At 66.2% G+C, this 115343-nt stretch carries 104 protein-coding genes, 4 tRNA genes, 4 pseudogenes and 2 other annotated features (2 of these 114 running past the window's edge); of the genes and pseudogenes, 41 read left to right on the top strand and 71 right to left on the bottom strand.

The window, feature by feature from the left end; translation table 11 throughout:
* Positions 1 to 73, bottom strand: the beginning of a protein-coding gene (locus ACOQPQ_RS12935; RefSeq protein ID WP_420640410.1) for an NIPSNAP family protein. It extends 920 nt beyond the left edge of the window; the window shows 73 of its 993 coding nt (coding positions 1-73); its start codon is at positions 71 to 73; its stop codon lies off the left edge, out of view.
* A gap of 90 nt (positions 74 to 163) precedes the next feature.
* Between ACOQPQ_RS12935 and ACOQPQ_RS12930 the strand changes: the two genes are divergently transcribed.
* The 5 genes from ACOQPQ_RS12930 (at position 164) to ACOQPQ_RS12910 (ending at position 4902) form a co-directional block, all read left to right on the top strand.
* The gene (locus ACOQPQ_RS12930) at positions 164 to 1045 is read left to right on the top strand and encodes a metallophosphoesterase family protein (protein WP_420639834.1); all 882 of its coding nucleotides are present in this window, start codon (positions 164 to 166) and stop codon (positions 1043 to 1045) included.
* A 52-nt stretch (positions 1046 to 1097) separates the two neighbouring features.
* Complete coding sequence (locus ACOQPQ_RS12925) at positions 1098 to 2369, top strand: glycosyltransferase family 4 protein (protein ID WP_420639833.1); 1272 nt, start codon at positions 1098 to 1100, stop codon at positions 2367 to 2369.
* A gap of 41 nt (positions 2370 to 2410) precedes the next feature.
* Entirely contained in the window at positions 2411 to 3163 is a 753-nt protein-coding gene (locus tag ACOQPQ_RS12920) for a class I SAM-dependent methyltransferase (protein ID WP_420639832.1), read from the top strand.
* Positions 3150 to 4229, top strand: a complete 1080-nt coding sequence (locus tag ACOQPQ_RS12915) for a prenyltransferase (RefSeq protein WP_420639831.1) — start codon at positions 3150 to 3152, stop codon at positions 4227 to 4229. Before ACOQPQ_RS12920 ends, ACOQPQ_RS12915 begins: the two co-directional genes overlap by 14 nt.
* Positions 4230 to 4398: 169 nt before the next feature.
* Complete coding sequence (locus ACOQPQ_RS12910; RefSeq protein WP_420639830.1) at positions 4399 to 4902, top strand: cache domain-containing protein; 504 nt, start codon at positions 4399 to 4401, stop codon at positions 4900 to 4902.
* A 183-nt stretch (positions 4903 to 5085) separates the two neighbouring features.
* Here ACOQPQ_RS12910 and ACOQPQ_RS12905 read toward each other — a convergent pair whose 3' ends face one another.
* Positions 5086 to 5817 carry a hypothetical protein gene (locus ACOQPQ_RS12905; protein WP_420639829.1) on the bottom strand — a complete coding sequence of 244 codons (732 nt, stop codon included), beginning with the start codon at positions 5815 to 5817 and terminating at the stop codon, positions 5086 to 5088.
* Between the two features lie 33 nt (positions 5818 to 5850).
* Positions 5851 to 6768 (bottom strand): DNA cytosine methyltransferase, encoded by a 918-nt coding sequence (locus ACOQPQ_RS12900; protein WP_420639828.1) that lies wholly within the window; start codon positions 6766 to 6768, stop codon positions 5851 to 5853.
* A 378-nt stretch (positions 6769 to 7146) separates the two neighbouring features.
* Between ACOQPQ_RS12900 and ACOQPQ_RS12895 the strand changes: the two genes are divergently transcribed.
* Positions 7147 to 7593 carry a very short patch repair endonuclease gene (locus ACOQPQ_RS12895; RefSeq protein ID WP_420639827.1) on the top strand — a complete coding sequence of 149 codons (447 nt, stop codon included), beginning with the start codon at positions 7147 to 7149 and terminating at the stop codon, positions 7591 to 7593.
* On the opposite strand, the gene ACOQPQ_RS12890 is transcribed toward ACOQPQ_RS12895, so the two are convergent.
* Genes ACOQPQ_RS12890 through ACOQPQ_RS12880 form a run of 3 tightly spaced genes read right to left on the bottom strand, consistent with a single transcriptional unit; the run spans position 7590 to position 9912 of the window.
* Positions 7590 to 8771, bottom strand: a complete 1182-nt coding sequence (locus tag ACOQPQ_RS12890) for a DUF1214 domain-containing protein (protein ID WP_420639826.1) — start codon at positions 8769 to 8771, stop codon at positions 7590 to 7592. The two genes, ACOQPQ_RS12895 and ACOQPQ_RS12890, sit on opposite strands and share 4 nt — an antisense overlap.
* Positions 8772 to 8813: 42 nt before the next feature.
* The gene (locus ACOQPQ_RS12885) at positions 8814 to 9443 is read right to left on the bottom strand and encodes a class I SAM-dependent methyltransferase (RefSeq protein ID WP_420640409.1); all 630 of its coding nucleotides are present in this window, start codon (positions 9441 to 9443) and stop codon (positions 8814 to 8816) included.
* Positions 9415 to 9912: a GtrA family protein gene (locus ACOQPQ_RS12880; RefSeq protein WP_420639825.1), complete on the bottom strand. Its 498-nt coding sequence runs from the start codon at positions 9910 to 9912 to the stop codon at positions 9415 to 9417. The genes ACOQPQ_RS12885 and ACOQPQ_RS12880 overlap by 29 nt, the downstream gene beginning before the upstream one ends.
* Positions 9913 to 10000: 88 nt before the next feature.
* Between ACOQPQ_RS12880 and ACOQPQ_RS12875 the strand changes: the two genes are divergently transcribed.
* Positions 10001 to 10846, top strand: coding sequence for an acyl-CoA thioesterase (locus tag ACOQPQ_RS12875; RefSeq protein ID WP_420639824.1), 846 nt, complete (start codon positions 10001 to 10003; stop codon positions 10844 to 10846).
* Between the two features lie 10 nt (positions 10847 to 10856).
* Complete coding sequence (locus ACOQPQ_RS12870) at positions 10857 to 12272, top strand: PQQ-dependent sugar dehydrogenase (RefSeq protein ID WP_420639823.1); 1416 nt, start codon at positions 10857 to 10859, stop codon at positions 12270 to 12272.
* Positions 12273 to 12359: 87 nt separating this feature from the next.
* On the opposite strand, the gene ACOQPQ_RS12865 is transcribed toward ACOQPQ_RS12870, so the two are convergent.
* From ACOQPQ_RS12865 to ACOQPQ_RS12765, 21 genes and pseudogenes are all read right to left on the bottom strand, one after another.
* On the bottom strand, positions 12360 to 13853 hold the full coding sequence (locus tag ACOQPQ_RS12865; RefSeq protein WP_420639822.1) for an NADH-quinone oxidoreductase subunit N: 1494 nt from the start codon (positions 13851 to 13853) through the stop codon (positions 12360 to 12362).
* On the bottom strand, positions 13853 to 15442 hold the full coding sequence (locus ACOQPQ_RS12860) for an NADH-quinone oxidoreductase subunit M (protein ID WP_420639821.1): 1590 nt from the start codon (positions 15440 to 15442) through the stop codon (positions 13853 to 13855). Before ACOQPQ_RS12860 ends, ACOQPQ_RS12865 begins: the two co-directional genes overlap by 1 nt.
* The gene (nuoL, locus tag ACOQPQ_RS12855; RefSeq protein WP_420639820.1) at positions 15442 to 17418 is read right to left on the bottom strand and encodes an NADH-quinone oxidoreductase subunit L; all 1977 of its coding nucleotides are present in this window, start codon (positions 17416 to 17418) and stop codon (positions 15442 to 15444) included. The genes ACOQPQ_RS12860 and nuoL overlap by 1 nt, the downstream gene beginning before the upstream one ends.
* 50 nt (positions 17419 to 17468) lie before the next feature.
* Positions 17469 to 17771, bottom strand: a complete 303-nt coding sequence (gene nuoK / locus ACOQPQ_RS12850; protein ID WP_420639819.1) for an NADH-quinone oxidoreductase subunit NuoK — start codon at positions 17769 to 17771, stop codon at positions 17469 to 17471.
* Positions 17771 to 18334, bottom strand: coding sequence for an NADH-quinone oxidoreductase subunit J (locus ACOQPQ_RS12845; RefSeq protein ID WP_420639818.1), 564 nt, complete (start codon positions 18332 to 18334; stop codon positions 17771 to 17773). The genes nuoK and ACOQPQ_RS12845 overlap by 1 nt, the downstream gene beginning before the upstream one ends.
* Positions 18334 to 19002, bottom strand: a complete 669-nt coding sequence (nuoI, locus tag ACOQPQ_RS12840; protein WP_420639817.1) for an NADH-quinone oxidoreductase subunit NuoI — start codon at positions 19000 to 19002, stop codon at positions 18334 to 18336. Before nuoI ends, ACOQPQ_RS12845 begins: the two co-directional genes overlap by 1 nt.
* Positions 19002 to 20228 (bottom strand): NADH-quinone oxidoreductase subunit NuoH, encoded by a 1227-nt coding sequence (gene nuoH / locus ACOQPQ_RS12835; protein WP_420639816.1) that lies wholly within the window; start codon positions 20226 to 20228, stop codon positions 19002 to 19004. The genes nuoI and nuoH overlap by 1 nt, the downstream gene beginning before the upstream one ends.
* Positions 20225 to 22765 (bottom strand): molybdopterin-dependent oxidoreductase, encoded by a 2541-nt coding sequence (locus ACOQPQ_RS12830; RefSeq protein ID WP_420639815.1) that lies wholly within the window; start codon positions 22763 to 22765, stop codon positions 20225 to 20227. Before ACOQPQ_RS12830 ends, nuoH begins: the two co-directional genes overlap by 4 nt.
* The gene (gene nuoF / locus ACOQPQ_RS12825) at positions 22762 to 24096 is read right to left on the bottom strand and encodes an NADH-quinone oxidoreductase subunit NuoF (RefSeq protein WP_420639814.1); all 1335 of its coding nucleotides are present in this window, start codon (positions 24094 to 24096) and stop codon (positions 22762 to 22764) included. Before nuoF ends, ACOQPQ_RS12830 begins: the two co-directional genes overlap by 4 nt.
* A gap of 61 nt (positions 24097 to 24157) precedes the next feature.
* Complete coding sequence (gene nuoE, locus ACOQPQ_RS12820) at positions 24158 to 24778, bottom strand: NADH-quinone oxidoreductase subunit NuoE (RefSeq protein WP_420639813.1); 621 nt, start codon at positions 24776 to 24778, stop codon at positions 24158 to 24160.
* A 2-nt stretch (positions 24779 to 24780) separates the two neighbouring features.
* A complete protein-coding gene (locus tag ACOQPQ_RS12815) occupies positions 24781 to 26076 on the bottom strand; it encodes an NADH-quinone oxidoreductase subunit D (protein WP_420639812.1) in 1296 nt (431 codons plus the stop codon).
* Positions 26073 to 26615 carry an NADH-quinone oxidoreductase subunit C gene (locus ACOQPQ_RS12810; RefSeq protein ID WP_420639811.1) on the bottom strand — a complete coding sequence of 181 codons (543 nt, stop codon included), beginning with the start codon at positions 26613 to 26615 and terminating at the stop codon, positions 26073 to 26075. The genes ACOQPQ_RS12815 and ACOQPQ_RS12810 overlap by 4 nt, the downstream gene beginning before the upstream one ends.
* Before the next feature lie 56 nt (positions 26616 to 26671).
* Positions 26672 to 27160: pseudogene (locus ACOQPQ_RS12805) on the bottom strand (NADH-quinone oxidoreductase subunit B); the annotation flags it as partial.
* A 161-nt stretch (positions 27161 to 27321) separates the two neighbouring features.
* Positions 27322 to 27672, bottom strand: a pseudogene (locus tag ACOQPQ_RS12800) (NADH-quinone oxidoreductase subunit A); the annotation flags it as partial.
* A 20-nt stretch (positions 27673 to 27692) separates the two neighbouring features.
* On the bottom strand, positions 27693 to 28829 hold the full coding sequence (locus ACOQPQ_RS12795; protein WP_420639810.1) for a hypothetical protein: 1137 nt from the start codon (positions 28827 to 28829) through the stop codon (positions 27693 to 27695).
* Between the two features lie 2 nt (positions 28830 to 28831).
* Entirely contained in the window at positions 28832 to 30163 is a 1332-nt protein-coding gene (locus ACOQPQ_RS12790) for a c-type cytochrome (RefSeq protein ID WP_420639809.1), read from the bottom strand.
* On the bottom strand, positions 30163 to 31035 hold the full coding sequence (locus tag ACOQPQ_RS12785; RefSeq protein ID WP_420639808.1) for a ubiquinol-cytochrome c reductase iron-sulfur subunit: 873 nt from the start codon (positions 31033 to 31035) through the stop codon (positions 30163 to 30165). The genes ACOQPQ_RS12790 and ACOQPQ_RS12785 overlap by 1 nt, the downstream gene beginning before the upstream one ends.
* A 9-nt stretch (positions 31036 to 31044) precedes the next feature.
* Positions 31045 to 31830, bottom strand: coding sequence for a menaquinol-cytochrome c reductase cytochrome b subunit (locus ACOQPQ_RS12780; protein WP_420639807.1), 786 nt, complete (start codon positions 31828 to 31830; stop codon positions 31045 to 31047).
* Between the two features lie 31 nt (positions 31831 to 31861).
* Positions 31862 to 32590, bottom strand: coding sequence for a selenite/tellurite reduction operon b-type cytochrome ExtP (gene extP, locus ACOQPQ_RS12775; protein WP_420640408.1), 729 nt, complete (start codon positions 32588 to 32590; stop codon positions 31862 to 31864).
* Between the two features lie 97 nt (positions 32591 to 32687).
* Positions 32688 to 33104, bottom strand: coding sequence for an NADH-quinone oxidoreductase subunit I (locus ACOQPQ_RS12770; RefSeq protein ID WP_420639806.1), 417 nt, complete (start codon positions 33102 to 33104; stop codon positions 32688 to 32690).
* Complete coding sequence (locus ACOQPQ_RS12765; RefSeq protein WP_420639805.1) at positions 33104 to 33688, bottom strand: hypothetical protein; 585 nt, start codon at positions 33686 to 33688, stop codon at positions 33104 to 33106. Before ACOQPQ_RS12765 ends, ACOQPQ_RS12770 begins: the two co-directional genes overlap by 1 nt.
* A 147-nt stretch (positions 33689 to 33835) precedes the next feature.
* Here ACOQPQ_RS12765 and ACOQPQ_RS12760 point away from each other — a divergent pair, with 147 nt between their 5' ends.
* Together ACOQPQ_RS12760 and ACOQPQ_RS12755 are read left to right on the top strand one after the other, a co-directional pair.
* The gene (locus tag ACOQPQ_RS12760; RefSeq protein ID WP_420639804.1) at positions 33836 to 34669 is read left to right on the top strand and encodes a c-type cytochrome; all 834 of its coding nucleotides are present in this window, start codon (positions 33836 to 33838) and stop codon (positions 34667 to 34669) included.
* Positions 34670 to 34701: 32 nt separating this feature from the next.
* Positions 34702 to 35919 (top strand): geranylgeranyl reductase family protein, encoded by a 1218-nt coding sequence (locus ACOQPQ_RS12755; protein WP_420639803.1) that lies wholly within the window; start codon positions 34702 to 34704, stop codon positions 35917 to 35919.
* 24 nt (positions 35920 to 35943) lie between these two features.
* Here the strand turns inward: ACOQPQ_RS12755 and hemL are convergent, their stop codons facing one another.
* From hemL to ACOQPQ_RS12700, 11 genes are all read right to left on the bottom strand, one after another.
* The gene (gene hemL / locus ACOQPQ_RS12750) at positions 35944 to 37197 is read right to left on the bottom strand and encodes a glutamate-1-semialdehyde 2,1-aminomutase (protein ID WP_420639802.1); all 1254 of its coding nucleotides are present in this window, start codon (positions 37195 to 37197) and stop codon (positions 35944 to 35946) included.
* Positions 37198 to 37273: 76 nt separating this feature from the next.
* Positions 37274 to 38722: a uroporphyrinogen-III C-methyltransferase gene (cobA, locus tag ACOQPQ_RS12745; protein ID WP_420639801.1), complete on the bottom strand. Its 1449-nt coding sequence runs from the start codon at positions 38720 to 38722 to the stop codon at positions 37274 to 37276.
* Between the two features lie 58 nt (positions 38723 to 38780).
* Complete coding sequence (gene hemC, locus ACOQPQ_RS12740; protein ID WP_420639800.1) at positions 38781 to 39641, bottom strand: hydroxymethylbilane synthase; 861 nt, start codon at positions 39639 to 39641, stop codon at positions 38781 to 38783.
* A gap of 15 nt (positions 39642 to 39656) precedes the next feature.
* Positions 39657 to 40907 carry a glutamyl-tRNA reductase gene (gene hemA / locus ACOQPQ_RS12735; protein ID WP_420639799.1) on the bottom strand — a complete coding sequence of 417 codons (1251 nt, stop codon included), beginning with the start codon at positions 40905 to 40907 and terminating at the stop codon, positions 39657 to 39659.
* A gap of 23 nt (positions 40908 to 40930) precedes the next feature.
* Positions 40931 to 41560, bottom strand: a complete 630-nt coding sequence (locus tag ACOQPQ_RS12730; RefSeq protein ID WP_420639798.1) for a precorrin-2 dehydrogenase/sirohydrochlorin ferrochelatase family protein — start codon at positions 41558 to 41560, stop codon at positions 40931 to 40933.
* A gap of 110 nt (positions 41561 to 41670) precedes the next feature.
* Positions 41671 to 42546: an SAM hydrolase/SAM-dependent halogenase family protein gene (locus ACOQPQ_RS12725; RefSeq protein WP_420639797.1), complete on the bottom strand. Its 876-nt coding sequence runs from the start codon at positions 42544 to 42546 to the stop codon at positions 41671 to 41673.
* A gap of 97 nt (positions 42547 to 42643) precedes the next feature.
* A complete protein-coding gene (locus ACOQPQ_RS12720; RefSeq protein WP_420639796.1) occupies positions 42644 to 42808 on the bottom strand; it encodes a helix-turn-helix domain-containing protein in 165 nt (54 codons plus the stop codon).
* 161 nt (positions 42809 to 42969) lie between these two features.
* Positions 42970 to 43764, bottom strand: a complete 795-nt coding sequence (gene proC, locus ACOQPQ_RS12715; RefSeq protein ID WP_420639795.1) for a pyrroline-5-carboxylate reductase — start codon at positions 43762 to 43764, stop codon at positions 42970 to 42972.
* 163 nt (positions 43765 to 43927) lie between these two features.
* Entirely contained in the window at positions 43928 to 44416 is a 489-nt protein-coding gene (locus ACOQPQ_RS12710) for a YbjN domain-containing protein (RefSeq protein WP_420639794.1), read from the bottom strand.
* Positions 44417 to 44447: 31 nt separating this feature from the next.
* On the bottom strand, positions 44448 to 45662 hold the full coding sequence (locus ACOQPQ_RS12705; protein ID WP_420639793.1) for a glycosyltransferase: 1215 nt from the start codon (positions 45660 to 45662) through the stop codon (positions 44448 to 44450).
* A gap of 65 nt (positions 45663 to 45727) precedes the next feature.
* Positions 45728 to 45964, bottom strand: coding sequence for a MoaD/ThiS family protein (locus tag ACOQPQ_RS12700; RefSeq protein ID WP_420639792.1), 237 nt, complete (start codon positions 45962 to 45964; stop codon positions 45728 to 45730).
* A 129-nt stretch (positions 45965 to 46093) separates the two neighbouring features.
* On the opposite strand from ACOQPQ_RS12700, the gene ACOQPQ_RS12695 reads away from it, so the two are divergent.
* The 3 genes from ACOQPQ_RS12695 (at position 46094) to ACOQPQ_RS12685 (ending at position 51341) form a co-directional block, all read left to right on the top strand.
* Positions 46094 to 46738, top strand: a complete 645-nt coding sequence (locus tag ACOQPQ_RS12695) for a histidine phosphatase family protein (RefSeq protein ID WP_420639791.1) — start codon at positions 46094 to 46096, stop codon at positions 46736 to 46738.
* Entirely contained in the window at positions 46735 to 48993 is a 2259-nt protein-coding gene (locus ACOQPQ_RS12690; protein ID WP_420639790.1) for an arylsulfatase, read from the top strand. The genes ACOQPQ_RS12695 and ACOQPQ_RS12690 overlap by 4 nt, the downstream gene beginning before the upstream one ends.
* Positions 48994 to 49070: 77 nt before the next feature.
* The gene (locus ACOQPQ_RS12685) at positions 49071 to 51341 is read left to right on the top strand and encodes an arylsulfatase (RefSeq protein ID WP_420639789.1); all 2271 of its coding nucleotides are present in this window, start codon (positions 49071 to 49073) and stop codon (positions 51339 to 51341) included.
* A 4-nt stretch (positions 51342 to 51345) separates the two neighbouring features.
* On the opposite strand, the pseudogene ACOQPQ_RS12680 reads toward ACOQPQ_RS12685, so the two are convergent.
* A pseudogene (locus tag ACOQPQ_RS12680) lies at positions 51346 to 51477 on the bottom strand (SDR family oxidoreductase); the annotation flags it as partial.
* A gap of 100 nt (positions 51478 to 51577) precedes the next feature.
* A complete protein-coding gene (locus ACOQPQ_RS12675) occupies positions 51578 to 52966 on the bottom strand; it encodes a hypothetical protein (RefSeq protein ID WP_420639788.1) in 1389 nt (462 codons plus the stop codon).
* Here ACOQPQ_RS12675 and ACOQPQ_RS12670 point away from each other — a divergent pair.
* Positions 52957 to 53541, top strand: a complete 585-nt coding sequence (locus ACOQPQ_RS12670) for an IS110 family transposase (RefSeq protein WP_420639787.1) — start codon at positions 52957 to 52959, stop codon at positions 53539 to 53541. The genes ACOQPQ_RS12675 and ACOQPQ_RS12670 overlap by 10 nt on opposite strands.
* 204 nt (positions 53542 to 53745) lie before the next feature.
* Here the strand turns inward: ACOQPQ_RS12670 and ACOQPQ_RS12665 are convergent, their stop codons facing one another.
* The 7 genes from ACOQPQ_RS12665 to ACOQPQ_RS12635 form a co-directional block, all read right to left on the bottom strand.
* Complete coding sequence (locus ACOQPQ_RS12665; RefSeq protein ID WP_420639786.1) at positions 53746 to 55035, bottom strand: hypothetical protein; 1290 nt, start codon at positions 55033 to 55035, stop codon at positions 53746 to 53748.
* 434 nt (positions 55036 to 55469) lie between these two features.
* Positions 55470 to 56789 carry a hypothetical protein gene (locus ACOQPQ_RS12660; protein ID WP_420639785.1) on the bottom strand — a complete coding sequence of 440 codons (1320 nt, stop codon included), beginning with the start codon at positions 56787 to 56789 and terminating at the stop codon, positions 55470 to 55472.
* 557 nt (positions 56790 to 57346) lie between these two features.
* Complete coding sequence (locus ACOQPQ_RS12655; RefSeq protein ID WP_420639784.1) at positions 57347 to 58633, bottom strand: hypothetical protein; 1287 nt, start codon at positions 58631 to 58633, stop codon at positions 57347 to 57349.
* Between the two features lie 44 nt (positions 58634 to 58677).
* Positions 58678 to 59472, bottom strand: a complete 795-nt coding sequence (locus tag ACOQPQ_RS12650; protein ID WP_420639783.1) for an IS30 family transposase — start codon at positions 59470 to 59472, stop codon at positions 58678 to 58680.
* Between the two features lie 92 nt (positions 59473 to 59564).
* The gene (locus ACOQPQ_RS12645) at positions 59565 to 59711 is read right to left on the bottom strand and encodes a hypothetical protein (protein ID WP_420639782.1); all 147 of its coding nucleotides are present in this window, start codon (positions 59709 to 59711) and stop codon (positions 59565 to 59567) included.
* A gap of 159 nt (positions 59712 to 59870) precedes the next feature.
* The gene (locus ACOQPQ_RS12640; protein ID WP_420639781.1) at positions 59871 to 61121 is read right to left on the bottom strand and encodes a hypothetical protein; all 1251 of its coding nucleotides are present in this window, start codon (positions 61119 to 61121) and stop codon (positions 59871 to 59873) included.
* Between the two features lie 189 nt (positions 61122 to 61310).
* Complete coding sequence (locus ACOQPQ_RS12635) at positions 61311 to 62591, bottom strand: hypothetical protein (RefSeq protein ID WP_420639780.1); 1281 nt, start codon at positions 62589 to 62591, stop codon at positions 61311 to 61313.
* Between the two features lie 182 nt (positions 62592 to 62773).
* On the opposite strand from ACOQPQ_RS12635, the gene ACOQPQ_RS12630 reads away from it, so the two are divergent.
* A protein-coding gene (locus ACOQPQ_RS12630) for an IS3 family transposase (protein WP_420640407.1) occupies positions 62774 to 63957 on the top strand; the annotation gives its coding sequence in 2 pieces (ribosomal slippage) (positions 62774 to 63002 and positions 63002 to 63957; 1185 coding nt in all).
* Positions 63001 to 63114: a sequence feature (AL1L pseudoknot), on the top strand. Its footprint overlaps the gene before it by 114 nt.
* A 429-nt stretch (positions 63958 to 64386) precedes the next feature.
* Here the strand turns inward: ACOQPQ_RS12630 and ACOQPQ_RS12625 are convergent.
* From ACOQPQ_RS12625 to ACOQPQ_RS12610, 4 genes and pseudogenes are all read right to left on the bottom strand, one after another.
* Positions 64387 to 65490 (bottom strand): hypothetical protein, encoded by a 1104-nt coding sequence (locus ACOQPQ_RS12625; RefSeq protein WP_420639779.1) that lies wholly within the window; start codon positions 65488 to 65490, stop codon positions 64387 to 64389.
* A gap of 335 nt (positions 65491 to 65825) precedes the next feature.
* Positions 65826 to 67109, bottom strand: a complete 1284-nt coding sequence (locus ACOQPQ_RS12620; protein WP_420639778.1) for a hypothetical protein — start codon at positions 67107 to 67109, stop codon at positions 65826 to 65828.
* 435 nt (positions 67110 to 67544) lie between these two features.
* Complete coding sequence (locus tag ACOQPQ_RS12615; RefSeq protein WP_420639777.1) at positions 67545 to 68861, bottom strand: hypothetical protein; 1317 nt, start codon at positions 68859 to 68861, stop codon at positions 67545 to 67547.
* Between the two features lie 108 nt (positions 68862 to 68969).
* Positions 68970 to 70260, bottom strand: a pseudogene (locus ACOQPQ_RS12610) (IS256 family transposase).
* A 115-nt stretch (positions 70261 to 70375) separates the two neighbouring features.
* On the opposite strand from ACOQPQ_RS12610, the gene ACOQPQ_RS12605 reads away from it, so the two are divergent.
* The 6 genes from ACOQPQ_RS12605 to ACOQPQ_RS12580 all read left to right on the top strand — a co-directional run bounded on the left by ACOQPQ_RS12605 (position 70376) and on the right by ACOQPQ_RS12580 (position 74419).
* Positions 70376 to 70603, top strand: a complete 228-nt coding sequence (locus tag ACOQPQ_RS12605; protein ID WP_420639776.1) for a transposase — start codon at positions 70376 to 70378, stop codon at positions 70601 to 70603.
* A gap of 74 nt (positions 70604 to 70677) precedes the next feature.
* The gene (locus ACOQPQ_RS12600) at positions 70678 to 70911 is read left to right on the top strand and encodes a hypothetical protein (RefSeq protein WP_420639775.1); all 234 of its coding nucleotides are present in this window, start codon (positions 70678 to 70680) and stop codon (positions 70909 to 70911) included.
* A gap of 241 nt (positions 70912 to 71152) precedes the next feature.
* A complete protein-coding gene (locus ACOQPQ_RS12595) occupies positions 71153 to 71311 on the top strand; it encodes a hypothetical protein (RefSeq protein ID WP_420639774.1) in 159 nt (52 codons plus the stop codon).
* Between the two features lie 165 nt (positions 71312 to 71476).
* Positions 71477 to 72660 (top strand): IS3 family transposase gene (locus ACOQPQ_RS12590; protein ID WP_420639773.1). Its coding sequence is split into 2 segments (ribosomal slippage): positions 71477 to 71705 and positions 71705 to 72660, totalling 1185 coding nucleotides; the frame shifts between segments, so codons are not numbered across the junction.
* Positions 71704 to 71817 (top strand) — a sequence feature (AL1L pseudoknot). Its footprint overlaps the gene before it by 114 nt.
* Before the next feature lie 533 nt (positions 72661 to 73193).
* Complete coding sequence (locus ACOQPQ_RS12585) at positions 73194 to 73352, top strand: hypothetical protein (RefSeq protein ID WP_420639772.1); 159 nt, start codon at positions 73194 to 73196, stop codon at positions 73350 to 73352.
* A 47-nt stretch (positions 73353 to 73399) separates the two neighbouring features.
* Positions 73400 to 74419, top strand: a complete 1020-nt coding sequence (locus ACOQPQ_RS12580; protein ID WP_420639771.1) for an integrase core domain-containing protein — start codon at positions 73400 to 73402, stop codon at positions 74417 to 74419.
* A 287-nt stretch (positions 74420 to 74706) separates the two neighbouring features.
* Here the strand turns inward: ACOQPQ_RS12580 and ACOQPQ_RS12575 are convergent, their stop codons facing one another.
* Together ACOQPQ_RS12575 and ACOQPQ_RS12570 are read right to left on the bottom strand one after the other, a co-directional pair.
* Positions 74707 to 75963, bottom strand: coding sequence for a hypothetical protein (locus tag ACOQPQ_RS12575; RefSeq protein ID WP_420639770.1), 1257 nt, complete (start codon positions 75961 to 75963; stop codon positions 74707 to 74709).
* A 136-nt stretch (positions 75964 to 76099) separates the two neighbouring features.
* Positions 76100 to 81703, bottom strand: a complete 5604-nt coding sequence (locus tag ACOQPQ_RS12570; RefSeq protein WP_420639769.1) for a fibronectin type III domain-containing protein — start codon at positions 81701 to 81703, stop codon at positions 76100 to 76102.
* A 652-nt stretch (positions 81704 to 82355) separates the two neighbouring features.
* Here ACOQPQ_RS12570 and ACOQPQ_RS12565 point away from each other — a divergent pair.
* On the top strand, positions 82356 to 82559 hold the full coding sequence (locus ACOQPQ_RS12565; RefSeq protein WP_420639768.1) for a hypothetical protein: 204 nt from the start codon (positions 82356 to 82358) through the stop codon (positions 82557 to 82559).
* A gap of 2683 nt (positions 82560 to 85242) precedes the next feature.
* Complete coding sequence (locus ACOQPQ_RS12560) at positions 85243 to 85923, top strand: hypothetical protein (protein ID WP_420639767.1); 681 nt, start codon at positions 85243 to 85245, stop codon at positions 85921 to 85923.
* 320 nt (positions 85924 to 86243) lie between these two features.
* Here the strand turns inward: ACOQPQ_RS12560 and ACOQPQ_RS12555 are convergent, their stop codons facing one another.
* Positions 86244 to 86423 (bottom strand): hypothetical protein, encoded by a 180-nt coding sequence (locus ACOQPQ_RS12555; RefSeq protein ID WP_420639766.1) that lies wholly within the window; start codon positions 86421 to 86423, stop codon positions 86244 to 86246.
* A gap of 50 nt (positions 86424 to 86473) precedes the next feature.
* On the opposite strand from ACOQPQ_RS12555, the gene ACOQPQ_RS12550 reads away from it, so the two are divergent.
* Positions 86474 to 86549, top strand: a tRNA-Lys gene (locus ACOQPQ_RS12550).
* A 42-nt stretch (positions 86550 to 86591) separates the two neighbouring features.
* A complete protein-coding gene (locus ACOQPQ_RS12545; RefSeq protein WP_420639765.1) occupies positions 86592 to 87350 on the top strand; it encodes a hypothetical protein in 759 nt (252 codons plus the stop codon).
* A 64-nt stretch (positions 87351 to 87414) separates the two neighbouring features.
* Here the strand turns inward: ACOQPQ_RS12545 and ACOQPQ_RS12540 are convergent, their stop codons facing one another.
* Positions 87415 to 88194, bottom strand: a complete 780-nt coding sequence (locus ACOQPQ_RS12540) for an aspartate dehydrogenase (protein ID WP_420639764.1) — start codon at positions 88192 to 88194, stop codon at positions 87415 to 87417.
* Positions 88195 to 88290: 96 nt separating this feature from the next.
* Here ACOQPQ_RS12540 and ACOQPQ_RS12535 point away from each other — a divergent pair, with 96 nt between their 5' ends.
* Positions 88291 to 88671 (top strand): hypothetical protein, encoded by a 381-nt coding sequence (locus ACOQPQ_RS12535; protein ID WP_420639763.1) that lies wholly within the window; start codon positions 88291 to 88293, stop codon positions 88669 to 88671.
* 1 nt (position 88672) lies between these two features.
* Here the strand turns inward: ACOQPQ_RS12535 and dut are convergent, their stop codons facing one another.
* On the bottom strand, positions 88673 to 89110 hold the full coding sequence (gene dut / locus ACOQPQ_RS12530) for a dUTP diphosphatase (RefSeq protein WP_420639762.1): 438 nt from the start codon (positions 89108 to 89110) through the stop codon (positions 88673 to 88675).
* Between the two features lie 111 nt (positions 89111 to 89221).
* On the opposite strand from dut, the gene orn reads away from it, so the two are divergent.
* From orn to ACOQPQ_RS12505, 5 genes are all read left to right on the top strand, one after another.
* The gene (gene orn, locus ACOQPQ_RS12525; protein WP_420639761.1) at positions 89222 to 89773 is read left to right on the top strand and encodes an oligoribonuclease; all 552 of its coding nucleotides are present in this window, start codon (positions 89222 to 89224) and stop codon (positions 89771 to 89773) included.
* Positions 89770 to 90846 (top strand): MBL fold metallo-hydrolase, encoded by a 1077-nt coding sequence (locus ACOQPQ_RS12520; protein ID WP_420639760.1) that lies wholly within the window; start codon positions 89770 to 89772, stop codon positions 90844 to 90846. The genes orn and ACOQPQ_RS12520 overlap by 4 nt, the downstream gene beginning before the upstream one ends.
* A gap of 349 nt (positions 90847 to 91195) precedes the next feature.
* Positions 91196 to 91534: a WhiB family transcriptional regulator gene (locus ACOQPQ_RS12515; RefSeq protein WP_420639759.1), complete on the top strand. Its 339-nt coding sequence runs from the start codon at positions 91196 to 91198 to the stop codon at positions 91532 to 91534.
* Positions 91535 to 91617: 83 nt separating this feature from the next.
* Entirely contained in the window at positions 91618 to 92094 is a 477-nt protein-coding gene (locus ACOQPQ_RS12510; protein WP_420639758.1) for a TlpA family protein disulfide reductase, read from the top strand.
* A 96-nt stretch (positions 92095 to 92190) separates the two neighbouring features.
* A complete protein-coding gene (locus tag ACOQPQ_RS12505) occupies positions 92191 to 93300 on the top strand; it encodes a cytochrome c biogenesis CcdA family protein (protein ID WP_420639757.1) in 1110 nt (369 codons plus the stop codon).
* 42 nt (positions 93301 to 93342) lie between these two features.
* On the opposite strand, the gene serS is transcribed toward ACOQPQ_RS12505, so the two are convergent.
* The 10 genes from serS to ACOQPQ_RS12455 all read right to left on the bottom strand — a co-directional run bounded on the left by serS (position 93343) and on the right by ACOQPQ_RS12455 (position 104363).
* Entirely contained in the window at positions 93343 to 94617 is a 1275-nt protein-coding gene (gene serS / locus ACOQPQ_RS12500; RefSeq protein WP_420639756.1) for a serine--tRNA ligase, read from the bottom strand.
* Positions 94614 to 95525: a cytochrome c oxidase assembly protein gene (locus tag ACOQPQ_RS12495; RefSeq protein WP_420639755.1), complete on the bottom strand. Its 912-nt coding sequence runs from the start codon at positions 95523 to 95525 to the stop codon at positions 94614 to 94616. Before ACOQPQ_RS12495 ends, serS begins: the two co-directional genes overlap by 4 nt.
* 83 nt (positions 95526 to 95608) lie before the next feature.
* Entirely contained in the window at positions 95609 to 95989 is a 381-nt protein-coding gene (locus ACOQPQ_RS12490) for a cytochrome C oxidase subunit IV family protein (RefSeq protein ID WP_420639754.1), read from the bottom strand.
* 8 nt (positions 95990 to 95997) lie between these two features.
* Positions 95998 to 96675: a cytochrome c oxidase subunit 3 gene (locus tag ACOQPQ_RS12485; RefSeq protein WP_420639753.1), complete on the bottom strand. Its 678-nt coding sequence runs from the start codon at positions 96673 to 96675 to the stop codon at positions 95998 to 96000.
* On the bottom strand, positions 96668 to 98758 hold the full coding sequence (gene ctaD, locus ACOQPQ_RS12480) for a cytochrome c oxidase subunit I (RefSeq protein ID WP_420639752.1): 2091 nt from the start codon (positions 98756 to 98758) through the stop codon (positions 96668 to 96670). The genes ACOQPQ_RS12485 and ctaD overlap by 8 nt, the downstream gene beginning before the upstream one ends.
* A gap of 58 nt (positions 98759 to 98816) precedes the next feature.
* Positions 98817 to 100082: a cytochrome c oxidase subunit II gene (gene coxB / locus ACOQPQ_RS12475; RefSeq protein WP_420639751.1), complete on the bottom strand. Its 1266-nt coding sequence runs from the start codon at positions 100080 to 100082 to the stop codon at positions 98817 to 98819.
* Positions 100083 to 100113: 31 nt separating this feature from the next.
* Entirely contained in the window at positions 100114 to 100950 is an 837-nt protein-coding gene (locus ACOQPQ_RS12470) for a hypothetical protein (protein ID WP_420639750.1), read from the bottom strand.
* 57 nt (positions 100951 to 101007) lie between these two features.
* Positions 101008 to 101604: a cytochrome c oxidase subunit 3 gene (locus tag ACOQPQ_RS12465; RefSeq protein ID WP_420639749.1), complete on the bottom strand. Its 597-nt coding sequence runs from the start codon at positions 101602 to 101604 to the stop codon at positions 101008 to 101010.
* The gene (locus tag ACOQPQ_RS12460) at positions 101604 to 103253 is read right to left on the bottom strand and encodes a cbb3-type cytochrome c oxidase subunit I (protein ID WP_420639748.1); all 1650 of its coding nucleotides are present in this window, start codon (positions 103251 to 103253) and stop codon (positions 101604 to 101606) included. Before ACOQPQ_RS12460 ends, ACOQPQ_RS12465 begins: the two co-directional genes overlap by 1 nt.
* A 141-nt stretch (positions 103254 to 103394) precedes the next feature.
* The gene (locus ACOQPQ_RS12455; protein WP_420639747.1) at positions 103395 to 104363 is read right to left on the bottom strand and encodes a heme o synthase; all 969 of its coding nucleotides are present in this window, start codon (positions 104361 to 104363) and stop codon (positions 103395 to 103397) included.
* A 187-nt stretch (positions 104364 to 104550) separates the two neighbouring features.
* Between ACOQPQ_RS12455 and ACOQPQ_RS12450 the strand changes: the two genes are divergently transcribed.
* The 3 genes from ACOQPQ_RS12450 to ACOQPQ_RS12440 all read left to right on the top strand — a co-directional run bounded on the left by ACOQPQ_RS12450 (position 104551) and on the right by ACOQPQ_RS12440 (position 106375).
* Complete coding sequence (locus ACOQPQ_RS12450; RefSeq protein WP_420639746.1) at positions 104551 to 105516, top strand: COX15/CtaA family protein; 966 nt, start codon at positions 104551 to 104553, stop codon at positions 105514 to 105516.
* On the top strand, positions 105513 to 105821 hold the full coding sequence (gene clpS, locus ACOQPQ_RS12445; RefSeq protein WP_420639745.1) for an ATP-dependent Clp protease adapter ClpS: 309 nt from the start codon (positions 105513 to 105515) through the stop codon (positions 105819 to 105821). The genes ACOQPQ_RS12450 and clpS overlap by 4 nt, the downstream gene beginning before the upstream one ends.
* A 77-nt stretch (positions 105822 to 105898) precedes the next feature.
* Positions 105899 to 106375, top strand: coding sequence for a DUF2017 family protein (locus ACOQPQ_RS12440; protein WP_420639744.1), 477 nt, complete (start codon positions 105899 to 105901; stop codon positions 106373 to 106375).
* 54 nt (positions 106376 to 106429) lie between these two features.
* Here the strand turns inward: ACOQPQ_RS12440 and ACOQPQ_RS12435 are convergent, their stop codons facing one another.
* Together ACOQPQ_RS12435 and ACOQPQ_RS12430 are read right to left on the bottom strand one after the other, a co-directional pair.
* Positions 106430 to 107371, bottom strand: a complete 942-nt coding sequence (locus ACOQPQ_RS12435) for an SPFH domain-containing protein (protein ID WP_420639743.1) — start codon at positions 107369 to 107371, stop codon at positions 106430 to 106432.
* Positions 107372 to 107382: 11 nt separating this feature from the next.
* Positions 107383 to 107853 carry an NfeD family protein gene (locus ACOQPQ_RS12430; RefSeq protein ID WP_420639742.1) on the bottom strand — a complete coding sequence of 157 codons (471 nt, stop codon included), beginning with the start codon at positions 107851 to 107853 and terminating at the stop codon, positions 107383 to 107385.
* A 114-nt stretch (positions 107854 to 107967) separates the two neighbouring features.
* Between ACOQPQ_RS12430 and ACOQPQ_RS12425 the strand changes: the two genes are divergently transcribed.
* The 3 genes from ACOQPQ_RS12425 (at position 107968) to ACOQPQ_RS12415 (ending at position 108289) form a co-directional block, all read left to right on the top strand.
* Positions 107968 to 108040, top strand: a tRNA-Glu gene (locus tag ACOQPQ_RS12425).
* An 85-nt stretch (positions 108041 to 108125) separates the two neighbouring features.
* Positions 108126 to 108200, top strand: a tRNA-Asp gene (locus ACOQPQ_RS12420).
* 13 nt (positions 108201 to 108213) lie between these two features.
* Positions 108214 to 108289: transfer RNA gene (locus tag ACOQPQ_RS12415), tRNA-Phe, on the top strand.
* Positions 108290 to 108349: 60 nt separating this feature from the next.
* Here the strand turns inward: ACOQPQ_RS12415 and ACOQPQ_RS12410 are convergent.
* Positions 108350 to 109582, bottom strand: coding sequence for a DUF222 domain-containing protein (locus ACOQPQ_RS12410; protein ID WP_420639741.1), 1233 nt, complete (start codon positions 109580 to 109582; stop codon positions 108350 to 108352).
* 358 nt (positions 109583 to 109940) lie between these two features.
* Here ACOQPQ_RS12410 and ACOQPQ_RS12405 point away from each other — a divergent pair, with 358 nt between their 5' ends.
* Positions 109941 to 110522 carry a maleylpyruvate isomerase N-terminal domain-containing protein gene (locus ACOQPQ_RS12405; RefSeq protein ID WP_420639740.1) on the top strand — a complete coding sequence of 194 codons (582 nt, stop codon included), beginning with the start codon at positions 109941 to 109943 and terminating at the stop codon, positions 110520 to 110522.
* A 90-nt stretch (positions 110523 to 110612) separates the two neighbouring features.
* Here ACOQPQ_RS12405 and ACOQPQ_RS12400 read toward each other — a convergent pair whose 3' ends face one another.
* Entirely contained in the window at positions 110613 to 111818 is a 1206-nt protein-coding gene (locus ACOQPQ_RS12400) for a cytochrome P450 (protein WP_420639739.1), read from the bottom strand.
* Positions 111819 to 111925: 107 nt separating this feature from the next.
* On the opposite strand from ACOQPQ_RS12400, the gene ACOQPQ_RS12395 reads away from it, so the two are divergent.
* Positions 111926 to 112642, top strand: coding sequence for an SDR family oxidoreductase (locus tag ACOQPQ_RS12395; protein WP_420639738.1), 717 nt, complete (start codon positions 111926 to 111928; stop codon positions 112640 to 112642).
* Positions 112643 to 112694: 52 nt separating this feature from the next.
* Entirely contained in the window at positions 112695 to 113930 is a 1236-nt protein-coding gene (locus ACOQPQ_RS12390; protein WP_420639737.1) for a metal-dependent hydrolase family protein, read from the top strand.
* Between the two features lie 98 nt (positions 113931 to 114028).
* On the opposite strand, the gene ACOQPQ_RS12385 is transcribed toward ACOQPQ_RS12390, so the two are convergent.
* A complete protein-coding gene (locus ACOQPQ_RS12385; protein WP_420639736.1) occupies positions 114029 to 114718 on the bottom strand; it encodes a TetR/AcrR family transcriptional regulator in 690 nt (229 codons plus the stop codon).
* A 96-nt stretch (positions 114719 to 114814) separates the two neighbouring features.
* Between ACOQPQ_RS12385 and ACOQPQ_RS12380 the strand changes: the two genes are divergently transcribed.
* Positions 114815 to 115343: the 5' portion of a dihydrodipicolinate reductase gene (locus ACOQPQ_RS12380; RefSeq protein ID WP_420639735.1), read on the top strand. Its footprint extends 548 nt past the window's final position; 529 of the gene's 1077 nt are visible here — the first part of the coding sequence; it begins with the start codon at positions 114815 to 114817; its stop codon lies beyond the right edge, outside the window.

The raw sequence follows: 115343 nt of genomic DNA, 5'->3' as shown, positions 1-115343 counted from the left end.
CGTCGATCATCTCCTGCACTCTTGCCTCGGGCACACCGGGCATCAACGGAAGCACGTAGAACCGACGGATCATGCTGGCCACGGCCCCAACGGTAGTCGAACCCGATCCGCCACCGGGAAGGGCGCCATGGCCTTGCGGCGGCGGATTTGGGATACTCGGGGTGTGTTTCGTGTCACCCAGTTTTCGGACATGCACTTCTGTACCGATCCGCAGGCCGAGTCCCGCAATACCGACGACACCTGGGATGCGGTGTTCGCCGATGCGTTCGGTTCGGATCGGCCAACCTCCGACCTGGTGGTGATCACCGGGGACATCGCGGACAACGGGACCGAGGCCGAGTACCGGAAGATCGCCGAGAAGCTGGAACGCCTCCCGGTGCCCGCCGTGATCGTGCCCGGCAACCACGATCGTCAGGTGCCGTTTCACGCCATCCTGCCCCGACCGGGAGTGAGCAACCGGCGCACGTTGCGGGTCGGGACGTGGCTGTTCCTGTTCGCCGACTCCAATGCCGACGGAAAGGAGCGGCAACCCGACGGCTCGCTGGTGGACCGTGAGGATCGCACCCATGCCCACGGCTCCTTCGGGGATGCGGAGGTGGCGTGGATGGCCGCCACCATCGAACACAGCGATGCCGACCATGCCTTCGTGTGGACCCATCATCCGCCGGGTGCTTTCGGCTTCTTTCACAAGCCGGACCACGACGCAGAATTTGCCCGCCTGGTGGACATGGCCCCCACCATCGCCGGGGTGGGTGCCGGCCATACCCACACCAACACGATCCATGAGTGCGGGGGGCGTCCCATCCACCAGTGCCCGTCGCTTTCGGTCAACCTGAACCTGCAGGAGTTCGCCACCCTTCCTCCGGGCTACCGCACCTACGAGTTCTTCGACGACGGCACCGTCAACAGCGAGGCCCACCTGGTGGCCGAGGACCGTTGGCCGAGCGCCCCGCTTCCCGAGATCGGCCGGCGCGTGCTCACGGGCGAGATCAGCTACGAGGACATGAAGGCCCAGATGGCCGCCGAACAGGGCCCCTCGGGGTGACAAGGGGTGCTCCACTTGACCGGCGGGGCCCAGTCTTGGAATCTTGCACGTGATGGCTGAGGACGCTCGACCGCTTCGGATCGCCCTGTTGACGTATCGGGGCAAACCCCACTGCGGCGGCCAAGGGGTGTACGTCCATCAACTCAGCAAGGCGCTGGTGGACCTCGGCCACCACGTGGAGGTGCTGAGCGGGCAGCCCTACCCGGTGCTGGACGAGCGGGTCCCGCTGCATCGTCTCCCCAGTCTGGACATCTTCAACGACGCCTTTCCCGGACGGTTTCCCGGATTCTGGGAGATCAAGTCGTGGGCCGACGCCACCGAGGTGGCCTCGTTCACCACCGGTGCGTTTTCCGAACCGCTGGCCTTCTCCATCCGGGCGTGGCAGTTGCTGCGCTCCCGCCTGGGGGATTTCGATCTTGTCCACGACAACCAGTCGCTGGGCTACGGCTTGCTGGCCATCGAGCGGGCCGGGTTGCCCGTGCTGGGCACCATCCACCACCCCATCACCGTGGACCGCCAGCTCGAACTCCAGCACGCCCAAGGGGCGCTGGAGCGGCTGGGCAAGCGGCGCTGGTACTCCTTCACCCGGATGCAGGCCCGGGTGGCCCGCCGACTGCAGCGCATCATCACCGTGTCGGAGTCATCCCGGGACGACATCGCCCGCGACCAGAAAGTGCCCAAGGACCGCATGCACGTGGTGCCGGTGGGGGTGGATCCCGAGTTGTTCCGCCCCCTGCCCAGCGTGGACCGGCACCCGCAGCAGATCATCACCACCGCCAGCGCCGACGTACCCATGAAGGGCCTGCGCCATTTGCTGGAGGCGGTGGCCAAGCTGCGCACCGAACGGGACGTGCGGCTGGTGGTCATCGGCACCCCCCGTCTGGGGGGCGGGTCGGCCAAGGCCATCGACAGCCTCGGCCTGGGCCACGTGGTGGAGTTCATTTCCGGGGTGCCCGACCAGCGCATCGTGGAGTTGTACGCCACCAGTTCGGCGGCGGTGGTGCCGTCGCTCTACGAGGGATTTTCGCTGCCGGCCATCGAGGCCATGAGCGCCGGCACCCCGCTGGTGGCCACCACCGGCGGGGCGCTCCCCGAGGTGGCCGGTACCGACGGCGAGACCTGCCTGCTGGTGCCCCCCGGCGACAGCGAGGCGCTGGCCGGGGCATTGGGCCGGGTGCTGGACGACCCGGCCATGGCGGCCCGCATCGGCGCCGCCGGGCGGGAGCGGGTCATCAGCCGCTGGAGTTGGCGCCACACCGCCGAGCAGACGGTGCAGCACTATCGGGCGCTGCTGGCCGACCAGCCGCCCAGCCCGAGCCCCTAGCCCCGGCCGCCCCTGGACGATTCCGAGGCATTCGACGCACCGTGTTGACCGTTGACTATCGCCGTTTGGGCGTGCAACCGGGAGAGCGGTTGCTGGACCTGGGGTGCGGGTTCGGACGTCACGCCTACGAGGCCGCCCGGCAGGGGGCCCACGTCGTGGCCTGCGACCTGGCGGCGGTCGAATTGGCTCAGGTTCGGGCCACGCTGGCGGCCATGGACGAGGCCGGTGAGGAGTACCACGGTTCCTGCCAGGCGGTCCGGGGCGACGCCACCCGATTACCCTTCCCGGACGAATCGTTCGACCGCGTCATCGCCTCCGAGGTGCTGGAACACGTGGACTCCGACCAGGCCGCGCTGGGTGAGTTGACCAGGGTCCTGCGGCCCGGCGGGGTGCTGGCCGTGACCGTGCCCACCTGGTTTCCCGAGAAGGTGTGCTGGGCGCTGTCCGACGAGTACCACGCCCCCAAGGCGGTGGGAGGCCACGTGCGCATCTACCGCCGGGGCGATCTCCGCCGCCGCCTGCGCCGGGCCGGGCTGGCCCCCTTCTTCGGCCATCACGCCCACGCTCTGCACAGCCCCTATTGGTGGCTGCGGTGCGCGGTCGGTCCCAACCGGGACGACCACCGCCTGGTCGCGGCTTACCGGCGGCTTTTGGAATGGGATATTGTTCGCCAACCGAAAATCACCCGAATTGCCGAACGGGTCCTGAGTCCGGTGCTGGGCAAGAGCCTGGTTCTCTACAGCCGAAAGCCAGGATCGACACGTCCAGGGGAGACCGAGCATGTCGCCGCCTGAATCCCAAGACCACCAGGAGACCGAACTCGTCGGGCCTTGTGTGGCCGGCGTGTTGTCGGCATCCGAGCTGGAGGAAACAGCCGACAGCATCGCCGCCTGGCAGTTGCCCAACGGCATGATCCCCTGGTTCCCCGGCGGCCACGCCGACCCGTGGAACCACGTGGAAGCGGCCATGGCCCTCGCCGTCATGGGTCGCCGGGCCGAGGCCGAGCGGGCCTACCAGTGGCTGGTCGATCGCCAGCGCCCCGACGGCGCCTGGCACCAGTACTACCTGGCCGACAGCGTGGAGCAGGACAAGCTGGACGCTAACTGCGTGGCCTACGTGGCCACGGGGGTGTGGCACCACTTCCTGTGTACCGGCGACCGGAGTTTCCTGGAGGCGATGTGGCCGGTGGTGGAGCAGGCGGTGGACTTCGTGCTCGACCTGCAGCTCCCCCGAGGAGAGATTCGGTGGGCCCGCCACATCGACGGCACCCCCTGGTCGTTCGCCCTGTTGACCGGATCGTCCAGCATCAGCCACAGCCTGCGGGCGGCCATCGCCATCGGCGAGGAACTGGAACGTGAGCGGCCCGATTGGGAGTTGAGCGCGGCCCGTCTGGTCGACGTGATCCGCCACCAGCCCGACGCCTTTGCCCCCAAGCACCGCTGGGCCATGGACTGGTACTACCCCGTACTGGCCGGGGTGGTGACCGGAGAGGCAGGCCGGGCCGTGCTGGCCTCCCGTTACGACAGATTCGTGATGGACGGTCTCGGCGTGCGCTGCGTGTCCGACAAGCCGTGGGTCACCGCGGCGGAGACCTGCGAGTGTCTGATGGCCTACCTGAGCGTGGGCCGAAGGGACATCGCCGCCGAGATGTTCGAGTGGATTCAGGATCTGCGCGCCCCGGACGGCGCCTACTTCACCGGCATGGTCCACCCCGAGCGGACCCACTTCCCGGCGAAAGAACGCACGACCTACACCGCGGCGGCCGTGATACTGGCCGCCGACGCCCTTGCCGGCACCTCCCCCACCGCGAGCCTGTTCGCCGACCACCAAGCCCTCCCCGAACTCATCTCCATCACCTGACCCCCCGTCGAGCACGGCCGGCAGGCGATTTCCGTTGGGTGCGCGGCGACGTCGAAGCCCAATCCGTCAGTGCACAGGCCGCGCCGATCGCCTCGCGGTCGGCGACCGCCTTGCCGAAATCGCTAGTACCCTGAGCCAGTTAGGCACAGAGAACAGGATGGTGATTCGCATGCGTGGACATCGACGCCTTGCGTTCGTCGCCGCATTGGCCACGGTGGTCCTTCTGCTCGGCGGACTGACCGCGTGCGGCAACGACGATGACGGGGGGAGCACCCAACCGCCCCCCAAGACCGAGCGGGACGCGTACACCAAGTGGTTCGTGCAGCAGGCGGTTGACCGGTTTGAGCAGACCGGGCGACAGGCCTCCATTGACCACTTCAACAACGAGGCCGGTTCCGACGGTCAGTGGTACACATTCGTTCTCGATCTCAATGGCGTGGTGCTGGCCCATCCCACCGTTCCCGAGAACGTGGGCATGACCACCGGCGAAATACTCGGTGGCACCGCCGAAGCGCTGGCAACAGAAGAGGAGATGGTGACCGCCACCGAGACAGGCAAGTGGGTGGACTACCACTATCTCAACCCCCAGAGCGGGGGGTGGGAGACCAAACACACCTGGATCGTCAGACGAGACGACATCCTCATAGCCTCCGGCTGGTACGAATCCAACTAGCTCCCCCATCCACTCCTCACAGCTCCTAAACCCCAAACCACCTCAGCCCCTCCCAGGCGACGTTCTCCGTTTGGCCGGTCACGCAGATGGAGCGCGAACTAGCTGAATGAGCGATCCAGCCAAAAGCAACCCATCACAAAGATCCGAACTCGGCATCACAGAATCAATGTGTAGAGCCGCTTATCACTCGCAGATGACCCAACTATCGTCATAGTCAATTAGTGCCAGGAGATCTTCAACGCTGACTTCCTCTATCTCGTGTTCAATCCGAAAGCGACGTGCAGACTCTGGAACAGTTTCCACAATGGTGAATTGGGATCCATGTGGTTGCCAAACAAATCTCTTGGTGCCATGATGGTTATCTATCCCCTCCAGGTTATCTGACTGATTGGTGGTCCAGTAAACTCCATCCAAATCAAAGGCCGATAATTCTGTTTCAAATGCAAGGAAGGTCAGTGCATCAAAGTTCCGAACAAGCACAAACGACCTAAGTTGCGAGAACTCATTGCGAGATTGCTCGACACGTTCATTCCAAATGCGGAGCACAGCCCTCCCTGTCTGCATAATATCGGCTCTGGGGTCAGATATGCTAAATGAGTAGTCGGGGGAGTTCCTTCCAGATATGAGCCGAACACTTGTAACCGTGTATGGGTTTGGCCTCTTCACAGTCTTGATAGACCACCCGATAGACTCTTTGGCTACGTCTACGATTCCTATTGGGCTCGAGTAGTGTATCCCCTCAACAGCTTCCGCAAAAATATCGCCAAATTCATCTCCACTAATGTCTCTAGCCTTGGCCACTTTCTTGTGGACAAGCAGTCGAGCCATGGCAGTTAGTAGGCTATCTGGAATCTCTCCAATCTGGTAGGGCTCAGCATGAGCGTACCGCGCTTTGCGCAGTCTTGGCTTGTCCATGACTAGCTTACCCTACATTCATGTGCATTGTAATCAATTTAGAGCCTCCTTAACTGCGCGGATCACAGCCTGAACCATTGGAATTGGAACTGCATTCCCAGCTTGCTTGCGCACCTGGCTATCGTTGCAAATGATCTCAAAGCTATCTGGAAACCCTTGCAATCTCAATTGTTCACGAGGTGTCAACCGTCGCTCGCCATTGACCAAGAGGTAGTTGTATGAGGCTCCTGCCCTAAGTGCACAAGAATACGGGTGGCTACTAATGTTGCCTGACTTGTTCTCATGCCATATTGAGGGATAAAACTCGGCAGTATGTTTTCTATGACGACTGTCTCGGATGCGCTTACTTGCAAAATATTTGGGGTGGGGGTCTGCTTCTAGAATTTCAGACAGTGATTTCATCGCTGCTGTACCAGTTGGCCACATAAAGTCTTGATATAGTGTGTCTTTGAATCCCACAATTATGACTCTCTCACGCCTTTGGGGAAGTCCGAAGTCCAGAGCGTTGAGCACTCTCCAATCACAGACATACCCTGCATGCTCAAGTTCTAGAATTACCTTGTTTAGGGTAGCACCCTGCTCTATTGTAACAAGTTGTCTCACATTCTCTAAAACAAATGCGCTCGGTTGCTTGGCATGTAGGATTCGAATCACCTCATATATGAGAGTGCCTCGACTATCAGACATGCCTGCACGGCTTCCAATGATTGAGAAGGGCTGACATGGAAAACCGGCGAACAGTAGGTCATGGTCAGGAATCTGACTCACTTCTAATTCTGTTATGTCGCCAGCAGGCTTGACTCCAAAATTGTGTTCATACTGTCGCGCCGCATGCTTGTCAATATCACAAGCAAAGACACATGCAAGGCCCAATGAACTGGCCGCATAGTGGAATCCCCCAATACCACAGAAAAGATCAGCAAAGGTTGCGATTCTCTGCGTGTTGACCAAGGCATCCGAGGGTAGGGGTGCCGTGCTCTGAAGGGGAGCGGTAGAAGTGATCGTCATGAGTTGAAGCTGCTCACCGCTGGTGGGCTGTTGGGCATGATTGGTGACCATAACATGACTTCGTAATGATGTGGTGGACCATGGGTGCAGCACCTCCCCACTGGGGGTGCCACTGGCCGATAGTGGAGCCAGCGAGAAGCTAGCCGCCATGGGCAATAGTACCGCCGGGGGTGACAGTGGCCCCAGACTGGTACTTGCCGCTGGCTTGCTGCATGCCTCCTTAGAGACCTCCAGTCAGAGATGGGCTTGCGGGTTGCCACTGTGTTCGTTGGTAGTAGCAGCCATCGAGGCCGTCGCAAGGACTGGAGGTAGCATCACAGCGTGGGCCAGAGGAGCAGTGGTTCGTGGGCGTCGTCGGAGGCGACGCGGCGGTCGATGCAGGGGAACCGCAGCCGGGACACGAAGCCGGAACTCGCCGTTCGCTCGGCAGTGCATCGCCGAGGCCTGCGCTACCGGGTGTCCACACGCCCGCTGCCCGACTTGCGGCGGACTGCCGACCTGGTGTTTCGCAAGGCCAAGATCGCAGTGTTCGTTGACGGCTGCTACTGGCACGGTTGTCCTGAACACCACACCCAGCCATCCACGAATTCCGAGTACTGGTCGGCAAAGATCGCCGGCAACATCGCTCGCGACCGGGACACCGACGCTTGCCTCCAACAGTCAGGCTGGACTGTTCTTCGATTTTGGGAGCATGAGAATCCCGAGAAGGCGGCCAAGGCCATTGAACAGACTGTTCGCGACGCACTTGGGCAGGACTCAGCGGGTTAGCTGCGGAAGCGGTGGGATCGGGATTGGCGGCGGACGGCGATCTGTTGGGCTCGTTGGGTGGGGGTGAGGCGGACGGTGGACTCGGGGAGGTGGCGGTCGACGTCGGCCAGGGGCACGACCTGGGCCTCGGGGGTGGGCATGGTGGTGCTGAGCACCCATCGGTAGGAGATGAGGGCTTCGGAGCGGCCCTCGGTTTCGAGCCAGTTCTGGATCCCGGGATCGGCGTGGGCCACCACGATGCGGAAGCGACCGTCGGGGTCGGTGGCGATCTGGGCATTGTTCAGGCTCACCGTGCGGTTGGCGAAGTCCAGCGACTCGAACCAGGCGTAGCTGTAGACCATGAACGACCAGTAGCGGGCCTCGGGCACGTCGCAGGTGACAACCAGGGCTTCGTCGGGGCCGAGCTGGTAGGAGCAGCCCCCGTAGCCGATGGCCGCGGCCCCGCCGGGCACCGCATGGGGGCCGAAGAACACGTTGGGCGGGGCCGCCACCCGGCTCCGCTCCATCCACTGATTCCAGAACACCAGGGCGTCCTCGGCCCAGTCCAGCGCCCGTTCCAGGTTGGCCGCCAACCCGGCCGCACTCAGGGGCGCGGGACACTGCCCCTCGCTCCCCACCCGTTCGATGTGGAACCGCCCCGGTGCGTCGGCGGCCCAGTCCACGTTGTACTCCCGAATGGAGATGTGGTCGGTGTGCTCGTCGATGGGCAGCCAGTTGCCTTCGTGGGGGGTGGCACTGGCCACGAACGAGAAACTGCCGTCGGCTTCGACGGCGAAGTCCTGGTCGGATCGTTCGGCGCACATGCCCAGTTGGTTCTGGTGCATTTCCCCGTGGGGGCTCTGGATCACGAAGAGTGCCCCCGGCGGTAGCCATCCGGTGATTCGGTAGGTGTGCTCGGCGGAGACCTTGGCTCGCCAGTAGGTGTTGTCCACGTTGGGGCCACCCCAGCGCATGACATCGTCGTTGTGGCGGTACATGACCGGGAAGTCCCGGTCGGACATCTCCACTTGCTCCAGCAAGCCCTGCATGAGTAGCCGGGTCAGGTGGCGGTAGCCCTCGGCCCGATCCCCCGCCCCGGCGGGAAAGTCGTCGCCCAGCAAGCGGTCGCCGGCCGCCTCCAGACGACGGCAGAAATCCCGCCAAGCCTCGCCCGATATCAGCCGCTGCTCATGGTCCATGGGGCCACGCTAGTGGTGTGTCGCAGAGAGGCCGGGGGCGACTCAGATGCCGGGGGCCGTGCGGGTCAGCACCCGCAGGGATCCGGTGGCGGGCTGTTCGGCAAAAGCCCCCGTGCCCATGGCCCGGCAGTAGATCTCATAGGGCGGGCGGCCGCCGTCGGCCGGATCGGGAAACACGTCGTGGATGGCCAGCCGGCCCCCCACGGCCAGGTGCGGCACCCAGTGTTCGTAGTCGGCGTGGGCCGGCTCGGTGCCGTGTCCTCCGTCGATGAACAAGAAGGCCAGCGGGGTGGACCAGTTCCGGGCAATGGCCACCGAGTCGCCCACCAGGGCCACCACCCACGGCTCCAGTCCGGCCTGATGAACAGTGCGACGGAAATGGGGCAGGGTGTCGATCAAGCCCACCTCGGGGTCCACCAGGTCGGGCTCGTGCCACTCCCAGCCGGGCTGGTTCTCCTCCGAGCCCCGGTGATGATCCACGGCGAACAGCAGCCGCCCCTGGGCCCGGGCGGCGTCGCCCAGATACACCGACGACTTGCCGCAGTAGCTGCCCACCTCCAACAGCGGCCCGTCCACGTTCAACTCACACGCCGCCGCGTGCAGAGCCAACCCCTCGTCGGGGGGCATGAACCCCCGGGCGGCCTCAGCGAACGCCCGCCGACCGGGGTCCATCATCTGCCGTCTCTCGCGTGTGCTCGGCGGGGTGATCGCTCTCCTGGGGCGGTCCGAACAGGAATCGGTCGCATACCGCATACTTCACCAGCCACACCGTGCCGAACGCCCCCACCGAGGCCGCGGTGATGAACCAACCGTTGTCGGTGCGGTAGTCCACCAGGCCCACGGTGAGCGACGAAAGCGCCAGTCCGGCCACCGACACCAGCCAGAAGGGCAGCACCTCTCGCCCCCACCGGCTTCGGCCGTAGCGATCCCAGACCCACGAGCGGTTCAGGTGGTACACGGGGATGTTGGCGATCAAGAAGGCCACCAGGTTGGACACCAACCCCGACCAGCCGAACAGGTCGTAACCCACCCGCAGAATGGTCTGCCCCAACAGCACCCCCACCGCCGACGTACCGCAATAGCGCAGCAGGCGGGGCCAGTTGTCCACCACGTGGGCGCGGACCGTGACAAGAAGCGGCATGGGGAGAGATCATCGTAGCCGAGGTAGGTGCGAAATGGCCGACAGGCAAGGCCGAATCGCCCAGTGGCGGGGGTAGTATCAGTCGGTCATGCAGTCGGAAGTAGACGGTCTCATCGAGCTGTTGGATCTGGAGCCCATCGAGAAGGACATCTTCCGCGGGGTCAGCCCCCAAGAGGACCGCCAGCGGGTGTTCGGCGGCCAGGTGGCCGGCCAGGCCCTGGTGGCCGCCGCCCGCACGGTGGAGGGCCGCTCGGTCCACAGCCTCCAGGCCTACTTCCTGCGCCCCGGCGACCCGTCGGCTCCCCTGGTGTACCTGGTGGAGCGGGTGCGCGACGGCCGGTCGTTCACCACCCGTCGGGTGACCACCATTCAGCACGGCCACCCCATCTTCGCCATGTCCGCCTCCTTCCAGCGCCCGGAAGCCGGCTTCGAACACCAAACGGACATCCCCGCCGGCGTTCCCGACCCCGAGGAGATCGAACCCTTCGTGTGGCCCGGATTCCCGGTGGACGACGAAGGCCGCATGAAGCGGCCCATCGAACTGCGCTACGTGACCACGCCGCCGACCCAGCGTGGCCAACGGCGTGAGCCCCGGTTGCAGGTGTGGCTGCGGGCCACGGGAACCCTGCCCGACGATCCCGTGCTCCACACCTGCATGTTCACCTACGCCAGTGACCTCACCGTGCTCGACACCGCCACCCAGCCCCACCCGATCCGGGGCAGCGAGGTGGACATCCAGATGGCCAGCCTGGACCACGCCATGTGGTTCCACCGGCCCCTGCGCATGGACGAGTGGATCTTTCTCGACCAGGTGTCCAACTCGGCCTCCAACGCGCGGGGCCTGGCCTGGGGTACCGCGTGGAGCCGCTCCGGCGACTTGGTGGCCTCGGTGGTGCAGGAAGGCCTCATGCGACCGCTGCGGTCCGGTCCATGACGGAGCAACGATGAAGTTCTCGGTGCGAGCACTAGCCGTGCTGGTCGGCTGCTGCCTCATCGCCGTTGCCTGCGGCGGCGGGGATGACGACCGGGACGACGAGTTCGAACAAGGCACGGCCTACGCCACGGGAACAGTGGCTGCCACCGGAACCGCGACCGTCACCCCGGGGTCCACCGAGTCGGCCACCCCGTCTGCGACCGGAACGTCGAGCACGCCCGGCCCGTTGCCCGAGGACGGTACGAACGACTCCCTTTCCCTACCACCACCCACCGCGGGAACCCCACCAGACGCCGACACCCCCACCAACACAGACGGCAACGGCCAAACCGGCGAAAACACCGACCCAAGCGCCGGGCCACCGGCCATGGTGTTGACCCCGGTGATCTCTCGGCCCGACCCCATAGACCTGGTGGCCCGACCGGGAACCGGCAGCAGCCGGGGCGACCTCTACGTGGCCACCCGAGCGGGCGAGGTGTGGCTGTTGACCGCCGACCAGGACGAACCGCCCGAGTTGGTGCTGGACCTCGGCAACGCCACCAACACGGGGTGCGAAAACGGATTGCTGGACATCGCCTTCTCCGCGGACGGCTCGACGTTCTACGCCCACTACACCGATCGCTCCGGCGACACCCGCATCGTGGCCTACCCAATGAGCGGGCAGGGGATCCAGCAGGACCAGGTGCGGACCGTGCTCAGCGCTCGGCAACCGGCCTGCAACCACAACGGCGGCCAGATCACCTTCGGCCCCGACGGCTACCTCTGGGTGGGCTTGGGCGACGGCGGCGGATCCAACGACATGTTCAGCCACGGCCAGGACCGCGACAGCATTCTGGGCGCCATCCTGCGGGTTGACGTCGACACCGATGACGGTACGAATTACGTCATTCCTCCCGACAACCCCTTTGCGGACGGTGGCGGAAGGGCGGAGATCTGGGCCTACGGGGCCCGCAACCCGTGGCGATTCTCCTTCGACCGGGCCACCGACGACCTGTGGATCGCCGACGTGGGGCAGAACCGGTGGGAAGAAGTCCACGTGCTGGCCGCCGACCAAGGATGGACGCCGGGCGCCAACCTGGGCTGGCCGCTGTTCGAGGGGGAAGAGCGGTTCTCGGGCATCGCCACCCCTGACGACCTGGCCTTTCCGGTCTACGTGTACGGCCGAGACGACGGCTGTTCGATCACCGGCGGCCACGTGTACCGCGGTTCGGCCATCCCCGCCCTGGCGGGCACCTACGTATTCGGGGACTTCTGTGCGGGCCGCTTGTGGGGTCTGAACCTCGACGACGCGGGCCTGGTCACCCGAATCGAACTGGGGGTGTCGGTGCCCCAGGCCACGCTGGTCTCTTTCGCCGAGGACAACGCGGGCGAACTCTACGTGCTCAGCTTCGACGACACCGTCTACCGCCTCGACCCGAGCCCCTGACCAACCCCACCAGCCGTGGTTGCCGGATGGGGGGCGGAAGCAATCAGGGGGAGACCAGCACCGGGAGGGGTCGAGGGCGATCAGGGATCAGGGGAGGGTCAGGGCGGGGAGGGCGTCGTTGGCCAGGTTGGCGAGGGGTTCGGGGTAGACGCCGAAAGCCAGGGTGAACAGCACCACGATGGAGATGGCCACCGCCGGGCCGCGGGGGACACGCAAGCGGGGGGCGGCGGAATCGGGGGCCTCCAGGTACATGGTCACCACCAGCCGCAGGTACAAGTAGGCGGCCACCACCGCCCCCAGCATGGCGATGACCGCCAGCCAGAACGAGCGGGCGTCCACCGCGGCGGCGATCACCTCGAACTTGGCCCAAAATCCGGCGGTGAACGGGATGCCGGCCTGCGACAGCAACAGCACGGTGAACGCACCGGCCAGTGCGGGTCGGCGGGCGGCCAAGCCTCGCAGGCTGTCGATGGCGGTACCCTCGTCGCCCGGTCCGCTGACCACGGTCACCACGGCGAAGCTGCCGATGGCCATGGCCGCATAGGCGGCCAGATAGAACAGCACGCCCGCGGTGCCCTCGTCGGTGGCCGCCTGCACCCCCACCAGGATGAACCCGGCGTGGCTGATGGACGAATAGGCCAGGATGCGCTTCACGTCGGTCTGCACGATGGCCAGCACCCCGCCCACGGCCACGCTGGCCGCGGCCAGACCGAACACCACCGGCTGCCAGTCGTCGGCCCGCACCCCGAACGCCACCACGAACACCCGGGTGAGGGCCGCGAACCCGGCTGCCTTCACCCCGGCGGCCATGTAGGACACCACCGGCGACGGCGCCCCCTGGTACACGTCGGGCGTCCAGGCGTGGAACGGCACCGCCGCCACCTTGAAGCCGAAGCCCACCAGCAGCATGGCCAGACCGGCCAGCAGCAGGCCGTCGTCTCCCAACCGGTTGTCCTCCAGGAACACCGCGATGTCGGCCAAGTTGATCGACCCGGTGGCCCCGTACACCAGGGCGATGCCGTAGAGCAGGAACGCCGACGCGAACGCCCCCAACACGAAGTACTTGATGCCCGCCTCCAGCGATTCCTCCCGGCGCAGGTGCATGGCCACCAGCACGTAGACGGCCAGCGACAGAATCTCCAGGCCCAGGAACAGCACGATCAGGTTGTTGGCCGAGGCCATGGTCATGCCCCCGGCCGCCGACAGCATCAACAGCACGTAGAAGGCCGGTCCGTCCAGGCCCTCCCGCACCAGAAAGCCGTCGGCCACCAACGCCGCCAGCACCACCGTGGCGGCCAGCACAACGATCACGAACACCGAGAAGCCGTCCACCCCGATGGCACCGGCCACCGCGGAGGACGGACCATCGTCCTGTACTCGGAGCCACACCGGCACCGCGGTGGCCACCACCGCCACGCCGGTGGCCACCGTCCACGCCGAGGCGAACCACGACGGCAGTCGCCCACCGGCCAACGACACGATGGTCAACAGCACCACCGCGGCCCCGGCCATGACCACATGGGGGGTCAGACCCAACCACTCGATGTCGGGGGTCTCCACCTGAGCGAGCACCACGGCCATCAGTGGCCCTCCTCCTCGTGGTCACCGTGGTCGGCGATAAGCGAACGGAGTTCGGCGAAGCTGCCCTCGGGTCGGTCGTCCACGGTGGGCGACTCGAAGTCCTCGACCGCCTCCATGTGCTCGATCAGGGCGTTCACCGCCGGTTCCATGCGCTCGATGACCGGCTTGGGGTACACCCCGAGGAACACGATCAACCCCACCAGCGGGGCCATCACCAGCTTCTCCCGCCAGTTGAGATCGGGCGTGTCGGCGTTGGCGGCGTCGGGGGTGCCGTGGAACACCCGCTGATAGGCCCACAACAGGTACAGCGCGGCCACGATGACCCCGGCGGCGGCCACCACCGCCCACCACCGGTGGGCCACGAAGGCACCGGCCAGGATCAAGAACTCGCCCACGAAGCCGTTGAGTCCGGGCAACCCCACCGACGACAACATGACCACGGTGAACACCGCGGCCAACACCGGGGCGGCCTTCTGCAGGCCGATCAACTCGGAAATCTGCCGGGTGTGGCGGCGCTCGTAAATGAATCCCACCAACAGGAACAGCGCCCCGGTGGACAGTCCGTGGTTCACCATTTGCAGCAGGCCGCCTTCGATGCCCTCGGTGTTGATCGAGAAGACGCCGAGCACGATGAACCCCAGGTGGGCCACCGAGGAGTAGGCCACCAGCCGTTTGAGGTCGCGCTGCATGGTGGCCACCACTGCCCCGTACAGGATGCCGATCACCCCCAGGGTGAACAGCAGCGGGGCGAAGTAGCGGGAGGCCTCGGGAAACAGATACAAGCCGAAGCGGACCAGCCCGTAGGTGCCCAACTTCAACATGACCCCGGCCAGGATCACCGAACCGGCCGTGGGGGCCTCGGTGTGGGCGTCGGGCAGCCAGGTGTGTACCGGGAACATGGGTACCTTCACCGCGAAGGCCAGGAGGAACGACAAGAAGATCCAGCGGGCGGTGATGGTCGGCAACGCGCCGACGTCCTCGGCCAGCTCCAGCAGGTTGAAGGTGACGGCCTCGCCGGTGTGGCGGGCGGTGAGCAGCGCCAGGGTCAGCATTCCCACCAGCATGAGGGCCGAGCCCAGCATGGTGAACAGGAAGAACTTGGTGGCCGCGTACTTGCGGTTGTCGTGGCCCCACGACCCGATGAGGAAGTACATGGGGATGAGCACGACCTCGAAGAACAGGAAGAACAGCACCAGATCCAGCGACAGGAACACCCCGAGGCACCCGGTCTGCAGCACCAGCAGCCACACGTAGTAGGCCTTGGCGTCGTGGGGCGGGTCGCAGGCCACGATGGCCAAGGGGAACAACACGCCGGTGAGCACCACCAGGAACAGCGAGATGCCGTCCACCCCGACGTGCCAGGAGATGCCCGCCGAGTCGATCCACCCGGTGAGCTGGGTGAACTGGTAGCCGCTGTCGCCCGCGTCGAAAGCGGCCATGAGCCACAAGGTGAGCGCCCCGGTGGCCGATGAAGCAGCCACCGCAACCGGCTTGAACACCTCGGCCCGACGGTCCGACACCAAAGCGATGGCCAGCGCCCCCACCAGGGGCAAGAAGATGATGACCGGCAATACCGTCGACCCGCCCATCAGAACCCCGCCCTCGAGATGAACCAGGCCAACAGCCCCACCGCGCCGATCCCGATGCCCAGGGCATAGCTGCGCACCAGCCCGGACTGCGCCACCCGCAATCGGCTGCCCGCCCGGCGAATCACGGTGCCGGTGGCGTTGACCGCCCCGTCCACCACCCGCTCATCGAACCGGGTGATGCGCTCGAAGGCCCGGCGACCCGGTCCCCCCATGAAGTTGGTGACCGCATCGTCGATGCGCCAGGCCCGAGCCAGGAAGGGACGTTCGATCCGGGCCGGGTCCACCCGACGGCGGGCATAGACCGCGGCCCCCGCCGAAATGCCCAGGGCACTGACCACGATGGCCACCCCGGCCAGCACCCACTTGGTGCCCCCGGCGAACGCCAGGTGGGCGGCGTTGCCGAACAGGGCCGGATCCAGCCACTTCTCCAGGAAGTGCACGTCGTAAGTGAACGGCAGGTTCACCACCCCGGCCACCAGGGCCAACCCGGCCAGCACCACCAGCGGCAGGGTCATGGTCCACGGCGACTCATGGGGGTGGCGCACCGGCGCGTGTTCCTCAGCATCGGCCCCGGCGTCTCCCTGGTCCTCGGCCCCCGCCTCGACGTCGGCCTCGGCATGATCCGCGGCGTCGACCCAGCGGGGCGGACCGAAGAACGACAGCAGCACCAGGCGGGTCATGTAGAAGGCGGTGAGCACCGCCGCGATCAACAGCAGCACCCACAACAGCCGGTTCTCGTTGTAGGCGTAGGCCAGGATCTCGTCCTTCGACCAGAAGCCGGAGAACGGGGGCACCCCGGCGATGGCCAGCCAGCCCACCACGAACGTCATCGAGGTCACGGGCAGCAAGCGGAGCAGACCGCCGTAACGGCGGATGTCCTGGTCGCCGTCCATGCCGTGGATCACCGAACCGGCCCCCAGGAACAAGAGCGCCTTGAAGAAGGCGTGGGTGACCATGTGGAAGATGGCCGCGGTGTAGGCCCCGGCCCCCACGGCCACGAACATGAACCCCAGTTGGCTGACGGTGGAGTAGGCCAACACCTTCTTGATGTCGTTTTGGGCCACGGCGATGGTGGCGGCCATCAACGCGGTGCCCAGGCCCACCCACATGATGAGATCGGGCACCCAGCCGTGGGCCGCCGCGATCACCGGGTTCATGCGGATGAGCAGGTACACCCCGGCGGTGACCATGGTGGCGGCGTGGATGAGGGCCGACACCGGGGTGGGTCCGGCCATGGCGTCGGGCAACCAGATGTGCAGCGGGAACTGCGCCGACTTGCCCGCCGCCCCCACCAACAGCAGCACCACGATGGCCGACGCCGTCCCGGCGGCCACCCCGTTGGCCTCCAGGTCGAAGAAGATCTCCCCGTACTGCAGCGACCCGAAGGTCAAGAAGGCCAGGAACATGGCCACCAGGAATCCCCAGTCGCCCACCCGGTTGGTGACGAACGCCTTCTTGCCCGCCGAGGCGTTGGCCTCGTCGCCGAACCAGAAGGAGATCAGCAGGTAGGAGCACGCCCCCACGCCCTCCCAGCCCAGGAAGGTGAGGAGCAGGTTGTCGCCCAGCACCAGCATGAGCATGGAGAAGGCGAACAGGTTGAGGTAGACGAAGAACCGGGAGAAGCCCTCGTCGCCGTGCATGTAGCCGATGGAGTACAGGTGGATGAGGGCGCCCACCCCGGTCACGAACAGGGCCATGGTGATCGACAGCGGATCGGCCAGAAAGCCCACGTCCACCGCCAGCTTGCCCGCGGGCACCCACTCGAACAGGGTGACCACCGCTTGCCGCTCGTCGCCCTCGTGGCCCAACAGCCCGACGAACACCAGCACGGTGGCCGCGAACGATCCGCCCATCATGGCGGTGGCCAACCACCCCGCCCGAGGCTCGCCCAAGCGACGACCCAGCACCATCAGGCTGAGCACCCCGACCAAGGGGAAGGCGGGGATCAGCCAGACCAGATCGACCAAGGCACTCATCGGCTCTGCCCTCGGCTCTTCGGCGACGCGCTCATCTCGTCATCTCCGCATCAGCCCTTGAGCACCGAGAGATCATCGGCGGTGGCTCGGGGACGGTAGCGGTTGATGGCCACCACGATGGCCAGGCCCACCACCACCTCGGCGGCGGCCACCACCAGCACGAAGAACACCGACACCTGCCCGCCGATGTCGTCCAGTTCCCGCCCGAAGGTGATGAAGGTGAGGTTGACGGCGTTGAGCATCAGCTCCACGCACATGAACATGATCAGCGGGTTGCGCCGCACCAACAGGCCCACCGCACCGATGGTGAACAACCCGGCGGCCAGCACCAGATACCACGAGGCGGTGACCATCACCGATCCCCCGACGGGTCGCCGGCTTCGCCGTTGCGGGCCATGCGACGGGACATCACCACCGCCCCCACCACCGAGATGGTGAGCAGCGCGGCGGTGGCCTCGAAGGCGTACACGTAGTCGGTGAACAGCACGTCGGCGATCTGGCGCAGGTTGGACACTCCCGCCGCCGTCTTGTCGCCGATGGACTGCAGCACGCTCTGGTCGCCGGTGGCCCCGCTGACCGAGACGGTGAGAAAGGCCACCGCCAATCCGAAGGTGCCCAGGCCCACCAGGGCGGCCAGGGTCCGCTGCCCGGTGATGGGCTCCACCGACAGGTCCTCCAAGCGGTCGACCCCCAGCAGCATGATCACAAACAGGAACAGCACCACGATCGCCCCGGCGTACACGATGACCTGCACCGCGGCCAGGAAGTGGGCCTCCAGGTTGAGAAACAGCACGGCCATGCCGAACAGGGTCCCCACCAGGCTCAAGGCGGCATGTACCGGGTTGCGGGCCAGCACCACACCCAGCGCCCCGGCCAACACGATGACCGCGCACACGATGAAAACGGCGGTCTCCATCAGCCGTGGCCCCCGTGGTCGTCGACGGCGGGTTGACCGTGGCCGTCGCCGGGGCCCGCCGGCTCGTCGTCCGACTGTCCCCGCTCGGGGGCCCGAATGCCGTAGCCCAGCTCGGCCGACCAGGCCACCCGGCCCTCGTAGTCGGCCTGCCCCGAAGGTGCGGTGGCCCGTACCCACGCCGAGGTGTGCTCGTCGTCACCGGGGTGCCAGTCCTCCCACGGAAGCTGCTGGGGACGCCCGTCGTCGGCCACCACCAGCTCGTCCTTGGTGTAGATGGCGTCGTGGCGATTGGTGAACGAGAACTCGAACAACTTCGACTCGGTGATGGCCTCGGTGGGGCAGGCCTCCACGCACAGGTCACAGTGGATGCACCGCAGGTAGTTGATCTCGTACACGTAGCCGTAGCGCTCACCGGGCGACACCGGATCGTCGGGCGGGTTGTCGGCTCCCCGCACGTAGATGCAGCGGGCCGGACAGACCCCGGCGCACAACTCGCATCCGATGCACTTCTCCATGCCGTCCTCGTAGCGGTTCAACACATGGCGACCGTGGAAGCGCACCGGCTTGGGGCGCTTCTCGTCGGGATACTGGGTGGTGACCACCCGGCCGGATTCGGTGCCCTTCAACAGCTTGCGCAGCGTGACGGCGAAGCCTCGGAGATAGCCCATCAGGAAAATCCTCCCTGGGGGTCGAGAGCGCGCCGCTGTTGGGCACCCCGCAGGGCAAGGGCCAACAGAGCGGCCATGACCCCCATGACGGCCAGCGCCACGATGACGGTCACGCCCCGGTTCCAACCCCGGTCTCCGGCCACGTCGTAGGAGGCCAACACCAGCAGCCATCCCAGCGACAAGGGGATGAGCAGCTTCCAACCCAGGTCCATGAGTTGGTCGTAGCGGAAACGGGGCAGGGTGGCCCGCAACCACACGTAGCCGAACAGGAACAGCATCAGCTTGGCGAAGAACCACAGCACGCCCGACAACCAGCCCACCGAGGTGAAGTCAGGGCCGTTGGGGCCACCCAGAAAGAGGGTGACCACGATGGCCGACATGGTGATGGTGTTCATGAACTCGGCCAGGAAGAACAAGGCGAACCGGAGGGAGCTGTACTCGGTGTGAAAGCCCCCCACCAGCTCCTGCTCGGCCTCCACCAGGTCGAAGGGGGGCCGGTTCAGCTCGGCGGTGGCGGCAATCAGGAAGACCACCATGGGCACCACCCAGGTCACCCACAGGTTCCAGTTCCACACCGATTGGGTAGCCACGATCTCGTGGGTGGACAAGCTGCCCGTCTTCAACAGCACGGCCACCAGCGACAAACCCAGCGCCGCCTCGTAGGAGATCATCTGGGCCGAGGCCCGCACCGAGGCCAGCAGGGGATATTTGGATCCCGACGACCAGCCGGCCAACATCACCCCGTACACGGCCACCGACGACATGGCCAGCACCAACAGGATGCCCACCGGCGGGTCGGACACCTGCAGAAAGGTCTCGTGGCCGAACAGGGTGACCTGGCCGTTGCCGCCGCTGAAGTCGCCCCCCACGGGCACCACGGCGAACACCAGGAAGGCGGGCACCAGCGACAGGTAGGGGGCCAGCTTGAAGATGAGCCGGTCCGACTGGGTGGGGATCAGGTCTTCCTTGAAGAACAGCTTCACCCCGTCGGCCAACGTCTGGAAGATGCCGAACGGTCCGGCCAGGTTGGGGCCGATGCGGTTCTGCATGTCGCTGATGAGCTTGCGCTCGAACCAGATCATCAACATGACGGCCACCAGCAGCAGGGCGAAGGCCACCCCCACCTTGAGCAGGGTGATGAGCACCTCGGCCAGTCCCACCCCGCCGATGTACAGCGGGTCGAGGCCGAACACGCTCGGACCGGGAAGTATCCCACCCGCCGTCATCGGGTTTGGATCCTCACGTCGGTCACCACCCCGTCGGCAACGATGACGTCCCGCACGTCCCGGTCGGGGGCGTTGTAGGTCACCGCCGCCGTACCCCGATGCACCCCGGCGTCGGGCACCACCGGCAGGGTCAGCTCACCCGCCGGCGACACCACCTGTACCTCGGTGCCGGGCTCCACCCCGACCCGCTGGAAGTCGTAGGGGTTCACCGCGATGGACGCCCGGGGCGCCAGCACGGCCAGAGAGGGGGCGTGCTGGACCAGCGTGCCCCGGTCGAACAGGCGGCGGGCGGCCACCAATCGCAGGCTGTAGGAATCGATGGGCGGTACCGGGGTGGCGTCCGGCGGGGGGGAGAAGGCCACCGAACTGTCGGACACCACGGCGCCGTCGTCGGCCTCCACGTCGTCCACCGTCAGGTTGCGGTGCGACGGCGCCACCCGGACGATCTCGGACCACACGTCTTCGGGAGTGTCGAAGCCGAAGTCGGATCCCAACCGCCGGGCCAATTCCCCGGCGATGACCCAGTCGGGCCGGGCGGTGCCCGGCGGGGTGACGATCTGGGGCTGACAGGTGACCCGGCCCTCCAGATTGGTGTGGGTGCCCCGGCGTTCGGTGAAGCCCGCCACCGGGAACACGATGTGGGCTCGGGCCGCCGAGGGGTTGAGGAACAGGTCGGTGGCCACCACCGTGCCCACCCGGTCGAGGGCGGCCTCCGCCAGTGGCCGGTCGGGAAAGTCGCCCAGCGGGTCGGCCCCCAAGAGGATCAACACCTCGATGTTGCCGTCGGCGGCGGCCTGCAAAATGCCGCGGGCGTCGGCGCCGGGGGCGGGGGGCACCGCACCCCAGTGCTCGGCCACCGCGGGACCGCCGTCGGCCAGGGTGACCCGACCGGGCAACAGGCCGGGGGCCAGGCCCATGTCCAAGGCGCCGAACACGTTTCCCCGGTGCAGCGTGGGCAGGTAGGCCAGGCCCGGTCGTCCCCCCACGGCCAGCACCTTGGCGAATCGGGCCAACTCGGCCACCGCGTCCACGGTGGGGCCGGTGGCCTCGGCCAGCGAGGGTCGGCCCAGAATCACGGTGATGGGCCGGTCGGAGCGGTCGGCCAGGGCGGCCGCGGCGGCCACCACGTCGTCGGCGGCCACACCGCCGATGTCCCGGCCGGGAGCGGCGTCCAGGTCGCCCCCCACCAGGGCGGCGGCCACCGCGGCGGCCTCGCCCGGTCGGTGGTGCAGCCGGTGGGCGGCCAGATGACTGAGGCCCGAAGCCCGGGGCGTCACCTCGATGAGCTGTACCCCGTCGTTGACCACCGCGTGGCGCAGCCGCAGGTACAGGGTGCCCTGCTCCTCCTTGGGGTCGGGGGCCATCAGGATCACGGTGCCGCCGGGCGTACAGGCCCGATCGATGGTGGCCCGGGCCAGGCCGAGCACCACGTGCGGGGGAAGGCCGTCGTCGAGTTGGGCGTCCACGTTGTCGGTGCCGACGACCCCCTTGGCCAGTCGGGCCCAGGCGTACTGGTCCTCGTTGGTCAGGCGGGCACCCCCCAGCACGGCCACCGACGAGGGGCCCGAACCGCTCATGGCCCCGCGGATGGCGTCGGCCGCCCGGTCCAGGGCCAGGTGCCACGAGGCTTCCACCAACTCGTCGCCCTCGGGATCCGGCCGACCCAGCGATGTGCCCCGCACCAACGGGGTGCCGAGCCGAAGGTCGCCGGTCAGGGTCTCGAAGGAGAAGCGGTCCTTGTCGGTCAGCCACCCCCAGTTGACCGGGTCGCTGTCCCAACCCTGGTAGCGCAGCACCTGGTCCCGGGAGGCCTGCACCACCACCCGGTCCCCCATCGGGTTGGGGAAGGTGGAGGTCACCTCGGTGAGGTCCCAGGGACGAGCCTTGAACCGGTAGGGCACCGCGGTCAGGGCACCCACCGGGCAGATCTGCACCGTGTTGCCGCTGAAGTAGGAGGAGAAGGGCAACTCGGGGAAGGTGTTCACCTGGGTTTGGTCGCCCCGGTCTTGGAAGGTGATGAGGGGATCGCCCGCCACCTCGTCGGCAAACCGGGTGCAGCGGTCGCACAGGATGCAGCGCTCCCGGTCCAGGTACACCAGGTCGTTCACCGGGATGGGCTTCTCGAAGTGGCGCTTCTCCTCCACGAAGCGGCTCTCGCCCGGTCCGTAGGCCATGGTTTGGTCCTGGAGGGGGCACTCGCCGCCCTTGTCGCACACGGGGCAGTCCAGCGGGTGGTTGAGCAGCAGAAACTCCAACACCCCGTCCTGGGCCTTGCGGGTCTGCTCGCTGGTGGTGTCCACCACCATGCCCTCGCTCACCGCCACCATGCAGGAGGGTTGCAGGGCCGGGCCCCGCCCGGTGTCGATGTCCACGATGCACATGCGACACATGCCCACCGAGTTCATGCGGGGGTGGTAGCAGAAGTGGGGGATGTACACCCCGGCCCGCTCGGCGGCGGCGATCACCCACTCGCCGGGGGCGGCCTGCACCGGTTGACCGTTGACGGTGATGTTCACCGGGCTCTCCGACGGGCTCACGACGCCACCCCCGATCGGGGGGAGACGGTCACCGCGGTGGCCGGGAGATAGGCCTCGAACTCGTCACGGAAGCGGTGCAACGCCGAGGCGATGGGGGAAACGGCCGACGGTCCCAACGGGCAGATGGTGGTCTGACGGGGGGGCCAGCTCATGCCGGGGCTGATGTTGTCGCACACGTCGAGCAGCAGTTCCAGGTCTTGGGCCCGGCCGTGGCCGTCCAGGATGCGGCCGAGGATCTTTTCCAGCCACGAGGTGCCCTCCCGGCACGGGGTGCACTTGCCGCACGACTCCCGGGCGAAGAACCGCACCACGTTGTGACAGGCCTTGACCACGTCGGTGGTGTCGTCCATCACCACGATGGCCCCCGAGCCCAGCATGGAACCGGCCTTGTCCACCGTGGCCTTCTCCAGGGGAATGTCGAGGTGCTCCTCGAAGAACCAGGGGGCCGACGCCCCGCCCGGTATGAACGTCTTGAGGGTACGGCCTTGGTGCAGGCCACCGGCGTAGCGGTCGTCGAAGATGATGTCCCGGAAAGTGGTGGTGCCGAAGGGCACCTCGAACACGCCGGGGGAAACCACGTGCCCCGACACGGCGAACACCCGGGTGCCGGTCGAGCTCTCGGCCCCCATGGCCGCGAACGCCGCCCCGCCGTTGGTCACGATCCACGGCAGGTTGGCCAGGGTCTCCACATTGTTCACGATGGTGGGCTTGCCGTACAGGCCGATGGACGCCGGGAAGTAGGGCGGCTTCAGCCGGGGCATCCCCCGGTTGCCCTCCAGACTCTCGATGAGGGCCGTTTCCTCGCCCACGATGTAGGCCCCGGCCCCCCAGTGCAGGGTGATGTCCACCGAGAAGTCTGCGGCGCCCAGCACGTTGCGGCCCACGTAGCCGGCCTCGTAGGCCTCGTTGAGGGCGGCAGCCAGCCGCTCCTGGGCGTGGGCCATCTCGCCCCGCACGTACAAGAAGCACTGGGACAAGCCGAGGGCGTAACAGGCGATCAGGCAGCCCTCGATGAGCTGGTGGGGGTCGCGCTCCATGAGCAGCCGGTCCTTGTAGGTACCGGGCTCGGACTCGTCGCCGTTCACCACCAAATAGCGGGGCCACACGCCCGGAGGGCAGAACCCCCACTTGACCCCCGCCGGGAAGCCGGCGCCGCCCCGGCCCAACAGGCTGGCGGTGCGCACCTCCCCGTGGACCTCCGCGGGCGCCATCTCCAGCGCACGCCGCAGCCCCTGGTAGCCCCCGGTGCGCTCGTAGCCGGCCAGGGTGTGACCGTCGGCCACGTCGAAGCGGGTGGTGATGATCCGCGTCTCGGAGGTGGCGGTGGTCACCGGCACCCCCCTCGGCCCGGTCGGCAGGCCCGACGCCCCCGTCTCGCTCGTGGTCCGGCGATCACGATCCTGCCCCGTCGTCGGCGGGGTTGCGGGCCATCCAGGCCGGTTCGCCCTGCCCATCGGGGGGCGACACCCCGGCCCACCGGTGTTCGTCCACCCGCTGGCGCACCTTGGCCAGGCGACCATGAGGGGCCACCTCGGCGGTCCCGGCCCGGAGCCCGCCGACCAACTGGTCGAAGTCCTCGGGGGTGACCCGGTTGCGATAGCGGTAGTTCACCTGCAGACACGGGGCCTCGGTGCAGGCGGCGATGCACTCCACCGCTTCCAGGGTGATCTTGCCGTCGTCGGTGGTCCCGCCCGGCTTCACCCCCAGGGTGGCCTCGGCGTGGCGGATCAGTTCGGAGGCCCCCAGCAGGTGGCAGGAGATGCCGTGGCAGATGTTGACCATGTAGTCGCCCACCGGCTCCCGCTTGAGCATCTCGTAGAAACTGCAGGTGCCCATCACCTCGGCCGGGGTGATCCCCACCAACTCGGCGATGTGCGCCATGGCCTCCTCGGTGACGTAGCCGTCCTGTTCCTGGGCCAGGTGCAACAGCGGGATGAGCGCCGATCGGGCCACCGGGTACCGGTCGATGATCTGTTGGGCCACCGCCAGGTTGGCGGCGTTGAGCCGGGCCATCGCTAGCGATCCACCTCCCCCATGATGGGGTCCACCGAGGAGATGATGGCCACCGCGTCGGCCACCAGGCCCCCGCGCATGAGGTGGGGGAGCGTTTGCAGGTTCACGAAGCTGGGGCCTCGTATGTGCATCCGGTAGGGCACCGCCGAGCCGTCCGACACCATGTAGCACCCCAGCTCGCCCCGGGGTGACTCGACGGCCACGTACACCTCGCCGGCGGGCACCTTGAAGCCCTCGGTGAAGATCTTGAAGTGGTGGATGAGCGCCTCCATCGACTCGTCGATGCGGGCTCGGGGCGGCGGGGTCACCTTCTTGTCCTGCACCCGATAGTCGCCGGCGGGCATCTGCTCGAGGATCTGGCCCAGGATGCGAATGGACTCCCGGATCTCGTTCAACCGGATGGCGTAGCGGTCGAAGCAATCCCCGTAGGTGCCCACCACCACGTCGAAGTCCACCTGGTCGTAGGCCAGATAGGGCATGTCCCGGCGCAGATCCCAGGCGTAGCCGGTGGATCGCAGGATGGGACCGGTCACCCCCAGGGCCAGGCACTCCGCCGCGTTGATGACCCCCACGCCCTGCAGTCGCTCCCGGCAGATGGGTTGGCCGGTCAACAGGGTGTCGAACTCGTTGAGCCGGGCGGGCAGGGCGTCGATCAGGCTGAGCACGTCGTCACGCCAGCCGTCGGGCAGATCGGCGGCCACCCCGCCGGGGCGGATGTAGTTGTGGTTCATCCGCAGCCCGGTGATCGTCTCCAGCAGCCGTAAGGCCTCTTCTCGTTCCCGCCAGCCGTAGATCATCATGGACACCGCCCCGATGTCCATGCCGTTGGTGGCCTGGAACAGCAGATGGGAGCTGATGCGGTTCAGCTCGCACATGAGCATCCTGATCCACACCGCTCGGGGCGGCACCTCCAGCCCCAGCAGGGCTTCGGTGGCCAGCGAGAAGGCCAGCTCGCTGAACAAGGGGGAGGAGTAATCCATGCGGGTGACGTTGGTGGGACCCTGCAGGTAGGTGAGGGTCTCGGCGGTCTTCTCCATGCCGGTGTGGAGGTAGCCCACCACCGGCTTGGACCGCAGCACGGTCTCCCCTTCCATCTCCAGCATCAGCCGCAGCACCCCGTGGGTGCTGGGGTGCTGGGGACCCATGTTGAGAATCATCCGGGTGTCGTCGGCACCGGCTTCCGCTTCCAGTCGCTCGCCCTCGTCCTCGCCGATCCGCAGCACCGCGCTGTCCTCCCGGCGGCGAACGGCCTGATCCGATGCCTCTTCCACCTCCACCAACACTTCGGTGGCACTCATCGGGTGGCCTTGAACTGCACCGGGATGCGCCCCACGGAGAAGTCCTTCCGCAACGGATGGCCTTCCCAGTCGGGGGGCATGAGGATGCGGGTGGGGTCGGGGTGGCCCACGAACACCAAGCCGTACATGTCGGCCACCTCCCGTTCCAGGGCCTCGGTGCCGGGGAACAGGTCGAACAGGGTGGGCACCTCGGGATCGTCGGCGGGCACCTGCACTCGCAGCCGGATGCGCCCCGGTGCCGAGTGGGAGATCAGGGTCACCACCAGCTCGAATCGCTCCGGGACCACCTCGGCCGGGAGATCGTTGCGACCGGGGTGTTCCAGGTAGTCCACCGCGGTCACGTCCAGCACCGACACGTAGCCCTGGTCGCGCAGATCGGCCACCGTCGGGCAGAGCTGGTCGCGGGGCACGAACCACACCGGTTGACCCGACGGGTCAACGGCCTCGATGGCGCTTGTGTGATCCGCCGAGCCCGACTCGGCCGCGGCGTCGGCCGGTTCCCGGCCCTCGGACACCTCGGAATCGGCCACGTCGTTCATGCGCGAACGGACACGCCGGTAACGCTCTGCCCGTCGCGCTGGTCGATGGCCAGGTTGGCCCCGGCCCCGGACTGATCCCGCCGGCGGGTGATCTCCCCGCTGGTGATGTTGTCGTGCAGGGTCAAAATGGCGTGCATCAGGGTTTCCGGGCCGGGGGGGCAACCGGGGGCGTACACGTCCACCGGCACGATCTGGTCCACCCCCTGCACGATGGCGTAGTTGTTGAACATGCCGCCGCTGGAGGCGCACACCCCCATGGAGATCACCCACTTGGGCTCCATCATCTGGTCGTAGATGCGGCGCAGGATGGGGGCCATCTTCTGGGACACCCGTCCGGCCACGATCATCAGGTCGGCCTGGCGGGGGGACGCCCGGAAAACCTCCATCCCGTAGCGGGCCAGGTCGTAGTGGGCCCCGCCGGTGGCCATCATCTCGATGGCACAACAGGCCAGCCCGAAGGTGGCCGGCCAGCAGCTCCGGGCTCGTGACCATTTCACCAGGTCCTCGAGCTTGCCGGTGACGAAGTTGTGATCGACCCCTTCCAGCCCCCGATCCAAGATGGCCTCGGAATCACCCAGCACCGGCAGCTTCATGCCGCCACCTCCGGGGTCCCTCGACCGTCCAGGCCCACCCGCCGGACGGTGGTCTCACTGGTGCGGCGGGCCGACACCTGAGCACTGGGCCGCCACCGGCGCCGGGACGGACCCCAGTCGAGCGCACCGTTACCGATGAGATAGACGAACGACTCGAACACCGCCACCGCGAACACGCCCATGGCCACCAAGCCGAACAGCCCCAACTCCCGGAACGACACCGCCCAGGGGTACAAGAAGATGATCTCGATGTCGAAGACGATGAAGATCATGGCGATGAGGAAGAACCGGACGCTGAACCGCTCGGGGGCGTCGGTGCTCCCTTCCACCCCGCACTCGTAGGGCGACAGTTTGGCCGTGGTCTGGCGTCGGGGGGCGAGCAGTCTCGAAGCACCGAAGCTCAGAGCGGCAAACAACACGGCCAAGACCCCGAGGGCGAAGATCGGCAGGTACTGGCCGGTCATGGCGTCCTACCCGGTGGCGGTCATGGGGCTGCGCCCTCGCCCTCCAGGCGACGGCGAACCTCCAGGTCACGGGTGTGGAGCATCAACAACGACGCCAGGAACAACAGACCGGAGCCTATGGTCACCAGGATACCGGGCAGCCGGAAACGACCCAGATTGCGCTCCAACAGCACCGACATCACCGGTTCGGCGGGGTCCACTTCCTCGGGCGGGGGCGCTTGTCCGGCCACCGGCTCCTTGTAGATCGACCGCTGGACCTGGACCACGGTGTAGTTGGTGGGGTGGCGGGGCATGGCGCTGGTCACCACCTTGTTGCTGACCCGTTCCCACACCCCGTTGTTGAGCCGCTCCGGTTTGCCCCCCTGCTGGAAGGCATCCAACACCACGAAGGAATTGCTCTGCTCGTCGGTCTCGCCGAAGCCCAGGTCGGCCTGGGCCAGGTAGTCGCCGGCCGCGGTGATCGCCTCCCCGGCGGCCTGGGTGGACTCCAACTTCCAATCGCCCAGGACCAGCCAGCCCCGACGCTGGGCGTCGTCAATGAGTTCGGGGGCCACACCCTCCAGCTCGCTCAGGGTGAGGTCTTCGTTGCGGATGCGCTGCTCGTCCACCAGGCGCTGCACCTCGGCCTCCAACCCGTCCCCGGTGAGCTTGCGGGGGTCGCCGTCGGTCAGGGCGCTGTGAAAGGCGTTCACCTCGGCCTCGATGGCCTCGGCGTCGATGGTGTCCAGCTCAGCCTGCAGGACGCCGTCGCCCAGGGTGCGAACGATCTCGATGGCCTTGGGGAGGCAGTCGGGTTGCCCCAAGGTGGAGCAGGTCACCGGGTTGGGGAGGTCGTCAAGAATGGCGGGGGGCGGGTTGGCCTCGTTGGCCGACACCGAGGGGTTGCCGATGTGGATGGCCTGCACCTCCCACACGGGTCGGGCTCCCTGCAGCCCGATGCCGTACAGGGCCCAGAAGAACGCCATGATGGCCGTCCAACCGAAAATGGCCGAGATGGCGATGAGGGAGCCCAATCGGAAGCCGGTGTTGGTGGACACGATGAGCCACACCGACCCCATCAACACGGCACACCCCAGCAACACCACCAAGAGGCCCCGGACCTCATTGTCGAAGGAGATGGCGGCCAAACCGGCTCCGGCGGACAGTATCGAGCCCATGCTCACAATCCCCGCTCGTAGGCCACGATGTCGAAAATCTGCTCGTTGGTCAGCGTGCCCGGCCGGGGGGTGCCGTCCTCCATCGTGCAGAAGCCGTAGATCGGGCTGCGTTCTCCCGAGTCCCGATCACCCACGCACGCGCCGAACGCCGGCATCTGGCCGCCACCGTCACCCTGGCCGAAGTTGCCGAAGCCCACGCCCTCCACGGAGCCGACGGTGATGAACGCCGCGTGACCCTCGGCGGTGTCGAACTGCCGCAGGGTGGCCCCATTGGTGAGGTTGGGCCCGAAGGCCCCGCCACCGGAAACGGGAGCGGGAATCAAACCACCCAGGGCGGCCACCACCTCGGCCTCCTCCTCAGAACCCCGGGCCAGCACCACCGGGCCCTCGCCGGGCTCCACCTCGGGACCGGTGAACCGCCACGAATCCCGGGGGGAGTGGCAGCGGGCGCAGCCGTAGACCCCGTTGTTGAACAGCAACTCACCCCGATCGGGCGAGTTCAGGTTCCGCAGGTACTGCTCGCTGATCTCGCGGATCTCCTGCTCGGTGGCGGCCACCTGACGAGCCGCGGCTTCGGCGGCGGCCTCGTCGGCCCCGGCGGCGGCCACCGCGGCTTGGGCCGATTTCAAGCGTTCGTCCACCTCAACATTGGCGGCCAACACGTCGTCGCGCACCTGGGTGATGAGGCCGTCCCACACCTCTTCTTCCATCTCCTCGGGGGAGAGCTGGATGCTCTGGATGTACTGGATCAGCTCGTCCACCTGCTGGGTGGTCAGCGGGCCGCCGCCCGGCGCGCCCCAGGCCGCCATGGGGGTGGGGGGTCGGCCGTAGTTGAGAATGTGGCGCACCTCTTCCTCGGAAAAGCGGTACAGCGTGGTGGTGAGGGCGGGCACCTCCCACTCGATGGCGGCGATGAAGTTGCCCGCGTCGTCCACCACCGAAGTGGCCGTGGCGCCACCCAGCCCACCACCGCCGTGGCAACTGGCGCAGCGCTCCTCGAACTGCTCGCCTCCCCGGCTGGTGAACTGGCGCCGGGAGTCGTCCACGTAGCCCTGCTGGCGCCCGGGCTCACCCAGCCAGTACAAGGGCAGGGCCACACCGATGATCACCAAGGTGACCAGACCGCTCACCAAGGCCAGGTCGAGCCTCTTGGTCTCCAACTGCTCGTCGTCCAGGTAGGGCTTGCGGTTGGGAGCCAGCTCCAGCTCGGAGCCCCGTTCCTTGCGGCCCGCCCACATCACGTTGTAGATGAGGTAGACGGCGAAGCCCACGATGGCCACGACCGCGATGGCCATGCCCAGATTGCGCTGGGTCGAAGAGGCAAGCAGGGTCATCAGTGCGATGCCCCCCCGAGGCAGCTCGGGCCCTCAGGCTCCTGACCGGTGGAGTTCACGCCGATGGGCGGTCCCTGGATGACGGTACCGGTGCGGATGATGAACTCTCCCTTGGCGTTCACCGACATGGCGAAACGGTCCATGCCCCGGGGTGCCGGTCCGCCCCGCTTCTCCCCGACCTGGTTGTAGCGCGACCCGTGACAGGGGCACTCGAACCACTGTGAGGTCAGACACGACGGCACCCGGCATCCCAGGTGCGGGCACTTCTGGAACAAGGCCACCAGCCCGGCTTCCATGCCCGCCAGTTCGGGGGCGCTGTAGGTGGCCTGGGCCTTGGTCAGGGCCGCCGCCGGGTACTCGGTCACCCAGGCCCGTCCCTCGGGCAGGTACAAGAAGCCGTTCTCGTCCTTGATCTTGGACTTCACCTCGTCCACCAGGCCCGCGTTCACGTCGGCGCCGAAGCCGGTGACGAACGGCGGCCACAGGAAGGCCACGCAGGCGGCTCCGAATCCGCTCAGGCCGAAGCCCATCATGGCCACCGTGCTGCGGTTGAGGAACTGCCGCCGGCTCACGCCCACGGCCTCGGGATCGGGCGGGGTCCACTCCTCCACCGAGGCATCGGCGGCCTCCACCAAATCGGTGCCCGCGCTTTGGCGGGCCAGCACCGCAGCCCGCTCCACCTCCCGACCGGTGGGGGCATCGGCCGCTCCGGCGTGTTGTTCCACCGACACCCGGCCCCGGTCCCGTCGTCGGGTTTCCCGGCCCAGACGACCCTCGGCCGCCATCGTCTCCCGGCGGCGAGCCGCGCCCACCAACACGATCACGGCGGCGACCACGATGATCGGAATGGCGATGGAAAGTGCAACACCCATGGTCAATCCTCAGAGATCGAAGAACAGTCCGACTTCCCAGGGGAAGACGAAGTTGAAGCCGGGGCCCCGGAAGAACGAGCCGATGAGCACCAGTATCGCCCAGAACATCAGGTGGATGGTCATGAGCGAGATGGCGAACTTGCGATCCTCCGGTTTCTTGCTGGGGTTGCGGTCGATGTACGGGGCCAGGATCAGGAGGAACAGGCCGATGCCGGGGATGGTCACCCCGGCCACCATCGGGTGGAACATGGTGAGCAGTTCCTGGAGCCCGAGGAAGTACCAGGGCGCCTTGGAGGGGTTGGGTGTTTCGTTAAAGTTGGCCAGCTCCAGCAGCGGGGCGTTCACGAAGATCGAGAAGATCAGGGTGAACGCGGTGAAGATCAGGGCGGCCACGAACTCCCCCACCAGCAGGTGGGGCCACACGTGGACCCGGTCCACCGGGGTGGCCTTCACGTCCTGAATGGACCCCGACTTGACCACGGTGAGCAGCCGCTGCGTGCTCCCGCCCGGACCGGTGGGTTCGGGTTGGGCCGGACCGGCGGGCGCCACGGCGGTGGCCACGGCTCCCGCCGCCGCGGGGGCGGCTTCACCGGCGCCGGCCTGCTCACGGGCCGACTTGGACCGGTCCAGCAGGTGGTCGGGAATCTTGGGCCCCCCGGACGCGTCGGCCGGGGTGGCGTCGCCCGCTTGGCCGGCGGCCTCGGACGCGGCGGCGTCGCCGCCGCCCGCCTGGGCCTGGGCGCGTTCGCGGGCTTCTTGGGCTCGCTTCAGGAGATGTTCGGGGATTTCCGCCATGGGCTTTCGGATCGGGCCAGGAGGGTTGCTCCTACAGCGGCCCGGAAATACCTCCGTCCTTTCGTACTCGCCAGAAGTGGATCGCCATGAAGATGACGATCACAAAGGGCAGCATCAACACGTGCAGCACGTACCATCGCAGCAGGGTGTCGGTGCCGATCTCCACCCCGCCGAGCAGCACGAAGCGCACTTGGTCGCCGAAGACCGGGGTGAAGCCCATCATGTTGGTGCCCACCGTGACCGCCCACAGGGCCAACTGGTCCCAGGGCAGCAAGTAGCCGGTGAACGACAGCAACAGGGTGAGGGTCAACAGGATCACGCCGACCACCCAGTTGAATTCTCGGGGAGGCTTGTAGGCCCCGTGGTAGAAGACCCGGGCCATGTGCAAGAACACGGTGATGACCATGAGGTGGGCGGCCCATCGGTGCATGTTGCGCACCAGCAGCCCGAAGGTCACCGACGTCTGCAGCACGTAGATGTCGTCCCAGGCCTGGGCGGCGGTGGGCCGGTAGAAGAACATCAAGAAGATGCCGGTCACCGTGAGCAGGATGAACAGGAAGAAGCTGAGCCCGCCCAGGCACAGGGTGTAGCTGACCTTCACCGCGTGGCGCTTCACCTTCACCGGGTGCAGGTGGTACAGCACGCTGTTCATGATCACGTAGCTGCGGTTCCGGGGGCTGTCGCTGTAGCCCTTGCGGAAAATGGAGCCGGGGCGGAAGATGGACGACCAGGCCTGCGAGCCCTGCAGGTCGCTCATCATGGTACCGGCGGCCTGCTTGGCCCGCTCGCTGGCCGGTGGTCTGGGCTGCTTTGCCACTGTTCTCCCTGTGTCCTCGTGTCCGTTCCGGGTCTTGGTGCTAGCTCAACCGCATGCCGTAGCCATAGCCGTAGCTGGGCATTCTCTGATGCGGGTCGCCGTCGCCCCCCGGATCACCCAACCGCCCCAGGGTGATGACCCCGGTGGGACAACGGTCCACGCACAGGGCACAGCGGGTACACGCATCCTCGTCGATGGTGAAGATCACGTGGTCGCTGGGGTCGACGCCGGGCTGATCGGTGCCCACCGCCAAGTCCACCGCTTCGGGGGCCACCATGTGGATGCACTTCCAGGGGCAGATGTCCACACAGCCCTCGCACATGATGCACTCGGACTGATCGATGTGGATGAACTGCTTGGGCTTGACTTTGCTCTGGAGGTAGTCGTTGTCCACCTCCACCAGCACGTAGTCGTCCCGGAACTCGGGCATGGGAGGATTGGCATCGGCGCTGGCCATCAGACGGTCGCCCCCTCTCTGACGATCGGTCGCCCGTACTCGGACTTCTCCACCTCGACCGGTGCGGTCTTGCCCCGGTTCTGCCACACCATCCAGCCGGCCACGTTCCCGGCCAGGCCCAATGCGTAGATCAGCACCGCCACCACGTCCCGCAGCACCAGGTAGGGAAGGTCGAAGGGCAGGGCCCAGGCGATGATGCCCTGGTTGCCCACGTAGTAGCCCTCGACCAGGCGATCCTTGCGCCAACCGAGTTCGCTGTCGGCGTACACCAGCCACTGGTGGGGCACCACCCCGTAGATCCAGAACAGCAGGGCGAACACCAGCGCGGCGGCGAACATGGCCTCGCCCCAGGTGTGGTAGGTGCCCACGGGCCGACGACGGGCGTACTCCAGGAAGGCCACGATGCCCAACACGCTCACCACCAACGAGGCGGTCAGAGCCACGTTGAAGTACGGCACCCCCAAGCCCTCGTCGTACTGATGGACGGCAATGAACGCCCACAGTGCCAGGTAGAGGACGAAGGTCGCTCCGAGGGCCTTGTAGAACCGGGTGACGGCGATGTCTATGGGCCTCTGAGCGGCCACGTTCCTCCCTTCGTGGGTGCTGACGCGACCGATAGTAGTAGCCCCACCCCGCGTTCCTACACATCAAGCCGCCCGCTCCTCGTGCTTCACCGGGCGCTCCGCCGGCCGGCCGGAACGGTTGGGCCGCGGGCTCGTGGCGGGCCTATTGTGGCGGTGGCCGGCCGGGCCGCACCGGCGGGGATCGACACCGGAGGAGCGTTGACCGAAGTACCTGAGCATCTGCTGCAACGATCACGGGATCGTCGCCAGGCTCTCGGCGCAGCCACCGGCGAGGAACCGGCGGCCGAGGTTCCCCCGTCCCAGACGTCGGCGGCCCCGGCGGTGGCGCAAACGGCCGCACCGGCGGCCACCGCGGCCCCCTCGTTGCCCGAACTTCCCGAGTTGGAGCCGGAACCCGAGCCCCAGCCGGAGCCGATCAAGCCGTGGGTGCAGGCGGCGCTGACCCGCAAGAAGATCCCGATCTGGGCCGTGCCCGTGCTGATCTTCCTGCCGTTCTGGGCCATCATCTTCGCGGGCACGCTGGAGGCACCCGAACGCGACAGTGAGATCATCGCCCTGGGCCGGGAGATCTACGAGGGCGACGGCGGCTGTGCCGGCTGTCACGGGGCCGAGGGCGGCGGCGGGGTCGGCCCGGGCCTCAGCGACGGCCAGGTGATGGAGACCTTCAACGACTGGGAAGACCACGTGATCTGGATCATCAACGGCTCTCCCGCCGAGCCGGGCACCCTCTACGGCGACAACGACAGCGTGTCGTTGGGCTCCGCTGCGGGCATGCCCGCCTTCGGTGCCGACTTGAGCGCCCGGGAGATTCTGGCCGTCACCTACTTCGAGCGGGTCAACCTCGGCGGGGCGTCGGAGGCCGATCTCCACGACCTCGAGGAGCTGTTCGAGGCCGAGGAAGTGGTGCCCGCGGAGTTCGAGACCGGTCTGGTCTTCCCCAGCACGCTGCGGGGCCTGGTCGCCGCCGCAGGAAGCGAATAGACCTGACCATCCCTCGCCGCGACCTCTTGGTGGTGGGCGGCGGTCCGGCCGGATCAGCGACCGCCTACTGGGCTGCCCGTCACGGCTTGGACGTGGTGGTGGTGGAGCGCAAGCAGTTCCCCCGCGACAAGACCTGCGGCGACGGGCTGACGCCCCGGGCGGTCAAGGCCCTGGACGACATGGGCTTGGGGGATGAGCTGACCCGCTACCACCGCTACGGGGGCCTGCGGGCGGTTGCCCACAACCGCACCATGGAACTGGCGTGGCCCCGGCATCCGGAGTTTCCCGACTACGGCTACGTGGTGCGACGGCGGGAACTCGACCAGTTGGTGGCCGACCACGCGGCGGCCGCCGGGGCGGAGATCCTGTTGGGCACCGAGGCCACCCGACCCATCCTGGTCAACGGATTGCTCAACGGGGCCGAAGTGGTGGACAAGGCCGACGGCCGCTCCCGCCCGATCCGGGCCCGCTACGTGGCGGTGGCCGACGGGGCCAACTCCCGGTTCGGCCGAGCCCTGGGAACCGCCCGTGACCGGTCCTATCCCCAGGGCATGGCCATCCGCACCTACTTCGAGAGCCCGCTGCACGACACCCCGTGGATCGAGAGCGCGCTGGACGTGCGGGACCGCAACGGCAACTCGCTGCCCGGCTACGGCTGGATCTTCCCGTTGGGGGACGGCACCGTGAACGTGGGGGTCGGACTGCTGTCCACGTTTCGCGACTACACCTCGGTCAACACGTCGTACCTCATGCAGGAGTTCGCGGCCACCCTGCCCGACTACTGGGAGATCGACCCCGACCGACCGTTGATGGACCCGGTGGGCGGTCGACTGCCCATGGCCGGGTCGGTACACCCCAAGGTGGGGCCCAACCATCTGGTGGTGGGCGACGCCGCCGGGTCGGTCAACCCGTTCAACGGCGAGGGCATCGACTACGCCTACGAAACCGGCAAGATGGCCGCCGATTTGATCGCCGAAGCGATCGCCACCGGTCGCGGCGAGGTCATCTGGCGCTACACCTCGTTGCTGGACGAGCACTACGGCGACTATTTCCGGGTGGCCCGGTTGTTCGCCCGGCTGATCGGCAATCCGGCGCTTCTGCGGGAACTCACCCGGATCGGCATGCAGTCCCGTCCGGCCATGGATTGGGCCCTGCGCATCATGGCCAACCTCATGGACCCCGACCACCCCGGCGCCGCCGAGTACATCTACAAGGCCGCCGCCAAAGCCGCCGCTCTGGCCCCGGCCTGAGCAGGCTGAGGACGCCGCTCCCGGCTACTCCGCCAGGGCGGCGGCAAAGGCCTCCACGGTGGTGTCGATGTGCTCGGGGGTGTGGGCCAGGCTGGGGAACAGGGCCTCGTAGGGGCCGGGCGCCCACGCCACCCCCGCCTCCAGCAGCTTGTGAAACACCCGGGGGTATACGCCGTTGTCGGCGGCCGCCTTGGCCTGGTCGAAGTCGGTGGGCGGTTCGGCGCAGAAGAACACGCCCACGATGGGGCCCACCCGGGGGGCACAAAACGGCACCCCGGCGGCCCCGGCCGCGGCCTCCAGGCCATCGGCCAGTCGGGTGGCGGTGTCGGTCAGGGTGCGGTAGGCGTCGGGGGTGAGTTGTTGCAGGGTGGCGAGACCGGCGGCGGTGGCCAGGGGGTTCCCCGACAGGGTTCCGGCCTGGTACACACCGCCCAACGGGGCCAGGTGATCCATCGTGGCCGCCCGACCGCCGAACACCCCGATGGGCAGTCCCCCGCCCACCACTTTGCCGAAGCACCACAGATCGGGGGTCACCCCGAACCACTCGGTGGCCCCGCCGGGGGCCAGGCGAAAACCGGTGATCACCTCGTCGAACAACAAGAGCGCCCCCACCCGATCACACGCCGCCCGCAGTCCCTCCAGAAAGCCGGGGGCCGGGGCCACCACCCCCATGTTGGCCGCCACCGGTTCCACCACCACCGCGGCCACCTCCTCGTCCACCTCCGGGATCCGGTTGTAGGGGGCCACCACGGTGTCGGCCACCGCGCCCGGCGTCACCCCGGCGGAGTCGGCCAGCCCCTGGTTGGCCACGCCGCTGCCCCCGGCGGCCAACAGGGCGTCGCTGTGGCCGTGGTAGCAGCCCGCGAACTTGATGATCTTGTGGCGGCCGGTGGCCCCCCGGGCCAACCGCACCGCGGCCATGGCCGCCTCGGTGCCGCTGGAGGTGAGCCGGGCCCAATCCATGGCGGGCACCCGTTCGCAGAGCGTCTCGGCCAGGATCACCTCGCGCTCGGTGGGCGCGCCGTAGCTGGTGCCGTGGGCGGCGGCGTCGACCACCGCTCGGGTGACCGCCGGGTGGGCGTGTCCCAAGATGCCCGGCCCGTAACTCTGTACGTAGTCGATGTAGCTGCGGCCCTCCACGTCCCACACCATCGCACCGTGGGCCCGGGCCACGAAGTAAGGGGTTCCTCCCACCGACCGGAAGGACCGAACCGGCGAGTTGACCCCGCCGGGGATCACCCGCTGTGCCCGCTCGAACAACTCCCGGTTGGTGGCCATGGCTGCGACTCTAGGGGGTGCATCCCGCGGGCCAATCAGCGAACACTTGCGGTGGCGCCCCGGCGGGGCCCAAGCGTCAGCGGGCGAAGTGGTGCTCCAGGGCGGCGACCAAGCCCTCGATGGTGTGCTCTTCGGCCTCCACCGTCACCGTCAGGCCGTGCTTGCGGGCGGTGGCCGAGGTGATCGGTCCGATGCTGGCCACCACCTGGGGCACAGCGGCCACCCCGTGGGCGGCGACGAAGTTGTCCACCGTGGACGACGACGTGAAGGTCACCACCCCGGCTTCGGCCAGCCGAGACTCGGCTTCGGGATCGGGAGGGGGGGCCACCGTGCGGTAGGCGGCCACCACGTCCACGTGCCAGCCCGCCGCCGCCAGGCCGTCGGGCAGCACATCCCGAGCGGTCTCGGCCCGGGGGATGAGCACCCGCCCCGGCCCCGGCGGCATGGCCGCCAGCAGGGACTCGGCCACGAACCGCTCGGGCACCAGATCGGCGACCACGTTGCGTTCGGCCAACGCCGCCGCCGTGCCCGGCCCGATGGCGGCCACCTGCACACCCCCCAGGCTGCGGGCGTCGCGAAGCTGCTCGAAGAACCGGGCCACGCCGGTGGGTGAGGTGAACACCACCCAGTCGTAGCTCCCCAACTGCTCGGCGGCCCGGACCAGCGGCGCGGCGTCGGTGGGATCCCGAAAAGCGATCACCGGGAGCACCCGCGCCTCGGCCCCCCGACGGCGCAGGGCATCGGCCAGAGCGGAGGCCTGGGGTTGGGCCCGGGTGACGACGATCTTCCGGCCGAACAGGGGGCGCGTCTCGAACCAGCCCAGATCGGCGGCGGCCACCTCGCCGATCACGATGGTGACCGGGGGCTGGGGGTCCAACTCGGCCAGGGTGCCCAGGGTGGCTCGCAGCGTCCGCTGGGCGGGTCGGGTGCCCCACCGCACGGCGGCCGCCGGGGTGTCGGCGGGCAGGCCCGCGGCCATCAATCGGGTGCTGATGGCGCGCCAGCGGGCCGCACCCATGAGCACCACCACCGTGCCCCCCAGGGCGGCCACCGCCTCCCAGTTCACCGAACCCTCCCCTTTGGCCACGTCCTCGTGGCCGGTGACCACGGTGAACGAGGTGGAGGAATACCGCATGGTCACGGGAATGCCCGCGTAGGCGGGCACGGCCACCGCGGCGGAGATGCCGGGCACGATCTCGAAGGGAACCCCGGCGGCAGCCAGCGCCCCGGCCTCCTCCCCGCCCCGGGCGAACACGAAGGGGTCACCCCCCTTGAGGCGCACCACCTCGTGGCCCGCCCGACCCCGCTCCACCAACAGGGCGTTCACGTCTTCCTGGGCGGTGCGGGGCCCGCCGGGCTGCTTGCCCACCGAGATGCGCTCGGCGCCGGCGGGGGCCAACTCCAACAGCGAGGGGGCCGACAGCCGGTCGTACACCACCACCTCGGCCCGGCCCAACACCTCGGCACCCCGCAGGGTCAACAGCCCGGGATCGCCCGGCCCCGCCCCCACCAGATACACCGTCATCGGGAACCGCCCCGGAACCGCAGAGCGGGCAAGGCCCCCGCCCCCACCAGATAGACCGTCATCGGGAAACCTCGGCCAAGAGCCGTTCGGCCAAACCCCGGCCCAGGGCCACCCCGTCCTCGCCGACGCCCTCTGCGGTGCGGCACCGTCCGTCGGGGTGGTCGGCCAGCACGGCCCGCATGGTCACCGTGGTGCCCTCCACCGTTGCATGGGCTCCGGCGGGCAACAGGCAGTCGCCGCCCAGGGTGGCCAGGAACGATCGCTCGGCGTCCACCGCCCGGCGGGTGGTCGGTTCCTCGATGGCGGCCAAAAGGGAGCGCGCCCGGTCGTCGTCCCGGCGGCATTCCACGGCCAGGGCCCCCTGGCCCACTTGGGGCACCATCACCTCGCAGTCCAACACATCCACCACCGGCGGACGCTCACCCAGTCGGTCCAAGGCCGCCTTGGCCATGACCACCGCGTCGTAAGAGGCCGCCTTGGCCAAACGGGTGCCGATGTTGCCCCGCAACTCGGCAAAGGCGAGATCGGGGCGAAGCGCCCGCAACTGGATTCGACGGCGGGCCGAACCGGTGGCCACCACCGCGCCCTCGCCCAGATCGGCCAGACGACCACCCACCAGCACGTCCCGGGGATCAGCCCGGACGGGCACCGCGGCCAACACCAGGCCATCGGGAGTGACCGCGGGCAGGTCCTTGGCCGAGTGGACGGCGATGTCGGCCCGCCCCTCCAGCACGGCGGCCTGCACCTCCTTGACGAACACCCCCTTGCCGCCGATGGCCGATATGGGTTCGTCCGCCTGCCGGTCGCCCGTCGTGGTGACCAGGACCGGGGTCACCGCCACCGCGGCCCCCAGCAGTTCGGCCACGTGGTCGGTCTGCCAGCGGGCCAAGGCGCTGCCCCGAGTGGCGGCCCGCAGCATGGAACGAGAACTCCCCTAGAGGTCGAACAGATCCCGCAGTGCCTCGGCCAGACGGTCGCCCCGCGGCGAACCGGCGGCGTCCTTCAGCCTCACCGTGGGTTCGTGCAGCAGCTTGCCCACCAATCCCCAGGTGGCCGCTTCCACCGCGGCCCGTTCGGCCGGGGACAGCCCGGCGGTGTGGCGTACCAACTCTTCCTGGCGAAGTACCTCCGCCCGGGTCCGCAGGGCGGTGATCAACGGGGCGGCCTCCCGGGCCGAGGTGTCGTCCCGGTAGCGGCCCAGCTCGTGGTCGATGATGCCCCGCACCCGGTCGACTTCGGCCCGCCGCTCGCGCAATCCTGCGTCGGCGAACGCCCGTATGTCGTCCATGTCCAAAAGGGTCACCCCGGCCAACTCCCCGGCCGTCGGGTCGACGTCGCGGGGTACGGCCACGTCCACGATCAGCAACGGTCGGTGGTCCCGCCGTTCCATGATCTCGGCCACGTCACCGTGCTCCAGCAACAGCGACGACGCCCCGGTGGAGGTCAACAGCACATCCACCCTCGAGAGCTCGCCGGCCAGCTCGCCCAAGGGCACCGCTCGCCCGCCGATGCGACGGGCCAACTCCGTGGCCCGGGCCGGGGTGCGGTTGGCCACCACCACCTCAGCAGCACCGCTCTTGGCCAGGCCGGTGGCCATGCCCTCCCCCACGTCGCCCGCACCGAGCACCATCAGGCGCCGGCCGGCCAAACCACCCGTCCGCTCGGCGGCCAAGGCCACCGCAGCGTGGGAAATGGAGGTGATGTGGTGGGAGATCTCCGTCTCGGAGCGGGCTCGCTTGCCCACCTCCACCGCCCGGCGGAACAGGGCGTTGAGCGCGGTCCCGCAGGTGCCCTCCAGCCGGGCGCGCTCCCACGCCGCCTTGACCTGCCCCTGAATCTCGTGCTCGCCGAGCACCGCCGAGTCCATGCCGCAGGCCACCGAGAACAGGTGCGAGGCCGCGTCGGCGTCGTAGTGGGCGTACAGCGGGTCGCTGAACTGTTCGGGGGGCACATGGGAGGCTTCCGACAAGAAGTCCCGCACGTTCTGGAAGGCCCCGTGGAAGGTCTCGGCGAAGACGTAGACCTCGATGCGGTTGCAGGTGGACAGCACCACCGCCTCGGACAGGTGCTCGCGACCGATCAGATCGGCCAACGCCTTGGGCAGCCGGGTGTCGTCAATGGTCATCCGCTCCAGGAGCCCGAGCGGTGCCGTTCGGTGATTGAGGCCTATCGCAAGAACTGACACGACTTCGCCAGAGAATTCCTACCTCAGGGGCGTTCGACCAAGCGGTCGACCATGGCTTCGGCCGCTGCGATGTCACCGGAGCGAACCATCTCCAGCATTCCTGAATCCAGGGCTTCTTGCCAAGCCAGGTCTTCGGTGGAGATGCCTGCTTGGCGAAACCGTTCCCGGGCCTCGCTGAGCAGGCCCAACAGCGTTTCGTACTCCGGTCCGATGTCGTGTTCCAGGCGACGACGGAGCCATCGGGACAGAGCCGGACTGTGCCCCCCGGTGGAGCAGGTCACCATCAGCGGCCCTCGGCGCATCCGGCTGGGAAGGGTGAACGCGCAACGCTCCGGGTCGTCGGCGCTGTTGACCCACACCCCGGCGGCCTCGCCGTCGCGGTAGACCTCGCCGTTGACCTCCGGGCAACCGGTGGCCGCCACCACCAGCCAGTAGTTCCCGGCGTCCCCGGTGCGATACCGGCGGCGATGCACGGTGATGTCGGGGCGGGCGTCCAGTTCGGCCACCACGTCCGGGGCGATCACCTCCACCACCGCTCCGGCCTCGGTCAGCCCGTCGACTTTGGCCAGCGCCACCCGTCCCCCACCCACCACCAGGCAGCGGCGGCCACCCACCCGCAGGTTCACCGGATAGAGGACCTCATCGAGGGGCATGGCGCAATCGAGGGGCCGGGCCCGCTATCGGGCCAGCACGAACAACTGGATGACGGCGGCGATGAGGATGGCCGACAACAAGATGGCGATGGCGATGGTGGTTCCTGGTCTCATGCCCGTTCATCCGATCGTCTGGGCTGCAATTGCACGGGAGTATGGAAGGGAGTGGCCGGCGCCGAATCGGCGGGCTCAAAGGTGACGGCGTCTCCCTCGACACCGCTCAACTCCAGAGCCGCCGACCCTCGGTTGACGCTGACGGCCACCAAGCCGTAGGAGTCTACCAGCACCCCCATTTCCCCCCGCTCCAGATCGCCGTAGGTGCTCACCCGACGCACGTTGCGACCGACGTCGCCCACGGTGAGCCGCACGCCGTCGCCCAGCGACTCGATCTCGGCCGGGTCCAGGTTCACCTGCAGGTTCCCGAACCGGTCGATCCACAGCACCTCGGCGTGGATCCGCTCACCCTCGGTCCGGCTGACCGGGACCACGCCGGGAGTGAGGCTGTGGACCGGGATGTCGGTGCCCACCTCGTCGAGTCGGGTGCCCGCGCACAGATGGGCGGCAACCGGGGCGAACACGTCCCGGCCCGCAAACGTGGGGCCCGGCGACGCCACGTGCAGGTGATCGGCCGTGAGTTCAACGGCCCGGGTGGCCCCGCCCACCATGGCCACCGCCGGGGCCAGCAGGCCGTTGTCGGGGCCGACCAGCACCGAGGCGCCGTCGCCCACTTCCACCGCCACTGCCCGGCGATTACCGCCCACGCCGGGATCGACCACGGCCAGCACCACGCCGGGCACCAGATACTGGGCGCTGCGGGCCAACGCCAAGCCCCCGGCGCGCACGTCGTGGGGAGCAATGTCGTGGGTGATGTCCACCACGGTCACCTCGGGGGCGATGGAGCGGATGACCGACTTCACCACCCCCACGAACTCGTCCCCCAATCCGTAGTCGGAGAGGAACGAAACCGTGTCGTAACGCAGGCTCACCAGGTCCATCCCACCATGGCCCTGCCCGTTTGCGCCAACACGCCGCGGGGCCGCATCTCTGTGTGGCCCAGCGGGGTGGGGCGCCGACGGCGCCGGTTCAGCCCGCCTGGGTGTATCGACTGGCCAAGTAGGTGTCGATGTCTCCCTCACGCAATCGGTAGGACTTCCCGATGCGCACTGCCGGTAGATCTCGCGCCTTGATGAGGCGATAGACCGTCATCGTTGAGACCCTCATGAGCGCAGCCACTTCGGCCACGGTCATGAGTCTTTCCCGCCCTTCTGGCTTTACCATGCCATCTCACCCCTCACTCCGCGGTGCGCCGCTCACTCTAGGCAATACCCCCACCGTCGTGCCAGCCCGCTCCCCCCGGTCCCCGGCGGGCCACGGTGCCCGCGGCCCCGGCAGCCGGGCCACCGCCGGGGTCAGGAGCCGCCCAACTCCCGGCTGCGCTCGGTGGCCGCCACCACGGCGGCCACGACAGCCGCCGCCGTGCCACGCGATTCCAGTTCGGCGATCCCCCGGGCGGTCGTCCCCCCCGGCGAGGTGACCGCGGCCCGCAGATCGGCGGGGGATTCGCCCGATTCCACCAACAGGCGGGCCGCGCCCAACAGGGTTTGGCGGGTCAGGGCGTCGGCCATGGCCGGGGTCAGCCCCACCTCCACCCCGGCGGCCATCAGGGCCTCGGCCAGCCAGAACACGTAGGCCGGCCCCGAGCCGGAGAGCCCGGTCACGGCGTCCAGCAGCGATTCGTCGCACGCCACCACCGTGCCCACTGCTTCCAGGATGCCGGTGGCCCACGCCAGATCGTCGTCGTCGGCGTGGCGACCGGCGGCGATGGCCGCCGCGCCCGCCCCCACCAACGCGGGCGTGTTGGGCATGGCCCGAACCACCCGGGCGCCCTCGTCCAAGGCCGCTTGGAGCCTCGCGGTGGTGACCCCGGCGGCGATGCTGAGCACCCGGCCGACCCCCGCCTCCCGCAACAGGGCGGCCGCCTCGGCGGCCACATCGGGTTTCACGGCCAACACGGCGTCGACCCCCTCCAGTGGGGTGTCGGTCACCGTCACCTCCGCGAAGTGGTCGGCCAACTCGGCTCGGCGGTCGGGGATCTTCTCCACCACCGCCAGGTCGCCGGGTCGGGCCCAGCCGCCGGCCAGCAGACCGCCGAGCAGGGCCTCGCCCATGCGGCCCCCACCGATGAGTTGCAGTCGATGCGCCACCCCCCTGCTATAGCAGGCCGGGCGTCACCGAATCGGGCAAATCCTCTGGCCGGTGGGGCGACTTCCCCGATCTTTCCCACCGGCCAGGAGGATCACTACCAAGGTCTACCAACGGGAAGGAATGGAAAGCAACTCAAATTACTGAAAAGGGCCAAGATGGGAATTACCCCCGGAACCGGGTGGCGAACCCGATGCGCATGCAGGGGCGGAACCATCGCTCGGCGGCGGCGTAGAACGATCCCAGGAGCCGGTCGATGTCGGTCTCGGTCAGCGTCCGCCCCGGCACTTCGGCCACCAGGAACACGGCATCCTCCACGCCGATGGCAAATCGCAACCCGGCCATCTCCCGGTTGCGGCGCAGCAGGTACTCGTAGAGCCTGGCGTCGTTCTCCTCGGGGGCGGGCATGAAGTAGCACTCGCAGTGGAGCAGGCGCTGGCCCAGCGTGAACCACACGGTGGACACCGCCTTCTCCTCCCCCACCATCCGCACGTACCAGCGTCGCTCGGCGGGCTCACCCCGGTCCACGGTCAACACCGTCGGGTTGGTGGCGAGCTGATCGTCCAGCCAGGCGTCGATGTCGGACGCCAAGGCGGCCAACTCGTCGGCGGCCAGGGGTCGGTCGTCGCCCGCCCGGCCCGCGCCTTCGGTCATCGGGGGGCCTGGTCCCCGGTGCCGGGATGGGTCATGAGCAATAGACGGGCACTCGGGACTGGATCTTGCGGTAGATGGCTCGCAACGAGCGGGCCATGGCGGTCCAGGAGAACGATCGAGCCCGCGTGGCGGCATCCATGGCCATCTCGGCGGCCATCAGCGGGTTGTCCAGCAACGTGGCCACCTGGGCGGCGAAGGCATCCGGGGTGGCGTCGTCCACCAGCAGGCCGGTGCGGCCGTGTTCCACCACCGACCGGAGCCCTCCCACCGGAGCCGCCACCACCGGGGTACCGCTGGCGGCCGCTTCCAGGGCCACCAGCCCGAAGGACTCGCTGCGGCTGGGCACCAACACCACGTCGGCGGCCCGGTAGTAGGTGGACAGCCAGTGGTGCGGCTGGGGCGGCGCCAACCGCACCCGATCTTCCAATCCGAGCGTGCGGATGCGATCGGTCAGGCGCCGGTACTCGGCGTCGCCCTCGGTACCGCTGGGACCGCCGACCACCAGCAGCCGGGCGTCGGACCGGGCCAGGCGGGCGAGGGTCTCCACCACCACCACCGGGCGCTTGAGGGGTTGGATGCGGCCCACGAACAACAACACCGGCTCGGGTCCCAGGCCCAGCGCCGCCCGGGCCCCCTCCCGGTCGCCGGGGGAGAACAGCGCATGCTCCACTCCGGGAGGGGCCAGCTCGATCCGCTCCGGCGGGGCGTCGTAGTACCGGCGGAGCTGCTGGGCTTCCGGATCACAGGAGGCGATCACCGCGTCGGCGCAGCCGATCACCTCGGTTTCGGCCAGGGCCCGCTGGTCGGACTCGGGGTCGCCGGTGGCCGCCTTCACCCGGGCCAGCGTGTGGAAGGTCACCGCCAACGGCACCTCCAGCGCGTGCTTCACCCGGTGGCCGGCCACGCCCGAGAGCCAGTAGTTGGCGTGGATCACGTCGGGGCGGCCGTGGCGGCCCATGTCGGCCAGCACCCCGTCGGCAAACCGGTCCACCACGCCGACCAGTTCCTCCTTGCCCAATGCGGGGGGACCGGCGTCGACGTGGACCACGGTGACCCCCGGCTCGACGTCCACCTCGTCGGCCAGGGCAGGGTGCGCACGACGCACGTACACCCGAACGTCGCTGCCGCCGTGGGCCAAGGCGGCGGCCATCTCCCGCACGTACACGTTCATGCCCCCGCTGTCGCCCACCCCCGGCTGGGCCAGCGGCGAGGTGTGCAACGACAGTATGGCCACGCTCTGGGTCATGGCCGGGCCCTCCGAGGCCCGCAGCCGTGGCGCGGCACGTGGGAACTTGGCATGGCCGAATCAGGCTATCCCCCCGACACGGGGGGGAGCACGGCCACCTCGTCGCCGTCGGACACCGGCTCGGGGCCGGTAACCGGTTCGCCGTTCAGCCACACCCGGCACATCTGAAGCTGCTCGGCAAAGGCGGCTCCGTAGCGATCAACGGCGGCTGCCAGCACCTGCTCGACGGTGGCACCGGGCACGTCGTCACGGCCGACTCCGGCCACCTCCCTGACGTGGGCGAACAGGCGCAACGTGGCCATGACCGAAGTGTACGGGAATCCCCCGGCCCGGCCATGTCCGGGTGACGGGGGCAGCCGCCCCGGCCCGGCGGCCCTGAATCCCCGTCCTCGGCCACGACCCGGGATCAGGGGACGGGTACCGTGCCGGGCGTGGCCCGCTTGTTGCTGTTGCGTCACGCGCAGTCGGAATGGAACGCAGCCCGACGCTGGCAGGGCCAGGCCGACCCCCCGCTGTCGGAGTTGGGGCGCCGCCAGGCCGCCGAGGCCGGTGCCCGGCTGGACCCGGTCGACGTGGTGGCCTCCTCCACCCTGCGGCGGGCCCAAGCCAGCGCGGAGATCATCGCCGAGATCATGGGCTGCGACCCGCCGATACCGGTGCCCGAGCTGATCGAACGAGACGTGAGGGAGTTCTCCGGGTTGACCCGCCGGCAGATCGAAGAGCGATACCCCGGCTACCTCCGCGACGGTCGACGGCCGCCGGGCTGGGAGGACGACGAGGTCCTGTTGCATCGCATCTTGGTGGGCTGCCACCGGTTGGCCGACGTGGTGGGCGACCGAACCGCGCTGGTGGTCACCCACGGCGGGGTCATCTACACCCTGGAAGACCACCTGGGGTGCGCGCCCACCCGGGTCACCAACATGACGGGGCGGTGGGTGACGGTGGCCGACGGCCGGTTGACCGCGGGCCCACGGGTCCACCCCCTCGACGGCGTGGACTTACCGACCCCGGCTCCGCCGGCTGCTCCGCCTTCTGGCGACCCCCGACGGCGAGAGGTAGAAATGAGCGGCGAATGATCCGACTCAGCCTGAAGGACAGCTCGCCGGAGCCGACGACGGACCCGTACCGGCGCGGTGCGCCCAATGTGGTGGTGTTCGTGCTGGACGATCTGGGGTTCGCGCAGCTCGGTTGCTACGGGTCCGATCTGGAGACGCCGAGCATCGACGGTCTGGCCGCCCGGGGGGTCCGGTTCACCAACTTCCACACCACCGCGGTGTGTTCGCCGACCCGGGCGTGTCTTCTGACCGGTCGCAGCCACCACCGGGTCGGGATGGGAATGCTCCCGGACATGCCGATGAACTACCCGGCCTACACCGGCCGCTTTCCCGACGGGGCGGGCACGCTCGCCCAGGTCCTCGGAGCCGAGGGCTACGCCACCACGGCCATCGGCAAGTGGCATCTGGTGCCCCGGGATCAGCGGGCCATCGGGCCCTACGACATGTGGCCCACCGGGGTCGGCTTCGACCGCTACTACGGCTTCCTCAACGGCACCACCGACATGTGGGCCCCGAACTTGGTGCGCGACCAACAGCACGTGGAGCCGCCGCGCCCCCCCGAGGAGGGGTACCACCTGGAGGCGGACCTGGCCGACGAGGCCATCGCCCAACTCCGGGAGCTGCACCTGCACGACCCCGACAGGCCCTTCTTCCTCTGGTACGCCACCGCCGCGCCCCACGCCCCGCACCAGGCCCCACCGGAGTGGATCGACCGGTACCGGGGGCAATTCGACGCCGGGTGGGACGTGTGGCGCGAGGCCACTCTCGCCCGCCAAAAGGAGATGGGCATCGTCCCCGCCGATGCCGTGCTCTCCGAGCGCCCCGAGTGGGTGGAACCCTGGGCCGACGTCGACCCCGACCGACGCCGGCTCTACGCCCGGATGATGGAGGTCTACGCCGGGTTCCTGTCGTTCTGCGATCATCAGCTCGGTCGGGTGCTCGACGCCATCCGGGAGATGGGCCGGGCCGACGACACCATCGTCGTGTTGGTGTCCGACAACGGGGCGTCGGCCGAGGGCGGCCCTCACGGTGCGTGGAATCAACTGCGCCACGTCACCAGCGATGTGCCCGACGAGATCGGCCGGGAGCTGTCCCACTACGACGACCTGGGCGGGTTCGTGTCCAACGGCCACTACCCGTGGGGGTGGGCTCTGGCGGGCAACACGCCGTTTCGGCGGTGGAAGCGCTACACGTTCGAGGGCGGCGTGCGGGATCCGATGATCGTGTCCTGGCCGGCGGGGATCGGCGCCCCCGGTTCGGTGCGCCACCACTACACCCACGCCACCGATGTGCCGGTCACGATTCTCGACCTGGCGGGCGTCGACGCCCCGAGCCATCTGGGCGGGATCCCGCAGCTCTCCCACGACGGTGTCTCTTTTGCCGGTCCCCTCGCCGACCCGGAAGCGGGCGAGGTGCGCACCACCCAGTACTACGAGTGCTGGGGCAGCCGGGCGATGTACGCCGACGGTTGGAAGGCGGTGACCAACCACGTCAACCAGCTCACGACCAACGACCGGGAGCGGATCAGCGGCTCGTCCGACTTCGCCGCCGACGAGTGGCTGCTGTTCCACGTGGACGAGGACTTCTCGGAGACAACCGACCTCGCCGGGCAGCGGCCCGACAAGCTGGCCGAGCTGACCGCTTTGTGGGACGCCGAGGCCGAGCGCAACCAGGTACTCCCGCTCGACGACGGGCGCATCAACCGAATCGCCCAGATGCACACCCCCTGGATCAACTACCGGTCCCGCTACCACCTTCGACCGGGCGACAAGGTCCACGAGATACACGGGCCGATGCTGTTCGGCGGGTTCCGGATGACCGCCGCCTTCTCCCCGCCGATCGGCGGCCACGAGCGAGGCGTGATCTGCGAGCAGGGCAACCGGGTGACGGGGTGGGCCTGGTTCCTCGACGGCGGGGTGGCCACGTGGGTGCTGGTGGTGGACGGCTCGCAACACCGGCTGACGGCCCCCATCCCGGCGGGAACGCGGTTCATCACGGTCGACGGCACACCGGTCGACGGCGGCTTCGAGACCGCCTTCCACACCGACACGGCCGGGGAGGCGGCCACCGCAAAGTGGCCCGTCGGTCTGCCGATGGTCTTGGCCGCCGACGGGGCCTTCCTCACCGTCGGCTACGGGCGGCCCTTCTCGGTGTGCGAGGACTACCAGCCCCCGGCTGAAGCTCCGTCGTCGTTCACCGGCGTGCTCGTCAAGACGGGGACACCGCCCCCGTTCGATGCGGACGCCGTGCTGGCCGACGTCATGAGGCACCAGTGACCGCGGGCGAACCGACGGCCGGGTAGGGGCCGTGGCGGCCACTTTGGAAACCAACCGACACCGATGAGAGGACAGCCATGACCGGGAACATCGCCCTGTCGATCGCCGACTCCACCTCGACCGGGCCGGGGCCCCCCTTCCCCGCCGACGCCCCCAACGTGTTGATGATCGTGTTGGACGACCTCGGGTTCGCCCAGGCGGGCTGCTACGGCTCCGACATCGACACCCCGAACCTGGACCGCCTCGCCCAAAGGGGCGTGCGGTTCACCAACTTCCACACCACCGCCATCTGCTCGCCGACGCGGGCCTGCCTGCTCACCGGGCGCAACCACCACCGCGTCGGCATGGGCCTGGTGCCCGACCTGCCCCTGAACTTCCCCGGCTACACCGGCGAGTTCCCCCGGGCGGCCGGCACCCTCGCCCACGTCCTGCGGGATCAGGGCTGGGCCACCCGAGCGGTGGGCAAGTGGCACCTCGTGCCCTGGGACCAGCGCGACTCGGGCCCGTTCCACATGTGGCCGAGCGGGCTCGGGTTCGAGCGCTACTACGGATTCCTCAACGCCGAGACCAACCAGTGGACGCCGAACCTGGTCCGCGACCACGACCACATCGAACCGCCGGCCTCCCCCGACGAGGGCTACCACCTCGACGCCGACCTGGCCGACCAGGCCATCGCCCAACTGCGCCAACTCCGCCAGAACCGCCCCCACCAGCCGTTCTTCCTCTACTACGCCACCGGCGCCCCCCACGCGCCCCATCACGCCCCCACCGAATGGGTGGACCGGTATCGCGGCCGCTTCGACGCCGGGTGGGACGCGTGGCGCGAGCAGACCCTGGCCCGAGCCCAGGACCTCGGAGTCGTCCCGGCCGACGTGGAGCTGTCCGAGCGACCACCCTGGGTGGAGGCCTGGGACGACATCGACGACGAGCGGCGCCGCCTCTACGCCCGCATAATGGAGGTGTACGCCGGATTCGTCTCCCACACCGATCACCACATCGGACGAGTGCTGGACCACCTCGAATCCACCGGCGAACTCGACGAGACGATCGTCATGGTGATCTCCGACAACGGGGCGTCGCCTGAGGGCGGCCCCCACGGCACGTGGAATGTGATGCGCCAGTACGTCAAGACCCAGGACCGCGAGCCGATCGCCGACGAGTTCGCCCACATCCACGAACTCGGCGGCCACCGGGCTTACAACCACTACCCCTGGGGATGGGCGTGGGCCGGCAACACCCCCTTTCGACGGTGGAAGCGCTACACGTTCGAGGGCGGCGTCCGCGATCCCCTGATCGTCTCGTGGCCGGGCTGCCCCGACCCCGGCGCGACCCGCGACCAGTACTGCCACGTCACCGATCTGATGCCGACCGTGCTGGATCTGCTGGGCATCACCCCACCGGCAACCCTCGACGGCACCGAACAGATGACCCTCGACGGGGTGTCCCTGGGCGAGGTGCTCGCCGACCCCGACGCCGCCGAAACCCGGACCACCCAGTACTACGAGTGCTGGGGCAGCCGGGCGATGTACGCCGACGGTTGGAAGGCGGTGACCAACCACGTGAGCCAGTTCCACCCCGACGAGATGGAACTCATCGTCGGAAGCCACGACTTCGCCACCGACGAATGGGAGCTGTTCGACACCCGGAGCGACTTCACCGAGTCTTCGAACCTGGCCGAGCAGCGGCCCGACAAGCTGGCCGAGCTGGTCGCCCTGTGGGAGGCCGAAGCCGAACGCAACCAGGTCCTGCCGCTGAACGACCGGGCGCCGCGGGCCAACGCCGAGCACATGCGCATGCCCTGGCTGAGTTTTCGCACCGTGCACCACCTGCGCCCCGGCGACAAGGTCCACGAGCTGTCGGGGCCGATGATCTTCGGGCGGTGCCGCATCACCGCGGGCTTCGACGGGGGCGTGGCGGCCAACGCCTCCGGGGTGCTCTTCGAGCAGGGGGACTGGGTCAACGGTTGGGCACTGTTCCTCCACGATGGCCACCTGCACCTGGCCGTCAACCTGCACGGCAGCGAGCACCGATTGGCGGCGCCCATTACCGCGGGCCGCGACCTGGTCGCCGTGGACCTCTCACTCGACGATGACCGGCTCCTCGTGGAGCTGCGCGACGGCGGCGAGCCCCTCACCACTGGCACGTTCACCATCGGCGGACCCATGGGCCCGTGGGCGTCCGACGGGGCGTTCCTCACGGTGGGCTACGCCCGCCACTTCCCGGTCAGCGACCTCTACCAGCCACCCGCGCCGGCGCCGAGCAACTTCACCGGCCTGGTGTTCGACACCGCCCCCGCCCCCGAGTTCGACTTCGAGGCCGAACTCCGGCGGGCCATGCGCCACCAGTGAGCGCTCAGGCCAGGGTTGCTCCGTCGGCCACGATGGTGGCGCCCTCCACGTAGCTCGCGTCGTCGGAGAGCAGAAAAGCGATCACCCCGGCCATCTCCGAGGCGTCACCGCCCCGCTGGGGAGGGATGACCCGCCGGCCGTACTCCTCGAAGAACTTCTCTGAAACTCAAATTCCCGCGGCACACTGCGACCCTACCGTCCCGCCAACTGGACACGCGACAGAACACAAACAGCGCTCAACCACGCAAACAAGCCCACGACACACCACTAGCTGCATGGCAGAAGTCAGCGCTTATGGGAAGACCAATAGGAAAACCGGATGCACGACAGGATCTATCGATCGCCAAATCCTCACCATTTACCCAGTCTGTGCCGCATAACTGTCCCCCGTAGATGGTTGCACCTCCTGACGCCCTGGCATGCTGAAAGATCTCAGAATACCCATTAACCTGTGATGAGCCCCAGACCAACGCATTGTCATGCACCCTTGCATAGTCATGAACCCTTGTAGGGTCAGAGACTACCAGCTCAGATTCGATGCTCCCCCAGTTGTCCTCCCAGTCTGGACTTTCTTTGGAGATACTCTCTGTGATTGGGATACCAGACTCGAAAAAGCCTTCTACTGTGGCGATCGATGTGACCCATGCATGCGGCTCATACTGGGAGTCTGTCCACCATTGTCTGGCTACGTAGTCTTCTTCAAAAGCAGACGACAGAGTGGGTTCTCCATTGGAGTTGAATCCAGAGACATATTTGGATGCGGAGTAAGTGAAAACTTTGGCATTGCCAAAGACATGGGCGTTGTCGTAGACGTGTACGTCGTCGAACACCTGAGCGTGCTCATAGACCCTTGCTTGGTCCGAAATCTCCGCCTCGCCGAACACTTTGGCATGTTCGAACACCCAGGCCCCGTCGGAGATGACTGCATCGCCGAAGACGTGCACCCCGGTACTGCCGAACCCCGCTCGATGCCAAACTGGCTCCAGACCCAACTCGCCCCACCCTTGCACCCAGGCGAGCATGCCTGCCACATTTGCTTTGCTCCCAGCAGCATCCTTGCCGGACTGTGCGAATGGCCTGAAGGCCCTTCCGCACACCACCGCTTCGTCCTCGACCACAGCGTTCCCATACACCCCTGCCGCAGAGCACACCACGGCCGCGTCCACCACCTGGGCCTGATCGGAGACCTGTGCCCTGCGGAAGACCTTGGCCTGCCCCGACACCTGCGCCCGGTCTTTCACCACCGCTCCACCGGACACCTCCGCGAAACCCGTGACCAGCGCATCGTCCTCCACCCGGGCATCGCCGAACACCTTGGCGTCACCAGCTATCCAGGCCGAGCCTCCCGCACTGAGGTTCCCTTCGCCCTCGACCCAACCCCCAAGATCGCCTCGCCGTGCCACCAACACCGGCTGGCCGTCCACTACAACGGTGATGTCCCGTAAGGCCCGGACCCGCTTCAGGCCGCCATCACCTGCTGGATCTGCTACCAAGCAGAACTTGTCGTTCCCCGGCGGCGAAACGCACGACGCCACCTCATCACCGCCACCCGACCCTCCACACCCCGCGGCCACCATCACCAACGCGGTCAACACCCCCAGCCCCCACCGCCTCAATGCCTTCACGTGGCCACATTACATCCGGGCCTCAAACCCCTCGTAGCCTCCATTCACCTACCGGGGTCTGTTGGGGTTTTTGGGAGGTCCCCCACGAGGACACCTTCACCGTCGGCGTCGTCGACTGCTGCGGGGTTGAGACCTGCTGCGAGGCCTTCTCGAACACCAGGGCCGGTTATGGCGGGGCGATCGATTTGCTCGCCGGTCACGGTGTCGAACAGGTCGGCGTGGAGGGATCGGCCAAGTGGGGGGCCCATGTCGCGATCGCTTTGTCGGCGGCCGGGTTCGACACCCGCGAAGTCCCGACGTCGCGGTCCGCCGCCCAGCGCCGCTCGCGGCGCCTGGACAAGACCGACGCGGTCGACGCCATCGCCTCGGCGCGGGCGCTGTTGGCGGAACCGACGCTCGGGCCTGTGCAGGCGCTGGAGGTTTACGACCCCCTGGTTGGCGAGATCGAAGAGGTGCTCGAGCACCGTCGAGCCCACAAACGCCACCTCACCAACCGAGTCATACGCCGAACGCGGGGCGACGAAAACACCCGAAAACAACCCCTCAAACACGCCGCTCGACAAAGGGCCATCTGACAGACCCGTCGCTGACATGACAACCAGCCATAATGGCTGATCCGACGCGACCACCGGTGGAGCCCGCCTCCCCTTGCCAAGTGCGGTAGTTCGCAACCACCACACTGGCACCGCAGGCTCACCCAAAAGCGGAACTACCCACCCGAGCTAACAACCTCCATGGACAGGACACCTAGATACGGCAACTACTGCTCGCTGCCTGCACTAGTTGAAACACTCAACTGTCCCCCCGTGCTTGGTAGAATTTATCCACATCGATCCACATAGTCGCCCCCCATCTTTTTTGGAAGCACCAGACACCCTGACCTCCTCAGCAATAACTGCATTACCAAATATATGTGACCCTCCCCATACTCGGGTGTTCCCAAACACACGCGACCGGCCGAACACTTCTGTGGGCCTTGGATGTCCTAGTACATCGGTGTCTGAGGGCAACCATTTGCCATATGGAATCAAGCTACCTCCATCTAGGAAGGTGAATTGGGCAACCACAGAGCGAGGATATGACCACTGGTGAGGGTCATAATCTGAATTTGTCCACACCCGTCTTGCAACATCATCTTTGTCGAATACATCGGCAAATACATTACCCTCCGTCTCCGTCCAGTTCACCCTATATTGTGCATCAGAGTGTCCAAAAATCATAGCGTTTCCATATACCTGTGACTGGTCATAGATCCTCGTGTCGCCAAAGACCTGTGCATTACCGTAGACGAGTGCATCATCCGAAACCCGGGCAGTGCCAAATATACTAGGAGAGTCCAATATGGTTGCAGAGCCAACAACTTCAGCTCGATCAAATACATGTGGCCCCATCTTTATGCTTCGAAACTTGTCCAAGACTACCTCATGAACTGTTTCTGTCCAACCGCGCACCCAACGCTCTAACCTCATCACATCAGGATAGACCATCAACTGACTTCGAGCACCTAAGACAAATTGCCTTGCTGGCGTGCCACAAACAATTGAATTGCCGGTAACCCTGGAGTGGCCATATGTGTGTGCATTTTGACAAACAATAGCATTTCCGCCTACCACCGCCTCCCCGTACACCTTGGCCCCTCCAAATACCCTGGCCTGTCCCGACACGGCCGCCCGGTCCCGAACCGCCGCCCCGTCGGACACCTCCGCCAGCCCAGTGACCAAAGCATCCCCCTCCACTCGGGCACCGCCAAACACCTTGGCGTCACCAGCCACCCAGGCCGAGCCCTCCACACTCAGATTCTCTTCACCCTCCACCCAACCCCCCAGATCACCCCGTTGCGCCACCAGCACCGGCTGGCCGTTCTCCAGCGCAGTGATGTCCCGCAAGGCCCGCACCCGCTTCAGACCGCCCCCACCCCCTGCCGGGTCCTCAACCAAGCAGTACTTGTCGTTCCCCGGCGACGAAACGCACAACGCCACCTCATCACCGCCACCCGACCCCCCACACCCTGCGGCCACCAGCACCAACGTAGTTAACACCCCCAGCCCCCACCGCCTCAATGCCTTCACGTGGCCACATTACATCCGGGCCTCAAACCCCCGAGGCCACTGCCCATCTCCCACCCACCAGTCCCGGCGGGACTGTCCGAGAGGCTGTTGATCAATGGCGAGGGACTCGTCGTTCCCACCCGCCGAGACCTCGGGTTCCAACCATGGCAGCAGGCCCCTATTTCGCCCCCACCGCCTGCTTCAACGCCATGAGCCTACCGGCCCCTATTTCCGCCAAGCCCTGATCTCGATACTCACCTCACTCCGACTACTGCCCAAGCCCTTCCTCCACTTTCCCAACTCAAGAATGACAGCCTACCTAAGAGGCCCCATGACTCCTCGAGCGTCGCGCTTCCTTCTCTTCCCAATAGCAGATTTGCCCAGTGCCAGAGTGATACCATCTCTCCCAGTATCCTCCCGCAGTCCTTGCACTCCCAAGTTCCCTGCACCTTCACCTATGAACCTGCCCAATCACATTGCCCTCTAGTAGCAACATTCCTTGAGGAGTTCAGCCATATATCAGCACATAATATGCCACCATCTACCGTTGATCCTCCCGAAACTCTGGCAGATTCAAATACACGCACATCGCCAGATAGCTGGGAACCACTCCACACCCTTGCCGACCCCGTTACATTCACAAAGCCAGACACCATGGTGGGGGCAGGTTCCTCAATCCCAAACTTATTGGGATTCCAGTAGCTCCTCGTCCTTGCATCAAAATGTGGGTTCACAAACGGATCTAGGTCTTGAACTCCATCAAACTCTGCAAAGACACTTGTGCGTACCAGCCACGTATTCGGTGGATAATAGGAATCTGTCCACAGTCGCACGGCGTAGTCATCTGGTTCGAATATTGGAACGAACGATTCACTGTGATGACTCGATCTGTCAACAAAGTACTTTGACGACGAAAGTCCAAACACCAATGCTCTTCCAGAAACCCGGGCTTTGTCATACACCCTGCTGTCATCCAGAACCTGGGCATACTCGTACACCCTCGCCTGGCCTGAGATCTCCGCCTCGCCGAACACCTTGGCCTGCTCGAACACCCACGCCCCGTCGGAGACGGCCGCATCACCGAAGACATGCGCCCCGGTACCGCCCAACCCCGCTCGCTGCCGGACCGGCTCCATCCCCATTTCGCTCCACCCCTGAACCCAACCGAACATTCTTGCCGTCTTCGCTCCTTTCCCGGCACCCGCCCAGGCGGCAGGTGAAAACGCCCTGGGAACCCTGCCACACACCACCGCTTCGTCCCCGACCACAGCGTTCCCAAACACTTCCGCTCCCCAGCACGCCACGGCAGCGTCCACGACCTGGGCCTGATCGGACACTTGTGCAGCGCCGAAAACCTTGGCATGCCCCGACACGAGCCCCCGATCCCGAACCACCGCCCCGTCGGACACCTCCGCGAGGTCGGTGACCAGGGCATCGTCCTCCACCCGGGCATCGCCGAACACCTTGGCGTCACCAGCCACCCAGGCCGAGCCTCCCGCACTGAGGTTCTCTTCGCCCTCGATCCAACCCCCAAGATCGCCTCGCTGTGCCACCAACACCGGCTGGCCGTCCACTACAACGGTGATGTCCCGTAAGGCCCGGACCCGCTTCAGGCCGCCCCCGCCCCCTGCAGGGTCCGCCACGAGACAGAACTTGTCGTTCCCTAGCGAGGAGACACACGAAACCGCATCACCGCCACCAGAGGTCCCACACCCCGCGGCCACCATCATCGCCGCGGTCAACACCCCCAGCCCCCGGCATCTCAACGCCCCCACAATCCCACGATGCATCCAGGTTTCCCACTCCCTGCAGCCTCCGCTCACCTCCCATCAACAACTTATGCCAACTCGACCCAGAGCGGGGTGCGGGGCAAAGCGAAGAACACATGGTCGCAACCCAGTGAAGTCTTGGGTCTTCCCACGTAGCAGAACCCAAAATCACCTCGCTCCCAACTGCAACGCACGGAACACTCACAAGCACGCCCCCATACCGGCGTTGTCGATGTCAAGAAGTCCATCGACACTTGGTGCGCCAACTGGAGCCTCAAGCCCAAACCCCTCATATGGGCCAAAACCATCCAACCCCTGATCATTGAAACCCGCCGAGCATGAACAGCACTCAACCAGGCAAACACACCCCCGGCACACCAATGGCCTTCCATTCTGTACAGCTTCCGCTGGCTTCACACCAATGCCATATGTAACGGAGGCCTCCATTCATCCCTAGAACCCTTAAGCAAGAACCGAACCTGTTCCTGCTGCCACCTGTTGGTCCTAATCAGGTGAGTTTCTGTCCAATAGCACCGGTGTCTGAATGACATTTACGACAGTCGTTACCACCCCCTACAGGCCGCATTTGAACTGTTGATAAGCCTATTTGTCCAAAAGTCATGGCAAACACGACTGACTACAATAGACCCCCCTGAAACCCATCCTTCAACCCTTGCATTGCCAAGTACGCTGGATCCCCCCCACACCCTCCCTTGACCAAACACACTAGCCCTGTCAGAAACATGTGTTACTTGCTGAGTCACGTCAACGTGACTTTGGCTTCGAACATCGGGGAGATTCTTCCTGTCCTTAGCCGGAATCTCAAAGTCCTTCAATAGGTGCCGAATTCCCTCAATAGGAAGCGTCCAGAAGCGTCCAGCAGCACGAGAGTCGGTCTCCCATTCTCGCGCTACATCGCTTGCAGAGAAAGCCGGGCTGAAGAGTTTCTCTCCTCCTTCAGACATTCCTGAGACATATTCTGAATCTGCACTCGAGAACACGAGTGCAGATCCGTAAACAGAGGCGTCGTCGGATACTCTGCTGTAGCCGAACACCTGTGCGTGCTCGTACACCCTTGCTTGATCCAAGATCTCAGCCTCGCCGAACACCCTGGCCTGATCAAGCACCCATGCCCTGCCGGAAACGACAGCTTCGCCGAAGAGGTGTGCCCCGGTACCGCCCTGCCCTGCTCGATACTGGACCAACTCCATCACCATTTCGCTCCACCCATCAACCCAAGCGACCATTCCTGCGGCATTCGGGCCATCCCCTGCAGCATCCCCTCCCCACAAAGCGAACGCCCTGGGCACCCACCCGCATACCACCGCTTCATCCTCGACCACAGCTTGACCGTATACCTCAGCGTCTGAGCACACCACAGCAGCGTCCATCACCCGGGCCTGATCGGACACCTGTGCATCCCCGAAGACTTGGACCCGCCCCGAAACCTGTGCCCGGTCCCGAACCACCGCCCCTCCGGACACCTCCGCGAGGCCGGTGACCAGTGCATCACCCTCCACTCGGGCATCGTCGAGTACTTTGGCGTCACCAGCTACCCACGCCGAGCCTTCCGCACTGAGGTTCTCTTCGCCCTCCACCCAACCCCCCAGATCACCCCGTTGCGCTACCAGCACCGGCTGGCCGTTCTCCAGCGTGGTGATGTCCCGCAAGGCCCGCAACCGCTTCAGACCGCCCCCACCCCCTGCCGGGTCCTCAACCAGGCAGTACTTGTCATTCCCCGGCGACAAGACGCACGAAACCTCATCGCCGCCACCGGACCCCCCACACCCCGCGGCCACCATCACCGCCGCGGTCAACACCCCCAGCCCCCGCCTCCTCAACGCGTTCACAAACCCACGATACATCCAGGTTTCACACTCTCCGTGGCCTCCATTCACCTGCCATCAACGATTCGTGCCAAGAAAAGGCCCAGCGGAGTGCTGGGGGAAGGCGAAGAAGCCATGGCGGGCTCTATTGGTGGTCGCGACAGAGTTGAGTGTAGATGGTTTGGGCTGAGTGCCAGTGGTGGAGTTTGCGGGGCATGGTGTTGAGGCGGTCTTAGATGGCCGATAGGTTTGGCCAGGCCCACGACCAGGGTGTGGCGGCTGGTGGGTTCCACCAGAGTGGCGATGGCGGTGCGGTTGTTCTTGCCGATCACCAGATCCCCTTCCCAGTGGCCCGGTACCCTACGGTCCTCCACAGCCGCAGGCCGCTCGGCGATGGGCTTGTAGTCGCCCAGAACCGGGCGTTTCGCCTGCTCGGCCCGACCCCGGGGCTTGCGACGCCGCCGGGCGCAACCCAACTTGGCCCACGTACCGGGCTTCAAACCGCCGGCCGGCGAATCCCGGTAACATGCCCGGTAGATCGTCTCCGCGCACACCCGGAACCCCTCGGAGCGCAACTCCGCGGAAACAGCGTGCGGCGACAACCGCTCATCGAGCCGCTGTTGCACCCGACCACAAAGCGCCCCGTCACCGGCCAGCTTCGAAACCCGAGGCCTCGCCGCCCTCGCCCGGGCGTCGGCCTCCGCCCGCAGAGCACGATACGTCCCCGAACCGCACCGCCTGCGCTCCCTCCACACCGTCGACCGGTCCCTGCCCAACCGGCCCGCGATCTCCCCATCACCCAACCCCTGCCCCGACAACACCTCAATCCGAACACGCTCGGCCACACACAAACGCCGTGCCATACTGAACACCTCCACCGGTCGGTCGCTGACATGACAACCAGCCACCATGGCTGACCCGTCGCGACCACCGGTGGATCCCGCCGTCCATGCTCTCAGCGGCGCAGGCCGCCCACGGACCAGTCCCAGGCCGCATTCAGTTCCTGACGCAACTGCCCGTTGACCGTGTTCAGTACCTCCGGCCCGTTGTAGGTGATGGTGGCCACATGGTCAGGCCGCTCATGCAACACCGTCTCACCCACCACGAGCACTCTCCCATCGCAGCCTGCACACCCAAGCCGATTCCGACCAGCTCCACCCAGGCTACAGTTAAGTGACAGATTCACGGTGCCACTAGTGCTCTCATACTGCTTTGGCAACGGATGGATCCAGCTGGAGTTCTCCTGGTGTCCAGTTCCAGTTTAGCAGGGTGAGTCAAGGGAATTGCTCGTGTGCTTGTTCAACCATATTCCCTGGCAGAGATCACCACTAGTACGGGATCCTCCTGACAGCCAACCCTCGATCTCTGCGCCATTAAGGACAACAGACTCTCCCCACACTCTTGCCTCACCGAACACTGCCGCACTGTCAAGTACCTGCGTTGGTTGCCCTGCCACTTCAAGGCGATCCTCATCGCCACTTGCCGACAGGCCCTCCTGCTCTTCAGCATTGAGTAATCCTCTGAACTCCAACCACAATCTGACTTCATCAATTCCATGCTCCCAAGGACTTCCATGAGCAGAGGAATCGGTCCACCACACCCTTGCCACGTCATCCAGGGAAAATACCAGCGTGTAAAGATGCTCTCCATTCTTAGACATTCCCGAGACATATTCTGAATCTGCACTCGAGAACACGAGTGCAGATCCATACACCGAAGCCTGATCGGCAACTCTGCTGTTGTCGAAGACCTGGGCGTACTCGAACACCCTCGCTTGGCCCGAGATCTCCGCCTCGCCGAACACCTTGGCCTGCTCGAACACCCACGCACCGTCGGAGACGGCAGCATCACCGAAGACATGCGCCCCGGTACCGCCCAACCCCGCTCGCTGCCGGACCGGCTCCACCCCCACTTCGCTCCACCCCTGAACCCAAGCGACCATCCTTGCCGCCTTCGCTCCCCTCCCGGCACCCGCCCAGGCGGCAGGCGAAAACGCCCTGGGAACCCTTCCGCACACCACCGCTTCGTCCCCGACCTCCGCCCGCTCGTAGACCTCGGCGTCTGAGCACACCACAGCCGCGTCCACCACCCGGGCCTGATCGGACACCTGCGCAGCGCCGAAGACCTTGGCATGCCCCGACACTTGCGCCCGATCCCGAACCACCGCCCCGTCGGACACCTCCGCGAAACCCGTGACCAGGGCATCCCCCTCCACCCGGGCCCCGCCAAACACTTTGGCGTCACCACCCACCCAGGCCGAGCCTTCCACGCTGAGGTCCTCTTCACCCTCCACCCAACCTCCCAGATCACCACGTTGCGCTACCAGCACCGGCTGCCCGTCCACTACAACGGCGACATCCCGCAAGGCCCGGACCCGCTTCAGACCGCCCCCACCCCCTGCAGGGTCCTCAACCAAGCAGTACTTGTCGTTCCCCGGCGACAAGACACACGAAACCTCATCGCCGCCACCCGACCCCCCACACCCCGCAGCCACCATCACCAACGCGGTCAACACCCCCAGCCCCCGCCACCACAATGCCTTCACCTGGCCACAATACCTCCGGGCCTCAAACCCCTCGTCGCCTCCATTCACCTGCCATCAACGATTCGTGCCAAGAAAGAGCCCAGCGGAGTGCTGGGGGAAGGCGAAGAAGCCATGGTCGCAACCCAGCAAGGCCCGGACAGAAATCCATCAATGCCGTCAACAGGCGACGTCATTCGAGCTGTTCGTGACACCATTCAACCAGAAGTCCTGGCATAAGTCAGCAACAATACGAGAACCTCCTGAAACCCAGCCTTCAATTGTTGCGATACCAAGAATAGTAGACTCCCCCCACACTCTCCCACCACCAAACACTTCTGCACGGTCTACAATACTGGTTGGCTGTCCACTCGATTTTCTGTTGCCTATACCATGAGAGCTTGAGGGAGCATCCCTCTCTTCAATGGTAGGCGTCCCATAACGCTCCAGCTCGTAACGTACTTCTTCAATGGGGTAGATCCACCACTGCCCAGATAGATGAGAATCCGTCCACCACACTCTTGCGACGTCTTCTGGATCGTATACAGGGTGAAATGGGCGCTCTCCGCCCTCGAGCACAGCCGACACAAACTCTGAGGCAGCACTCGAGAACACGAGTGCTGATCCGTACACGGAAGCCTGGTCGGCAACTCTGCTGTTGTCGAACACCTGAGCGTGCTCATAGACCCTCGCCCGGCCCGAGATCTCCGCCTCGCCGAACACCTTGGCCTGCTCGAACACCCAGGAGCCGTCGGAAACGATCGCATCACCGAAGACATGCGCACCAGTACCGCCCAACCCCGCTCGCCGCCGGACCGGCTCCATCCCCACTTCGCTCCACCCCTGAACCCAACCGACCATCCTTGCCGTCTTCGCTCCTTTCCCGGCACCACCCCAGGCGGCAGGCGAAAACGCCCTGGGAACCCTGCCACACACCACCGCTTCGTCCCCGACCAAAGCGTTCCCAAACACTTCCGCTCCCACACACACCACGGCCGCGTCCACGACCTGGGCATCATCGGACACCTGTGCACCGCCGAAAACCTTCGCCTCCCCCGACACGAACGCCCGATCCCGAACCACCGCCCCGTCGGACACCTCCGCGAAACCCGTGACCAACGCATCGTCCTCCACCCGGGCATCGTCGAATACCTTGGCGTCACCAGCTATCCAGGCCGAGCCTCCCGCACTGAGGTTCCCTTCGCCCTCGACCCAACCCCCAAGATCGCCTCGCCGTGCCACCAACACCGGCTGGCCGTCCACTACAACGGTGATGTCCCGTAAGGCCCGGACCCGCTTCAGGCCGCCATCACCTGCTGGATCTGCTACCAAGCAGAACTTGTCGTTCCCTAGCGAGGAGACACACGACGCCGCTTCACCGGCACCCGACCCTCCACACCCCGCGGCCACCATCACCAACGCGGTCAACACCCCCAGCCCCCACCGCCTCAATGCCTTCACGTGGCCACATTACATCCGGGCCTCACACTCTCCGCAGCCTCCGCTCACCTCCCATCAACAACTTATGCCAACTGAACCTCCCCGGGTAATGCGCTGGTTCTGATCGTTGGGGGGATGGAGCCTTGTCTGTGCGAAGGGGGCCGGGGAGGTACCCGGCGGTGTTCCGTGAGCGTGCGGTGCGGATGGTCTTTGAGGCCGAGCGGCGGGGCTGTTCTCAGTGGGAGGCGATTTCGTCGGTCGCGGAGAAGCTGGGGCCGTCGGCGGAGACGGTGCGCCGTTGGGTGCGCCGGTTCGAGGTTGACGAGGGCCGCCGTCCGGGGTTGAGCACCGATGAGCGTGAGCGGCTCAAGGAGCTGGAGCGGGAGAACTGGGAGCTGCGCAGGGCGAACGAGATCTTGAAGTCGGCGTCGGCTTTCTTCGCGGCGGAGCTCGACCGCCCGCAAAGGTGATGGTGGAGTTCATCGACTCCCATCGGGAGCGGTTCGGGGTCGAGCCGATCTGCAGGGCCTTGCAGTTCGCCCCGTCGACGTATTGGTCCGCCAAGCGCCGGGCGCCGTCGGCGCGGGCCCGCCGCGACGAGGAGCTCAAGGGCGAGATCGCCCGGGTGCATGCGGACGACTTCGGGGTCTACGGGGCGCCGAAGGTGTGGGCCCAGCTCAACCGGGAGGGCCATCGGGTGGCCCGCTGCACCGTCGAGCGGCTGATGCGCGACCTGGGCCCTCGCGGCGCCGTTCGGGGCAGGCCCAAGCGCACCACCGTCGCCGACACAGCAGCCCAGAGGCCCCGAGACCTCGTCGGGCGCCGGTTCAGCGCCCCGGCCCCGAACCGGCTGTGGGTGGCGGACCTGACCTATGTGCGGACCTGGTCGGGATTCGTCTACGCGTCGTTCGTCACCGACGCCTACAGCCGGCGAATCGTCGGCTGGCACGCGTCGCGGTCGCTGCGCTCAGACCTGGCCATCAACGCCCTCGAACAAGCCGTCTGGGAGCGGAACCGCAACGGCGCCGACCTCGACGGGCTCGTCCACCACTCCGACCGCCACACCCAATACCTGTCCATCCGCTACACAGAGCGCCTCGCCGCCAACGACATCGCCGCCTCCGTCGGCTCCAGGGCAGACAGCTACGACAACGCCCTGGCCGAGACCATCATCGGCCTCTACAAAACCGAACTCGTCCGCAACAAAGGCCCCTGGAAAAGCCTCGACGACCTCGAGCTCACCACCCTGGAATGGGTCGACTGGTTCAACCACCGCCGCCTCTTCCACGACATCGGCCGCATCCCACCAGCCGAAACCGAAGAACTCCACTACCGTCAACAACACCACAGCCGCCAGGCCGACACACAAACAAAACAGCCTGCGTGAAACCCGGGGAGGTTCATCGGCAGCCTCCACCACCGACACAACCGGCACACTCTCATCAGACACAGACATGATCCTCCCCGGCCCGCAACACCAAGCCGCAAACCCCCAAACCACACCCGAAATACAAAAATCCTGACAGACCCGCCCGTGGGGATACCAAAGACGCTATGCCTGCAACCCAGCGAATAACTGGACATCTCGCAAGTGGTGGTGCCCCAAAGTCATATCGCTCTCAGCATCAACGTGCAGAACTCTCAAAGACAGCCCCGCACTAGCGTCGCCAGCCTCGAGAACACCATCGACACCTAGCAGGCCAACTAGAACCACAACTCCAAAACTCTCACAAGGCCCAAAACTATCCAACTCTTCATCCACAACATCTGCCAACAATAAAGCACTTAACCACGTAAACATACACACGACACACCACTAGCATCCGATATCGGTTGAAATATGTGTAATATCATTTAACCAGTAGTCCTGGCATAGATCACCAACAATGCGAGAACCCCCCGAAACCCAACCTTCAATTCTTGCGGTGCCAAGTATGGAAGATTCCCCCCACACCTTTGCACTGCCAAACACCTGTCCATGGTTGACGATACTGGTAGGCATCACCGCCATTTTACTGCCAGTCAAATGACTGTATTCTGGGTGGTCCTTCCATTCCTCGAATGTGGGCAGCCCATATTGCTCTAACCAGTCACGTACATAATCCTTGGGGTGTGCCCAATGGTGTCTGTGTGCATTTGATTCTGTCCACCACACCCTTGCCACATCACCTGGTGAGAATACTGCAGTGTACTCATTCTCTCGATCGTTCGAGGTTCCCGAAACAAATTCTGAGGCAGCTTCCGAGAACACGAGAGCTCTTCCGAACACAGATGCATTGTCGCTAACTCTGCTATTGTCAAAAACCTGTGCATGCTCATACACCCTTGCTTGATCCGAGATCTCGCCCTGGCCGAACACCTTGGCCTGCTCGAACACCCAGGCTTGGCCCGAAACGGCTGCGTCGCCGAATACGTGCGCTCCGGTGCTGCTCAGTCCTCGTCGTTGCCGGATCGGCTCCATACCTACCTCGCTCCAACCCTGCACCCACGCGACCATCCTTTCTGCCTTGACCCCCTTCCCGGCGCCGCTCCAGGCAGAAAGCGAAAAAACCCTGGGCACCTTGCCGCATACCACGGATTGGTCACTGACCACAGCTTTCCCGTATACCTCAGCCTCTGAACACACAACAGCAGCGCCAAGGACCCGGGAACCACCGGACACCTGTGCCCCGTCGAAGACCCTGGCCCTCCCTGACACCTGGGCTTCGTCCCGGATCACTGCCCCACCGGACACCTCGGCGGAGCCGGTGACAAGGGCATCCCCCTCCACCCGGGCACCGCCGAACACCCTGGCGTCACCACCCACCCAGGCCGAGCCCTCCACACTGAGGTTCGTGCCGTCTTCCACCCAACCCCCGAGATCGCCTCGCTGGGCCACCAACACCTCTTGCCCGTTCTCCAGCATGGTGATGTGCCGCAAGGCCCGGACCCGCTTCAGACCGCCCCCACCCCCTACAGGGTCCTCAACCAGACAGAACTTGTCTTTCCCCGGCGACGATACGCACGACGCCACCTCATCACCGCCACCCGACCCCCCACACCCTGCGGCCACCAGCACCAACGTAGTTAACACCCCCAGCCCCCGCCGCCTCAACACGTTCACAGACCCACGATACATCCAGATTTCACACTCTCCGCAGCCTCCGCTCACCTGCCATCAACGATTCTTGCCAACACGAACCCCAGCGGAGTGCTGGGGGAGCATGAACTAGCCATTGTTGCAACCCGGGAAGATTCGCCAACCTATGAACGCGCTCAGCAGTCGACATCATCATCAGCAAAAGTGATGTCATTTAGCCAATAGCCCTGGCATATGTCAGCAAAAATGTAAGAACCCCCCGAAACCCACCCTTCAATTCTTGCAGTGCCGAGAATCGTAGATTCCCCCCATACTCTTGCTCCACTAAACACTTCTGCACCATCGATTATGCTGGTAGGACGACCGCTCACCCCGGTGTCACCCATACCACTAGATCGTGGGTCATTCTCCCATTCCTCAATAGCAGGAACCCTTTCTTGACCTAGCCAGGAACGAACAGAGTCGATGGGGAACCTCCAGTGATGCCTGGTAGCATTTGATTCGGTCCACCAGACTCTTGCGACGTCATGTGGGGCGAATACTGGGGTGTAAAGATTCTCTTCTCTTTCCGTCATTCCCAAAACATATTCTGAATCTGAACTCGAGAACACGAGTGCAGATCCGTACACCGAAGCCTGATCGGCAACTCTGCTGTTGTCGAACACCTGAGCCTGCTCGTACACCCTCGCCTGGCCCGAAATCTCCGCCTCGCCGAACACCTTGGCCTGCTCGAACACCCACGCCCCGTCGGAGACGGCCGCATCACCGAAAACATGCGCACCGGTACCGCCCAACCCCGCTCGTCGCTGGACCGGCTCCACCCCCATTTCGCTCCACCCCTGAACCCAGGCAACCATTCTTGCCGCATTCGCACCCTTCCCGGCACCCGCCCAGGCGGCAGGCGAAAAAGCCCTGGGAACCCTTCCGCACACCACCGCTTCGTCACCAACCACAGCGTTCCCATACACCTCGGCTCCTGAGCACACCACGGCCGCGTCCATCACCTGGGCCTCATCGGACACCTGTGCCCTACGGAAGACCTTGGCATGCCCCGACACGAGCGCCCGGTCCCGAACCACCGCTCCTCCGGACACCTCCGCGAAGCCGGTGACTAGGGCATCCCCCTCCACCCGGGCCCCGCCGAACACCCTGGCGCCACCACCCACCCAGGCCGATCCCTCGGCGCTGAGGTTCTCTTTGCCCTCTACCCAACCCCCGAGATCGCCTCGCTGGGCCACCACGACCGGCTGCCCGTCCACTACAACGGTGATGTCCCACAAGGCCCGGACCCGCTTCAGGCCGCCCCCGCCCCCTGCAGGGTCCGCCACGAGACAGAACTTGACGTTCCCTAGCGAGGAGACACACGACGCCGCTTCACCGGCACCCGACCCTCCACACCCCGCGGCCACCATCACCAACGCGGTCAACACCCCCAGCCCCCACCGCCTCAATGCCTTCACGTGGCCACATTACATCCGGGCCTCAAACCCCCGAGGCCACTGCCCATCTCCCACCCACCAGTCCCGGCGGGACTGTCCTAGAGGCTGTTGATCAATGGCGAGGGACTCGTCGTTCCCACCCGCCGAGACCTCGGGTTCCAACCATGGCGGTAGGCCCCTATTTTGCCCCCACCGCCTGCTTCAACGCCATGAGCCTACCGGCCCCTATTTCCGCCAAGCCCTGATCTCGATACTCACCTCACTCCGATGACTGCCCAAGCCCATCCTCCATTTTCCTAACTCAAGAACGACAGCCTACCTGAGAGGCCCCAATGACTCCTCATGCTTCACCCCTTTCTCTCCTCCCCATCGCGAGTTTGCCCAGTGCTACAGTGGTACTCTCTCTCCCAGCATCCTCCCGCAGTCTTTGCACTCCCAAGTTCCCTGGCCCTTCACCTACGCACCTGCCCAATCACAGTCCACACGAATGCCAACATTCCTTGAAGAGTTCAGCCAGACATCACCACAAAGGATCCCACCAAAAACTGTTGACCCCCCAGATATCCTCGCGGAGTCAGAAACTTCCAAAGGGCCAGTTAGCTGCGAACCTCCCCATACCCTTGCCGATCCCATTACATCCACATAGCCAGACACTCTTGTAGGCATGGGTTCTTGGATCTCAAACTCATGGCGTTCCCAGAACTCCCGCTGTCTTGCCTCCGCACCTGGAGCCACAAATGGATCGAGATCTTGAACCTCATCAAATTCCGTGAACTCACCTGCGAGTATTGTCCACCCATTCGGGGGGTGATAGGAGTCAGTCCACAGTCGCACGGCGTAGTCATCTGGTTCGAATATTGGAACGAAAGATTCACTGTGATGGCTCGATCTGTCAACAAAGTACTTTGACGATGAAAGTCCAAACACCAGCGCTTTTCCAGAAACCTGGGCTTTGTCATGCACCCTGCTGTCATCCAGAACCTGGGCATACTCGAACACCCTCGCCCGGCCCGAGATCTCCGCCTCGCCGAACACCTTGGCCTGCTCGAACACCCAGGAGCCGTCGGAAACGATCGCATCACCGAAGACATGCGCACCAGTACCGCCCAACCCCGCTCGCCGCCGGACCGGCTCCATCCCCACTTCGCTCCACCCCTGAACCCAACCGACCATCCTTGCCACCTTCGCTCCTCTCCCGGCACCACCCCAGGCGGCAGGCGAAAACGCCCTGGGAACCCTGCCACACACCACCGCCTCATCCTCGACCACAGCGTTCCCATACACCTCCGCTCCCACACACACCACGGCCGCGTCCACGACCTGGGCATCATCGGACACCTGTGCACCGCCGAAAACCTTCGCCTCCCCCGACACGAACGCCCGATCCCGAACCACCGCCCCGTCGGACACCTCCGCGAAACCCGTGACCAACGCATCGTCCTCCACCCGGGCATCGTCGAATACCTTGGCGTCACCAGCTATCCAGGCCGAGCCTCCCGCACTGAGGTTCCCTTCGCCCTCGACCCAACCCCCAAGATCGCCTCGCCGTGCCACCAACACCGGCTGGCCGTCCACTACAACGGTGATGTCCCGTAAGGCCCGGACCCGCTTCAGGCCGCCATCACCTGCTGGATCTGCTACCAAGCAGAACTTGTCGTTCCCTAGCGAGGAGACACACGACGCCGCTTCACCGGCACCCGACCCTCCACACCCCGCGGCCACCATCACCAACGCGGTCAACACGCCCAGCCCCCACCGCCTCAATGCCTTCACGTGGCCACATTACATCCGGGCCTCAAACCCCCGAGGCCACTGCCCATCTCCCACCCACCAGGGTCTGTGGGACTGTCAGTTTTTCTGTGTATGCGGGCGTGGTGGTTTTCATTTGATGTGGTCGGCGATTCGGTCGCCGTAGTGGGTGGTCAGGGTGTTCAGTATGGTTTTCCGACCGTTGGTTTTTCCTGTGAGGTTGCTCCGGTTCTTGTGTTTGGCGGTGGCGACAAGGTAGAGGACCTTGAGGGCGGCTTGCTCGTTGGGGAAGTGGCCTCGGTGCCGCACGGCTCGTCGGAATCGGGCCTTGAGCCCTTGACGATTTCATCCGTGGTGTAGGCGACCCGGCGCAGCTCGGCGGGGAACTCGAGGAACGGTGTGAACTCGTCCCAGCTGGTGCGCCAGGCCCGGATCATGGCCGACCAGGTGTGTTCCCAGTCTTGGGCGAACGCCTCGAAGTGGGTTTCGGCGGCCTCGACGGTGGGGGCGGTGTAGATGGCCCGCATGGAGCCGGTGATGGCCCCCAGTGTTTCTTTGCGGCGTAGCGCAAGCTGTTGGGGACCATGTGCACCACGCAGGTCGACACGGTGGAGTCGGGCCAGGTCATGCGGATCGACTCGGGCAGGCCCTTGAGCCCGTCGCAGCACACGATCAAGGCGTCGGCCAGGCCCCGGTTGGCGAGCTCGCCCAGCATAGTCGCCCACTGTTTGGCGCCTTCGCCGCCCGTTGGTCCCAGCCACAGGCCCAAAACGTCACGCTCTCCGCCCAGATCGACGCCGATGGCCACATAGACGGGCCGGTTGGCGACCTGGGAGTCACAGGCCTTGACGGTGATCGCGTCGATCAGCAGCACCGCATAGACGGGCTCGAGGGGCCGGTTCTACCACACGGCCATGTCGGAGACGATCACCTCGGTGATCTTCGAGATCGTCTCCCGGCTCACCGAGGTATCGCAGATCTCGGCCAAATGCGCCCGGAACTCCCCGGTGGTCAGCCCCTTGGCACACAGCGAGATCACATTGCCCGACAACCCGTCCAAACAGCGCCGGTGCTCGGGCACCGTCACCGGGTCGAACGTGCCCGCCCGGTCGCGGGGCACCGCCAAGTCGATCTCGCCGATCTCGGTTCTGACCCGCTTGGGCGACGAGCCGTTGCGCGAGTTCCCCGACCCGCCACCGGAGGGATCGTGGCGCACACAACCAAAATGGTCGGCCATCCCAACCTCCAACCCGGTCTGGAGCACCTGGCGCACCAGCCCGGTCAACAAACCGCCGTCGCCGGTCAGCTCCACGCCCTCGGCGCGGGCCCGCTCGACCAACAGCTCAGCCCAGTCCCCCATCGCCGCCTCACCGGCAGCCTCTTCCGCCGGCGCAGCCGCCACATTCTGATCAGTCACAGACATGATCCTTCCCGGCCCGCAACACCAAACCGCAAACCCTCAGACCACGCCCGATACACAAAATTCCTGACAGACCCAGGTCCCCCATTTGGCCGGTCACTTCGATTAGGAGGTAACCATGTCAGGGATGGAGAGACCGGGGCCTGTGAGGCTTCGGCGGAGCTTCACCGGTGAGTTCAAGCGTGATGCTGTGGCGATGGTGCTCGACGATGGCAACAAGATCGTCGACGTGGCTCGCCGGCTCGGGGTTGGTGAGGGGACGCTGGGGAACTGGGTCCGACAAGAACGCACCGATCGTGGTGAACGGGCGGGGTTGACGACTGCGGAGAAGGCCGAGTTGGGTTAGGAGAACGCCCGGTTGGGGATGGAGCGTGATCTGCTCTAACGAGCGACGGCGTTGGGGGTGAAGGAGTCGGGACAGTGACCCGCTATGAGTGGGTCGCTGCCCGGAGGGCCGAGGGATTCCCGACGGTGGCCGCCGCCAGGGCGGCCCAGGTGTCGACGTCGGCGTTTGTCGACTGGTGTCGCCGCAGAGCCGCAGGTCCCACGCCGGGGGAGGTGGAACAGGCCCGGCTGGTCGCCGTGATGCGTGGGATTCACGATGATTCCGACGGCACCTACGGTTCGCCGAGGATGACCGTGTGTTGGGGCTGAGTTCGTGTCGTTGTTTGTGGTTGGTATCAGCCCGCATGGGAGGGTTCTCGGTCGAGCTCTTTGGGAGGCCTGTTGAGTGCCCGGCCTGGCAGGAAGAAGAAGCGGTTTCTGGCACCGCAGGAGAAGTTCGAGATCTGGATGCAGCTCGTTCGTGGGGAGACCACGGTGGCCGAGGCGGCCGAGCGTTTCCGGGTGGATCGGTCGACGATTTCGAAGTTGAAGACAGTGGCCCGTCAGGGCTGTGTTGGATGCGTTGGCGCAGTCGCGGCCGGGTCGGCGCGACAAGCAGCGCGACGTCGAGCTGGAGGCGGCTCGGGCCGAGGCCGAGCGGCTTCGGGCGGCGTTGGCGGAGATGGCGGCGCGGTTGACGTTGGCGGAGGGAAACCAGCGTTGGGGCTGAGTGGCCGGGTCCCACCTCGGGTTCTGGCGGTCACCAAGACGGCGCTGATGGATGTTGAACCTCCCCGGGTAATGCGCAGGTTCCGATCGTTGGGGGGATGGAGCCTTGTCTGTGCGGAGAGGGCCGGGGAGGTACCCGGCGGAGTTCCGTGAGCGTGCGGTGCGGATGGTCTTTGAGGCCGAGCGGCGGGGCTGTTCTCAGTGGGAGGCGATTTCGTCGGTCGCGGAGAAGCTGGGGTCGTCGGCGGAGACGGTGCGCCGTTGGGTGCGCCGGTTCGAGGTTGACGAGGGCCGCCGTGCGGGGTTGAGCACCGATGAGCGTGAGCGGCTCAAGGAGCTGGAGCGGGAGAACTGGGAACTGCGCAGGGCGAACGAGATCTTGAAGTCGGCGTCGGCTTTCTTCGCGGCGGAGCTCGACCGCCCGCAAAGGTGATGGTGGAGTTCATCGACTCCCATCGGGAGCGGTTCGGGGTCGAGCCGATCTGCAGGGCCTTGCAGTTCGCCCCGTCGACGTATTGGTCCGCCAAGCGCCGGGCGCCGTCGGCGCGGGCCCGCCGCGACGAGGAGCTCAAGGGCGAGATCGCCCGGGTGCATGCGGACAACTTCGGGGTCTACGGGGCGCCGAAGGTGTGGGCCCAGCTCAACCGGGAGGGCCATCGGGTGGCCCGCTGCACCGTCGAGCGGCTGATGCGCGACCTGGGCCTTCGCGGCGCCGTTCGGGGCAGGCCCAAGCGCACCACCGTCGCCGACACAGCAGCCCAGAGGCCCCGAGACCTCGTCGGGCGCCGGTTCAGCGCCCCGGCCCCGAACCGGCTGTGGGTGGCGGACCTGACCTATGTGCGGACCTGGTCGGGATTCGTCTACGCGTCGTTCGTCACCGACGCCTACAGCCGGCGAATCGTCGGCTGGCACGCGTCGCGGTCGCTGCGCTCAGACCTGGCCATCAACGCCCTCGAACAAGCCGTCTGGGAGCGGAACCGCAACGGCGCCGACCTCGACGGGCTCGTCCACCACTCCGACCGCCACACCCAATACCTGTCCATCCGCTACACAGAGCGCCTCGCCGCCAACGACATCGCCGCCTCCGTCGGCTCCAGGGCAGACAGCTACGACAACGCCCTGGCCGAGACCATCATCGGCCTCTACAAAACCGAACTCGTCCGCAACAAAGGCCCCTGGAAAAGCCTCGACGACCTCGAGCTCGCCACCCTGGAATGGGTCGACTGGTTCAACCACCGCCGCCTCTTCGACGACATCGGCCGCATCCCACCAGCCGAAACCGAAGAACTCCACTACCGTCAACAACACCACAGCCGCCAGGCCGACACACAAACAAAACAGCCTGCGTGAAACCCGGGGAGGTTCATCGGCAGCCTCCACCACCGACACAACCGGCACACTCTCATCAGACACAGACATGATCCTCCCCGGCCCGCAACACCAAGCCGCAAACCCCCAAACCACACCCGAAATACAAAAATCCTGACAGACCCGCCCGTGGGGATACCAAAGACGCTATGCCTGCAACCCAGCGAATAACTGGACATCTCGCAAGTGGTGGTGCCCCAAAGTCATATCGCTCTCAGCATCAACGTGCAGAACTCTCAAAGACAGCCCCGCACTAGCGTCTGTGTTGGGGCTGACTTCGTGTCGTTGTTTGTGGTTGGTATCAGCCCGCATGGGTGGGTTCTCGGTCGAGCCTTGAGGAGGCCTGTTGAGTACCCAGCCTGGCAGGAAGAAGAAGCGGTTTCTGGCACCGCAGGAGAAGTTCGAGATCTGGATGCAGCTTGTTCGTGGGGAGACCACGGTGGCCGAGGCGGCCGAGCGTTTCCGGGTGGATCGGTCGACGATCGCGAAGTTGAAGACAGTAGCCCGTCAGGGCTGTGTTGGATGCGTTGGCGCAGTCGCGGCCGGGTCGGCGCGACAAGCAGCGCGACGTCGAGCTGGAGGCGGCTCGGGCCGAGGCCGAGCGGCTTCGGGCGGCGTTGGCGGAGATGGCGGTGCGGTTGGCGTTGGCGGAGGGAAACCAGCGTTGGGGCTGAGTGGCCGGATCCCACCTCGGGTTCTGGCGGTCACCAAGACGGCGCTGATGGATCTCGTGGATACGGCGGAGGCCTGCGGGTGGACGACCCGGGCCGCGTGTGGCTATCTCGAGTTGTCCCAGCGGCGGCTGCAACGGTGGCGTCGCCGAGTCGCCGAAGGCGAGTCGCTCGATGACGCAGCGCCGGGCGGGAACCCGTCCCATGGGCTCACCCCGGACGAGGAAGACGAGATCGTCGCCGTGTTCAACGAGTGGGGCGACATTGATCGGTCGCATCGCAAACTCGCTCACCGTGGTTCGTGGCTGGGCCGGTTCTGGGCCGATCCTTCCACCGTGCGGCGGGTGCTGGAACGCCGTGACCTGCGTTTTAGGGCCCCGAAGCGCCAAGTCCGGTCACAACGGCGGCCGTGGCCGCACTGGGTCGAGGAGGTCCCCAACCGGATCTGGATCTATGACACGACGCACTGGAGCGCCGCCACGGCGGCAACCACGGTGATCTCCGACGTCGTTTCCAGGAAATGGATCGCCGACGTCACCTCGAAAGATGAGACCTCCGTCGAGGTCCAGGCCGTGTTCAGCCGGGCCCTTCGGGCCGAAGGCCTCGACGAGGTGATCGATGAACGCAACCCCGACGCCGTCGCGTGGAACCCCGACACAGATCAAGTGCCGGTCTTGTCGGTCATGTCCGACAACGGCCCCCAGACGGGCTCCGGGTCAACCCGGGAACCCATGGCGCTGTGCCGGCTCGCCACCCACTACGGCCGGCCCGCCACCCCCACCGACCAGGCCTGGATCGAGTCCCTCTTCGGACACCTCAAGACCCAACAACCCCACCTCAAGTTGATCGCCGACATCGACGTGCTGCGCACCGAACTCGACATCCAACGCACCCACTACAACACCGTCCGACTCCACGCCGGCATCGGATACGTCACCCCCGACCAAGAACACCGAGGCGAAGGCCCCACCGTTCGAGCCGCCCGCCGCAACGGCCTCACCCGAACCCGCCAACAACGAATCACCTACCATCCCAACCACCAAACCCGAAAACCCGACCATGCCGGCTGAAACCCCCGACAAACACGACACCAACTCAGACACACCTCACCGCTCACCTCCCGTCAACGAGGCCGGGCCACTTCAACCCGAGCAGGCTGCCGGGGGAAGATCAAGAGTCCGTGGTTCCAGTTGACCCAAGACCTGCGCTACTCATCCTAGTAGCGGTCCACCAACTTACCCCAGTTCTAGTCTTGAAGTGAAGAGGCTTCAACAGTTGCCCAGCCTTCCTCCATCCACTAGTGATGCCACCATTGATGACGAATACAAGGTACAAATGACTGAAGTCATGGGCACAATCACAAGATAGCTTTCGAACCACAGTATACAGGAATAGCATAAGGATTGGCATTAACCCATAGATCATAACATATGCTACCTGCACGCATTACAGCACCACCTGAAACTCTTGCATTATGCAATACATGGGAATGGCCATACACTCTTGACCCCCCCCATACTCTAGCGTTGCCATAGACTCTAGCATTGTCATATACCTCGGTCTCTATTAGGTCGGCATTATCGACGGTACAAGCCTCAACGTCTACACTCCATTCGTATCCTCCATCAACATAGCTGGCATATCCATTGACTATACTCAAAGCCAGCCCCTCCACAGATTCCCGAGGTTCAATCCAGTCACTATCAAGACAAAAGGAATTAGTCCAAAGGATTCTAGCTGAGTCATCAGCTGGGAACACTGGAGCAAACTCTTCCGTATCGAAATCCACCAAGCTCACAGCATATCGATCTCCAGATTCCAAAAACACCATTGCATGGCCAAACAATCGTGCATGGCCATGAATTATGCTCCTACCAAACACCTGAGCATTCTCAAAGACTACTGCTTTTCCAAGCACTTGGGCTTGACCAAATACACGCGCGTTCTCCATCACTACACTATCTTCAGCAACAGTTGCGCTGCCAAAAATCCTTGCCCCAGGTGCAACCAATCCTGCATTCTTCACAACGGGCAACATCCCAATATGGGACCAGCCTGAAATCCACTGAGACATGGAAGCAACTGTGTCTTGGCCACTCCGACTGTGGCCAGTGTACTGGTAACCAAATGCAAATTCCCTGGGCAACCAGCCACAGACTAGTGCATCATCAATGACTTTCGCGTTGCCCTCCACAATGGCACTCAAACAAACGGTGGCACTGCCCGAAATCTGGGCCTTGCCTCCCACCCGTACGCTGCCAAAAACCACAGCTTCTTCCGCTACTACTGCCTCATCCTTAATCACAGACTTACCGGATACCTGAGCACTATCTGACACACGAGCGTCACCCTCCACACGAGCCCCACCATAGACTTTCGCTCCAGGTCCAATCCATGCCTCTCCCTCATAGCTTAGATTCTCTGGCCCCTCAATCCAACCACCAAGATCTCCCCTATGAGCAACGGTGATCCACTCACCATTCTCAACCATCTGTATGTCCCGCAGGGCACGGATTGTCAGCAATGCTGGATCATGTGGATCACCCAGCTCCCCAGGAACCAGGATACAATACTTACCATTGCTTTCCACCAATCTGCAGTCGTCAAAGCCCAATTCGGAAGATGCTTTCTCCGTCGTAGACGCACACCCCAGCAAGGCAGTTAGGGCAACATATGAGGCAAGAAGAGTAGTCCTACTGACTTTAGCCGCCTTAGTCCTTCTTCCATTAGGCATAGCATTTCTTCACAACTTATAGCTCTCTAAGAAAACAAACAGTGGCAATGGACCCCGACAACACCGGCATCTTAAGCGTAAGGATACTACCGGTAAAACATATTGCTGAAGAAATGATGCCTTCAAATAATCCCTGCTCCTCTGTACATGGTCTTGGCGTGTTTGGCTTTTCTGAATTGTGCCACTCTGTCCCACAAACCCAGCCCCCCTTCACCAGAGAGCCTCCAGAGATCCAGCTATCTTGCAACACTCTACCGGCATTGATTACTTGAGAGCTTCCCCACACCATTGCATTATCAGCCACCACAGCATTTGACAGAATTCTAGTACCTGTTATTGGTTCAATAGTAGCGTCAACCGCATCCCAGCGCAGCTCCCACCCCTCTACTTCTTCTGATATCAGCTCAGTCGGGAGGGTATCTATATTGAGAGTATCTTCTACTTCTGCTCGAGGACCATTCCATTCATGGATTCTTCGGAAGGAGTTGGTCCAAAAGGTTCTAGCTACATAGTCTTCCTCAAAGACCGGCGCAAAGATTGGTTCTTTGGTTGATGTCATTCCTGAGACATACTCAGAGGAAGAGTAAGTGAAGATCCTTGCATGACCATAAACTTGAGCGTTTCCATAGACGTAGCTGTCATCGAAGACTTGGGCATGGCCATAGACTTTGGCATTATCATAGACCTTAGCGTTGCCGAACACCTTGGCGTGGCCGAACACTTGTGGCACTAGAGTGATGGGGTCTCCCTCAGGTGAGGTCCCTGTGGTGGACTCGATGACGGCATCCCCAAAGACTTCTGCAACTTCGTAGACGCGAGCATCACCCAAGACTTTGGCATTGCCGTAGACCCGCGCCCCCCCGGTGGGTACAACAACTTGAACACTGGTGGGATCACCACTCACTTTCCCAGTGACATGGGCAAAACCAAATACCTCGGCAGCGGAGAAAACTCTTGCACTTCCATTAATTACGGCATTTCCGTAAATCTTGGCCTGTTCATAGACGCTGGCCTCTCCCTCTATTGTCGCTTCATCAGATACTTCTACAACGAGGGAGGCTGGTGTCAAGTCCGACCAAGTGGGCAGGATCCCACAAACGGTAGCTCCGTCGAAAATGTAGACGCCTCTCTTCGGTCCGTGGGCCGTCGAGCCAGAGACCCTTGCACCTCTGCACACTGTAGCTTGATCATACACCCAGACATTGCCATCTATGTAGACATGTCTGTCGACTGTTCCACTAGTGCCAAAAACTGTCGCCTCGCCATATATGTTAGCATTGCCATCAACGGTGGCAGGTCCGCCCACGAAGGCATCGCCGTAGACATGCGCTTGTCCCCTTATGGTTGCATGGGTAGATACTTCTGCGTTGCCGTAGACACGGGCGTCGCCGGTGATGTGGGCACCACTGTGGACATGGGTATAGTCTTCAACCCGGGCATTCCCGTCAACTGTGGCGCCGTCAACGGTTGCATAGTCTCGAATGAAGGTCTCGCCGGATATGTCGGCGTTGCCCTTTACGGTGACACCGTCGTAGGTGGTCTTCTGGCCTTCTTCATCTTCTACTACTTTCTTGGGCTTTCCATGGATTGTGGTATTTCCATGGATCTTCGCGTTGCCAGCAACTGTGGTGTTGCCATAGATGCTCCTGCGGGCGGTATCCTCTTGAAGGATTTCTCTGAGCACAGGTCCGTAGAATTTTGCATTTCCAGAGATGTCTGCGTCACCGTAGACGAAGGTTCCTGTTCCGGATACTTCTGCGTTCCCGTGGATGCGGGCATTATCGTAGACCCTGGCGTAGCTTACGTCTGCCTTTCCCCTGATTCGGGCGTCGCCAGATATGTGGGCGTTACCGTGAACTTGCACGCTGTCCAGGGCATCCTTGCCGGTTATCCCTTGGCCCAGGTCGCCGATGACCCATGCCCTCCATCTGATGGTGGCATTGCCGTAGACGCTGCTGCCTCCTGCCACCTGTGCCTCTTGGTAGACTTTGGCATTGCCGTAGACACGGGCCCACCCGCCGACCCTGGCGTTGCCGTGGACCTCGGCGTTCCCGGCGACGATGGCGTTCCCGTACACCACAGCGTTGCCCGACACCTCAGCGTTCCCGGCGATGACTGCGTTGCCGTAGACCCTTGAGTTACCGGTCACCACGGCGTCGCAAACCACCTGCGCGGCCCCGTTGATCCAGGCCCCACCGGTTTGGTCCAGATTCTCCTTTTTTTGGACCCACCCTCCCTCTTCACCCTTCTCGGCCACTGTGAATCGATACCCACCGAAATATGCATAGATGTCTCTGGCTGCCCTCACCTGCCACAGGTGAAGCAATTCGGGAACGCTGATGCAGCCCAGCAGGTCTCCGGAACCCTGTGAAGTACTTCCCATGGTTCCGGTGCTACCCGCACCGGCCGCTGCGCTCGCCCCGTCTGGTAACGTTCCCTGCCCGCCAACGGCTCCGTTGGTGCTGGTGGTGTCGGGGGGCATGAGGCAGAACTTGTCATTGCCGGGGAAGAACACGCATTCGTCGGGTAGTTCGACGTCTTGTTGTGTGGTGCATTTGGTGTGGGGGGTGACTTGGGTCCACGGGTCGCCGGTGGTTTTGCGCCACCAGAAGAAGAACGTGTGCTCGCTGCCAGCTTCCAATTCCCCCATGACGGCTTCGAGCCGGTCGGATTCCAGGATTGTTTCGTCTTCAGGGTTTCCGTTGGTGTCGCGGGCGACTTTCCATTGGGCGACCATGGGGTGGGCGTCCCAGGCGAGGACCACGGTTTGGCTGGTGGTTTCTTTGCATTCGGGGGGTGCGATGTCCATGGACACCGTGTCACATGATGCAGTGGGCGTGGCGGTGTTCCATAGCTGGTCGGGGCCGGTGCGCCACCGCAACTGGAACTCGTGGGTTTCCCCGGATGCCAGGTTGTTGTAGGTGATCTGGGTGGCGTTGGAGTCGGTCACGGTGACGGGTTGGGACCATTGCCCGCCGGGGGCTTTCTTCCACACCTGCCACTCCATGGGGGCCGGTCCGGGCCGGTGGGCGAACACCAGGGTGATCCCGGTGTCGGTGGCGGCCCCGCATTCCGGCCCGACCGGGGCTACCAGGGTGGCACACGTTTCGGTGGCGGCGTCGGACCAGGTCCCGTCGTAGTCGGACCGCACCGCCACCACATAACTGGTGGCGTGGGTGAGCCCGTCGAAGCGGTGCGACACACCGGTTGCGTCGATCCAGTCCCCACCGTCGAGGGACACCTGGTGGTTGTCGGTGCCCGGCGCCGGTACCCAGGTGGCGTGCAACCGGGTGAACCCCGCTGTACACGCCAAACCGGTGGGGGTCGCCTCCAGGGTGGTGCAGTTCACCCCCGACCAGTCCTGGGCCACCCCGCCTTTGAGGGGCAACACCCCCACGAAGTACTCCGTGGCCGCCAACAGGTCGTCGAACACGACCCCCTCGGCGTCGACGGTGGTCTCGGTGTAGGCGCTCGCCGGGGTGGCCTGTTGCAGCCTCGCCGCGTACCCCTCGGCACCGGCCACCTGATCCCAGGTCACCCACAACTGCGTCGCCGACGCCGCACACCCCAGCCCCGCAGGCGCCGCCAACACCGATACCGCGGTTTTGGCGTTCAGGTACCCGGCACCCCGCCAGGCCACGTCGTCACCGGCTTGCACCCACAGGGTGTAGGCGGTGTCGGGCTTCAGGTACCGGAACACGAAACTGTTGGCACCGGCGGGCAACTCCACCCACTCGTCGCCCCGGCTCACCCGGTACCTCGTCGCCCCCGGAAGCGAGTCCCACGTCAACTCCAACTCGGTCGGCAACGGGGCATCCACCGCCAACCCCTGGGGTTTCCTCATCGACGACGGTGAGCAACGAATACCGGTCCAGTCCTGGGTGTCGCCGTCCTTGACGCCGTACACCGCGATGAAGTACTCGTCGGACCACAGATGCTCGGCCTTGAACGACGCGGCCTGCGTTTCCTCCAGGGGGACATACGCATAGTTGTACTCCGAGTAACCGGTCTCCACCATCCGCACCCCGTACCCGTCGGCGCCTTCGACCGGGTCCCAGGAGATCGTCAACTCGTTCAGCGACACCCGGCACGCCAACCCGGTCGGCGCGGCCAATTCCGACCGTGTCGTGGTGCACGCCAACGCGGCTTCCTCACCCCAGTGGTAGTCGCTTCCCCCGGGCGTGGTCGGCTTGCCCGCCTGCACCCGCACGACGTACGTGTCCCCCGGCGTCAAGAAACCGAACACCCGCGGACCCCGCCAAATGGTCACCCACCCGTTGCCCCGGCTCACCCGGTAACGGCGCGCCCCGTCCACCTTGTCCCAGTCCACGGTCAACTCCGACACCCCCGCAACACACGTCAAACCGGCCGGCGCCGCGATGGTGGTCAGCGTGGTGCAGTAGACACCGGCCCAGTGCTGGGCCTTGTCGTCCTTGAGGGCGAGCACCCCGATGAAGTACTCGGTGCCCGACAACAAATCGGTGTACAACGTGGAGGTGGTCGTGGTGATCTGCTCGTACTGGGTGCTGCCCGCCTCCGCGACCTGCAGTTTCGCCGCGTACCCGTCGGCGCCGGTCACCGGATCCCAGGTGACCTGGATGGAATCCGCGGTCGCGGCACACGACAGGCCGGTGGGGGCGGGCAACCACACCTGCCCGGTGGAACACACCCGTATCGCGGACGCCCCCCACCCCATGTCGTTGCCTGCTTGTGCCCGCACGGTGTAATCCGTGTCGGCGGTCAGATGGGTGAACGTGTGCGTCGTGGTGGTGGTGTCGGCCCACCCGTTGCCCCGACTCACCCGATACCCGGTGGCCCCGTCCACTTCGTCCCAGGTCACGGTGATCTCGGTTCCCGCTGCGGTGCAGTCCAGGCCGGTGGGGGCGTCGGGGGTGTCACCGAGGGTGGTGCAGGTGACCCCCGACCAATGCCCGATCACCCCGTTCTGGATGCCCAACACCCCGATGAAGTACCTGGTGGCCGACTCCAACCCGGTGAACGTCACCTCGGTGGTGGTGGTCTTCTTTTTGGTCTGGGTGCTGCCCACCACCGCCAACTGCAGTTTCGCCTCGTACTCGTCGGCGCCGACCACCGGATCCCACGACACCCGCATCTGCTCTGAGGTCGCCTCACACGCAAACCCGGTCGGCTTCGCCAACGGGGCCGTCGTCGTCGCACACGTCACGGACCCGGTCTGGCCCCAAGCGGTCCCGTTGCTCGCCTGCACCCTGACGGTGTAGCCGGTCTCCGGTTCCAAAAGGGAGAACACATGCGACTCCGCGGTGGTGGTCACCCACCCGTCGCCCAACGTCACCCGGTACTCCGCGGCGTCGACCACCTCGTCCCACGACACCGTCAACCGGGTGGCCTCCGCCACACACCCCAACCCGGTCGGCGCCGAATGCAACGTGGTGCAGTTCACCCCGGACCACCAGCCGATCACCCCGTCCTCGATGCCCAACACGCCGATGAAGTACTTGGTGCCCGACTCCAACCCGGTGTAGGTCACCTGGGTGGTGGTCGTCTTCTTCTTGTTCTGGGTGCTGCCCACCACCGCGAGCTGGAGTTTGGCCTCGTACTCGTCGGCACCCTCAACGGCGTTCCACGACACCACCAACACCGACGCCGACGCCTGACACGCCAACCCCGTCGGCGCCGGCAACGGCGCCTTGGTCGTCGCACACGTCAACGTCCCCGACGGACCCCACACCGACTCCCCCCACGTGTCGTCGTCGCCCGCCTGCACCTCCACCGCATAGGTCGTCTCCGGCTCCAACAAGCTGAACACGTGCGAGGTGCCCGACACCGTCACCCAACCATTGCCCCGACTCACCCGGTAACGCGACGCCCCGTCCACCTCGTCCCACGACACCGTCAACCGGGTCGACTCCGCCGCACACGACACACCCGTCGGCACCCCCGGCGACGCCCCCAACGTGGTGCACACCTTCGGGGGCAACACCATGTGCTTGCCCGGGTTGTGCCACAACAAAAACCGGTGACCCGTCCCCGGTGACAACCCCGTGAACGTCGCCGTCGTCTGACCACCCCGCAACGTCTCGTACTCGACGTATTCGAGGCCGGTTGGCTTCAACCGGTCCACCCAGTAGGAGTAGTTCACGCCGGGCGGGTCGACCAGCGACAACGTCACCGACGACGTCGTCACACTGGTGCACTGCAACGGGCGGGGCTCGGCCCGGGTCGTACAATCCTCCTGCGCGGCAGCCGACCAATCAGACCCCGAGCCGGACTGCACCTGCACCGTGTAGCTGGTGTCACGGCTCAGATCACCCAACCTCACCGACGTTCCCGCAGCCGCGGTCCAGGGTTCCCCGCTAACCCGGGCCCGGTACGACGCCGCCTGCGGCACCGTGTCCCACGACACGTCCAAATGGGAGAACCCGGCGCCACACACCAACCCGGTCGGCGCCGTCGGCGGCAACGACGTGAAACAGAACTTGCTGGCGAACGCCTGAGACACGCTCCCCGACCACGCATGCACCCCCAAGAAATACCCGGTGTAATGGTCCAAACCGGTGAACAAAGCCTCGGTGCCGGTCACCGTCTTCAACACCGGACTCCCCGAGAAAACCACCGCCGCCTGATACCCCGTCGCCCCCGCCACCGGATCCCAACGCAACCGCAACGACGACGGCGACGCCTCACACACCAGATTCGACGGGGCCGCCAACGACGACGCCGACGTCGAACACGTCGTCGACGCCGACTCGCCCCAACCCGACCCGTTCCCCGCCTGCACCCGCACCGTGTACGCCGTCGCCGAGTCCAAATACCAGAAATCCGCGGTGGTCCCCGACACGGTCACCCACCCCGCGCCCCGGCTCACCCGGTACTCCGACGCCCCGGCCACCTGATTCCAACTCACCCTCAAAGACGACGCCCCCGCCACACACCCCAACCCCGACGGCGCCACCGTCAACGTCGAACACGTGATCCCCGCATGCCAACCATTCACCCCGTCCTTGATCCCCAACACCCCGATGTAATACGCCGTGCCCGACAACAACCCCGTGAAATGGTACGACGTGTTCTGTGTGTAGAACCGCGTCTGGGTACTGCCCGGGGTCGCGAACTGGATCGCCCCCGCATAACTGTCCGCCCCCACCACCGGATCCCACGACACCCACAACTCCGACGCCCCCGCCGAACACGCAAAACCCGTCGGCGCCGGCAAAGGCGCCGCCGTCGTCGAACACGACAACGACGCCGACGGACCCCAACCCGAAGCGTTGCCCGCCTGCACCCGCACCGTATACGCCGTCTCCGCCGCCAAATTCGTGAACAAATGCGACGTGCCCGTCGTCGTCACCCACCCGTAACCCCGACTCACCCGGTACTTCGACGCCCCCGACACCTGACCCCAACTCACCGACAACGTCGACGACCCCCCAACACACCCCAACCCCGACGGCACCCCGGGCACCGGCACCAACGTCGAGCACGTGATCCCCGCATGCCAACCATTCACCCCGTCCTTGATCCCCAACACCCCGATGTAATACGCCGTGCCCGACAACAACCCCGAGAAATGCTTCGACGTGCCCGCCGCAGTGAAACGGGTCTGCGTGCTGCCATGAACCGCCAACTGGATCGCCCCCGCGTAACTGTCCGCCCCCGCAACCGCGTTCCACGACACCCACAACTGCGTCGTCGCCGCCGTACACGAAAAACCCGTCGGAGCCGGCAACGGCGTCCCCGAAGCCGCACACGCAACACCAACCCCGCACGACGACCCCAAATCAAAACCCATCCCCAACAACTCGCTATCAGACAACTCCCTGATCAACGCGTCCTCCACCACGAACTCCTCACCCGCGTCCGACACCTCCAACAACGGCCCATCCGCAGGCCCAGGACCAGGCACCGCAACCACCGGCACCAAACCCAAACCGGCCGCACCTTTGCCAACCGGCCCTGAACCCTGATACTTCGGTCCGATCTTCACACCCACCGAACCGCCCGGGGAACCAAGACCCAACTTCGGCCTCTCAATCACCACCACTTCGGACCCGTCATCGGCATCCCAGAACCCGCCCCCATCCTCCGGCCCATCCGCAGGCCTCACCCCGACCTGTTCCCTTGCGGGCACCAAACCCGCATCCCAAACATCCTCGACCGCCGCACCGGCCACCCCGAACCCCTCATCAACCACAGGAACCACCAACTCCACCCGCTCACGCCCACCAACAGCCCCGCTCACCCCGTATTCGGGTTCGTCAAACGGGCCATCAGCAGGCGGCAACGCCGGGACCGCCTCCACCGGGACCAAACCCGATCCGCCACCCGCACCCGCACCAAATCCCAACACACCCGCAGCCGCCCCAAAACCCCCGCCCCAAGCGACTGCCTCCAAAGGACCATCCGCCGGCCGCGCCGCCGGATCAGCCTTCACCGGCACAAAACCCGAACCCCGCTCGCCCATCTCAGCCGACGCCGCACCCGCCCCCACAAACCCACCAGCAAACCCGCCGCCATCACCATCGTCGGACACACCATCAGCCGGCGGCACACCCACACGGGCCTCCACCGGCACCAGCCCCCAACCCGACCCGGCTCCGGACCCACGCACCGACAACACACCCGCACCCACACCCTCTGCCGCCCCCGCAACCGGCCCCGGCTTCTCCACGGACGGACCATCCGCAGGAGGAACACCCGCACCCACACCCGAACCGGACACACCAACCCCAACCGCCCCCTCACCGGCCCACCAACCCGACTCGCCCCCCGATACCGGACCCTGCGCGGGAGGCTCAGCCCGACGGGCCTCCACCGGCACCAAATCCGACAACCCACCCTCATCTTCCTGGGGCACAGTCACGTCGCCGAAGTCTTCCAGCATGAGGTTCTCAACCGGCGGGGCGTACCCCGTCGAACCTTTACTAGCGCCTACACCCTCTTCCCCTGTTCCCGTCTCCTCCGGCTCCGAGGGCACCTCGACAGCCGCCGCCGACACACCGGGAGCGGTCACCAAAATCCCGGCCAACAAGCCCGCCACCGTCACGAACACAACGCCACGTCTCAACGCCGCTACCCCCGGAGCCTTCCGCCTCACGAAGAACTTCCTACCACACACCACCCACAGCAACAACCGGAAGCGCCCCCAACCCTTGCCCCAAAGGACCTCAAGCCGTGCGGATGGAGCGCATCATCAACACGCCGCCGGCCAGCGCGACCGGAGGTCCGGGAACAACAACGCTGGTGGTGGACACCGTGGGCACCACCACCGTCGCGGTGATCACCACGATCGTGACCGCCGCCATCTGCGCCAACAACAGCGACCCGTGTACCGCCCTCGGTGAAGCGTCAATTCTGGCCGCCCACCCCAGACACAACAATCCCAACACCGCAGCGCCCATCACCGGGATGCCGATCATCACGTCGGTGTGCAACCCATTCGACCCATCAGCCGCGAACCCCAACGGTGGAGCCGTCCACAACAACAACCCGCACGACACCACCACCACCAACGCACCCGACACCGCCGGCCCGACACTCGCCTCCAACGCCACCCGACGCACCGCCCTAGCGTCCGGGGCCAACAATCTGACGGCGACGATCACCAACCCCGCCACAACAAACCCCGGGCCCGCACCCATCGTCCCCAGCGAATACACATTCGCCGCCAAGTCCAACATCGGATCGGTGCTGTTCGACCACTTCGCGAACAACGCGATCCACACCGACACCCCCCCAGCAGCCCCGAACAACAACCCCCACGTCACCCCCAACGACCACCGGCGCCCCAACAAACACAACGCCACCACCATCACCATCAAATCCACCCCGGCCACCACCACCGCGCCCCCGGTGGCCTGAGGGAACGAACCGAACACCCCGTCCCCCCGCACCCAAGAGAACAACGAACCCACGAACATCACCACCGCACCAACCACCAACCACGGCTCCCACGGCCCACCACCCTCACCCAACCAAACAACCCTCGACACCACCGCCCCCTCCGACGACGCGCCCTCACCAGACGCCGAACCAACCCCAGAACCGCTGTTCACAACATCGTCACCCATCACAACCTCCCCAAAGGAACAGGCCCGAAGCATCCCACACCCACCCAACCCCCCACAAACACCACGACCTCATACACAAGAAAACGGACAGTCCCGGCAGTCCCGTCCCGGCTAGTTGGGGAGGTGTGGGGCGCAGCGTTGGAGGACGGGGCGGTGGGTGAGGGTGTGGTCGGCTCGAGCGGCGGCGATGCGGCTTCGGACGGCATCGAGGTCGTCCAGTTCGCCGAGCACCGCTTCCACGTCGATGAGTTCGCTCTCGACGTCGCTCAGCAGCGATTCCCACGCTTCCACCGGGGCATATTACCAACCATCTCGGCCCGGCTTGGGGATACAGTGACGGTGGGCCGCTAGCTCATCAGGTAGAGCAGGAGACTTTTAATCTCAAGGTGCTGGGTTCGAGTCCCAGGCGGCCTACCAGGCCTACCCTAAAGTTGTCGCTCGGGCCACTACGCTGAGGGTATGCGACGCTTGATTGCACTGCTCGCCGCTCTGGCGCTGTTGTTCTCCGCTTGCGGGGGCGACGACGATTCCGCCGAGGAAGCCACCCCGGAGCCGACCGTGGCCGTCGTGGAGCCCACCGCGGCCCCGCCCACGCCGCCACCGGTGGACGAGCCCACCGTGGAGGAGCCGGAGCCGGAGGAGACCCCGGACGACCCCGTCGCCGAACCGGAGGAGACCCCCACCCAAGAACCGCCGCCCATCACCGACGACACCACGGAACCCGTCGACGTCCCCGAGCCGGTGGACTTGAGCCAGCCGGCGTTGAGCAGCGCCGACAAACTCAGCACCGTGGGTATCGGTTCCCTGTTCTTCGGCATGAGTCCCGACGAGGCGGCCGCGGCGATCTCCACGCAGTGGACCGGGGGTGAAGAGGGGGGCACGGGCCGCTGCTACCTGCTCGCCCCCGCCAACGGTCCGTCGGGGGTGGTGTTCACGGTGTTCAACAGCGCCGTCGAGCGGGTGGACATCACCAACAACATCTTGTCCACCCGGTCGGGGGCCAGCGTGGGCAGCACCGAGGCGCAGCTCTACGAGCTGTTCGGCGCCCGCTTGCTGGCCACCCCCTACGCCGACGGCAGCGGCAATTCCATCCAGTTCATCCCGGTCGACGAATCCGACGCCGACTACCGGGTGATCTTCGAGACCAACGGCACCACGGTGACCTCCATGCGGGCCGGCCGGTTGCCGGTGGTGGCACCCAGCGAGCCCTGCGGCTGATCCCGGCTAACCATCAGCCCCCTCCGGGGTGCCGAGGGCCACAACCGACGATTGAGGTGGACGTTCAGAGAAACGACACGGCCGGGGGGCGCAGGTCGGTGAGGGCCCGCAACACCGAGTAAGCGGTGACCGCGCTGGTCCGGGGATTGTCGGGCGAAGCGGCGTTCTCGAACGACAATTCGTAGGTGCCCGCCGTGCCCGACGCGCTCACCACGTGACGAACCCGGGTGGCCTCCGGATCGCCCACCATGCGCACCCGCACCCGGTCGAATCCGATGGTGGCCAACGACAAGGTGGCGGTCACGTTGGCCGACTCGGGAAACCGCTCACAGGCCATACGGGCCACACCGTCGAACACCGTCACCGGGGCCGACCCAGCGGCCAACCCGTCTCGCATGGTCTCATCCATCCACGGGCGAACCAACGCCGCCGCGGGCTTGGTGCTGGTGATGGACACGTCGTCCAGCGGGCCGAACATCATGGCCGCTCGCAGGATGTCGAACCCGCCGATGGCCCCGGTACACAGCAGCAGCCGCCCACCCTCCGCCTGGCGTAGTTGCGACTCCAGCGCCTCGTCGGCCAAGGCACCCACGCTCACCACCAACAGGTCGGTGCCCGCCTCCCGCACCGCCACCCCGCAATCCCGCAACGCCCCGTGACCGGCCGCCTCCACCACCACGTCGGCTTCCGACAACAGTGAGTCCAAGTCGGCGACCCCCAGCCGATGGTCGACCTCCGGGTCCAGCACCCCGGTGAGTACCGCCCCGTCGACCGTTCCCGCCTCCAGCTCCCGGGCCACCACCGAGCCCATGGCCCCGCAGCCGATGAGGCCGACTCGCAACATCACCTCACGCTACCGCCGGATGGAGCCAATCCCGGCCCCGTCCACCGGCTGGTACTGTCAAGACATGCATTCGGCGATGGCAATCGGCTGAGAACCGTGCCCGGCGACGTCACCGTCAAGTTGCCCGCGGCTCAGAAGTACGACCGCATGGCCGAGGTCGCCGCCGCCCATGCCGCCACCCATCAGGGCTTCCCGCCCACCGCCGTGACCGAACTGAAGCAGGCCGTGAAGGAAGCCATGCTGTTGCTGCTCGATCCCGCCCACCCCGACGGCACCGTGGCGATCGACCTGCAGAGCAAGGCCGGCATCGTCACCGTGGAAGCCCACCTGGACGACTCGGCGATCCCGCCCATCCCCGAGGACCGGATCAGCCGATTCGCCTCGGTCGCCGAGTCGCTGGTGGACTCGTGGAAGCTCGACCCCGACGACCACCGCCTCCTGCTTCAAAAGGCCGCCCCCGGAGGCGGAGGCCCCTGAGTCAGACGCCGGTGGAGCCGAATCCTCCTGATCCTCGGGTGGTGGGGGGCAGCTCCTCCACCTCCACGAAGTCGGCCTGCTCCACCTTCTGCAGCACCAACTGGGCGATCCGGTCACCCCGCCGCACGGTGAACGGTTCGGCCGGATCGGTGTTCACCAACAGCACCTTCAGCTCCCCCCGGTAGCCGGAGTCGATCAGCCCCGGCGTGTTCAAGCAGGTGACCCCGTGGCGCAGGGCCAACCCGCTCCGGGGCTGCACGAACCCGGCGTAACCGTCGGGGATGGCGATGTAGGTGCCGGTGGGCACCAGGCCCCGGCCACCACCGGGGGCCAGCTCGACGTCCTCGCTGGCCACCAGGTCGGCGCCGGCGTCGCCCTCGGTGGCGTAGCGGGGAAACGGCAGGTCCGGGCGGCTGCGAACGATGGGAATCTCCAACACGGCGGTGACACTACCCAACCAAGCCCGGACGATGACGGCAGGCCGGGATGAAGCAACGAACGGTTGGCCGACTCAGGCTCGCCCCAAATCAGGTTGTAGGTTCCACTGCAGATGTTGGCCTGGATGGACCTGGAGATGACCGGCCTCGACCCGGCCGTCGACGTCATCGTGGAAATCGCCACCCTCATCACCGACGACGACCTGGAGCTGGTGGCCGAGGGCCCCGACCTGGTGGTGGCCGCCCCGCCCGAGGCGCTGGCCTCGATGGAGGACGTGGTGGTGGAGATGCACACCGCCAGCGGGCTGTTGGATCAGATCAAGGCCGCCACGCTCAGCCTGGAGAAGGCGGGCCGGGCCACCCTGGAGTTCCTGCAAGAGCACATCCACGAGCCCCGCACCGTGCCGCTGTGCGGCAACTCCATCGGGGTGGACCGCCGCTTCTTGGCCGCTCAACTGCCCGAGGTGGAGCAGTACCTGCACTACCGCTCCATCGACGTCTCCACCATCAAGGAGCTGGCCCGGCGATGGCACCCCACCGCCTTCGAGGCGGCGCCCGCCAAGGCCAAGGGCCATCGGGCCCTGGACGACATCCGCGAGAGCCTCATCGAATTGCGCCACTACCGTGAGAGCTTCTTCCGCCTCCCCACCAGGGCGGGCCCGTGACGAAGCGACCCCGAAAGCAGGAGCAGGAGGAAGCCACCACCGAGATCACCGAGGTGGTGCCCGGTGTGTTGCGCTCCATGTTGCCGGTGAACCTGCCGGGGCTGGGCCACGTGAACTGCTACATCCTGGAGGACGAGCGGGGGGTGGCGGTGGTGGACCCCGGTCTACCCGGCCCCGAGTCGTGGGAGGCGTTGGTCCACCGCCTGGGCCTGGCCGGCTACCGGGTGGCCGACGTCCACACCGCCATCATCACCCACTCCCACTTCGACCACTTCGGCGGCGCCGAGCGATTGCGGGAAGAGTCGGGGGCCGACATCTTGACCCACCAGAGCTTCCGGCCGATCTGGGACCGCCGGGAAACCGAGGAGTCCCACGACCCCGAGGACAACGCCTCCGAAGAGGAGATCCTGGAGCGGATCGAGGAGAGTTTTCGCCAGACCACCCCGTGGGGCACCCAGCGCAAACCCCCCGGTCGAGAACAGATCCAGCGGTTTCGGGCCAGGGACAACTTCCACGCCCGCTGGTTCCAAACCCCCCGCCCCACGGTGACGGTGGTCGACAGCGACATCGTCCCGCTGGCCCGCCGGGAGTGGGTGGCCCTGCACACCCCCGGCCACACCGGCGACCACCTGTGCCTGTTCGATCCCGAACACGGGGCGGTCTTCTCGGGCGACCACGTACTGCCCACCATCACCCCGCACATCGCCGGCCGCAGCGACTCCCAGGACTCGCTGGCCGAGTTCTTCGCTTCCCTGCAGCGGATGAAGACCCTGCAGGGGGCCACCGTGGCCCTACCGGCCCACGGCCACCCGTTCTCCGACATCGGCACCCGGGCCGACCACATCTGTGACCACCATTACGAGCGCCTCGACGTGCTGCGCCAAGCCGGCCAAACCCTGGGTCGGGCCACGGTGGAGGAGTACATGCGGGTGCTGTTCAGCGAGCGGGCCTGGGGCGACATGGCCGCCAGCGAGACGTTCGCCCATCTCGTTCACCTGAAGGTGATCGGCCAGGCCACCCAGGGCGCCACCCCCGAAGGCTTGGTGACCTTCGAGCTGTCGGAATCGCCCTGAGCGCCCCCTCATCGGGAATTGAATTGACATCGGCGTCGGTAGGCTGTTGAGTAGTGCCCATGTTCGCCATCAGCAATTCGCCAAACGGCCTCTTTGGCCGTGTCGGGCGCGTAGCCATGGCTGACATGCCCAGAATTCGGCCCGGCTATTGGCTGTCCCATCACACACCGTGCTTGTTCGGCCAGAAGACCGCCGGTAGCAGGCCTCGGGGAGGGTCCACGTAGAAGTTCTACAAGGATCACATAACTCCCGAGGCCGCCGGAAAAATCCGGCGGCCTTTTCAGTTTCCGCCCACCCATCGATTCACCGTCCGCCACCCCCAACCGAAGAACCCCGAAAGGAGCCACTCATGGAAGCACTGCTCTTTGAAAATGCACCGTGGCGCTCGGACGCGGCCTGCCGCACCGACGACGCCTCGCTCGGGGAGATCTTCTTCTCCGACGAGCTGCAGCACATCTCCCAGGCCAAGACCATCTGCGCCCAGTGCCCGGTCATGGCCCCGTGCCTCGAAGGGGCCATCGCCCGCCGGGAGCCGTGGGGAGTGTGGGGCGGCCAGTTGTTCCGCAACGGCAAGGTGCTGACCAGCAAGCGCCGTCGGGGTCGTCCGTCCAAGGTGCCCCGTCCCGAGGACGAGTTCCTGCAGGTGCCGGTGCCCGAGCACCTGCGCGAGCGGCTCCGCTCCGCGTGACGACCCACGCGGCGTGACGGCCCGGCAGCTTGATCACCCGGCGGCCTGACGGCCCACGTGGCGTGAGGGCTCCGGCCAAATGCATGGCGGCCTTGGCCGCCGCGGCGCTCATCTTTGTCGTCGCCGGCTCCTGTTCCTCGGGGGCCGGCGACGATGTCGCGCTCGGCGACATCGAGTTCGAGCTGTTCGACGGGGGAACGGCCACCATCGGGGACCACCTCGACCGGCCCCTGGTGCTCAACTTCTTCGCCTCCTGGTGTACACCGTGCATTACCGAGATGCCCGCTTTGGAATCGGCCCACCAACAGCGGCCCGACATCGCCTTCGTGGGCCTCGCCGCCAACGACACCCCGACGCGAGCCCGCGAGATCGTGGCCGAGACCGGGGTGACCTACGTCACCGGCCTGGACCGGGACGCGGCCATCGGCAACGCCCTGGGCATCCTGGGCATGCCCACCACCGTGTTCATCTCCGCCGACGGCCAGGTGCGCTACCAGCACACCGGCGCCCTCACCCTCGACCAGATCACCACCCACATCAACACCCACCTGCATCCCTGACCGGGCCGGCGGATCAGCCGGCTCTCGGCCTGCCCTCGACGGCGTGGGTAGGTCGGGTACGGGCGGGGCCGGGAGGAGTCAATAGGCTGGGGGGAGATGTTCGACATTGATCTGGCGGTGCCGTTCGGGGCCGGGCTGGTGGCCGCGGTCAACCCGTGCGGGTTCGCCATGCTCCCGGCCTACCTGGCCTACTTCCTGGGGATCGGCAGCGGGGAGCAGGCCACGGAAACGGGGCGCAACGTGCTGCGGGGGCTGCTCGTCGGCCTGACCCTCACCGCCGGGTTCGTGGCGTTCTTCGGCACCATCGGGGCGCTGACCTCGTCGCTGGTGGCCACCTCCACCATCGCCGACCGAGGTCCATGGATCACGCTGGTGGTCAGCGGGCTCATGGTGGTGCTGGGTATCGCCATGCTGGCCGGTTTCGAGCCCAAGATCTCCATTCCCCGCCTGAACAAGGGGGGCGACAGCCGGGGGCTGCTCTCCATATTCCTGTTCGGGGTGTCCTACGCGGTGGTGTCGTTGGGGTGCGCCAGCCCGGTGTTCTTCGGCAGCGTGAGCGGCTCGTTCAGCACCGACGGGTGGTGGGAGGGCACCATGCGGTTCCTGGCCTACTCCCTGGGCATGGGCCTGGTGATCACCTTCTTGACGGTGACGGTGGCCATGGGTCGCTCCGGGGTCACCACCCACATGCGCCGCCTGCTGCCCCACATCAACCGCATCTCCGGGGGCTTCCTGGTGGTGGCCGGGGTGGTCCTGGGTTTCTACGGCTGGTGGGAAGTGCAGGTGCTGTTGCGCGACGACATCGACGCCAACAATCCGTTCGTGGAGGCCTCCCTGCGGGTGTCCACCCGCCTGGAGAGCTGGATCGTGGACGTGGGGGGCAGCCGCTTTGGCCTGGCCACCGCCTTCGTGCTGGTGGCCGTGCTGCTCTGGCTTCTGCGCCGCAACATCCCCTGGCCGTACCTTTGGGGGGCCTCTGCGGTAGTGGCGGTGGGCTACGCCGTGTCCGAGGCCGTTCAGTACCGGGGCGATTTGCTGATCCTCCCGGTGGTGCGGACCATCGCCGACATCCCCGAGCGAATGGGGCACTGGTTCACCGATCCGGTCCGCTGGCCGGTGCTGTGGGAGGTGCTGGCCGCCCTCCTGGTGGCGACCGTGCTGTGGGTGCGGCTGCGACTCCACGGGCCCAAGCCCCAGCCGAGCTGAACCCAACCGGCTGAGCCCAACCGAGTTGAGCCGACGGGCGGGCTAGAGCACGTCGCGGCCCAGGTAGGGACGCAACCCCGCGGGCACGGCCACCGAACCGTCGGGTTGGCGGTGGGTCTCCACCACCGCGGCCCACACCCGGGGCACGGCCAGGGCCGATCCGTTGAGGGTGTGCAGGATGCGGGTGCCCTTCTCCTCGGCGGGCCGGTAGCGCAGGTTGGCCCGGCGGGCCTGGTAGTCGGAGTACCAGGACACCGACGACACCTCCAGCCACTGGTCGGCTCCCGGCGCGTACACCTCCACGTCCCACGACCGGTGATGGGCCTGGCCCAGGTCGCCGGCGCAGATGTCCACGATGCGATGGGCCAAGCCCAACTCGGCCACGGCAGCCTCGGCCCGCTCCAGGATCTCGGCGTGGATGGCGGGCGCCTGCTCCGGGGTGGCGTAGGCCAGAATCTCCACCTTGTCGAACTCGTGGACCCGCAACAGGCCCCGGGTGTCGCGGCCCGCGGCCCCGGCCTCCCTGCGGTAGCAGGCGGTGTGGGCCATCATCCTCATGGGCAGGTCGGCCTCATTCAGAATCTCCCCGGAGGCCAGCGAGGTCAGGGGCACCTCGGCGGTGGGAATGGCCCACAGGTCGTCACGCTCCATGAGGTAGGCGTCGTCGGCGAACTTGGGGAGCTGCCCGGTGCTCACCATCACGTGACTGTGGACCAGCGTGGGGGGCCGGATCTCCTCGTAGAGGTCGGCGTTGCGGTCGAGTCCGAACTGGACCATCGCCCGGGCCAGCGACGCCCCCGGTCCCCGCAGCATGGCGAACATGGAACCCGACAGCTTGGTGGCCCGCTCCATGTCCAGCCAGCCGGCTTCCACGGCGAACTCCCAGTGGGGCACCCGCTGGTGCTCCCCGTAGGCGTCGGGATCGAAGTTCTCCACGCGCAGCACCGGGTTGTCGGAGTCATCGGCCCCGTCGGGAACATCGGGCGAGGGCAGGTTGGGGATGCGCAGCAAGAGGTCGTGAATCTCGGCGGCCAGCCCGTCGGCCTCCGCCGCCAGGGCCTTCTCCTGTTCCCCCAACCGTCGGCTCTCGGCGGCGGCTTGGTCGGCCTCGTCGTGGCGACCGTCGCGCTTGTGGCGACCCACCTGCTGGGACAGCTCCTTCACCTGGTGGCGAACCGCATCCCGTTGGCCGGTGAGGGTGCGGTGTCGCTCATCGAGTTCCGCCACCTGTTCCAGCTCCGTCAGGTCGATCCCCCGACGCAGCAACGCCGCTCGCACGCCGTCGAAATCGGTGCGCACCAGGCGCAGATCGATCATGAGGAGCCGTTGGAGGAATGGCCGCCCGACGCCCCCGACAGCGCCGGGGCCCGGCTGTCGGCGGCCGGCGGCTGGAGGGACTGCGACGTCACCACCCGCATCCGGGTGTTGGCCCGCTGCTGCTCCCCGGCCCAGCGGAAGAACAGCACGCCGATCCAGGTCCACAGGTACATGCCGCCCACCAGCTTCATGATGAGCCCGGCCGCCTGCTGATCGGCCTGCAGCCCGATGCCCCACAGCCGCACCGGGTGGTCATAAGCGCTGTACACCGCGCCCTGGGCGAAGGTCAAGAACCCCCCGGGCACGGTGGGCAGCACCGACATCAAGAACAGGTAGACCATCTTGCCGGGCGCGCCCATGCGCAACTCGGGAATCGGGCCGCACACCGGCAGCCACATGGCCATGGCGGTGCCCATCAACAGCAGATGCACGAAGTAGTGCAGGGCGCCGTTGTCCACCGAGGAATTGACCACCCAGGGAATGTGGCTCACCGCCACCATGAAATTGAACATCACCCCGGCCACCACCGGACGGGCCAGCCGCCGCACCCACACCCCGGCTCGCCCGTCGCCGCTCACCACCAGCCGGGCCAGCCATTCCGGGATCGCCGCCCACAGCAAAGGGGGCACCACCAGGGTGAGGAGCAGGTGCTGGATCATGTGGACCGAGTAGAGGTACTCCTCGGAGACGTCGTGCATCGGCCAATCGCTCGCCACCCACAACAGGACCATGGCCCCGGCGAAGGCCAAGGCATTCAACCGGCTGAACGCCGGCTCCCCGGCGGGGGCGGCCTTGGGGGCGATGATCCGGGCGGCGTACCAGGCCATGGCCAACCCGGCCAGCACGATGAACCACACCTCGGGATGGGGCTGGAAGCGCCAGATGTCGGTGTCGGCCGCCACGACCACGAGGACTCCCGCCTCGACTAGGAGCCGCAGAACGCGATGAGCCCCCGCCAGCAAGCCTCAGCGCGTCGACCGGACAACACGACCTACCAGAAGCGGAACGCGGTGAGCATGACCATGTACACCGCCATGGCCAGTATCAGCCCGAACACGAAGAGCCGCCAGAAGATCGGCGAGTCGAACTTGAGGTGCATGAAGAAGGCCACCACCAAGAAGAACTTCAACACCATCATGGCCACCAGCATCAAGATGATGGCGGTGTCCCCCCAGCCGTGGACCGACTCGAAGTAGGTGAACACCTCGAACGCGGTGAGCAGCGCCAAGGCGATGGCCACCTTGACGTAGAGCCAATCGGTGGGGTGGGAATGGCCGGCGGTACCGTGGTCGGCGTCGGCGGACCCGGACGCGTGCTGGTCCACCTCGGTGCCGCGGTCGGCGGTATCGGGGGTCGGGGTGACGGTGGCCATGGCGGTTCCTACTGCGGGAAGAGATAGACGATCGTGAAGATCACGATCCAGACGATGTCGACGAAGTGCCAGTACAGGCCGATGATCTCCACCGTTTCGGCCCGCTCCTGCGGGAGGCTGCCCCGCAGCGACATCACGTACAGCGACATCAACATGATGATGCCGATGGTCACGTGGGCTCCGTGGAAGCCGGTGAGGGCGTAGAAGGCGGAGCCGAACAGGTTGGTGGTGAACCCCAGGCCCTCGCTGTAGAAGGCGGTGAACTCGTACACCTGTCCGGCCACGAAGGTGGCCCCCAGCGCGGCGGTGGTGGCCAGCCAGATGCGGTTGGCCCGCAGGTCGCCGCGGGTGATGGCCGACACCGCGAACACCATGGTCAGCGAACTCATCAACAGCACAAACGAGCTGACCGAGGTGAACGGGATGTCGAACACGTCGTCGGGTCCGACGTCGCCGGGCCCGATGCGGCCCTTGTTGAACATGTAGGTGGAGATGAGCCCGCCGAACAGCAGGCACTCCGAACCCAGGAACACCCACATGGCCAGCTTCTCGTTGGAGAGGCCGGTGCTGGTGTGGTGGCCGTCGGTGTGCTCGCTAGCCGGTACCGCACCGGCCACGCCGGTGGTGGCCACCTCGCTGGGCAGATTCTCGGCGGAAGATGTCTCGGCAGTCATGGTGTCAGCCAACGGTCGCTGCCTCCTCCTCGGTGGCGGCCTCGATGGCCGCCGGATCGCCGGCGGCGGCCGACGCGCCGTTGCCGCCCGGGCCCCCGTTGCTGTCGGGATCGCCGTGGTCGTCGTCGCCGTGGTCATCGTGGTGGCCGGCGGCGTCGGGGTCGTCGGCCGGTTCCAGGATCCACCCGTAGATGGCCCCCACCAACAGCACCAGGCCCGCGGCGGCCAGCCACAGGTTGTAGATCAGGCCGTAGCCCACCAGCAGGATGCCCCCGCCCAGCACGATGGGCCAGTACGACGGCGACGGCAGGTGCACCTTGGTGTTGCTGCCGTCGTGGGCGACGTCGACGGCGTCAGCCGTCTTCACCACCCGGTGGTTCTCGTCCAAGGCGTACTTGCGGTGCCAGAACTCGTCGAGGTTCTCCACCTCGATCTCCCGGTCGAAGTTGTGTTCGGGCACCGGCGAGGCGGTCATCCACTCCAGGCCGCGGGCATCCCAGGGGTCGGGGCCGACGTCGGGGCGCCCGGCCCGCCGCCAGTCCCGGGTGCTCACGTACACGTTCCAGAAGAACATGAGCACCCCGATGGCGATCACGAACGAGGACACGGTGGCCACCGCGTTCCACAGGGCGAACCCCTCATCGGCCCGGTAGGTGGCGATGCGCCGGGACATGCCCTGCAGCCCGAGGATGTGCATGGGCCCGAACGTGAAGTTGAACCCCACGAGCATCACCCAGAAGCTGGCCTTGCCCCACCCCTCGTTGAGCTTGTAGCCGAAGGCCTTGGGCCACCAGTAGTAGAAGCCCGCGAACAGCCCGAGCAGGGCGCCGCCGAAGATCACGTAGTGGAAGTGGGCCACGATGTAGTACGTGTCGGTCTGCTGGGTGTCGGACGGCGCGATGGAGTGGGTCACCCCGGAAAGGCCGCCGATGGTGAACATCGACACCACTCCCACGGCGTACAGCATCGGGGTGGTGAACCGCAGCCGCCCCCGGTACATGGTGGCCAGCCAGTTGAGGATCTTCACCCCCGTGGGCACGGCGATGAACATGGTGGACACCGAGAAGGCCGCCACCGACAGCGGGCCCACGCCGGAGGTGAACATGTGGTGGGCCCACACCCCCCAGCCCATGAACCCGATGGCGATCCCCGAGGCGACCATGAAGTGGTAGCCGAACAGGGGCTTGCGGGAGAACGTGGGAATGATCTCCGACACGATCCCGAAGGCGGGCAGGATCAGGATGTACACCTCGGGGTGGCCGAAAATCCAGAACAGGTGCTGCCACAGCAGCGGATCGGCCCCGGCGGCCACGTTGAAGAAGTTGGCGTCCCACAGCCGGTCGAACATCAACAAGAACAGGGCCACGGTGATCACCGGCAGGGCGAACAGCAGCAGGAACTGCGTGATGAGCAGCATCCAGGTGAGCACCGGCATTCTGAAGAAGCTCATGCCCTTGGTCCTCATGTTCAACACGGTGACAATGAGGTTGATGGAACTCACCAATGAGGCGATGCCGGTTATCTGCAGGCCGACGGCGTAGAAGTCGATGCCCTTGGAGGGCGAGAACAACAGGCCGGTGTTGGGGGCGTAGCCGAACCAGCCGCCGTCGGGGGCGTTCTGGAACCAGCCGCCGATCAGGATGGAGGAGGTGAGCAGCACGCCGCCGGCCAGGAAGCACCAGAAGCTGAAGGCGTTGAGCCGGGGAAAGGCCACGTCGCGGGCCCCCACCTGCAGGGGCAACAGGTAGTTGGCGAAGGCGGCGGCCATGGGCATGATCACCAGGAACACCATGGTCACGCCGTGCATGGTGAACACGCCGTTGTAGGTGCCGGCCCCGATGACCGAGCCGTTGGGGGTGGCCAACTGCAGGCGGATGAACAGGGCCTCGGCCCCGCCGACCAAGAAGAAGAACAGGGCGGCGGCACCGTACATGATGCCGATGCGCTTGTGGTCGACGGTGAACAGCCAGCTCGTCCAGCCCTCGCTGCCCTGGGGCCGGGTGAACACGCCCAGGGGCCGGTGGGCCGTGGCCGGGCCGGCGGGCAGGGCCAGGGTTTCGGCAGGGGCCGTGATCGTGCGTTCGGTGACGGTCATCGGCTCATCCGTTCGGCGCGGGGCGTGCGGTGGGCGTCGGTCATCGGCTCAATCACCATCACTTGAGGGTGGACAGGAAGGCAACAACATTGTCGATGTCCTCGGGGCTCAGACCGGCGCGGGCGGGCATTCCCCGCAGGCCGTTGGCGTCGGCCGGTTTGCGCTCGGGGGCGTTGGCGATCCAGGCCTCCAGGTCGCCGCGGTTGAGGGTGGCCGCTTCCGCCAACTCCAGGTACTCCACGTGCTCGCCGGCGCCGAGGTACAGGTCGTAAATCGATCCGGCGAAGGTGCTGCGGGTCATCAGGTGGGTCAGGTTGGGGGCGGCCCCGGCCACCAGCGTATCGACCGCCAGGTAGGTTCCGGCGTTGGCGCCGTTGAACTCGCCGTAGATGTCCCAGCCGTCGGGGGTGTCGCTTTCGCCGCCCCGGTTCACCGGCGTGGTCAACCCGTTCACCACGTGGCAGCTTGCGCACTGCTGGCTGAACACCTCCCAACCGGCGGCCGCCGCGGTGCCTTCAGCGGGAGCCGACGCCGCGGTGATCTGGTTGTCCCGCCACTGGGTGAACTCCCCCGGCGGCAGGGCGATGGCCACCATCTTCATGTAGCCGTGCGACAGGCCGCAGAATTCGGTGCACTGACCCCGGAAGCGGCCGGGCTCTTCGGCCTGGATCACCCAGTCGTGGGACCGTCCGGGCACGGCGTCCTTCTTGCCGTTCAGCTTGGGAATCCAAAACGAGTGGATCACGTCACGCGACTTGATGTCCAAGGGCACGTCGACGCCGACGGGGATGACCAGCTCGTTGGCGGTCACGAAATCGGGCGGGGTGGTGGTGTCGCCGTCCAGGTGGTACTGGTACTCCCACCACCACTGCTGGCCGATCACGGTGACCACCATGTCGTCGTCGGAGGCCTCCACGTCGTCGAGGGCGAACAGCACCACCAAGGTGAACACCGAGATCACGGCCAACAGCGCCGTGGGTATCAGGGTCCAGGCGATCTCCAGGCGGTTGTTGCCGTGGACCTGCTCGGGGAACTCGTCGTCTTCGTAGTAGCCGTGCTCGCCGCCACCGGTGTCGGAGCCCGCCACCCGGTAGCGCCACCACAGGGCCAGCACCGCGCCCTGCACCAAGAAGAACACCACGCCCGCCACGATGAAGATGGGGTTGATGAGGTCGGCGATCTCTCGGCCATGGCGACCGACCGGCGAAAGCGTGGACAGCGGATGCTCGTCGGTCACCACGATGCTGATGACGATCAGCACCGCGGCACCGGCAATCACCAGCAAGCTCGACAACCACACCAGCCCCTTGAGCCGCTTGCTCACCGAACACCACCCGTCGTCGCTGTCGTCACCGTCACTCGAGTTCTCCGTGGTCTTCGGCCTGCTCCCCGTGCTCGGCGTCGTGCCCCTTGTGGTGGAAGTCGCGAGACCCCATGGCCGCGGTGATCACCCCGGCGACCAGCACGCCGACGCAGGCCAGCGCCACCGTGCCCGCGATCACCGAGCGGCTGATCCGGGGGGCGACGGCAAACACCACCGCTACCAGGAAGATGACCGTGGCCACGGCCCCGGCCACCATCACCGCGCTGAACTTGGAGACGGTCAGGAACACCCGGGACATGGCCAGCACCAGCACGGCCACGCCCAGCGCGGCGGTCACCGGGTACTCCACCGGGCGCATGATGCGGTTGCGCAGGTTGCGGTTGACCTCCGGATCGGCGGTGGCCCGATCGGCCCAGGCCGCCATCATCCACTCGAAGACCGACGCCACCACGATCACCAGGCCGATCACGAACACGGTGGCGTGGGTCACCAGACCCACGATCATGGCCCCCAGCCCGAAGGCGGCCAGCGCCGGCCAGTAGTTGGCCTCCAAATCGGTTTGGGTGGCCGGAACCCGACCGTCGGCGGTCAGCTCGCCCACCGATTCGGCATCGGCGTCGCGGAAGGCCACGAGGAATACGGCCACCAACGCCGACAACAGGGCGAAGCCCATCAACACCACATACCCGACGTGGTCGCCGATCCCGCCCTTGTAGCCCAGGCTGAGGACCCCCACCCAGGTCTCCACGTTGAGCACGGCGAAGTACTCCGTCTCCCCGGCGCTGCCGCTGGCCACGCCGTACACCGCGGCGGTGGCCACCGCCACCGCGGTGAAGCCGAAGAAGAGGCGGAAGCCGGGGGTCAACACGACGGGCCGGCCGAGCGCCGAGGGGCAAGACGAGAACGGGCGACGAACATCAAAGACCTATTTCAGCACGAAGATCGCCGTCCAGATGACGACGTAGACGAAGACAACGGCGTACCAGAAGATGGACGCGGCCACGAAACCGTCGGTTTGGCGGCTGCTGTACTGGCCGCCCAGCGCCCGAAAGGCCATGAGGAGCAGGAACACCAGGCCGACGACGATCATGGCCACGTGGGATCCCGAGATGGTGTAGATCAACGTGGCGGCCACCGACTCGTCGGCCACCAGACCCATCTGGGTGTACTGGAACGAGGTGGTGACGATCACGGACAGGCCGAAGATGGCGGTCAACGCGGTGGCCATGATGGCGTGGGGACGGTCGTCGCGGGCGATGGAGTACACCGCCCACTGCATGGTGACCACCGACAGCAACATGGTCCAGGCCGCCACCGTGGGCTGGGCCAACTGGATATCGGCGCCGCCGGGAATCCAACTGCCACCGTCGGACAGCGCCTCGGATCGCTCCCGCAGGTACACCCCCAAAAGGGCCGCGAAGTACATCAGGGTGGCGGCGGTGCCGAACACGGTGCCCACCAACAGGGTGCGGGCCCGGTGCGGCGGTGCGGCCAGGGGGGTACCCACGGGGATGTCAGCCATCAGTCGGCCCCCGCCTGGTTCGAGCCGGTGAGGCTGCGGGCCACGTTCAGGGCCACCAACACCAGGCCGCCCAAAACGGCGATGGCGCCGATCAACCCGATCACATTCAGCGCCTCCACGAAGCCCAGGGCGTCGATCCGGTCGAAGTGTCCGGGTGCGTACGGGGCGTCGCCGGCCTCGTAGGGTCGGTCGGGCTGATCGAAGAAGCCACCCAGCGCACTGGTGAGGCCCACCAGGATGGCCCCGCCCGCCAGGGCCAGCCCCGACAGGTACCCCAGGGGGGCGCCGAGCGGGGCGCCGAACAACCGGGGGGCCCAGTGGAAGAGCGCGGCCACTCCGGCCAGCAACCCCCCGAGCACCGCGAAGTTCATCATGCCGGTAACCAGGCTGGAGCCTTCCAGGTCGTCCATGGCGTCGAAGAAGCCCCGCCACACGTCGCCGTCGAACTCCCGCAACACCCCCAGTGCCGGCTCGGCCACCCGCACCACGCCGGCCACCACCGCAGCGGTCAAGAGCACCCCGGCAAACAGCACCAGCCCGAATTGGGGGCTGATCTGGGGGCGCTGCCCGGCGGCGGCCGCGTTGTACGCCAACCAACCGCTGTAGGCCAGCACCGCCACCGCAATGGCCAGCGCAAAGGCCACGAAGGGCACCTCGTTGGTCACGATGTGGGCGTCGGGGGCCGTCGGGTCGGCGCTGTCGAAGAACCGTTGGGCCCACGCGCCGAACGACAGGAGCCCGAACAAGCCCACCACCACGGCCATGGGCTCGAACATGAGGGGCCGGCTGCGGTGGGCCGACACGAACACCTCGGCGGCGATGCCGAGCATGGGGATCGTCCAGGCGTAGACCTGGGGGGCGTCGAACGCCCAGGCAATCTGCTCGAACGGGGCGTCACCCCCGCCGAAACGCAGGGCGCTGGCCCCCCGCATGTCCACCCAGGAAATCATCAGGTTGGCCAACAACACGGGCAGCGAGAACAGCCACACGCCGGTGGCCACCAACATCGACCAACTGAACGCCGGCACCGCGAGCAGGTCCATCCCCGGGGGACGCTGGGTGACCAACGTGGCGAACACCACCCCGGTGGCGGTCAACAACCCCACGGCGATCATGCCCAGGGACAGCACGGTGAGTTCCACGGACTGGCCCCGAGCGGCGTCGGCTTGGAGCGACCCCAGGCCCCCGTAGGAGAAGGTGGCCACAACGTGGGTGATCGACCCCACCAGCCACGTCCAGAAGGCGGCGGCCAACGCCCGGGGAAACGCCACCGAGGACGACCCCAATTGGCCGGGAACCACCACCGCGGCCACGCCCAGGAAAAGCGGCACCAACCCGCACAGAATCAGGGTGGTCCGGTACAGGGCGAACACCTGGAACACCTCGTTGGCGTTGCCGAACACCCCGAATCCGCCGTCGATGTCGGCCTGCTCGATGCCGAGCAAGACCCCCAGCGCCAGGGCCAAGCCGGACAGGACCAGCGCAAAGGCAATGAACAGCTTGCCGATCACCTGGTGGTCGCCGGTGCTGAGAATGCCGGCCAACCCGGTGGGCGGGGTCCACCGATCGGGCGACGACGGGGCGGGGAGCCCGGTGTCGCCGCCCGCCGCGACTGCTTCTGGTTCTGGCCTCGTCTCAGTGAGGGTCATCGTGCTCCACGAAGGCAGGTGTGGATCGAAACCCTACACAGTGCCCTGGCCGTCTTACGCATCAAACGACTTTGCCGAGGCGACGGCCACCTGGCCGATTCGCCTCCCGATTCCGGGTCGGTCCCCGTCGCCCAGGCGTGCTCATACACCGGTGCGAACCACCTGGTCGACGGCCATCGCGGTGAACAGCACCGTGATGTAGGTGATGGAGTAGGAGAACAACCGCATGGCCGATGCGGTGGTCTGGGTGCGCAGGAGTTGGACGGCGAAACCCAGGAACACCGCCCCCAGCACCACCGCGCCGGCGAAGTACACGACACCCATGTCGCCCACCGTGCCGAACAGCACCGACAGCCCCCACAGCACCACGGTGTAGACGATGATCCGCACCGCCGTGGTGCGGATGCCGACCACCGCCGGGAGCATGGGCACGTCGGCCGCCTGGTAGTCGTCCCGATAGCGGATGGCCAGGGCCCAGAAGTGGGGGGGCGTCCAGTAGAAGATGAGGGCGAAGAGCACCAACGGGGCCCAATCCAGGCGGTTGGTCACCGCCGACCATCCCACCAGCACCGGCACGGCCCCGGCGGCGCCGCCGATGATGATGTTGCGGGTGGAGGTGCGCTTCAGCCACAGCGTGTAGACGAACACGTAGAAGGCGGTGGCCGACACCGCCAACACCGCGCTGAGCAGGTTCACGAACCCCCACAGCCAGACGAAGGCCACGGCCTCCAGGGCGAGGGCAAACACCAGGGCTTTGGGGGAAGCGATCTCTCCGGTGACCAGGGGGCGGTTCTTGGTGCGCTCCATCAGGCGGTCGATGTCGCGGTCGACGTACATGTTGATGGCGTTGGCCCCGCCGGCGGCCAGCGTTCCGCCCACCACGGTGGCCACCATCAGCCACACCGAGGGGATGCCCCGGTCGGCCACCACCATCGTGGGCACGGTGGTCACCAGCAGCAGTTCGATGATGCGGGGCTTGGTGAGCGAGACGTAGGCCCGGATCGTTCCCATGCGTCCCTGGGGGCCGGAGACGGGCGAGTTGGTCGCCGAGCCGGGGATGGTGCCGACACCGCTGCGGCGGCTGCGGGGAGACAGGCGGGCAATACCCATGACCAGCCCAGAGTACGGTTTCCGGGCTGAGCAGGCCAAGGTATCGGCGCCCGCTCGGGGGGTCGACCGGAGCCTGGTGGGTCATCGCGTCGGGGATTGGCGGGCAGGCGGCTGAAACCGGCTCGTGCCCGGCGAAAACGGGGGGTGGGGGTGACCGCGTGTCACCGACGACCCGTACAATTCAGGCGTGATCCAACCCCGGGTCTCCCCCGCCGCGTACCGCACCGTCACCGTGGGCGCGCTCATGCTGTTGACCCTGATCATCGTGAGCGGGGGCGCGGTCCGGCTCACCGGGTCGGGGTTGGGCTGCCCCGACTGGCCGGCGTGCGACAACGATCAATTGGTGGCCCCGCTGGAGGTCCACGCCATGATCGAGTTCATCAACCGGCTGATCACCGGGCTGGTGTCGCTCATCGTCATCGCCGCCGTGTTGGGCTCCCACTGGCGCCGGCCGCGGCGGGCCGATTTGGTGTGGCTGTCGTGGGGTTTGGTGGCCGGGGTGTTGGCCCAGATCGTGCTGGGGGGGCTGGTGGTGCTCTACGAGTTGCCCCCGGTGCTGGTGATCGGCCATTTCCTGCTGTCCATGGTGCTGTTGTGGAACGCCGTGCTGTTGTTGTGGCGAGCCTCCGACCACGGTGGGCCCGCCGACCGGGTTGCGTTCGCTGGTCACGATGAGCCCGGCGTCCGCGGCAAGTTCCGGGCCGGGTCGTGGCTCCGAGCGTCGTGGATGGCCAACGCGGTGGTGGCGGTGACCTCGGTGGTGATCGTGACCGGCACCATCGTCACCGGCGCGGGGCCCCACGGCGGCGACGAGGATGCCGAGCGCATCGACGTGGCGGTGCGGGACGTGGCTCAAATCCACGGCAGCACGGTGGTGGCCCTGCTGGTGCTGCTGGGGGCGCAGGTGTGGTGGTTGCGGCACCAACAGGCGCCCGACCACGTGCAGCGGTGGGGGCGGATCGTGCTGGGCGTGGCCCTGCTGCAGGGGCTCATCGGCTACGTGCAGTATTTCACCGGCGTGCCGGTGCTGCTGGTGGGTGCCCACATCGCGGGCGCCGCCCTACTGTGGATCGTCACGGTGTACTTCTGGCTCAACGTGCGGGGTCCGCAAGTGCGGGCTACCGCCGAGACCACCCTGGCGGTGTCGGCATGAGTCCGGCTGCCCCGGTGGAGATCGCCCCGTCCGAGGTCAAAGAGCCCACCGACGACACGGTGGTGCAGTCAGACCGGCCCTGGAAAGTGATCGTGTGGAACGACCCCATCAACTTGATGTCGTACGTGACGTTCGTGTTCCAGAAGCTGTTCGGCTACAGCAAGGAGAAGGCCACCAAGCTCATGCTGGATGTCCACCACAAGGGGCGGGCGGTGGTGTCGGACGGACCCCGTGAGAAGGCCGAGTTGGACGTCTTTCGCCTGCACGAGCACGGCCTGTGGGCCACCATGGAACAAGACGACTGAGCCATCGTGCGACACCGGCAGTGGGAAAGAGGATGGGTGGGCGAAGTGGTTACCCGCGTGGGTGAGGCCGGTCGGTGATGGCCCCGAGGCAGCCGATCACGGCCAACGGCGACGGCACGTTCACCCTGCACCTGCAGGAAGAGGAACGGGCCCTGATGGCCACCATTGTGGCCGACCTGCGAGCGATGCTGGTCGAGAACCCCGACGAGGAGATGCTGGCCCGGCTGTTCCCCGTCGCCCGGCCCGACGACCCCGACGCCGAGGCCGAGTACCGAGAACTCGTGGGCGGTGAGCTGCTGTCGCTGCGGAAGGCCCGCTTGGAAACCGTGGCCGAACTCGCGGAGGCGACCACCCTGAATCCCGAGCAACTGGCCGCGTGGCTGGGAGCGGTGAACGACATCCGCCTGGTGCTGGGAACCCGCCTTCAGGTCAGCGAGGACGACGACTTCAGCGAACTCGACGAGGACGACCTGGAATCGGTGGCCCGGTCGGCCTACTGGTATTTGGGCTGGCTGCTGGAGCACCTGGTGGAGGCGTCGGCCTCCGAGCTGTAGCCCCCCGGTCCGGGGCCGGGGCCGAACCCGGGCCGGTTGGCGTTGGTTGAGCAGCTACCCCTGATCGGTCGGGCGGGAGGCGGGCTCGCCTTGGCCCGCTCGGGCGATCTCGGAGAGGGAGGCCACCGCGTTGGTGAGGCCGCTGGTGTCGAGCGGCAGGAAGATCTTGGTGGCCTGACCGTCGGCCACGGTCTGCAGGGCCTCGAGGTAGCGGATGGCGATGAGGTCGGGGGTGGGGTCGCCCGCGTGGATGGCGTTGAATACCCGCTCGATGGCGGTGGCCTCGCCCTCGGCCACGGTCTCGAGCTGGTAGCGCTCGCCGTCGGCCACCCGCTTCAGGGCCTCGGCTTGGCCCTCGGCTTCCAGAATCTGGCTCTCCTTCAGACCCTCCGACCGCAAGATGGCCGACCGCTTGTCGCCCTCGGCCTCGGTGACGATGGCCCGCCGGTCGCGCTCCGCCTTCATCTGGCGGTGCATGGCCTCGGTGACATCGGGCGGTGGCTCGATGCGCTGGATCTCGACCCGCACCACTCGGGTGCCCCACTTGTCGGTGGCGTCATCGAGAATCTGGCGGAGCTTGCCGTTGATGAGTTCCCGGGAGGTCAGGGCGGCGTCGAGGTCGAGGTCGCCGACCACGTTACGCAGGTTGGTCTGGGCCAATTTGGTGACCGCGAGCTGGAAGTTGCCCACGTTGTACTTGAGCTTCACCGGGTCGGTGGCCTCGAAGAAGATCACCGCGTCCACCGTCACCACCACGTTGTCCTTGGTGATCACCTCTTGGGGGGGGACGTCGATCACCCGCTCGCGCATGTCCACCTTGCTCATCGTCTGGATGAACGGGAGGATCCATCGGAGCCCCGATTCGACCGTGCGTTCGTACCGGCCCAGCTTCTCGATCAGCCCCTTTTCGAAGGGACGAACGATACGAATGCCGAGCGCGGCAATGATGATGAAGGCAAGGGCGACGATGATGAAGAGGGCAATGACGGCTTCCATGGTTCTACTTCCTAGCTGGCCGGATCGGGACTTGTGGCATCGGATGACGCCGGAATGGGGGCGACCACCAGGCGGGTGCCCTGCACCTCGGTGACCACCACTCTGGTGTCGGGCTCAATGGGGGCCTCGGCCACGGCCCGCCACTGCTCTCCCCCGATGCGAACCATGCCGGTGTCCTCGTCGCCGTCGATGCGCTCGAGCACCTTCCCCTGGGCGTCGATCAGGCGGTTGGCCCCCACCCGGGGCTGCTCGACCTTGTTCTGGCGGCGGATGAACCGGCGCAGGTACACGAAGCTGACCAAGGAGACGACAAAGAAGACCAGCCACTGGGCCAGCACGTGGGCGCCCAGCCAGGCCAGCACGGCGGCGACCGCCGCCCCCATGGCGAAGGGCAGCAGGAAGAACCCGGCGGTGAAGATCTCGGCCATGCCGAACGTCAAGGCGCTGATGGTCCACAGCCACCGCCATACTTCGTTCTCCACGCCGTCGCCTCCCTTCGAGGTCGGGGTCCATTGAGTTGGGACCATACTATCGGGAATTCGATGCGGATTCCCCGCGGCGGGCTGCTAACGTGAGTCGGCCCTCAAGGGTGAAGAGCCCCCATCGTCCAGCGGCCTAGGACGCCGCCCTTTCAAGGCGGTAACACGGGTTCGAATCCCGTTGGGGGTACACAGGATCGGTGATCCACCGGACGGCGAGCGCGGTCCGGTGGGGCAGCGGCACTGAAGTACCAGCCAGAACCAACCAAACACATGGTCCCGTGGTGCAGTTTGGAGTGCACGCCGGCCTGTCAAGCCGGAGGTCGCGGGTTCAAATCCCGTCGGGACCGCACAACTCAACACGGTCGGGTAGCTCAGTCGGAAGAGCGTCCGCCTGAAAAGCGGAAGGTCACCGGATCGACGCCGGTCCCGACCACCACCCCCACCCCCCGACGGCCCGGAGCGACCCCCAACCCCGCTCCGGGCCGTCCCTTTCTCCTCAGCCAGCAGGGGCCCTTGCCGGATGGTCGGGGGGTTTGGGTCGGTGGCGGTGGCGGTGCCCCCTTAGGTGGCCGTGGTGGTGGTCGTGGCGGTGGGTTTTGCGGTGGCAGGTGGGGCAGAGGAGGACGAGGTTGTCGATGTTGGTGGGTCCGCCGTGTTCCCAGGGTTGGATGTGGTGGATGTCGCAGGCTTGGGCGGCGAGGCCGCAGTCGACGCAGGCCTGGTCCCTCGCGTACAGGGCGAGGCGTTGGGCTTGGTTGGGGGCTCGTTGGGTGCGACCCAGGTAGAGGGGTTGGCCGTCGGAGCCGAAGATGGCCGGGATGATGTCGGCGTCACAGGCCAATCGGCGGAGTTCTTCGATCTCGATGGGGGTCCCGTCGATGAGTTCGGCGTCCTGGAGCACCCCGTAGATGGGATCCCATTCGGCGGTGACCACCAGCGTCGTCTTCTGCGGGGTAGGCCCGCAATCGGCCCCACCCTCAGCATCAGCCGGGCGTCCGGGTTGTTGGAAGATGAGGGCGACGAGGGCATCTGCGTTGCGTTGCTCGAACGACCGTTCCTGGCCGGTCTTGCTGTCGTGGTGGAGCAGCCGGGTGTTCATGGCGGATAGGGCGGTCTTGACGCGTTGGCCTGCGATGGTGTCGAGTTCGGCGTGGAGGATGACCATGTCGTTGTCCCCGTTGAACACTTTGGCGGTGCGTCGGGCGTGTTGGCGTTCGGTGCGGGTCATCCCGTCGGCGGCCATCCGTTGGTTCTCCATGGTTGCCAACGACCGGCGGAACTGGTCGAACGACTGGGTCAGGGCCAACTTGACCAGTTCGTACCCGTCACCGTCGCGCAGCGGGGCGCGTTCGTGGGAGGCGGCGATCAACTCGGCGTGGTCCATGGTGATGAACCCGTCACGGGCGGCATCCAACACATCCGGCAGTGCCCGCAACCCCTTGGCCGTCTTCGCCTGACGCTTGGCCTTGCGGGAAGGCAAACCGAACTGTTGGCACACCGCCTCCACGGTTTCGTCGCCGGCGAGTTCACCCAACCGGACCAACAACCCGGCCAGGTGCGCTTCGATCTGGCGGCGCACCGTGTCGGTTTCCAACACCCTCTTGATCACCCCAGGGGCGTCCAACTCCGAGTAATCCTGCAATTCGAACTCAGCCACCATCGCCGCCACCGCATCCCGCACCCCGCCCGGCAGATCAGAAGTTGTGCCGTTGGAAGAGGCAATCTCCATGCCAACTAGTCTACCGACCAGGGTGACAACATCCCCCCTGACTTTCAATGAAATCTCAAAACATGAAAGAAAGTGTCCCTGCCAATAGCACAGCTTATGGATCACCAATTACCAGATGAAAGCGCGGACCAGCCAGACCATTCACAAGTGGTTCTTCCGCCTTACAGGCATAACACAGGCAGCCACGTTTACGGTAACAATGGACAGACATCGAACTCCTGGCGCGCTATGTCGAGCCAGAGCGACCAGGTCGTCTTGACCGTCGCGTAGTGGGTGCTCATGTCCCGCCGGGAGAGCCAAACAGCGCAGAGCGACATCGGCGTTGCGCCTGGGGTGAGAGTGTTGGATCATGGGCAGTGTGAGCGATGAAACCCGTGGGGCCTTCCTGGCGGCGTCGGAGTTCTTCGTCGGTTTGGTGGCTGCCACACCCCAGGGGTGCTACGACCATCCTGGTCTCGGCCACTGGTCCGTCCTCGAGCTCATCGCCCACGGCAACCGCGCCCACACCACAATCGTCGACTACGTAGAGCGGCCCATCGACCCCGGCGATGTGCCGGCCGACTACTTCAGCGACCACTCGATTCGAGAGCGAGCCCGGCTCTCGATGGCAGCCCTCCAGCCCGACCCCGTTGCCGCGGTTGCGACTGCCGCCTCCCTCGCCCGGGAACTGGTCACCACCTCCGATCTCTCCACCCCCGTCGGTTCGCCCGTGGGCACCATGACCCTGGGCCAGTACCTGCCCAGCCGCACCGCCGAACTCGTGATCCACGCCCTGGACCTCGCCCGAGCGGCTGAAGTGGAAGCCTCGGCGCCCGACCAGTCGGTCATCGCAACGCTCGAGTTCCTGGTCGGACTCGCAGCAAAGGGAGGCCACGCCGAGACCCTGATCGCCGCGGTCACCGGACGCGGCCGGTTGCCCAACGACTTCAACCTCTTCTAGTGGTGTGCCCTCGCGTGTGAGTGGCGACCTCCGGGTCGTCCCTTGCCCACAGGCAGACTCAGTGGACCCGTGGTACGAGCGGCCGGATCGTCAGTTGACGTTGATGGTCAGTTTGTCCCAGCCTCGTACCGACGAGGTGTGGGCCCGCTCCGACGCCTCGAAATCGACCGACCACTCCGGGAACCGGCTGAGGATTTCGTCGAGGGCGACCCGGCCTTCGAGGCGGGCGAGGGCGGCACCCAGGCAGAAGTGCAGGCCGTAGCCGAAACTCAGGTGATGACCGATCTCTCGGTGGATGTCGAGTCGATCGGCGGTCGGACCCCACTTCCTTTCGTCCCTGTTGGCCGAGCCGTCCACGAACAGCATGGCGCTGCCTTCGGGCACGACCTGACCGTGTACCTCCACGTCGGTCGCCACATAGCGAGCCTGCGTGGGTGACGGCGCCTCGTAGCGCAGCATCTCCTCAATGGCGTTGGGAATGAGCGACCGGTCGTCCACCAGCTCGCGCCGCTGATCGGGGTACTCCGCCAGCGTCTTCACGGTCCACCCGATCAGCCGAGTGGTGGTCTCGTTCCCCGCCCCGGCGAGCAACATGACGTAACCCAGGATCTCGTCGCGCGTGAGGTTGCGCCTCTCCCCGGTGTGGTCGGTGAACTCCGCGTGGACCAACTGGGTCATCACGTCGTCGGACGGGTTGTCCTTGCGCCAGTCCAGATACTCACCGAAGTCGCCCTCGGCGGCTGAGTTGGACATGTTGTGGACCGCGGCATCCATGTCGCCTCGGTCCAGTCGCAGCCCTGCATCGGACTTGTCCCGGAGCGCCTGCTGATCCTCTTCGGGGATCCCGAGCAGCATTCCGATCACCCGCATGGGCATCTTGGCGCCGAGTTCCTCGATGATGTCGAAGCGGGTCCGCCCGGCGAGCGAGTCGAGCATCTCGGCGCAGTAGCGGCGAACCTGCGGCTCGATGGCGTTCATCCGCTTCGGCGTGAACACCCGTGACAGCAGCCCCCGGTACACCGTGTGACTCGGCGGGTCGTCGAAGATGACCATGCCCGGCGGCATCTCCATGTCGGCCTTGATCATCTCCAGGAGCGTGCCGTGGCTGGACAGGTAGACCTCGTGGTTCTTCAGACCGGCCTCCACGTCGTCCCAGCGGGTCACGGCGTAGAAGTCGTGCCGGTCGTTGTAGTAGAGCGGATGGTGGTCGCGGAGTTGCTTCCAGACCGGGTAGGGGTCGGCGTCGATGTCGAAGTCGTAGGGGTCGTAGTACGGCGGGTTCAAGACGCTGGACATGGGCGAAGCTCCTCCCAGGTGGCCGAAACGATAGCATCCTTTCCGAAATCGAGAACACCATTCCCGCCGGCGGTACAGCGGGCAGGAGGAGGAGTCATGTCCGACCGATGAACGTCGTCATCGGGGGCGCATCCGGCATCGGAGCGGCCACCGTCCCGCTGCTCGATGGTCCCACCCTGGTGGCCGACCTGCGGGGCGGCGACACCGTGTGCGACATCACGGATCAGGCCTCGGTGGCGGCGCTGGCCGCCCGCGTGGACACGCTCGACGCCCTGGTGGTCACCGCCGGCGTCTCCCCCGTGCAGGCCGATGCCCCCCGTATCCTTGAGGTCGATCTGCGGGGAGTGGCTCGCGTGCTCCATGCGTTCGAGCCCCGGGTTCGCCCCGGATCGGTAGCGGTGTGCGTTTCCTCGATGGCCGCCCATCTGGCGGCGCCGTACCTCGACGAGGACACGCTCGCGCTCCTCTCCGATCCGCTGGGCGACGCCGTCATCGGCGCGAGCGACGATCCGGGCATGGCCTATGCCATGGCCAAGGCCGGGGTTCAGCAGCTCGTGCGCCGGACCGCCGCAGTGTGGGGGCCGAGAGGGGGGCGGTGTGTGTCGGTGTCGCCCGGCGTGATCGAAACCCCTATGGGACGGGCCGAGATGGAGGGCGGGACGGGCGCCGCCGACCTCGTGGGGATGGGAGCGTTCGGTCGCCCGGGACAACCTGAGGAGGTGGCCTCGGTCATCGCCTTCTTGTGCTCGGCGGGCGCCTCGTTCATCACCGGGACCGACATCCTCGTGGACGGCGGCGTGGTCGCCGCGGTACGGGGTGGCTAGGGGTGACGAGGGTATATTCCGAGAACTGCGACACCTCCGGGGGGGAGAACCCATGGCCGATCCGACCGTCACCGTCCTCCACGGCAAGGGGGTGCTCGACGTCGACATCGGAGAGGTGATCGACGACGCCCGGGTTGTCGTCGAGGGCAACCGCATACTGGAGGTCACCACGGACGCCACCGTGGACAAGAACGCCGACGACGTGGTCTCCCTGCCCGAACTGACCTTGATGCCCGGCCTCATGGACATGGAGGTCGACCTGGTCTTGGGTGGCCCCGGCGCCCGGCTGACCGACCCTGTCCAAGTGGATCCCGTCAAGATGACGTTGCGGGCGGTAGCCAACGGCATGCGTACGATGCGCGCCGGGTTCACCACCGTTCGCAACCTCGGGCTGTTCGTGAAGACCGGTGGCTACGTCCTCGACGTCGCTCTGCGTGACGCCATCGCGGCGGGTTGGATCGACGGCCCGCGGGTCTTCGCGGCGGGTCATGCGATCTGCCCCACCGGTGGTCATCTCGACCCTGCGGCGCAGAGCAACCTGGCCCCCGGGGTGATGCCGATGACGGTGGAAGAGGGCATCGCCGACGGGGTGGACGCGGTTCGCTCCGCCGTCCGCTACCAAATCCGCCACGGCGTGGACCTCATCAAGTGTTGCGCGTCGGGGGGCGTGGTGACCTACTCCGGCCCCTCGGGGGCCCAGCAGTACTCCGACGAGGAGCTGCACGCCATTGCCGACGAGGCCCACCGCCGCGGCCTGAAGGTCGCCGCCCACAGTCACGGCGACGTGGCCGTGAACGCAGCCCTCGATGCCGGTATCGACTGCATCGAACACGGCTTCATGATCACCGAGGACACCATCCAGCGGCTGGTGGACACCGACACGTTCCTCGTCTCCACCAATGCCCTGACGGAGAACTGGGACGTGTCGGCGCATCCCGAACACATCCGCGAGCGGGTGGCCGACGTATTCCCGAAGGCCAAGGAGTCGCTGTCGAAGTGCATCGACGCGGGTGTGAAAATCGCCACCGGCAGCGACGCCCCGGCGATCTTCCACGGTCGAAACGCCGAGGAACTCGTCGTCCTGGTGCAGCGGGGCGCCACCCCACTGCAGGCGATCCGAGCCGCGACCACCGTGAGCGCCGAGTTGATCGATCAACCCGACCTGGGCCGCGTGGCCCCCGGAATGCTGGCCGACGTGATCGGAGTACGGGGCGACCCGCTCGCCGACATCACCGCCACCCAGCGGGTCGGTTTCGTGATGAAAGACGGCAAGGTCTACAAGCAATAGGTGCCGGCGCGCCTTGGTGGGAGCACCGCGAGAAGGCGCCTTGGTCTGAACTCCCGGTGCCACCGAATCCACAGGGGTGGCGAAGCCAACTCGGTGGATCAGCTTGTCCGCTTGTCGGCGACGTGATCCGGGCAAATGGCGTGGAGGCAGAACTCCCATACCTCGTCGCCGGTGATCGGCCGGCGATTGCCTGCTTGGCGACCGGCCACGAAGGTCGCCGTCTGCATCACGATCGCCGCCATCCGACGGGGGCTCCCGGGTCGAAGCAGGCCTGCGTCCGCCGCTGATTCGGCCAGTTCGGTCAGGTATCGCATGAGCGGTACGTAGGCCGCCGCCACTTCCTCGGGGTGGTCGATGAGCAGTCGCAGGGCGAAGTCGCTGAACAACGGCTGCTCCGAAACTCGGCCGGGCGCGCACAACTCATACAGCTCGCGCACGACCCGCTCGAGCTGATCCAAAGGATCACCCTGCGCCGAGACCTCGACGAGGTGATCCACCGCGGTGGCCATTTCTTCCTCGAACAGGGTGAGGAGCAGCTCGTGCTTTCCGTCGAAGTACTGGTAGAAGCTCCGCAGCGACTGTTGGGACCGGTCGGCCACCTGCTGCACGGTGAACTCCGTCGACCCGCTGTCGGCGATGATGCCCCGGGCGGCGTCCAGGAACTGCTGCACTCGTTCGGCCGCCCGCTCCCGCGCCGCCTTGGTGGACCGCTCGATGGCCCGGTTCCGCCAGGCGAACTCCGCACCCCCATTGACGGCGTCGTTGCCGACGGTTGCTGCTCTCGCCATGGCCGACCAGGCTAGCGGAGGCAGGGAAAACCTCGCTGTCCTCGACCGCGAGGGACATTTCCGATCCTGGAGCAGGCCTCGCTAGCCTCGGTGCTCATGGCCCCCGACACGGCACCACTGCGCGTCGTGCAGTGGGCGACGGGCAATATCGGCGCACGCTCCTTGCGGGGGATCATGGAGCATCCCCACCTCGAGCTGGTGGGGGTGTGGGTACACGACCAGGCCAAGGTGGGGGTGGATGCCGGAGAGCTGGCCGGTGTCGAGCCGTGCGGCCCGGTGGCCACCAACTCCGTCGACGCCGTGCTCGCACTCGGTGCCGATTGCGTCCTCTACATGCCCCGCGCCCTCGACGCGGACGTCCTCTGCCGGATTCTCGCGTCCGGTGCCAACGTCGTCACCACGAGAGGCGAGTTCCACCACCCGCCGACGATGGACCCAGAGTTGCGCACGCCCGTCGAGGCAGCGTGCTCGCAGGGCGGTACGTCGATCCACAGCACCGGGGTGAGTCCGGGATTCATCACCGAGGCCGTTCCCCTCGTCTTCAGCTCGATCCAGCGGCGGCTGGGTGGCATCCGGATCGAGGAGTACGCCGATCTTTCGCCGCGGAACTCTCCCGAGTTGCTCT

The sequence above is a fragment of the Candidatus Poriferisocius sp. genome (genome assembly GCF_965219775.1).
Taxonomy (GTDB): Bacteria; Actinomycetota; Acidimicrobiia; order Acidimicrobiales; family Bin134; genus Poriferisocius.
Note: the sequence above shows the minus strand (reverse complement) of the source record. Positions and strands in the feature narration are given on the sequence as shown.

Bases quoted from the DNA above. Each gene is read 5' to 3' on its own strand.
- ACOQPQ_RS12860 (WP_420639821.1), bottom strand. From the start codon at position 15,442: ATGGGCGGGTCGACGGTATTGCCGGTCATCATCTTCTTGCCCCTGGTG.
- ACOQPQ_RS12490 (WP_420639754.1), bottom strand. From the start codon at position 95,989: ATGGCCACCGTCACCCCGACCCCCGATACCGCCGACCGCGGCACCGAG.
- ACOQPQ_RS12505 (WP_420639757.1), top strand. From the start codon at position 92,191: ATGTTCGACATTGATCTGGCGGTGCCGTTCGGGGCCGGGCTGGTGGCC.
- nuoH (WP_420639816.1), bottom strand. From the start codon at position 20,228: ATGACGGCGGGTGGGATACTTCCCGGTCCGAGCGTGTTCGGCCTCGAC.
- orn (WP_420639761.1), top strand. From the start codon at position 89,222: ATGTTGGCCTGGATGGACCTGGAGATGACCGGCCTCGACCCGGCCGTC.
- ACOQPQ_RS12700 (WP_420639792.1), bottom strand. From the start codon at position 45,964: ATGGCCACGTTGCGCCTGTTCGCCCACGTCAGGGAGGTGGCCGGAGTC.
- ACOQPQ_RS12545 (WP_420639765.1), top strand. From the start codon at position 86,592: ATGCGACGCTTGATTGCACTGCTCGCCGCTCTGGCGCTGTTGTTCTCC.
- ACOQPQ_RS12890 (WP_420639826.1), bottom strand. From the start codon at position 8,771: ATGGACCATGAGCAGCGGCTGATATCGGGCGAGGCTTGGCGGGATTTC.
- ACOQPQ_RS12395 (WP_420639738.1), top strand. From the start codon at position 111,926: ATGAACGTCGTCATCGGGGGCGCATCCGGCATCGGAGCGGCCACCGTC.
- ACOQPQ_RS12915 (WP_420639831.1), top strand. From the start codon at position 3,150: ATGTCGCCGCCTGAATCCCAAGACCACCAGGAGACCGAACTCGTCGGG.
- ACOQPQ_RS12400 (WP_420639739.1), bottom strand. From the start codon at position 111,818: ATGTCCAGCGTCTTGAACCCGCCGTACTACGACCCCTACGACTTCGAC.
- ACOQPQ_RS12455 (WP_420639747.1), bottom strand. From the start codon at position 104,363: ATGGGTATTGCCCGCCTGTCTCCCCGCAGCCGCCGCAGCGGTGTCGGC.
- ACOQPQ_RS12795 (WP_420639810.1), bottom strand. From the start codon at position 28,829: ATGGGCTCGATACTGTCCGCCGGAGCCGGTTTGGCCGCCATCTCCTTC.
- ACOQPQ_RS12870 (WP_420639823.1), top strand. From the start codon at position 10,857: ATGAAGTTCTCGGTGCGAGCACTAGCCGTGCTGGTCGGCTGCTGCCTC.
- ACOQPQ_RS12875 (WP_420639824.1), top strand. From the start codon at position 10,001: ATGCAGTCGGAAGTAGACGGTCTCATCGAGCTGTTGGATCTGGAGCCC.
- ACOQPQ_RS12790 (WP_420639809.1), bottom strand. From the start codon at position 30,163: ATGACCCTGCTTGCCTCTTCGACCCAGCGCAATCTGGGCATGGCCATC.
- ACOQPQ_RS12925 (WP_420639833.1), top strand. From the start codon at position 1,098: ATGGCTGAGGACGCTCGACCGCTTCGGATCGCCCTGTTGACGTATCGG.
- ACOQPQ_RS12460 (WP_420639748.1), bottom strand. From the start codon at position 103,253: ATGACCCTCACTGAGACGAGGCCAGAACCAGAAGCAGTCGCGGCGGGC.
- ACOQPQ_RS12730 (WP_420639798.1), bottom strand. From the start codon at position 41,560: ATGCCCCTCGATGAGGTCCTCTATCCGGTGAACCTGCGGGTGGGTGGC.
- ACOQPQ_RS12605 (WP_420639776.1), top strand. From the start codon at position 70,376: ATGTCAGGGATGGAGAGACCGGGGCCTGTGAGGCTTCGGCGGAGCTTC.
- ACOQPQ_RS12690 (WP_420639790.1), top strand. From the start codon at position 46,735: ATGATCCGACTCAGCCTGAAGGACAGCTCGCCGGAGCCGACGACGGAC.
- ACOQPQ_RS12780 (WP_420639807.1), bottom strand. From the start codon at position 31,830: ATGGCGGAAATCCCCGAACATCTCCTGAAGCGAGCCCAAGAAGCCCGC.
- ctaD (WP_420639752.1), bottom strand. From the start codon at position 98,758: ATGACCGTCACCGAACGCACGATCACGGCCCCTGCCGAAACCCTGGCC.
- ACOQPQ_RS12390 (WP_420639737.1), top strand. From the start codon at position 112,695: ATGGCCGATCCGACCGTCACCGTCCTCCACGGCAAGGGGGTGCTCGAC.
- ACOQPQ_RS12845 (WP_420639818.1), bottom strand. From the start codon at position 18,334: ATGGAGACCGCCGTTTTCATCGTGTGCGCGGTCATCGTGTTGGCCGGG.
- ACOQPQ_RS12770 (WP_420639806.1), bottom strand. From the start codon at position 33,104: ATGGCCAGCGCCGATGCCAATCCTCCCATGCCCGAGTTCCGGGACGAC.
- hemL (WP_420639802.1), bottom strand. From the start codon at position 37,197: ATGGCCACCAACCGGGAGTTGTTCGAGCGGGCACAGCGGGTGATCCCC.
- ACOQPQ_RS12785 (WP_420639808.1), bottom strand. From the start codon at position 31,035: ATGGGTGTTGCACTTTCCATCGCCATTCCGATCATCGTGGTCGCCGCC.
- clpS (WP_420639745.1), top strand. From the start codon at position 105,513: ATGAGTCCGGCTGCCCCGGTGGAGATCGCCCCGTCCGAGGTCAAAGAG.
- extP (WP_420640408.1), bottom strand. From the start codon at position 32,590: ATGATGAGCGACCTGCAGGGCTCGCAGGCCTGGTCGTCCATCTTCCGC.
- ACOQPQ_RS12540 (WP_420639764.1), bottom strand. From the start codon at position 88,194: ATGTTGCGAGTCGGCCTCATCGGCTGCGGGGCCATGGGCTCGGTGGTG.
- ACOQPQ_RS12865 (WP_420639822.1), bottom strand. From the start codon at position 13,853: ATGGCCGTGGTGCTCGCTCAGGTGGAGACCCCCGACATCGAGTGGTTG.
- ACOQPQ_RS12810 (WP_420639811.1), bottom strand. From the start codon at position 26,615: ATGAACGACGTGGCCGATTCCGAGGTGTCCGAGGGCCGGGAACCGGCC.
- ACOQPQ_RS12705 (WP_420639793.1), bottom strand. From the start codon at position 45,662: ATGACCCAGAGCGTGGCCATACTGTCGTTGCACACCTCGCCGCTGGCC.
- ACOQPQ_RS12880 (WP_420639825.1), bottom strand. From the start codon at position 9,912: ATGCCGCTTCTTGTCACGGTCCGCGCCCACGTGGTGGACAACTGGCCC.
- ACOQPQ_RS12710 (WP_420639794.1), bottom strand. From the start codon at position 44,416: ATGACCGAAGGCGCGGGCCGGGCGGGCGACGACCGACCCCTGGCCGCC.
- ACOQPQ_RS12385 (WP_420639736.1), bottom strand. From the start codon at position 114,718: ATGGCGAGAGCAGCAACCGTCGGCAACGACGCCGTCAATGGGGGTGCG.
- ACOQPQ_RS12510 (WP_420639758.1), top strand. From the start codon at position 91,618: ATGGCGGCCTTGGCCGCCGCGGCGCTCATCTTTGTCGTCGCCGGCTCC.
- ACOQPQ_RS12515 (WP_420639759.1), top strand. From the start codon at position 91,196: ATGGAAGCACTGCTCTTTGAAAATGCACCGTGGCGCTCGGACGCGGCC.
- ACOQPQ_RS12580 (WP_420639771.1), top strand. From the start codon at position 73,400: ATGGATCTCGTGGATACGGCGGAGGCCTGCGGGTGGACGACCCGGGCC.
- ACOQPQ_RS12410 (WP_420639741.1), bottom strand. From the start codon at position 109,582: ATGGAGATTGCCTCTTCCAACGGCACAACTTCTGATCTGCCGGGCGGG.
- ACOQPQ_RS12440 (WP_420639744.1), top strand. From the start codon at position 105,899: ATGGCCCCGAGGCAGCCGATCACGGCCAACGGCGACGGCACGTTCACC.
- ACOQPQ_RS12720 (WP_420639796.1), bottom strand. From the start codon at position 42,808: ATGACCGTGGCCGAAGTGGCTGCGCTCATGAGGGTCTCAACGATGACG.
- ACOQPQ_RS12465 (WP_420639749.1), bottom strand. From the start codon at position 101,604: ATGGCTGACATCCCCGTGGGTACCCCCCTGGCCGCACCGCCGCACCGG.
- cobA (WP_420639801.1), bottom strand. From the start codon at position 38,722: ATGACGGTGTATCTGGTGGGGGCGGGGCCGGGCGATCCCGGGCTGTTG.
- ACOQPQ_RS12815 (WP_420639812.1), bottom strand. From the start codon at position 26,076: ATGAGTGCCACCGAAGTGTTGGTGGAGGTGGAAGAGGCATCGGATCAG.
- ACOQPQ_RS12905 (WP_420639829.1), bottom strand. From the start codon at position 5,817: ATGGACAAGCCAAGACTGCGCAAAGCGCGGTACGCTCATGCTGAGCCC.
- ACOQPQ_RS12910 (WP_420639830.1), top strand. From the start codon at position 4,399: ATGCGTGGACATCGACGCCTTGCGTTCGTCGCCGCATTGGCCACGGTG.
- nuoL (WP_420639820.1), bottom strand. From the start codon at position 17,418: ATGAGTGCCTTGGTCGATCTGGTCTGGCTGATCCCCGCCTTCCCCTTG.
- ACOQPQ_RS12435 (WP_420639743.1), bottom strand. From the start codon at position 107,371: ATGGAAGCCGTCATTGCCCTCTTCATCATCGTCGCCCTTGCCTTCATC.
- hemC (WP_420639800.1), bottom strand. From the start codon at position 39,641: ATGCTGCGGGCCGCCACTCGGGGCAGCGCCTTGGCCCGCTGGCAGACC.
- ACOQPQ_RS12885 (WP_420640409.1), bottom strand. From the start codon at position 9,443: ATGGACCCCGGTCGGCGGGCGTTCGCTGAGGCCGCCCGGGGGTTCATG.
- ACOQPQ_RS12560 (WP_420639767.1), top strand. From the start codon at position 85,243: ATGGAGCGCATCATCAACACGCCGCCGGCCAGCGCGACCGGAGGTCCG.
- ACOQPQ_RS12650 (WP_420639783.1), bottom strand. From the start codon at position 59,472: ATGGCACGGCGTTTGTGTGTGGCCGAGCGTGTTCGGATTGAGGTGTTG.
- nuoE (WP_420639813.1), bottom strand. From the start codon at position 24,778: ATGGCCCGGCTCAACGCCGCCAACCTGGCGGTGGCCCAACAGATCATC.
- nuoK (WP_420639819.1), bottom strand. From the start codon at position 17,771: ATGGTCACCGCCTCGTGGTATCTGGTGCTGGCCGCCGGGTTGTTCACC.
- ACOQPQ_RS12685 (WP_420639789.1), top strand. From the start codon at position 49,071: ATGACCGGGAACATCGCCCTGTCGATCGCCGACTCCACCTCGACCGGG.
- nuoI (WP_420639817.1), bottom strand. From the start codon at position 19,002: ATGGGCTATCTCCGAGGCTTCGCCGTCACGCTGCGCAAGCTGTTGAAG.
- serS (WP_420639756.1), bottom strand. From the start codon at position 94,617: ATGATCGATCTGCGCCTGGTGCGCACCGATTTCGACGGCGTGCGAGCG.
- ACOQPQ_RS12670 (WP_420639787.1), top strand. From the start codon at position 52,957: ATGCCTTCACGTGGCCACATTACATCCGGGCCTCAAACCCCTCGTAGC.